The sequence below is a fragment of the Microbacterium sp. NPDC056044 genome, from assembly GCF_042267145.1.
In the GTDB taxonomy this organism is placed as follows: Bacteria; Actinomycetota; Actinomycetes; order Actinomycetales; family Microbacteriaceae; genus Microbacterium.
In genome coordinates this window covers 168823-284165 of record NZ_JBHJWZ010000007.1, presented here as the reverse complement: position 1 = coordinate 284165, position 115343 = coordinate 168823, and the positions used below count along the sequence as shown (strand labels likewise).

At 71.3% G+C, this 115343-nt stretch carries 91 protein-coding genes (2 of these 91 only partly in view); 54 read left to right on the top strand and 37 right to left on the bottom strand.

The genetic code is table 11. The features are described 5' to 3' along the window. The 6 genes from ACFC1I_RS20345 to ACFC1I_RS20320 form a co-directional block, all read left to right on the top strand. Positions 1-874, top strand: partial view of a Gfo/Idh/MocA family protein gene (locus ACFC1I_RS20345; RefSeq protein ID WP_376013752.1) — the 3' portion only. It extends 497 nt beyond the left edge of the window; 874 of the gene's 1371 nt are visible here — the last part of the coding sequence; its start codon lies off the left edge, out of view; it ends in the stop codon at positions 872-874. Then, positions 871-1836 (top strand): NAD-dependent epimerase/dehydratase family protein, encoded by a 966-nt coding sequence (locus ACFC1I_RS20340; protein ID WP_376013750.1) that lies wholly within the window; start codon positions 871-873, stop codon positions 1834-1836. Before ACFC1I_RS20345 ends, ACFC1I_RS20340 begins: the two co-directional genes overlap by 4 nt. Continuing rightward, a complete protein-coding gene (locus tag ACFC1I_RS20335) occupies positions 1833-2732 on the top strand; it encodes a 5-dehydro-4-deoxyglucarate dehydratase (protein WP_376013747.1) in 900 nt (299 codons plus the stop codon). The genes ACFC1I_RS20340 and ACFC1I_RS20335 overlap by 4 nt, the downstream gene beginning before the upstream one ends. Continuing rightward, on the top strand, positions 2729-3850 hold the full coding sequence (locus tag ACFC1I_RS20330) for a mandelate racemase/muconate lactonizing enzyme family protein (RefSeq protein WP_376013744.1): 1122 nt from the start codon (positions 2729-2731) through the stop codon (positions 3848-3850). The genes ACFC1I_RS20335 and ACFC1I_RS20330 overlap by 4 nt, the downstream gene beginning before the upstream one ends. 21 nt (positions 3851-3871) lie before the next feature. Further along, positions 3872-5320, top strand: coding sequence for an aldehyde dehydrogenase (NADP(+)) (locus ACFC1I_RS20325; protein WP_376013742.1), 1449 nt, complete (start codon positions 3872-3874; stop codon positions 5318-5320). A 140-nt stretch (positions 5321-5460) separates the two neighbouring features. Then, positions 5461-5796, top strand: a complete 336-nt coding sequence (locus ACFC1I_RS20320; RefSeq protein ID WP_376013740.1) for a response regulator — start codon at positions 5461-5463, stop codon at positions 5794-5796. Between the two features lie 15 nt (positions 5797-5811). On the opposite strand, the gene ACFC1I_RS20315 is transcribed toward ACFC1I_RS20320, so the two are convergent. Then, positions 5812-6939, bottom strand: a complete 1128-nt coding sequence (locus ACFC1I_RS20315) for a glycerate kinase (protein WP_376013737.1) — start codon at positions 6937-6939, stop codon at positions 5812-5814. Between the two features lie 86 nt (positions 6940-7025). Between ACFC1I_RS20315 and ACFC1I_RS20310 the strand changes: the two genes are divergently transcribed. After that, entirely contained in the window at positions 7026-7718 is a 693-nt protein-coding gene (locus ACFC1I_RS20310) for a ThuA domain-containing protein (RefSeq protein WP_376013735.1), read from the top strand. Between the two features lie 97 nt (positions 7719-7815). Beyond that, positions 7816-8793: a UDP-glucose 4-epimerase GalE gene (gene galE / locus ACFC1I_RS20305; protein WP_376013733.1), complete on the top strand. Its 978-nt coding sequence runs from the start codon at positions 7816-7818 to the stop codon at positions 8791-8793. Positions 8794-8978: 185 nt separating this feature from the next. Here galE and ACFC1I_RS20300 read toward each other — a convergent pair whose 3' ends face one another. Beyond that, a complete protein-coding gene (locus tag ACFC1I_RS20300) occupies positions 8979-9950 on the bottom strand; it encodes a LacI family DNA-binding transcriptional regulator (protein WP_376013785.1) in 972 nt (323 codons plus the stop codon). A gap of 121 nt (positions 9951-10071) precedes the next feature. Between ACFC1I_RS20300 and galT the strand changes: the two genes are divergently transcribed. After that, complete coding sequence (gene galT, locus ACFC1I_RS20295; protein ID WP_376013730.1) at positions 10072-11271, top strand: galactose-1-phosphate uridylyltransferase; 1200 nt, start codon at positions 10072-10074, stop codon at positions 11269-11271. Further along, complete coding sequence (gene galK / locus ACFC1I_RS20290; RefSeq protein WP_376013727.1) at positions 11268-12458, top strand: galactokinase; 1191 nt, start codon at positions 11268-11270, stop codon at positions 12456-12458. The genes galT and galK overlap by 4 nt, the downstream gene beginning before the upstream one ends. An 81-nt stretch (positions 12459-12539) precedes the next feature. Here the strand turns inward: galK and ACFC1I_RS20285 are convergent, their stop codons facing one another. Then, entirely contained in the window at positions 12540-13448 is a 909-nt protein-coding gene (locus ACFC1I_RS20285; RefSeq protein WP_376013726.1) for a DUF4190 domain-containing protein, read from the bottom strand. Positions 13449-13655: 207 nt separating this feature from the next. On the opposite strand from ACFC1I_RS20285, the gene ACFC1I_RS20280 reads away from it, so the two are divergent. Continuing rightward, positions 13656-14498 carry an alpha/beta fold hydrolase gene (locus ACFC1I_RS20280; protein WP_376013723.1) on the top strand — a complete coding sequence of 281 codons (843 nt, stop codon included), beginning with the start codon at positions 13656-13658 and terminating at the stop codon, positions 14496-14498. A gap of 175 nt (positions 14499-14673) precedes the next feature. On the opposite strand, the gene ACFC1I_RS20275 is transcribed toward ACFC1I_RS20280, so the two are convergent. Beyond that, the gene (locus ACFC1I_RS20275) at positions 14674-16956 is read right to left on the bottom strand and encodes a glycoside hydrolase family 3 C-terminal domain-containing protein (protein WP_376013720.1); all 2283 of its coding nucleotides are present in this window, start codon (positions 16954-16956) and stop codon (positions 14674-14676) included. Positions 16957-16998: 42 nt separating this feature from the next. Beyond that, a complete protein-coding gene (locus tag ACFC1I_RS20270; protein ID WP_376013718.1) occupies positions 16999-18294 on the bottom strand; it encodes an MFS transporter in 1296 nt (431 codons plus the stop codon). Between the two features lie 107 nt (positions 18295-18401). Here ACFC1I_RS20270 and ACFC1I_RS20265 point away from each other — a divergent pair, with 107 nt between their 5' ends. Continuing rightward, entirely contained in the window at positions 18402-19076 is a 675-nt protein-coding gene (locus ACFC1I_RS20265) for a TetR/AcrR family transcriptional regulator (RefSeq protein ID WP_376013715.1), read from the top strand. On the opposite strand, the gene ACFC1I_RS20260 is transcribed toward ACFC1I_RS20265, so the two are convergent. Together ACFC1I_RS20260 and ACFC1I_RS20255 are read right to left on the bottom strand one after the other, a co-directional pair. Beyond that, on the bottom strand, positions 19077-20282 hold the full coding sequence (locus ACFC1I_RS20260; protein ID WP_376013712.1) for an ROK family protein: 1206 nt from the start codon (positions 20280-20282) through the stop codon (positions 19077-19079). 45 nt (positions 20283-20327) lie between these two features. After that, the gene (locus tag ACFC1I_RS20255; protein WP_376013709.1) at positions 20328-21107 is read right to left on the bottom strand and encodes a histidine phosphatase family protein; all 780 of its coding nucleotides are present in this window, start codon (positions 21105-21107) and stop codon (positions 20328-20330) included. Positions 21108-21300: 193 nt separating this feature from the next. On the opposite strand from ACFC1I_RS20255, the gene ACFC1I_RS20250 reads away from it, so the two are divergent. Beyond that, on the top strand, positions 21301-22608 hold the full coding sequence (locus tag ACFC1I_RS20250; protein ID WP_376013707.1) for an MFS transporter: 1308 nt from the start codon (positions 21301-21303) through the stop codon (positions 22606-22608). Positions 22609-22629: 21 nt separating this feature from the next. Next, complete coding sequence (locus ACFC1I_RS20245; RefSeq protein ID WP_376013704.1) at positions 22630-24132, top strand: carboxylesterase/lipase family protein; 1503 nt, start codon at positions 22630-22632, stop codon at positions 24130-24132. Between the two features lie 181 nt (positions 24133-24313). Here the strand turns inward: ACFC1I_RS20245 and ACFC1I_RS20240 are convergent, their stop codons facing one another. From ACFC1I_RS20240 to ACFC1I_RS20220, 5 genes are all read right to left on the bottom strand, one after another. Continuing rightward, the gene (locus tag ACFC1I_RS20240; RefSeq protein ID WP_376013702.1) at positions 24314-25150 is read right to left on the bottom strand and encodes a hypothetical protein; all 837 of its coding nucleotides are present in this window, start codon (positions 25148-25150) and stop codon (positions 24314-24316) included. 197 nt (positions 25151-25347) lie between these two features. After that, the gene (locus tag ACFC1I_RS20235) at positions 25348-26334 is read right to left on the bottom strand and encodes an LLM class F420-dependent oxidoreductase (RefSeq protein WP_376013699.1); all 987 of its coding nucleotides are present in this window, start codon (positions 26332-26334) and stop codon (positions 25348-25350) included. Positions 26335-26343: 9 nt separating this feature from the next. Beyond that, on the bottom strand, positions 26344-27261 hold the full coding sequence (locus ACFC1I_RS20230; RefSeq protein ID WP_376013696.1) for a DNA-methyltransferase: 918 nt from the start codon (positions 27259-27261) through the stop codon (positions 26344-26346). After that, positions 27240-28289 (bottom strand): biotin/lipoate A/B protein ligase family protein, encoded by a 1050-nt coding sequence (locus tag ACFC1I_RS20225; RefSeq protein WP_376013694.1) that lies wholly within the window; start codon positions 28287-28289, stop codon positions 27240-27242. Before ACFC1I_RS20225 ends, ACFC1I_RS20230 begins: the two co-directional genes overlap by 22 nt. A gap of 58 nt (positions 28290-28347) precedes the next feature. Beyond that, entirely contained in the window at positions 28348-29199 is an 852-nt protein-coding gene (locus ACFC1I_RS20220; RefSeq protein WP_376013691.1) for an alpha/beta hydrolase, read from the bottom strand. 112 nt (positions 29200-29311) lie between these two features. Here ACFC1I_RS20220 and ACFC1I_RS20215 point away from each other — a divergent pair, with 112 nt between their 5' ends. Continuing rightward, the gene (locus ACFC1I_RS20215) at positions 29312-29785 is read left to right on the top strand and encodes a MarR family winged helix-turn-helix transcriptional regulator (protein WP_376013688.1); all 474 of its coding nucleotides are present in this window, start codon (positions 29312-29314) and stop codon (positions 29783-29785) included. After that, a complete protein-coding gene (locus tag ACFC1I_RS20210; protein WP_376013685.1) occupies positions 29782-31143 on the top strand; it encodes an MFS transporter in 1362 nt (453 codons plus the stop codon). Before ACFC1I_RS20215 ends, ACFC1I_RS20210 begins: the two co-directional genes overlap by 4 nt. A gap of 12 nt (positions 31144-31155) precedes the next feature. On the opposite strand, the gene ACFC1I_RS20205 is transcribed toward ACFC1I_RS20210, so the two are convergent. Then, the gene (locus tag ACFC1I_RS20205; RefSeq protein WP_376013683.1) at positions 31156-33579 is read right to left on the bottom strand and encodes a glycoside hydrolase family 2 TIM barrel-domain containing protein; all 2424 of its coding nucleotides are present in this window, start codon (positions 33577-33579) and stop codon (positions 31156-31158) included. After that, positions 33576-34313, bottom strand: a complete 738-nt coding sequence (locus ACFC1I_RS20200) for a TetR/AcrR family transcriptional regulator (protein ID WP_376013680.1) — start codon at positions 34311-34313, stop codon at positions 33576-33578. The genes ACFC1I_RS20205 and ACFC1I_RS20200 overlap by 4 nt, the downstream gene beginning before the upstream one ends. Positions 34314-34510: 197 nt before the next feature. Between ACFC1I_RS20200 and ACFC1I_RS20195 the strand changes: the two genes are divergently transcribed. The 8 genes from ACFC1I_RS20195 to ACFC1I_RS20160 all read left to right on the top strand — a co-directional run bounded on the left by ACFC1I_RS20195 (position 34511) and on the right by ACFC1I_RS20160 (position 46793). Beyond that, positions 34511-36043: an ABC transporter substrate-binding protein gene (locus tag ACFC1I_RS20195; RefSeq protein WP_376013678.1), complete on the top strand. Its 1533-nt coding sequence runs from the start codon at positions 34511-34513 to the stop codon at positions 36041-36043. A gap of 64 nt (positions 36044-36107) precedes the next feature. Next, a complete protein-coding gene (locus ACFC1I_RS20190; RefSeq protein ID WP_376013676.1) occupies positions 36108-37049 on the top strand; it encodes an ABC transporter permease in 942 nt (313 codons plus the stop codon). Continuing rightward, entirely contained in the window at positions 37046-38908 is a 1863-nt protein-coding gene (locus ACFC1I_RS20185; RefSeq protein ID WP_376013673.1) for a dipeptide/oligopeptide/nickel ABC transporter permease/ATP-binding protein, read from the top strand. Before ACFC1I_RS20190 ends, ACFC1I_RS20185 begins: the two co-directional genes overlap by 4 nt. After that, complete coding sequence (locus tag ACFC1I_RS20180; protein ID WP_376013670.1) at positions 38905-39753, top strand: ATP-binding cassette domain-containing protein; 849 nt, start codon at positions 38905-38907, stop codon at positions 39751-39753. Before ACFC1I_RS20185 ends, ACFC1I_RS20180 begins: the two co-directional genes overlap by 4 nt. An 87-nt stretch (positions 39754-39840) precedes the next feature. Further along, entirely contained in the window at positions 39841-42270 is a 2430-nt protein-coding gene (locus tag ACFC1I_RS20175) for a glycoside hydrolase family 3 protein (RefSeq protein ID WP_376013668.1), read from the top strand. Continuing rightward, positions 42267-43397 (top strand): serine hydrolase domain-containing protein, encoded by a 1131-nt coding sequence (locus ACFC1I_RS20170; protein WP_376013666.1) that lies wholly within the window; start codon positions 42267-42269, stop codon positions 43395-43397. The genes ACFC1I_RS20175 and ACFC1I_RS20170 overlap by 4 nt, the downstream gene beginning before the upstream one ends. A gap of 20 nt (positions 43398-43417) precedes the next feature. Continuing rightward, positions 43418-44932, top strand: a complete 1515-nt coding sequence (locus tag ACFC1I_RS20165; RefSeq protein WP_376013664.1) for a family 43 glycosylhydrolase — start codon at positions 43418-43420, stop codon at positions 44930-44932. 100 nt (positions 44933-45032) lie between these two features. Further along, the gene (locus ACFC1I_RS20160) at positions 45033-46793 is read left to right on the top strand and encodes a DUF5605 domain-containing protein (protein WP_376013662.1); all 1761 of its coding nucleotides are present in this window, start codon (positions 45033-45035) and stop codon (positions 46791-46793) included. Between the two features lie 40 nt (positions 46794-46833). Here ACFC1I_RS20160 and ACFC1I_RS20155 read toward each other — a convergent pair whose 3' ends face one another. The 4 genes from ACFC1I_RS20155 to ACFC1I_RS20140 are packed head-to-tail and all read right to left on the bottom strand — an operon-like array spanning position 46834 to position 49608. Continuing rightward, on the bottom strand, positions 46834-47190 hold the full coding sequence (locus ACFC1I_RS20155) for a DUF202 domain-containing protein (protein ID WP_376013659.1): 357 nt from the start codon (positions 47188-47190) through the stop codon (positions 46834-46836). Continuing rightward, a complete protein-coding gene (locus ACFC1I_RS20150) occupies positions 47187-47549 on the bottom strand; it encodes a YidH family protein (protein WP_376013657.1) in 363 nt (120 codons plus the stop codon). Before ACFC1I_RS20150 ends, ACFC1I_RS20155 begins: the two co-directional genes overlap by 4 nt. Positions 47550-47597: 48 nt before the next feature. Continuing rightward, positions 47598-48845 (bottom strand): D-arabinono-1,4-lactone oxidase, encoded by a 1248-nt coding sequence (locus ACFC1I_RS20145; RefSeq protein ID WP_376013654.1) that lies wholly within the window; start codon positions 48843-48845, stop codon positions 47598-47600. A 25-nt stretch (positions 48846-48870) separates the two neighbouring features. After that, the gene (locus tag ACFC1I_RS20140) at positions 48871-49608 is read right to left on the bottom strand and encodes a FadR/GntR family transcriptional regulator (RefSeq protein WP_376013651.1); all 738 of its coding nucleotides are present in this window, start codon (positions 49606-49608) and stop codon (positions 48871-48873) included. Positions 49609-49757: 149 nt separating this feature from the next. Here ACFC1I_RS20140 and ACFC1I_RS20135 point away from each other — a divergent pair, with 149 nt between their 5' ends. The 10 genes from ACFC1I_RS20135 to ACFC1I_RS20090 all read left to right on the top strand — a co-directional run bounded on the left by ACFC1I_RS20135 (position 49758) and on the right by ACFC1I_RS20090 (position 61681). Further along, the gene (locus tag ACFC1I_RS20135; RefSeq protein WP_376013649.1) at positions 49758-51071 is read left to right on the top strand and encodes an ABC transporter substrate-binding protein; all 1314 of its coding nucleotides are present in this window, start codon (positions 49758-49760) and stop codon (positions 51069-51071) included. 75 nt (positions 51072-51146) lie between these two features. Next, positions 51147-52829: a hypothetical protein gene (locus tag ACFC1I_RS20130; RefSeq protein ID WP_376013646.1), complete on the top strand. Its 1683-nt coding sequence runs from the start codon at positions 51147-51149 to the stop codon at positions 52827-52829. Positions 52830-52935: 106 nt separating this feature from the next. After that, a complete protein-coding gene (locus ACFC1I_RS20125; protein WP_376013643.1) occupies positions 52936-54357 on the top strand; it encodes an MFS transporter in 1422 nt (473 codons plus the stop codon). Continuing rightward, positions 54354-56099, top strand: a complete 1746-nt coding sequence (locus tag ACFC1I_RS20120) for a dihydroxyacetone kinase family protein (RefSeq protein WP_376013640.1) — start codon at positions 54354-54356, stop codon at positions 56097-56099. The genes ACFC1I_RS20125 and ACFC1I_RS20120 overlap by 4 nt, the downstream gene beginning before the upstream one ends. After that, complete coding sequence (locus ACFC1I_RS20115; RefSeq protein WP_376013637.1) at positions 56092-56577, top strand: ribose-5-phosphate isomerase; 486 nt, start codon at positions 56092-56094, stop codon at positions 56575-56577. Before ACFC1I_RS20120 ends, ACFC1I_RS20115 begins: the two co-directional genes overlap by 8 nt. Next, complete coding sequence (locus ACFC1I_RS20110) at positions 56577-57353, top strand: triose-phosphate isomerase family protein (protein ID WP_376013635.1); 777 nt, start codon at positions 56577-56579, stop codon at positions 57351-57353. Before ACFC1I_RS20115 ends, ACFC1I_RS20110 begins: the two co-directional genes overlap by 1 nt. After that, positions 57350-58144: a sugar phosphate isomerase/epimerase family protein gene (locus ACFC1I_RS20105; protein WP_376013633.1), complete on the top strand. Its 795-nt coding sequence runs from the start codon at positions 57350-57352 to the stop codon at positions 58142-58144. The genes ACFC1I_RS20110 and ACFC1I_RS20105 overlap by 4 nt, the downstream gene beginning before the upstream one ends. After that, positions 58141-59007 carry a phosphogluconate dehydrogenase C-terminal domain-containing protein gene (locus tag ACFC1I_RS20100; protein ID WP_376013630.1) on the top strand — a complete coding sequence of 289 codons (867 nt, stop codon included), beginning with the start codon at positions 58141-58143 and terminating at the stop codon, positions 59005-59007. Before ACFC1I_RS20105 ends, ACFC1I_RS20100 begins: the two co-directional genes overlap by 4 nt. 3 nt (positions 59008-59010) lie before the next feature. Further along, positions 59011-59766, top strand: coding sequence for an SDR family NAD(P)-dependent oxidoreductase (locus tag ACFC1I_RS20095; RefSeq protein ID WP_376013628.1), 756 nt, complete (start codon positions 59011-59013; stop codon positions 59764-59766). A gap of 178 nt (positions 59767-59944) precedes the next feature. Further along, complete coding sequence (locus ACFC1I_RS20090; protein WP_376013625.1) at positions 59945-61681, top strand: hypothetical protein; 1737 nt, start codon at positions 59945-59947, stop codon at positions 61679-61681. A gap of 23 nt (positions 61682-61704) precedes the next feature. Here the strand turns inward: ACFC1I_RS20090 and ACFC1I_RS20085 are convergent, their stop codons facing one another. The 4 genes from ACFC1I_RS20085 to ACFC1I_RS20070 are packed head-to-tail and all read right to left on the bottom strand — an operon-like array spanning position 61705 to position 67214. Then, the gene (locus ACFC1I_RS20085) at positions 61705-63783 is read right to left on the bottom strand and encodes a beta-galactosidase (RefSeq protein WP_376013623.1); all 2079 of its coding nucleotides are present in this window, start codon (positions 63781-63783) and stop codon (positions 61705-61707) included. Between the two features lie 3 nt (positions 63784-63786). After that, the gene (locus ACFC1I_RS20080) at positions 63787-65313 is read right to left on the bottom strand and encodes a DUF4038 domain-containing protein (protein ID WP_376013620.1); all 1527 of its coding nucleotides are present in this window, start codon (positions 65311-65313) and stop codon (positions 63787-63789) included. A gap of 43 nt (positions 65314-65356) precedes the next feature. Further along, complete coding sequence (locus ACFC1I_RS20075; RefSeq protein ID WP_376013617.1) at positions 65357-66382, bottom strand: LacI family DNA-binding transcriptional regulator; 1026 nt, start codon at positions 66380-66382, stop codon at positions 65357-65359. A 1-nt stretch (position 66383) separates the two neighbouring features. Continuing rightward, positions 66384-67214 carry an NAD-dependent epimerase/dehydratase family protein gene (locus ACFC1I_RS20070; RefSeq protein WP_376013615.1) on the bottom strand — a complete coding sequence of 277 codons (831 nt, stop codon included), beginning with the start codon at positions 67212-67214 and terminating at the stop codon, positions 66384-66386. Positions 67215-67330: 116 nt separating this feature from the next. Here ACFC1I_RS20070 and ACFC1I_RS20065 point away from each other — a divergent pair, with 116 nt between their 5' ends. Together ACFC1I_RS20065 and ACFC1I_RS20060 are read left to right on the top strand one after the other, a co-directional pair. Then, positions 67331-69943: a family 78 glycoside hydrolase catalytic domain gene (locus ACFC1I_RS20065; RefSeq protein WP_376013612.1), complete on the top strand. Its 2613-nt coding sequence runs from the start codon at positions 67331-67333 to the stop codon at positions 69941-69943. A 174-nt stretch (positions 69944-70117) separates the two neighbouring features. Beyond that, positions 70118-71095: a sugar-binding transcriptional regulator gene (locus ACFC1I_RS20060; RefSeq protein ID WP_376013610.1), complete on the top strand. Its 978-nt coding sequence runs from the start codon at positions 70118-70120 to the stop codon at positions 71093-71095. Between the two features lie 35 nt (positions 71096-71130). Here the strand turns inward: ACFC1I_RS20060 and ACFC1I_RS20055 are convergent, their stop codons facing one another. The 4 genes from ACFC1I_RS20055 to ACFC1I_RS20040 form a co-directional block, all read right to left on the bottom strand. Beyond that, the gene (locus tag ACFC1I_RS20055; RefSeq protein ID WP_376013607.1) at positions 71131-71793 is read right to left on the bottom strand and encodes an aspartate/glutamate racemase family protein; all 663 of its coding nucleotides are present in this window, start codon (positions 71791-71793) and stop codon (positions 71131-71133) included. A 20-nt stretch (positions 71794-71813) separates the two neighbouring features. Further along, positions 71814-72731 (bottom strand): carbohydrate ABC transporter permease, encoded by a 918-nt coding sequence (locus tag ACFC1I_RS20050; protein ID WP_376013605.1) that lies wholly within the window; start codon positions 72729-72731, stop codon positions 71814-71816. A gap of 1 nt (position 72732) precedes the next feature. Then, positions 72733-73614, bottom strand: a complete 882-nt coding sequence (locus ACFC1I_RS20045; protein WP_376013603.1) for a carbohydrate ABC transporter permease — start codon at positions 73612-73614, stop codon at positions 72733-72735. A gap of 68 nt (positions 73615-73682) precedes the next feature. Next, complete coding sequence (locus ACFC1I_RS20040; protein ID WP_376013601.1) at positions 73683-75023, bottom strand: ABC transporter substrate-binding protein; 1341 nt, start codon at positions 75021-75023, stop codon at positions 73683-73685. A gap of 243 nt (positions 75024-75266) precedes the next feature. Here ACFC1I_RS20040 and ACFC1I_RS20035 point away from each other — a divergent pair, with 243 nt between their 5' ends. From ACFC1I_RS20035 to ACFC1I_RS20020, 4 genes are read left to right on the top strand one after another with little or no spacing between them, the layout of a single operon-like run. Then, entirely contained in the window at positions 75267-77258 is a 1992-nt protein-coding gene (locus ACFC1I_RS20035) for a glycoside hydrolase family 127 protein (protein ID WP_376013598.1), read from the top strand. A 5-nt stretch (positions 77259-77263) separates the two neighbouring features. Next, positions 77264-78535 carry a RuBisCO large subunit C-terminal-like domain-containing protein gene (locus ACFC1I_RS20030; protein ID WP_376013595.1) on the top strand — a complete coding sequence of 424 codons (1272 nt, stop codon included), beginning with the start codon at positions 77264-77266 and terminating at the stop codon, positions 78533-78535. Continuing rightward, positions 78528-79793 (top strand): four-carbon acid sugar kinase family protein, encoded by a 1266-nt coding sequence (locus ACFC1I_RS20025; protein ID WP_376013593.1) that lies wholly within the window; start codon positions 78528-78530, stop codon positions 79791-79793. Before ACFC1I_RS20030 ends, ACFC1I_RS20025 begins: the two co-directional genes overlap by 8 nt. A gap of 17 nt (positions 79794-79810) precedes the next feature. Next, positions 79811-80269, top strand: a complete 459-nt coding sequence (locus ACFC1I_RS20020; RefSeq protein WP_376013590.1) for an NUDIX domain-containing protein — start codon at positions 79811-79813, stop codon at positions 80267-80269. Between the two features lie 263 nt (positions 80270-80532). Here ACFC1I_RS20020 and ACFC1I_RS20015 read toward each other — a convergent pair whose 3' ends face one another. After that, positions 80533-83667, bottom strand: a complete 3135-nt coding sequence (locus ACFC1I_RS20015) for a glycoside hydrolase family 2 TIM barrel-domain containing protein (protein WP_376013587.1) — start codon at positions 83665-83667, stop codon at positions 80533-80535. A 62-nt stretch (positions 83668-83729) separates the two neighbouring features. On the opposite strand from ACFC1I_RS20015, the gene ACFC1I_RS20010 reads away from it, so the two are divergent. Continuing rightward, entirely contained in the window at positions 83730-86594 is a 2865-nt protein-coding gene (locus ACFC1I_RS20010) for an FAD-binding and (Fe-S)-binding domain-containing protein (RefSeq protein ID WP_376013584.1), read from the top strand. 18 nt (positions 86595-86612) lie between these two features. Here the strand turns inward: ACFC1I_RS20010 and ACFC1I_RS20005 are convergent, their stop codons facing one another. Continuing rightward, a complete protein-coding gene (locus tag ACFC1I_RS20005; protein ID WP_376013581.1) occupies positions 86613-87182 on the bottom strand; it encodes a DapH/DapD/GlmU-related protein in 570 nt (189 codons plus the stop codon). 147 nt (positions 87183-87329) lie between these two features. Between ACFC1I_RS20005 and ACFC1I_RS20000 the strand changes: the two genes are divergently transcribed. Then, positions 87330-88319 (top strand): hypothetical protein, encoded by a 990-nt coding sequence (locus tag ACFC1I_RS20000; protein ID WP_376013579.1) that lies wholly within the window; start codon positions 87330-87332, stop codon positions 88317-88319. A gap of 30 nt (positions 88320-88349) precedes the next feature. Here the strand turns inward: ACFC1I_RS20000 and ACFC1I_RS19995 are convergent, their stop codons facing one another. The 3 genes from ACFC1I_RS19995 to ACFC1I_RS19985 all read right to left on the bottom strand — a co-directional run bounded on the left by ACFC1I_RS19995 (position 88350) and on the right by ACFC1I_RS19985 (position 95007). Next, a complete protein-coding gene (locus tag ACFC1I_RS19995; RefSeq protein WP_376013576.1) occupies positions 88350-89357 on the bottom strand; it encodes a LacI family DNA-binding transcriptional regulator in 1008 nt (335 codons plus the stop codon). Positions 89358-89449: 92 nt separating this feature from the next. Continuing rightward, positions 89450-92260 carry a family 78 glycoside hydrolase catalytic domain gene (locus ACFC1I_RS19990; RefSeq protein ID WP_376013573.1) on the bottom strand — a complete coding sequence of 937 codons (2811 nt, stop codon included), beginning with the start codon at positions 92258-92260 and terminating at the stop codon, positions 89450-89452. Positions 92261-92319: 59 nt separating this feature from the next. Further along, complete coding sequence (locus tag ACFC1I_RS19985) at positions 92320-95007, bottom strand: family 78 glycoside hydrolase catalytic domain (RefSeq protein WP_376013570.1); 2688 nt, start codon at positions 95005-95007, stop codon at positions 92320-92322. A gap of 266 nt (positions 95008-95273) precedes the next feature. Between ACFC1I_RS19985 and ACFC1I_RS19980 the strand changes: the two genes are divergently transcribed. From ACFC1I_RS19980 to ACFC1I_RS19970, 3 genes are all read left to right on the top strand, one after another. Further along, on the top strand, positions 95274-96596 hold the full coding sequence (locus ACFC1I_RS19980; RefSeq protein ID WP_376013567.1) for an ABC transporter substrate-binding protein: 1323 nt from the start codon (positions 95274-95276) through the stop codon (positions 96594-96596). A gap of 80 nt (positions 96597-96676) precedes the next feature. Beyond that, positions 96677-97609: a carbohydrate ABC transporter permease gene (locus ACFC1I_RS19975; RefSeq protein ID WP_376013564.1), complete on the top strand. Its 933-nt coding sequence runs from the start codon at positions 96677-96679 to the stop codon at positions 97607-97609. Then, positions 97606-98523, top strand: a complete 918-nt coding sequence (locus ACFC1I_RS19970) for a carbohydrate ABC transporter permease (protein WP_376013561.1) — start codon at positions 97606-97608, stop codon at positions 98521-98523. Before ACFC1I_RS19975 ends, ACFC1I_RS19970 begins: the two co-directional genes overlap by 4 nt. A gap of 12 nt (positions 98524-98535) precedes the next feature. Here the strand turns inward: ACFC1I_RS19970 and ACFC1I_RS19965 are convergent, their stop codons facing one another. Further along, positions 98536-99318, bottom strand: a complete 783-nt coding sequence (locus ACFC1I_RS19965) for a nucleotidyltransferase domain-containing protein (RefSeq protein WP_376013558.1) — start codon at positions 99316-99318, stop codon at positions 98536-98538. A 182-nt stretch (positions 99319-99500) separates the two neighbouring features. Between ACFC1I_RS19965 and ACFC1I_RS19960 the strand changes: the two genes are divergently transcribed. The 6 genes from ACFC1I_RS19960 (at position 99501) to ACFC1I_RS19935 (ending at position 106572) form a co-directional block, all read left to right on the top strand. Beyond that, entirely contained in the window at positions 99501-99896 is a 396-nt protein-coding gene (locus ACFC1I_RS19960; protein WP_376013555.1) for an L-rhamnose mutarotase, read from the top strand. Beyond that, positions 99893-101059: an L-rhamnose isomerase gene (rhaI, locus tag ACFC1I_RS19955; protein ID WP_376013552.1), complete on the top strand. Its 1167-nt coding sequence runs from the start codon at positions 99893-99895 to the stop codon at positions 101057-101059. The genes ACFC1I_RS19960 and rhaI overlap by 4 nt, the downstream gene beginning before the upstream one ends. A gap of 64 nt (positions 101060-101123) precedes the next feature. Next, positions 101124-102074 carry an alpha/beta hydrolase fold domain-containing protein gene (locus ACFC1I_RS19950; RefSeq protein WP_376013549.1) on the top strand — a complete coding sequence of 317 codons (951 nt, stop codon included), beginning with the start codon at positions 101124-101126 and terminating at the stop codon, positions 102072-102074. Between the two features lie 30 nt (positions 102075-102104). Beyond that, entirely contained in the window at positions 102105-104141 is a 2037-nt protein-coding gene (locus tag ACFC1I_RS19945; RefSeq protein ID WP_376013546.1) for a bifunctional aldolase/short-chain dehydrogenase, read from the top strand. Continuing rightward, positions 104138-105586, top strand: a complete 1449-nt coding sequence (locus ACFC1I_RS19940; protein WP_376013544.1) for a rhamnulokinase family protein — start codon at positions 104138-104140, stop codon at positions 105584-105586. Before ACFC1I_RS19945 ends, ACFC1I_RS19940 begins: the two co-directional genes overlap by 4 nt. Next, positions 105583-106572: a serine hydrolase domain-containing protein gene (locus ACFC1I_RS19935; protein ID WP_376013541.1), complete on the top strand. Its 990-nt coding sequence runs from the start codon at positions 105583-105585 to the stop codon at positions 106570-106572. Before ACFC1I_RS19940 ends, ACFC1I_RS19935 begins: the two co-directional genes overlap by 4 nt. 5 nt (positions 106573-106577) lie before the next feature. On the opposite strand, the gene ACFC1I_RS19930 is transcribed toward ACFC1I_RS19935, so the two are convergent. After that, complete coding sequence (locus ACFC1I_RS19930; RefSeq protein ID WP_376013538.1) at positions 106578-107594, bottom strand: LacI family DNA-binding transcriptional regulator; 1017 nt, start codon at positions 107592-107594, stop codon at positions 106578-106580. 159 nt (positions 107595-107753) lie between these two features. Here ACFC1I_RS19930 and ACFC1I_RS19925 point away from each other — a divergent pair, with 159 nt between their 5' ends. Next, positions 107754-107900 carry a hypothetical protein gene (locus tag ACFC1I_RS19925; RefSeq protein WP_376013535.1) on the top strand — a complete coding sequence of 49 codons (147 nt, stop codon included), beginning with the start codon at positions 107754-107756 and terminating at the stop codon, positions 107898-107900. A 48-nt stretch (positions 107901-107948) separates the two neighbouring features. Next, positions 107949-109556 carry an MFS transporter gene (locus tag ACFC1I_RS19920; RefSeq protein WP_376013533.1) on the top strand — a complete coding sequence of 536 codons (1608 nt, stop codon included), beginning with the start codon at positions 107949-107951 and terminating at the stop codon, positions 109554-109556. Between the two features lie 21 nt (positions 109557-109577). Here the strand turns inward: ACFC1I_RS19920 and ACFC1I_RS19915 are convergent, their stop codons facing one another. From ACFC1I_RS19915 to ACFC1I_RS19905, 3 genes are read right to left on the bottom strand one after another with little or no spacing between them, the layout of a single operon-like run. Then, a complete protein-coding gene (locus tag ACFC1I_RS19915; RefSeq protein WP_376013530.1) occupies positions 109578-110423 on the bottom strand; it encodes a transglutaminase N-terminal domain-containing protein in 846 nt (281 codons plus the stop codon). Beyond that, the gene (locus ACFC1I_RS19910) at positions 110420-111352 is read right to left on the bottom strand and encodes an alpha-E domain-containing protein (RefSeq protein WP_376013527.1); all 933 of its coding nucleotides are present in this window, start codon (positions 111350-111352) and stop codon (positions 110420-110422) included. The genes ACFC1I_RS19915 and ACFC1I_RS19910 overlap by 4 nt, the downstream gene beginning before the upstream one ends. Beyond that, the gene (locus tag ACFC1I_RS19905) at positions 111346-113025 is read right to left on the bottom strand and encodes a circularly permuted type 2 ATP-grasp protein (RefSeq protein ID WP_376013525.1); all 1680 of its coding nucleotides are present in this window, start codon (positions 113023-113025) and stop codon (positions 111346-111348) included. The genes ACFC1I_RS19910 and ACFC1I_RS19905 overlap by 7 nt, the downstream gene beginning before the upstream one ends. Positions 113026-113114: 89 nt before the next feature. Between ACFC1I_RS19905 and ACFC1I_RS19900 the strand changes: the two genes are divergently transcribed. Then, on the top strand, positions 113115-114713 hold the full coding sequence (locus ACFC1I_RS19900; protein ID WP_376013522.1) for a molybdopterin-dependent oxidoreductase: 1599 nt from the start codon (positions 113115-113117) through the stop codon (positions 114711-114713). Between the two features lie 6 nt (positions 114714-114719). Here ACFC1I_RS19900 and rocD read toward each other — a convergent pair whose 3' ends face one another. After that, positions 114720-115343, bottom strand: partial view of an ornithine--oxo-acid transaminase gene (rocD, locus tag ACFC1I_RS19895; protein ID WP_376013520.1) — the 3' portion only. It continues 603 nt past the right edge of the window; the window shows 624 of its 1227 coding nt (coding positions 604-1227); its start codon lies off the right edge, out of view — the gene reads right to left on this strand; the stop codon is at positions 114720-114722.

Here is a 115343-nt window from a genome sequence, read left to right as displayed (position 1 = left end):
CAAGCACGGCGCCGACTACTTCCGCCGCTGGCACCGCGAGAAGGTGCACTCGGGCGGGCTGCTCGTGCACAAGGCGAGCCACCACTTCGACCTCGTGAACTGGTGGATCCGGTCCGTCCCGCGCCGCGTGTACGCCTCGGGTGCGCTGCGGTTCTACGGCGCCGACAACGCCGCCGCGCGCGGTCTCGGCGAGCGCCCCGCCCGCGGCACCCACGACGGCGGCGACGCCTTCGAGCTGGACCTGCGCTCGGACGAGCGCCTCGCCGCGCTGTACCTCGGCGCCGAGCAGCACGACGGCTACCTCCGCGACCGCGACGTGTTCGGCGAGGGCATCACCATCGAAGACAACCTGGCTCTCGTCGTCGACTACGCCTCGGGTGCGACCCTCTCGTATTCGCTGAACGCCCACTCGCCGTGGGAGGGGTACCGGGTCGCCGTCAACGGCACGCTCGGCCGCGCCGAGCTCGAGGTCGTCGAGCGCGGGGCCGTGCTCGCCGATGAGGGCCTGCACCCGGTGCTCGACCCGTCGGCCGTCGACGCCGGCTCCTCCACCGGGTCGCTGCGCCCCGAGGGTGAGCGGCTCATCGTGCAGCGCCACTGGGAGGCCGCCTACGAGGTGCCGCTCGAGGGCAACAGCGACGGGCACGGCGGCGGCGACGCCCTGCTCCTGGCCGACGTCTTCGAGGGCGCCGGCGACGACCCGCTCGCCCGCCCCGCCGACTGGCGCGACGGCGTCCGCTCCATCGCGGTCGGCATCGCGGGCAACCGGTCGCTCGAGACCGGGCTGCCGATGAAGGTCGCGGACCTCGGCATCCGCTTCCTCCAGGACGACGCGGCGCGCAACGCGGCGAGCGCCGGGGCCGTCCGGTCATGACGCGCATCGCCGTCACCGGCGGCGCGGGCCGGCTGGGCCGCACGCTCGTCGCCGGACTCGCCGCCGCGGGCCACGAGCTGGTCTCGCTCGACCGCGCCGTGTCGGACGCCGCGGAGCTGCAGGGCCTCGAGCAGATCGCCGTGGATCTGACGGATACGGATGCTGCGGCCCGCGCGATCGCCGGAACCCGGGCCGACGCCCTCATCCATCTCGCGGCGATCGCGGTGCCGTTCAGCGCCCCCGAAGACGTCATCCTGCGGACCAACGCGACGATGGCACTGGGCGTGATGTCCGCCGGCGTGGCCGCCGGCATCCCGAAGATCGTGACGGCATCGAGTCCCACGGTCCTCGGCTACAACTCGCCGACGGGCTGGCTCCCCGATCGGTTCCCGCTCGACGAGCAGACGGCGCCGCAGCCCTGGAACGCGTACGCGCTGTCGAAGCACCTCGCCGAGCAGACGATCGCGATGCTCGCACGCCAGACCGGCGACGCCACCCGGTTCGCGGCGTTCCGTCCGTGCTACGTCATCGCGCCCGAAGAGTGGCAGGGCGCGCCGACCCAGCAGGGGCACACGGTGCGCGAGCGTCTGGCCGACCCCGCACTGTCGGCCCCGGCCCTCTTCAACTACGTCGACGCGCGCGACGTCGCGACGTTCATCGACACGCTGCTCGTCGCCCTGCCCGAGATCCCCAACGCCGAGGTGTTCTTCGTCGGCGCCGACGACGCGCTCGCGCGCCGGCCGCTCGCCGAGCTGCTGCCGCAGTTCGTACCCGGCACCGACCAGCTCGCGGCCGAGCTCACCGGCACGGCACCGGCATTCTCGAACGCCAAGGCGCGGCGTGTGCTGGGCTGGCGTCCCGCCCACTCGTGGCGCGCCGAGCTCGGCGAGCCCACGCGCACCGATGCGACCGCCGCCCCCTCCACCCCGACCGACTCCGCGCGAAAGGACGTGCTGGCGTGAACTTCGACGGCATCCTCTTCTTCCCCGTCACCCCCTTCGACACCGACGGCCGCGTCGACGAGTCGCTGCTGCGGCAGCACCTCGAGACGACGCTCGCGCACTCCCCCGGCGGCGTCTTCCCGGCGTGCGGCACGGGCGAGTTCCACGCCCTCTCGACCGACGAGGCGACGCGCGTCGTGCGGATCGCGACCGAGACCGTCGCCGGCCGCGTTCCCGTCGTGGCCGGAACCGGGGGTCCGCTCGGGCACGCGACGACGCTCGCGCGGTCGGCGGCCGACGCCGGCGCCGACGCGCTGCTCGTGCTGCCGCCGTACCTCGTCGGCGGTCCGCAGGCGGGACTCGTGGCCTACGTCGAGGCGGTGGCCGCAGCATCCGATCTTCCCGTCGTCATCTATCACCGCGGCACGGCACAGTACTCCGTCGATTCGGTGCGGCAGCTCGCGCAGAACCCGAAGGTCGTCGGATTCAAGGACGGCGTCGGCGACGTCGGCCTCGCGCAGCAGATCGTGCGTGCTGTCGCGACGGAGGGGCGCGAGGACTTCGCGTTCTTCAACGGGCTGCTCACCGCCGAGCTCACGCAGGGGGCGTACCGCGGCATCGGCATCCCGCTGTACTCGTCGGCCGCATTCGCGATGATCCCCGAGGTCGCGAACGCGTACTACCGCGCGTACGTCGACGGCGACGAAGAGCGCCGCGCCGCGCTGCTCGACGGCTTCTACTCGCCGCTCGTGCGGCTGCGCGACGAGACCCCCGGCTTCGGCGTCTCGCTCATCAAGACAGGCCTGCGCCTGGGCGGCCTGCCCGTCGGATCGGTGCGCGCTCCGCTCGTAGACCCGACACCGGCTCAGGAGGCGCGTCTCGCCGAGATCCTCGAGGCCGGGCGAGCACTGCTGTGACCGCCGGCGCGAGCTCGCCGGGGTCGTCCGGCACCACCGTCGCGTCGTTCGACGCGCGCCTCGTGCGCGTGCCGCTGACCCGGCCGTGGGCGGCCGACGTGACCTCGGTCGGTGTCGTCGCGACGCACGTGGTGCGCTCGGACGGCGCCGAGGGCTGGGGCTTCTCGTGGACGCCGCAGATCGGCGCCGAGGCGGTGCACGCGCTGCTCGCGCACGACATCGCCGCGTGGACCGTCGGCCGCTCGGCCGAGCCCGGCGAGGGATGGCTGCCGCTCTGGCAGCACCTGCATGAGGCGGGTGGCGGCGGGATCACCACGATCGCGATGGCCGGGCTCGACCTGGCCCTCTGGGATGCCGCGGCCCGCGCCGACGGGAAGTCGGTGCCGCAGTGGCTCGGCCCGCAGCGTTCCGCCGTGCGTGCCTACGGCTCGGGCGTGAACCTGCACTACCCGCTCGACGAGCTGGTGGCCCAGGCGCGCCGCTGGGTGGACGCCGGCTTCGACGCCGTGAAGGTGAAGGTCGGCAAGCCCGACGTCGCCGAAGACCTCGACCGTATGAAGGCGGTGCGCGAAGTGCTCGGGCCCGACCGCGCGCTCATGATCGATGCGAACCAGCGCTGGGATCTGCCCCGGGCGACGACGAACCTCGAGGTGCTCGCCGCGGTCGCGCCCGCCTGGATCGAGGAACCCCTCCGCGCCGACGACCTGTACGGCCACTTCGAGCTCTCGAAGCGCCTGAAGGCGTCGAGCGGCATCCCGATCGCGGTCGGCGAGAACCTGCACAACGTCTACCGGTTCGACGACTTCCTGCGTACCGGCGCGGCGCAGATCGTGCAGCCGAACATCGTGCGCGTCGGCGGGATCACGCCGTTCCTCGGCATCGCCGCGATCGCCGGCGTGTACGGCGCCGCCGTGCACCCCCACCTGCTGCCCGAGCTCTCGGGCCAGCTCGCCCTGTGCCTGCGCGCCGTGCCGGGCGTCCCCGAGCCGCTCGTCGAAGACGTCGAAGACGCCGCCTTCGGCGAGCTCCACGCCCTGCAGGATCCGTCGCCGGTGCGTATCGCCGACGGCGTCCTCACCGAGACCCCGCACGCCGGCCTCGGCCTCCGCTTCGCCTGATCCGTTCGAGAGGACCCCGACATGAGCACCACCCCCACTGAACTCGACGTCCTCGCGAAGGCCGCGGCGGCGGCCGCACCGATCTGGCGGGCGACGGATGCTGCGACCCGCGCGTCGTGGCTGCGCGCGGCGGCCGACGCGCTCGATGCGCACATCGACGAGCTCGTCGCGATCGCCGACGAGGAGACGCGCCTCGGCGAAACGCGCCTGCGCGGCGAGGTCGGACGCACCACCGGACAGCTGCGGCTGTTCGCGACCGTCGTCGAGGAGGGCTCGTACCTCGAGCTCACGGTCGACGACGCCGACGCATCGGCGACCCCGCCCCGGCCGGAGCTGCGCCGCGTGCTCACCGGCGTCGGGCCTGTCGCGGTCTTCTCGGCCTCGAACTTCCCGTTCGCGTTCTCGGTCGCGGGCGGCGACACCGCGTCGGCACTCGCGGCCGGCAACTCGGTCATCGTGAAGGCGCACTCGGGCCACCCGCGCCTCTCCGAGCGCACGGCCGCGATCGTCGCCGCGGCCCTCGTCGAAGCCGGCGCCCCCGAGGGCTCCCTCGCGCTCGTCGAAGGTCGCGAGGCGGGCAACGCGCTGGTGCAGCATCCGTCCATCCAGGCCGCGGGGTTCACCGGATCGCTCGGCGGTGGGCGCGCGCTGTTCGACCTCGCGTCGGGCCGCCCCGACCCGATCCCGTTCTACGGTGAGCTCGGCTCGGTGAACCCTGTCGTGATCACGCCGGCCGCCATCGCGGCGCGCGGCGAGGCGCTCGCACAGGGACTCGTCGGCTCGTTCACGCTCGGCGTCGGCCAGTTCTGCACCAAGCCCGGCGTCGTGTTCGTGCCCGAGGGCGCGGGCTTCGAGGACCTCGTCGCGGGCTTCGCGACCGGCGCCGCGGGCGGGCCGCTCCTCACCGACCGCATCACGGCGGCCTTCCCGTCGGGCATCGAGCACCTCGAGGCCGATCCGTCGGTGTCGGTGGTCGCCCAGGGTCTGGCCGCCGAGGCCGGGTCGGCGCAGCCGATCGTGCTGTCGACGGATGCCGCGGCCGTCGCCCTGCGCCCCGAGACGCTGCTCGAGGAGTGCTTCGGGCCCGTCACGCTGCTGGTGCGCTACTCGTCGGACGCGGAGCTGCACGCCGCGCTCGAAGCGGTGCCCGGGTCGCTCACCGCCACGCTGCACTCCGAGCCGGGCGACGACGTCGAGGCGGTCATCGAGGTGCTGACCCGCAAGGCCGGCCGCGTGCTCTTCGCCGGATGGCCGACCGGCGTCGCGGTGACCTGGTCGCAGCACCACGGCGGCCCGTGGCCCGCGACGACATCGCTGCACACGTCGGTCGGCGCGACGGCGATCCGCCGGTTCCTCCGGCCCGTCGTGTTCCAGGACGCCCCCGAGGCCCTGCTGCCCGAGGTGCTGCGCGACGCCGCGCTCGCGACGCTCCCGCACCGCCGCAACGGGGTGCTGCGCACCGGGCGCTGAGGCACCCAGCGTCCGCGGCTCCTCCCCAGGAGGCCTCCCGGCTGGGCTTTCCGCAGAGCGCTCCATCCGTGAGTCGCACGTCGTTCGGGCGGCATAGAGTCCTGCTGACACGCGCGGCGTCGCCGGGCAGAATGGGGGCCATGGTCGTGACACCGGATGTGATCGGCGTGATCATCGCCGCCTTCGGCGCCGCGGCGACGGTGCTCGCCGGGGTCGCGGGCCTCGGGACGCGCCTCATGGCGCGGATCGATGCTCGGTTCGAGCAGGTCGACGCCCGATTCGACAGGGTCGACGACCGGTTCGACAGGGTCGACGCCCGGTTCGAGCAGGTCGACGCCCGGTTCGACAAGGTCGACGCCCGCTTCAGAGAGGTCGATGCCGAGTTGAAGGCGCTGAAGGACGAGATCGTCGAGGTGAAGATCTCCGTGGCGCGCCTCGAGGGCCCGGCGCCGCGCCTGATCCGCGCTCCGCGCTGAGCGCCCTCGGACTCCTCAGCCTCGGGCGAGCGCGACCGCCAGCCGCGCCCCGGCCTCTTCGAGCCACCGCGCCGTGTCTGCCATCGCGGCTTCGCTAGAGCCCGCGAGCTCGGTGAGCGAGGCCGTCGCGGCGAAGCCCGAGACATCGGCATCCGTCGCGATCCGCCCCGCGACCAGCGCCACCGGCACCCCGGCGGCCGCAGCCACGGACCCGACGTGCGCGGGCACCTTGCCCGCGGCCGACTGACCGTCGTACGAGCCTTCGCCGGTGAGGACGATGGATGCTGCGGCCACCGCCGCGTCGAGTCCCACCAGCTCGGCGACCGCCGCCGAGCCGGGCACGAGCCGCGCGCCCCACGCGAGCAGGCCGAACCCCGTGCCCCCGGCGGCGCCGGCGCCCGGCGTCTCAGGGTCGGCGTCGACCAGGGCCGCGAGCCGCGCGAGACGCGCGTCCAGCCCGGGGATGTCTTCCGGCAAGGCCCCCTTCTGCGGGCCGAACACCGCCGCCGCCCCGCGGGGTCCGAGGAGCGGGTTCGTCACATCGCTCAGCACCGTCACGCCGCCGGCCGGGAGGGGCGCGAGCCCCGACAGGTCGGCCGTCGCCAGCGAGTCGAGACCACGTGCACCGGCGGCGATCGGCCGAGCCGCAGCATCCGTGAATCGCGCTCCGAGGGCCGTGAGCATGCCGGTGCCGCCGTCCGTCGACGAGCTCGAGCCGATCCCCAGAACGAGCCGCGAGACCCCGTGCGCGAGAGCCGCGGCCATCGCCTCGCCGAAGCCTCGGGTGTGCGCGTCGAGCGCGCGCAGGCGCGGCGGGGTGCCGAGTAGTTCGATGCCGCTCGTGTTCGCGAGCTCGACGACGGCGGTGCCGTCCGGGGCGTCGGGAGTCGGCGGCAGCAGCACCCACGACGCGTCGACGGGCTCGTCCTCGGGCCCGGTCACCGTCACGGGCATGCGCGCCGCGCCCGGCACCGCGGCCGCGAACGCGTCGACGGTGCCCTCGCCGCCGTCGGCCATCGGCATCAGCCGCACGTCGCTGCCGGGGCGCACGCGGCGCCACCCGGCGGCGAGCGCCTCGGCGGCGGCCGCCGCACCGATCGTGCCCTTGAACGAATCGGGGGCGATCACGACGGTGTGGGCCATGGCGTCATTCTCCTCGGACGTGCGCGGTCGCGGCGTCTTCAGCCCGATCCTCGCCGGAAAGCGTTATCCTCCAGATCATGGTATCCATGGAGCGACCGGAAGCCGAGCGCATTGCGCCCCGTGCGGTGATCGCGACCGGCACCGGCCGGTACGCCGACCCGTGGCATCCGTTCCCCGCCACGTCCGTCCGCATCGCCGACGCCCTCCGCGCCGACGACTGGCAGGTCACCGTCGACGACGACGTCGACCACGCGCTCGCGCACCTCGACGGCGTCGACCTGCTCGTCGTGAACGCCGGCGACCCGTGGCGCGAAGGCGGGACCGAGCTCGGGCGCGGCGCCGACCCCGCCGCCGACGCCGGCCTGCGCGCCGCGATCGCGCGGGGCATCGGGCTCGTGGCGATCCACGCCGCGCTCTCGAGCCTGCGCGACCACCCGGCGTGGCGTGCGGCGATCGGCGGCGAATGGCAGCCCGGAGTCTCGTGGCATCCTCCCATCGGCGACGCGCGGGTACGGGTCGTCGACGGCGATCACCCCGTGAGCGGACGGATGCTGCACCTCGACGTCTTCGACGAGCGCTACAGCGGTCTCGTGGTCGACGCCGGCGCGCGTGTGCTCGCGGTGCACGACGTCGACGGCGCCGTGCATCCCGCGGTGTGGGTGCGGGAGCAGCCGACCCGTGCCGTCGTGTGCTCGCTCGGCCACGACGAGCGCTCGTACGACTCCCCCGCACACGTCGAGCTGCTGCAGCGCGCGGCGCGCTGGGCGGCGCGGGTCTGACCCCGCCCGCGGACGCCCGGGACGAGGCATCCGTCCGACCGGGCAGAATGGAGGCGGCGCCGCTCGGCGTCTCCGCCCCCCCTGAATCCGGAGTGACATGTCCTGGCTCGTGACCGGAGGCGCCGGCTACATCGGCGCCCACATCGTCCGTGCGCTCGCAGACGCGGGCCTGAACTCCGTCGTGATCGACGACCTCTCGAGCGGGCATGCGTCGTTCGTGCCCGAGGGCGTGCCGTTCGTGCAGGGCTCGATCCTCGACAGCGAGCTCGTCGAGCGCACCCTCCGCGAGCACGAGGTCGTGGGCGTCATCCACCTCGCGGGCTTCAAGTACGCGGGCGTCTCGGTGCAGCGCCCGCTCCACACCTACGCGCAGAACGTCGAGGGCACGCGCGTGCTCCTCGCCGCGATGCACGCAGCCGAGGTCGCGAACCTCGTGTTCTCGTCGTCGGCCGCCGTCTACGGCACCCCCGACGTGCCCCTCGTGACCGAGGACCTGCCCAAGCGCCCCGCGTCACCGTACGGCGAGTCGAAGCTCATCGGCGAGTGGATCATCCGTGACCAGGCGATCGCGACGGCCGCCTCGGCCCACGCCCTCCGGTACACCGCGCTGCGCTACTTCAACGTCGTCGGCTCTGGCGACCCGTCGGTCTACGACAGCAGCCCGCACAACCTCTTCCCCCTCGTGTTCGAGGCGCTGCTCGCGGGCAGGACGCCGCGCATCAACGGCGACGACTACGACACCCCTGATGGCACGAACGTGCGCGACTACGTGCACGTGGCCGACATCGCGGCGGCGCACGTCGCCGCAGCGAAGCGCCTGCTCGCGAACCAGCCGATCGAGCCCGCCTACAACCTCGGCTCGCAGAACGGGCTGAGCGTGCGCGAGATCATGAACGCGATGGCCCGCGTGACGGGCATCGACTTCACGCCCGACATCGCACCTCGCCGCCCCGGCGACCCCGACCGCATCGTCGCCACCGGCGAGCTGGCCGCGCGCGACCTCGACTGGAAGAACCGCCACACCGTGGACGAGATGGTCCGCACCGGGTGGGAGGCCCGCCAGGCCGCGCGCTGACCGCGCGCAGCAGCCGCACTCCTCGGCCCGACCCGACCCGGAACGCCGCGCAGGTCGCTCATCTCCGGCCATTTGCGTCGGGTCGGCGGTGCGCGGGGCCGCGCTGCGCCTGCGAGCCGACGCGTGTGGCCGCGCGACGCGCCCGAGGGCGACCGAACGCGTCGGGTCGACGTCGCCTCAGTTGTTCAGCGGGCGCGTGCGGTGCTCTCGCGCACCACGAGTCGCGTCGGCACGGTCTCGAACCCTGCGGGCGCGCCGCCCTCGATCCCCTCGATCAGCGCGGCCACGGCACGGGCGCCGAGGGCATCGAAGTCCTGCCGCACCGTGGTGAGCGGCGGTCGGTAGTCTGCGGCATCCGCCACGTCGTCGAAGCCGACCACGCTCACGTCGCCCGGCACCGCGCGGCCGGCCGCGGCCACGGCGCGCAGCGCCCCCAGCGCCATCTGGTCGTTGGCGGCGAACACCGCGGTCGCGCCTGCTTCGAGAAGAGTGGATGCTGCGGCGAAACCCGATGCGGAGGTCCAGTCTCCGCGCGCCACCGGCGGCACCGCCGCGCCGGCTGCCGTCAGCGCGTCGCGCCAGCCGCGCTCGCGCTCGGCCGCGGCGAAGGAGACCTCCGGACCGGCGAGGTGATGGACCGTGGTGTGCCCGAGCGCCAGCAGGTGATCGACGGCCGACCTCGCGCCGCCGGCATGGTCGGTCTCGACCACGCTGAAGCGTGCGTCGCGCGGGGAGTCGACGACCACGAGCCGGAGCCCCGCGGCACCGACCTCGGCGCCGCGCACCCGGGCTGTGGCCTCGTTCAGCACGATGGCCCCGTCCACGCCCTGCTCGGCCAGCCGCTCGAACGCCGCAGCGACGTCGCCGTCGGCGCCGAGCGTGACGACCGTGAGGGCATAGCCGCGGGTGGCCGCAGCATCCGCCACCGCCTGCAGCATGCGGGAGTTCCCCACCGAGGCGAGCGTCGACACCACGAGCCCGATGGTCTGCGTGCGCCCGGTGCGCAGGGCCCGGGCCGCGCGATGCGGACGGTAGCCGAGCTCGGTCATCGCCGCCTCGACACGGGCGCGGGTGTCGGGGTCGACGCGGGGGCTGGCGTTCACCACGCGCGACACGGTCTGGCCCGAGACGCCCGCGCGCTCCGCGACGTCCGCCATCGACACGCGTCTCGCAACCACGACTGCCTGCTCTCTGGCTCGATGAGCCGCTGGTCCCTGCCGAACTCCACGGATCCCGTCCGTGTTGACGCTAACATAGCTGAGTTGGTACCGTGTTGACGTGAACACACCTGAGTTCGGCAACCCGGTCGTCGCGACCGGCACGCAGGAGACCCTCGGCGCCGGCGTCGTCAAGCGCCCCACCCGCCTCGCCGACGGCCGCGAGCTGATCTACTACGACGACCCGGGAACGACCCTCGGCCCCGACCGTGCGGTCGACGCGCGCGACCTCGCCGACCGGCCCGAGACGGCGACCATGCGCCGCGACGTGCTGACCGGCGACTGGGTGTCGATCGCCGCGGCCCGTCAGAACCGGGCGTTCCTGCCGCCGGCGCACCTCGACCCGCTTTCGCCGCAGACGCCGACGAATCCGTCCGAGATCCCCTCGCTCTACGACGTGGCCGTCTTCGAGAACAAGTCGCCGTCGTTCGGTCCCGCTCTCGCGGCCGCCGTGGGCGACGCCCCGGCCGGTGTCGATGCCCCGCGCGACCTCGACGACCTCGTCGCGCCCGGTCTCGGCCGCACCCGCACGAGCGTGGGCCGCTGCGAGGTCGTGTGCTTCAGCCCCGAGCACTCGGGATCGTTCGGGTCGCTGTCGGCGACCCGCGCCCGCACCGTGATCGAGGCGTGGGCCGACCGCACGGCCGCACTCTCGGCGCTGCCCGGCATCGAGCAGGTCTTCCCGTTCGAGAACCGCGGCGAGGCGATCGGCGTCACGCTCCCCCACCCGCACGGGCAGATCTACGCGTACCCGTACATCGCCCCGCGCACGACGAGCCTGCTCGCCTCGATCGACCGCGAGGGGCCCGACCTGTTCGCGCGCATCCTCGAGTTCGAGCGCGCCGGCGACCGCGTGATCCTCGAGGGCGAGCACTGGACGGCGTTCGTGCCCTTCGCGGCGCGCTGGCCGATCGAGATCCACCTGCTGCCGCACCGCCACGTCGCGGACTTCGCCGAGACGACGGATGCCGAGCGCGACGAGCTCGCCCCGCTCTACCTGCGGCTCCTCCGCGGCGTCGACGCGATGTACGACTCGCCAACGCCGTACATCGCGGCCTGGCACCAGGCGCCTGTGCACCGCGGCCGCGACACCGCGCGCCTGCACCTGCAGCTCACGTCGCCGCGCCGCGCGGCCGACAAGCTCAAGTTCCTCGCCGGATCCGAGGCCGCCATGGGCGCCTGGATCGGCGACATCCCCCCTGAGACGGCCGCGGCGAAGCTGCGCGAGGCCGTCGCATCCATCCCCGAGGAGACCCTGTGACCGCCACCGACATCCGCACCGCCGCCATCGCGCGCGCCCTGTTCGCCGCCCGGTTCGGCGCCGACGCGGTGGGCACGTGGTCCGCTCCGGGACGGGTCAACCTCATCGGCGAGCACACCGACTACAACGACGGCTTCGTGCTGCCCTTCGCGATCCAGCACCGCACCCACGTCGCGCTCGCTCCGCGCACGGACGGCCGCATCCGCGTCGTCTCGACGTTCGACGAGGGAAGCGTCGAGGTCGCCCTCGACGAGCTCGACGCGCTCTTCCCCGACCGGCGCGACGAGGTCCCGGAATGGGCCCGCTACCCCCTGGGCGTCGCATGGGCGCTGCTCGCAGCATCCGGAACCGATCCCTCCACCGTCACCGGTGTCGACCTCGCGTTCGCGTCCGACGTGCCGGTCGGCGCGGGCCTGTCGTCGTCGGCCGCGATCGAGGGGGCGACCGCCGTCGCCCTCGCCGACACGTGGGACATCGACCCCGACCGCGTCGCGCTGGCGAAGGTCGGCCGCCGCGCCGAGAACGAGGCTGTGGGCGCGCCCACGGGAATCATGGACCAGATGGCGGCGCTCCTCGGCCGCGCCGACGCGGCGATCTTCCTCGACTGCCGCTCGCTCGAGGCGCAGGTCATCGATCTCGGGTTCGCTGGTGCGGGTCTGGAGCTCGTCGTCATCGACACCGGCGTGAAGCACTCCCACGCCACCGGCGGCTACGGCGAGCGTCGCGCCGCGTGCGAGCGGGGTGCCGCCGCCCTCGGGGTTCCCGCACTGCGCGACGTGAGCGTCGACGACCTGCCCCGCCTCGCAGAGCTCGTGGACGACGTCACCTTCCGCCGAGTGCGCCACGTCGTCACCGAGAACCAGCGCGTGCTCGACACCGTGCGCACGCTCCGCGCGCAGGGGCCGACGGCGATCGGCGACCTCCTGGTCGCGTCGCACGCGTCGATGCGCGACGACTTCGAGATCTCGGTCCCCGAGCTCGACACGGCGGTCGAGGCCGCGCTCGCGGCGGGCGCCGTCGGCGCCCGCATGACCGGCGGCGGCTTCGGCGGTGCCGCGATCGCGCTGGTCGCCCACGACCAGGTGCAGGCCGTGACGGATGCCGCGACCACCGCGTTCGAGGCCGCCGGCTTCGCAGCCCCGACGATCTTCACGGTGTCTCCGTCGGTGGGCGCCGCGCGCGACTGAGCTCGCCGCGTCTCGCAGAGGGTGGATCTCCGCGCGCTCGACGCGGAGATCCACCCTTTCGCAGTTTCCGGGTCCGAGGGATCAGGGGAGAGCGGGCAGCGCCTCGAACTGCCGGAGCATCAGAGTGAGCACCTCCTCCGTCGTGCCGTCGTCCCACTCGGTGGTGGCGGAGCCGGCGACGGTCACCCACGCCTTGATGTGACTGAGCGCTCCGAGTCCGGTGAACTCGGGGCAGACCGCTTCGCCGGATTCCGCCGCGATCCACGCGGTCGTCGCGTAGCCCTCCCACGTCGACTGCTGGGCGTCGTCGACGAGGATCAGGGCGCTGCACGGCCCCGTGTTCTCATCGAACTGCTGCACCTCGCCGTACACCACGTAGGTCTGGCCCTGTGCGGCCACCGGGTCGGCGACGATCGCGGCGAAGCCGGCGTCATCGAGCGTGGCGAAGTCCGTGGCTGCCGCAGGCGCGGGATCCACCGGTTCGTCATCTTCCGCTGCGGCCGCGGGCGCCTCCTCCCGGACGGCGTCGCTCAGCGCCTCATCCTCCATCGCGAGGGAGTAGCTCCGCCAGAACGCCTCGCTGAAAGCCTGCGGCTGCAGGGCGATGATGACGACGATCGTGGTCGTGACGAGGGACGTCATGAAACCCCACCCGCCCAGAGCGATCCCCGGGATCGCGAGGGCCTTGCGCTGGCGTCGCCGAAGCGCGGCGATCCCGAACCCGATCGCGAGCGCTCCGAGAATGAGGCCGACGATCGGAACCCATCCGAGCACGAAGGCGACGACGCCGAGGATGAGCGCGACGAGGGCGAGGTTCTTCGCGGGCGGCGGCGGCGCGGCCGGGTTGATCGCTCCGGGAGGCATCGCGGTGGATGCGGGCGCGGAGTCGACCGGCTCCGCGAGCGGTGCGGTGGACGAGGGAAGGGGCGGCACGGACGTCTCGAGGGGCTCGGGCGCCCCTCCGTCGACGTGCTCGGACGTAGTGGACATCCCGTCAGTATCGGATGTCGCGGATACCGAAATCCGGTTATCCACAGCGCGGGGTGCCGACGTTCATCCGGCGGCGGCAGCTGCCCCTCCTGAACGCGATGTGAACGCTCGTGACGCGCGCGGGCAAGACACTGGCGGGGATGGATGCTGCGGCCTAGCGTCGAACGGAGGGTCGCGGCATCCGTCCACGATCCGGAAGGAGCGATCGTGGCGTACATCACCGTCGGGACCGAGAACTCGGTGGACATCGACCTCTACTACACCGACCAGGGTCCGTCGGATGGCCAGCCGGTCGTGCTCATCCACGGCTTTCCGCTGAACGGCGAGTCGTGGGGCAAGCAGCAGGCTGCGCTGCTCGACGCCGGCTATCGCGTGATCGCCTACGACCGCCGCGGGTTCGGGCAGTCGAGCAAGGTCGGCTCGGGGTTCGACTACGACACGTTCGCCGGCGACCTGCACGCGCTCATCGAGGACCTCGACCTCCACGACGCGGTGCTCGTGGGCTTCTCGATGGGCACCGGCGAGATCGCCCGCTACCTGTCGCGCTACGGCAGCGCCCGGGTGGCGAAGGCGGCGTTTCTCGGGTCGCTCGAGCCGTTCCTGCTGATCACCGACGACAACCCCGACGGCGCGGGCCCGCAGGAGTTCTTCGACGGCATCGCCCAGTCGGTGCGCGACGACCGCTACGCCTTCATCGCCGGGTTCTACAAGGACTTCTACAACCTCGACGACACGCTCGGCTCGCGCATCTCGCAGGAGGCGGTCGACGCGAGCATCCAGGTGGCCACCTACGCAGGCAACACCGCGTTGGCCGCGGCGCCGCTGACCTGGCCGACGGACTTCCGCGCCGACATCCCCGCCGTCGACGTGCCCACGCTCATCCTGCACGGCACCGCCGACAACATCCTGCCGATCGACAAGACGGCCCGCCGCTTCAAGGAGCTGCTCCCCGACGCCACGTACGTCGAGATCGAGGGCGCCCCGCACGGCCTCCTCTGGACCCACGGCGCCGAGGTCAACGAGGCGCTGCTGGCCTTCCTCAACTCCTGACCCCTCGCCCCGCCCCGCCCCGGCCCGCCCCGCGAAAGTACAGCTGGTCGCCGAGAGGTAGGGAAGCAACCACCCTTTCGTCCACCAGATGTACTCTCGCGGAAGAGACGGGACGACGGATGCCTCGGCACCGCGCCCTCGAAGGGCTCGGCGCCGAGGCATCCGGTCGTGCAGATCAGTCCTGCCGCGGGGCGTTCGCCATCGCGAGGAGGCCGTCGATCATCTCGGGGCCGGCGGCGGCGCCGTCACCGGCGAGCGCGCCCATCATGCCGATGCGGCCGATCGGGAACGACTCCATCATCTTGGACATGTCGACGCCTTCCGGCATGATCGACGCCGCGCTGTCGCCGAGGCCGCCCATCATCTGCGCGATCGCGGCCTGCACCACCGGACCCGCCACCGGGTGGCTCAGCACCTCGCCCATCGACGACGTGCGCGACAGCGGCAGCGTGAGGACGTCGCCCTCGACAGCCACGGCGACGGACGAGCGGATGTCGCGGCTCGACGCCGCGACGTCGACGGTGTACTCGCCGCCCTCGACGACCCAGCGGTCGGCGCGGATGTCCCAGTACGCGAGGTCCTTGCGGCGCACCGTGAGCGTCACGACCTGGGTCTCGCCCGGCTCGAGTGCGACCGACGCGAACGCCTTCAGCTCGCGCGGTGCGCGCTGCACCGACGATCCGCTCAGCGACGTGTAGACCTGGACGACCTCACGGCCCGCGCGGTCGCCGGTGTTCGTGACGGCGACGGTCACCTCGACGTCGCCGTTCGCGTCGACCTGAGCCGCAGCATCCGCGTACGAGAACGACGTGTACGACAGGCCGTGGCCGAACGGGAACGCGACCTCGAGGCGGCGCGCGTCGTACCAGCGGTAGCCGACGAAGAGACCCTCGCCGTAACGGGTGTGCGAGAACTCGCCCGGGAAGTCGAGGAACGCGGGGGTGTCCTCGAGGCGCGCCGGGATCGTCTCGGTGAGCTTTGCCGACGGGTTGACGACGCCGAACAGCACGTCGGCCGTCGCACCGCCGCCGGCCTGGCCGAGCAGCCAGCCCTCGAGGATCGCCGGCACGCGCTCGGCGAACGGCAGCGCGACGACGCCGCCGTTCGACAGGACCACGACGGTCTTCGGGTTCGCCGCGAGCACCGCGTCGACGAGTGCGAGCTGGGCGGCGGGCAGGTCGATGTCGTCGCGGTCGTAGCCCTCCGACTCCAGACGGGCGGGAAGGCCCAGGAACACCACGGCGACCTCAGCGACGGATGCTGCGGCCACAGCCTCGTCGCGAAGGGCCGAGGCCTCGTCGTCCGAGACCTCGAGCGCGTTGCTGAAGCCCTGCGCGTACGCGACGTCGCCGGCGGCGAGTGCGCGGATCCCGTCGAGCGCGGTGTCGAGGCGCGTCGGGTTGATCATCGACGAACCCGCGCCCTGGTACCGAGGCGCCGCGGCGAACTCGCCGATGACCGCGAGCTTCGCGTCCTTCGCGAGCGGCAGCACGCCGCCGTCGTTCTTGAGCAGCACGATCGAGCGGCCGGCGGCCTCGCGGGCGAGGGCGTGGTGGGCGTCGACGTCGAGCGGTCCTGCGACGGCTCCGGCACCTTCGGTCGCCTTGCGCACGAGGTCGAGCACACGGCCGGCCGCGACATCCACCACCGACTCGTCGAGCGAGCCGTCCCGCACTGCCGCGACGATCTGCGCGTCCGTGACGCCGTTCGACGACGGCATCTCGAGATCCATGCCTGCGGCGAGGCCCGGCACGCGCTCGTTGACGGCACCCCAGTCGGAGACGACGAGGCCCTCGAAGCCCCACTCGTCGCGCAGCACCCGGGTCAGCAGCCACGGGTCCTCCGACGCGTACACGCCGTTGATGCGGTTGTACGAGCACATGACTGTCCAGGGCTGGGCGTCCTCGACGACGCGCTGGAACCCGCGCAGGTAGATCTCGCGGAGCGGCCGCGGGTCGACGTCGGACGAGGACCGCATGCGGTCGTTCTCCTGGTTGTTGGCCGCGAAGTGCTTGAGCGAGGTGCCGACGCCCTTCGACTGGATGCCCTGGACGATCGCGGCGCCGAGGACGCCCGACACGATCGGGTCCTCCGAGAGGTACTCGAAGTTGCGGCCGCACAACGGCGAGCGCTTGATGTTGATGCCGGGCCCGAGCAGCACCGCGACGTTCTCGATCGAGGTCTCGGTGCCGAGGGCCTCACCGACGCGGTGGATGAGGTCGACGTCCCACGACGAGCCGAGACCGACCGCGGGCGGGAAGCAGGTGGCGGGCACACTGTCGCCGATGCCGAGGTGGTCGCCGCCCTCGCGCTGCTTGCGCAGGCCGTGCGGACCGTCGGTCACCATGACCGCGGGCACGCCCACGCGGTCGACCGGCGTGGTGTGCCAGAAGCTCGCGCCGCTGGTGAGCGATGCCTTCTCTTCGAGGGTGAGTTCCGTGACATCGGGGATGCTCATGGAGTTCCTTTCATCGGGGTTTCGAGGTGTGTGTGGCCGCGGTCAGCGGGTGGCCTTGATCGGCCAGACCGCGAGGGCACCGAGGATGCCGAGCACGATCGCGACGGGGAACAGCCCCGCGTAGCCGAAGATCAGGACGATCGCGCCGGCGACCCCGGGAGCGAGCGTCTGCGGGAGCGTCGCCGCGATGTTGACGACGCCGAGGTCCTTCGCGAAGGACTTCGCCGAGGGGAGCACCTCGCTCATCAGCGCGGTGTCGACGGCCTGGAACATGCCGAAGCCGAAGCCCGCGATGAACGTCATGATCATCCAGGCGTTGAGGTCCTGCCAGAACCACGGCAGGAGGAAGGCGAGGCTCACGACGGCTGCGGAGGCGAACACGAAGGGCTTGCGGCGCCCCACCTTGTCGGAGAGCGGACCCGACACCACGGTCGAGATCAGGATGCCCACCAGGCTGAGCAGGCCTAGGAGCGGGATGACCTGCTCGGGGTGCTCGACGCCGAAGTAGTCGGTGAGGAGGAACAGCTGGTAGCCGGTGACGGCGAAGTACCCGGTATACAGCAGCAGCCGGCCGGTGAAGGCCCAGAAGAAGTCGGGGTGCTTGACCGGGTTGACCCAGAACGTGCCGAGGAATTCACGCAGGTCGAAGGGCTCGGGCTTGAGCTCGGTGCTCGGGTAGTCGGGGTTGAACGCCACGAACAGCGTGAGGATCGCCAGGGCGAAGACGGCGAAGATGATGTACCCCACCGTGATGCTGTTGTAGAACAGCGCTCCGACGATCGACCCGCCCAGCGCGCCGACCATGAGGCCGATGCCCGACAGTGCGGCGAAGGTGCCGCGGCGCTTGAGGGGCACGCGGTCGGGCATGACCGCCGAGAGCGGCCCCTGGGCGAAGTTGTAGCAGATCTGCACGAGCGTCCACGCAATGACCACCCCCACGAGCGAGCTCGCGAACGCGAGTCCGACCAGCGCGAGCGCCCCCGCGAGCGCCCCGAGCACTATCCACGGAGCGCGACGGCCGAAGCGCGACCGCGTGCGGTCGGAGATCTGGCCCGCGATCGGCTGCGCGATCATCGCAGCGAACGCGCCGATGGTCGCGACGATCGCGAGGTTCGCGACCTTGTCCTCCTCGCCGAACAGCAGGGTGATCTGCTGCGGCAGGAGGATCCCTGGAACCGCTCCCCAGATGAGGAAGACGCCCAGGTTGGCGGGGATGATCCACCACATCAACCGCCGCAGGCCCCTGACGGGCGGGGGCGGATCGTCGTTGCCGGAGGCGGTCGCGACGAATGTGTTCTCGGTCATGGGCGGTGCGGTGTACTCAGACGGCGCTGTCATGGACGGGTCCTTGCTTCGGGTGGTGAGGGCTCGACATTGAGCGGCTCGGCAAAACCTTACGTCACTAGGTTTTGAGAAATCAAGCAACATTCGGGTTTACTTCTCCTATGGCAGAGAGCGGCACGGGGCGACGTGGCTCCTATGCGAAAGGCGTTGCGAAGCGCGAGGAGATCCTCACCCGCGCACTGGACGTCATCGCCCGTGAGGGCTATCGCGGCGCGTCGGTGAAAGAGCTGGCCGATGCCGTGGGTCTCAGCCAGGCCGGACTCCTCCACTACTTCGACAGCAAGGAGGAGCTCTTCACCGAGATCCTCCGCAAACGCGACGAGCTCGACTCCGTCGGGCAGGGCCTTGGCGGCGACCTTCAGCAGGGTCTCGTCGCAGCCGAGAGTGGCGAGCTGCTCGACATCCGCGCTGGCTACCTGGGTGTGATCCGCCACAACGCCGACGTCCCCGGCCTCGTGCACCTGTTCGCCCGACTGTCGGTCGACGCGGCCGATCCCGAGCATCCTGCCCACCAGTTCTTCGTCGCCCGCGGCGAGAGCCTGCGCGGGTTCTTCGCCGCTGCGGTCGCGGCACAGCAGCGGGCCGGCGAGATCACCGATCGCGTCGACCCCGACACCGTCGCACGCCTCTTCCAGGCCGTAGCCGACGGCATGCAGGTGCAGTGGATGCTCGAGCCCGACGTCGACATGGCCGCTCCGGTCGCGGCGCTGTTCGAGCTCCTCGCGCCCTCGTCGATCGCCTCCGACGAGGGCGACGCTGCGCGCGAGGGCGACTGATCAGATCGCGAGCGGGTCTGCGAGGAGCCGCAGGCGCGCGTCGCGCTGCGCGCCCCATAGGGCCGCATCCGCGCCGAGCGTGCTGCCGAGCACCGGTGCGACCGGCAGAACCGGTGCGTGCGCGATGCGAGGCTGGATCGCCCGGAACATCTCATCGACATCTGCAGCGAGCGCTGCGACGAATCCGCCCAGCACGATGACGTCCGGCGCCACCGTCAGCGCCACGATCTGGAGGGTGCGCGCGATCTCGCGTGCCGCCCCGCGCCACACCGACGCGGCGGGCTCGTCGCCCGTCCGCACCTGCGTCACGAACGCCTCCAGCGCGACGGTGAGCCCCTCGTCGGCCGCCAGCGCTCCGAGCCCGGAGCGGGCGAGCAGGACGTCGGGGCCTGCCACCGTGACGAGGCAGCCGCACTGGCCGCACGCGCAGCGCACGCCGTCCGGCACCACGGGCAGATGCCCGAGCGCCGCCGGGAGGAGGACGCGCGCGCCGGAGTCGTCGCCCGCGGCGAGCACGACCGCACCGCCGATTCCCGAGTCGGCCTTGAGATACAGCAGGGTAGCGCCGCCGACGGCCGCGTGCTCGGCGAGCGCCGCGACCTCGGCATCCGAGACCAGCCGGGGCTCCCCGCCCGCGCGCTCGAACGCGGCCAGGGCCGTCGACCGCGCACGCAGCAGGCCCAGCAGATCGACCTCGCCCCACGCCAGATCGGTGTCGGCGAGGACGCGGACCGGCGTTCCACCCACCGGCGCCCACACGACGACGCACACGTCCGCGATGCGCCGCCCGGCCGCGGCCATGCGGCCGGCGACATCGTCCAGAGCGTCTGCCAGGACACCCACGATGGCGGCGGGGTCACCCATCGGCCGCCCGTGACTGCGCGAGGTGCGGGCGAGCTCCTCACCCGCCAGAGTGCCGGCGACCGCCGTCGCGTGGTCGGCATCGAGCAGGGCGATCAGGACGCACGGGGCGGCGGCCGCGAGCGTGAGCGTCGTCCGAGGTCGTCCCATCCCCGCCGGGGCGACGACGTCGCTCTCTTCGACCAGGCCGGCATCGATGAGTTCGGCGACGAGTGAGGTCACCGCACCGCGCGACAGGCCGGTGGCGCCGGCGATGTCGGCACGCGCCTCACCCGCCCCCTCGAGCACGCGCCCCAGCACCAGGCCGAGGTTGTGTCGGCGCACGTCGGGTGTCGCGAGGGGCATGATCGCCATCGTAGGCCGGGGCGGGGCGGTGCGCCCCGCCCCGGGTCACGGCTGCGTCGCGTAGTGCGTGTCGTTGACCGATTGCACGGTCCAGGCTCCGGCCTTGTACGTCAGCAGGTTGACGGCGCCGTTGGCGATCCCCGTCTCGGGAACCCGGTCGGCTGCGCCGAGGTCGACGAGCAGGCACGAGATCGACAGCCCGCTCGACACCACCAGGATGTTGTCATCACGATGCTTCGCAGCATCCTTCGCGATCGCGTTCAGCGAGCCCCGCATGCGGTCTGAGACCTCGTCGCAGTTCTCGGCGGGGAGTGTCGCGACCGGATTGGTGGCCTTGATCGCGTCGGTCATCTGCCCAAGGGTGGGCTCGGGGATCCCCTGCTGGGCGAGAAAGCCGAAGGCGGCGGCGCCCATGGCGGTCTGCTTCGCGCCCTCCCAGCCACCGAAGTTCAGCTCGCGCAGGCCTTCGACGCGCGTCGCGGACAGCTTCGAGCCCATGCCCTGCAGCATGCGCGTCGCCGTCTCGTAGTGGCGCACCATGTCGGCCGAGTAGGCGGCGTCCAACTGCCCGACCTCGGCCCCGAGGTTCGTGCCGACGGTCGTCGCGGTCGCACGACCCGCCGCGGTCAGCGGCGAGTCCGACCACCCCTGCACGAGGTGCAGCGCATTGAGGATCGTCTCGCCGTGGCGGGTCAGGTACACCTGCACGACCGGGTCGCGGTTCGAGGTCGGGGGCTTGGCCGGAGCCGTGGTCCAGCCGCCCAGCGCGGTGGCGCCGAGCACCACCACTGCGGCGATCGCAAGGCGCGGAATCAGTCGGTTCATGTCATCTCCTTCGATTGAACGGCCAAACGCTAGCGCCACTCGGGATTGGATCGACCACGTCGTTGCGCGATCGTTACACATAGTTCAGGTCTTGAACTTTGTCTCGCGGTGCGCCACACTGATCCCGAATGCCGTTTGCATTTCACATTCGCACCCGATCCGCCCCGAGACATCTCGACGAAGAGGAGTCCCCATGACCGCACAGCCCGACCCCACCCTCGACATCGCGCCCACCGGGCTCATCCGCAGCACGCCGCCGGCGCCTGGCGAGCCGCCCGCCAGCCCGCCCGCGCGCAGGGCGCTGCTGCCGAGCATGCTGGTCGCCGCCCTGACGCTGTTCGCCACGTACGGCGGCCTCATCGCGATACTCCTGCCGACGCAGATCCAGCTGCTGTTCGGCGACGAGCAGAAGGAGGCGAACCTCGCGATCGTCACCACGGTCTCGTTCGTCTTCACGCTCTTCGCCCAGCCGATCGCCGGTGCCTTGAGCGACCGCACGCGCTCGCGGTTCGGCCGCCGCTCGCCGTGGATGGTGCTCGGCGCGCTGGTCGGGGGCATCCTGCTCTTCGGGATGGGGTCGCTCACCGACCTCGTCTGGATCACCGTGTTCTGGGTCGTCATCCAGGTCGCGTTGAACTTCCTTCAGGCGCCACTGACCACCATCACCGCCGACCGGTTCCCGCGCTCGAAGCGCGGCGGGGCGAGCGCGATGATCGGGCTCGGCACGCAGGTCGGCATGACCGTCGGCATCATGGTGGCGAGCGCCCTCGCGGCCCAGTTCGGCGTCGCCTACTCCGTGTTCGGCGGGGCCGTGATCGTCGTGACGCTCCTCTTCGTGCTCATCAACCGGGACTGGTCGTCCAGGGACGCCGCCGTCGAGCCGTTCCGCTGGGGCGCCTTCTTCCGGGGCTTCTGGGTGAACCCGCGCAAGCACCCCGACTTCTTCTGGGCGTTCACGGCGCGATTCCTGCTGATCCTCGGCTACTTCGTCGTCTCGACCTACCAGCTGTACCTGCTGCAGCAGTACATCGGGCTGTCGCTCGGCGAGGCGCAGGGCGCCGTGCTGACGCTCACGCTGGTCGCGTTCGTGCCCACCCTGCTCGCGATCGCGCTCTCGGGATGGTGGAGCGACAAGGTCGGCCGCCGCAAGGTCTTCATCTACGCCGCGTCGGTGATCATGGTCGCCGGGCTCGCGATGCCGCTGATCATGCCCGACATGACCGGCATGATCCTGATGAGCATCATCAACGGCGTCGGCTTCGGTCTGTACATGTCGGTGGACGCCGCCCTCATGACCGAGGTGCTGCCCAGCGAGGGCACCGCCGCGGGCAAGGACCTCGGCATCCTCAACGTCGCCACCAACATCCCCCAGGCGCTCAGCCCGTCGATCGCGCTGCTGATCATCTCGGCGATGGGCGGGTACGCCATGCTGTTCGTGTTCGCGATCGTGTTCGTGATCCTGGCAGCGATCGCCACGGCGCCCATCAAGGGCGTCCGCTAGAGTCCGCGAGAAAGGACCCCCATGACAGACACCACCACCGCACTCCGCTATGCGGAGGCCGACACCGCCACCGGACGGGTGCGCGGCTTCTGGCGGGGCGAGCCGGGCGCCGGCGGATCGGCCGCGTTCCTCGGCATCCCGTTCGCGAAGCCGCCCGTCGGTGAGCTGCGGTTCGCCGCCCCCGTTCCTGCCGAGCCGTGGGAGGGCGTGCGCGACGCCCTCGCGTTCGGCGCCACCGCGCAGCGCGGCGACCCCGGCGTGACCCTCATCCCTGAGCCGTCCGTGCCCGGCGAGTCGACCCTCAATGTCAACGTCTTCACGCCGGTTCCGGGAGCGACGGATGCTGCGCTCCCGGTGCTCGTCTGGATCCACGGCGGCGGCTACTTCGCAGGCTCGCCGGCGAGCCCCTGGTACGACGGCCGCTCGTTCAACCGCGACGGCGTCGTCACCGTGACGATCTCGTACCGGCTCGGCTTCGACGGTTTCGGCTGGATCGAGGACGCCCCCTCCAACCGAGGCGTCCGCGACTGGCTGCTCGCCTTGCAATGGGTCCAGGACAACATCGCGAACTTCGGCGGCGATCCGTCGCGCGTGACGATCGCCGGGCAGTCCGCCGGCGGCGGGGCGGTGCTGACACTGCTCGGGATGCCGGCGGCCCAGCACCTGTTCCACTCGGTGTGGGCGCTGTCCGGTGCCACCGCCGACGTCGCGACGGACCGCTGGGAGGCGATCGGGCGCGACGTCGCGGCGCGCGTCGGCGTCGCACCCACCCGCGCCGCGCTGTCGACGGTGCCGGAGGAGCGCATCATCGAGGCACAGAAGAAGGCGACGAGCGTCGCGGGCCCGGACGCGATCACCAAGCTGCTCGACGACGGCCTGCTGCTCGGCCCGTCGATCGACGGCGACCTGCTCACCCGGCCAACCATCGCCTCGATCGCCGCGGGCGTCGGCGCCGACAAGCCGCTCGTGCTCGGTGCGACCGACGACGAGTTCTCGATGGTCGTGGCGGGGCGGGCGAAGACCCTCCGCTGGATCCCCCTGGGATTCCTGCTCGGCCGGTCGGGGCTCAAGGGCCCACAGCGCAAGGCGTACCTCGCGGCGAACCGGGACGTGGTGGCGCGCGACCACGCCGCCGTGCTCGGCCGCTACATCACCGACCGCATGTTCCGCAGCGCCGTCGTCCGCACGGCGCGGGCACGCGGCGCGGCCCCGACGTGGGTGTACCGCTACGCGTTCCGCTCGTCGCAGCCCGGCCCGGTCAACGGCTCGGCGGTGCACTGCATCGACGTGCCGTTCTGGTTCGACTGCCTGGACTCGGTGCAGATCGCGCCACTCACCGGCCCGAATCCGCCGCAACAGCTCGCCGACCAGACGCACGCGGCAGCGGTCGGGCTGATCGTCGACGGCGATCCCGGCTGGCGCGCATGGTCGGGCGCACCAGGCAGTACGCGCATCTTCGGCGGCCCGGCCGACTCTGCGGACGTCGACCCCCACGGCTACGCCGCGGTCGCGTCACTCGTCTGACCGCAGACTCCCGCCGCCCCTGCAGCGCGGGGGAGGAAAAGGGGAGGTTCCCGCCGATGCTGCGGCGGGAACCTCCCCGGTGTCTGTATGACCGTCAGAGCCCACGGGCGTCAAATCAGCGGGCAGAATCGGCGGTGAGGCGTCCGCGCGAGCGGTCGATGGCCGATCCGGGCCGGTGCTTTCACCGGGCACGCGCGGAGCGACCACGCAGCAGTCCCTCCAATGCCGCACGGACCTCTCCCGGATGCCACATGATGTCTTCCGCAATGGGTCGGTACGTCGCGTAGCCCAGCGCAGCGGCCGCTTGGTCACGACGGCGGTCGCGCCGCTGCTCCTCCCACGTCGCATGGAACCCTCGGCTGTCGCACTCGACGATCAGCCACCCGTCCACCACGAAATCGACGCGCCCGACCCCGACGATCTCGACCTGGACGTCGAAGGACGCTCGCAGCGACCGGAGCATCAGGCGCATGAGCGACTCCGGCCCGGACTCCGCGCGCGCGTCGATGAGCCGGCGGAGCACGCGATGGCGGCGGGGCAGGGCCTCGAACAGCTCGCCGAGATCGTCTGGACGCAGCACCCGGAGGTGCAACGCGGAGTCCAGCGTCGCCAGAGCGGCTCTCGGCTGCTGGCACCGCACTGCCTGCAGCACGGCGTCGAAGGCCTCCACCGATGTCGACCAGGGCGCAGGCGGGCGCCGAAGGCGATCCCAGTGACGCCGTGTGCGGCGGGTCGGGGTCGCGACGCCCTCGCGGTTGTCATGCAGGTGCAGGTGAAGACCGTCGGCGTCGAGCACGAAGACGCCGAGGCGCACGAGCTCGGACACGCACGCGAGTCGTCCGCCCAGCCTGCAGGCGTCCACAACGTCGACAGGAGTGTCCGGCAGCAGGTAGGCGTTGGGCCTCGGTTTGAGCAGGCGTCCGTCGGCGACAGCGCGAGCCAACCCGCGGTCCGTCCACCCATCCGCCAGGAGGTCGCGCCGGCGACGCAGCGTCGGGCGGGCAGGAACGGAAGGCACCACGCGAGTGTGGCGGGACACCAGTCCCGTTCCTAGCCGCTCCCGCCGTTCTGTGGAGCATCCCGAGGACTCCGAGGTTGGGGAGGAAGGGGCGCGACGTGGCCCGGTGTCAAAGCAGCGGGCCCGATCGACTCCTGCTCCCGCCATTCGGTCGGGAACCTGCGGTTGAGCCCGCCGCTTTCACACCACGGCCTGCGTCACGACAGCGCGGTGACGACCTCGCGCTCGAACAGCTCGATGCCCGACAGGTCGTAGGCGGCCTCGGGGAAGTAGTGGATCGCGTACGAGATGCCGTGCCGCTCGCGCTCGGCGAGGCGCTCGGCGACCTGCTCGGGGGTGCCGAACGCGGGTGAGTTGAGGTACTCGTGCTCGATGCGATCGGCGCGCTCCTGGCCGACGTGCGGCAGCAGCCGCGCCTTGACCGCGGCCAGGCGGTCACGCGCCTCGGCCTCGGTCGAACCGAGGATGGTGTTGAAGTTCGAGGACCGCGTGATCTCGGCGAAGTCGCGGCCGAGAGCGTCGCAGTGATCGCGCAGCACCGCGCTCTTGCGGTCGATCTCGTCCAGCGACCCGGAGAAGTTCGTGTACGAGGCGTACTTCGCCGCGATCTTGAGCGTCACCTTCTCGCCGCCGCCGGCGACCCAGATCGGGATCCCGCCGTCCTGGAGGGGCAGCGGCTGAACGATCGCGCCGTCCACCTGGTAGTGCTTGCCGTCGAGCGTGGCACGCCCGGTCGTCCAGGCCTGCTGCATGATGTCGACGCCCTCACGCAGCATCCGGAGCCGCTCGGGAATCGGCGGGAAGCCGTAGCCGTACGCCTCCCACTCGTGCTCGTACCAGCCGCCGCCGATGCCCATCTCGGTGCGTCCGCCCGAGACGATGTCGACCGTCGCGGCGACCTTGGCGAGGTACGCGGGGTTGCGGTAGCCCATGCAGGTGCACATCTGGCCGAGACGGATGCGGTCGGTCGACGCCGCGAAGGCCGCCATGAGCGTCCACGCCTCGTGCGTCGCCTCGTCGGAGTGCACCGGCGTGGTGTGGAAGTGGTCGTAGACCCAGAGCGACTCCCACGGACCGGCGTCGGCTCGCTGCGCCAGTCCCTTCATCACCGCCCAGTGCTCTGAAGGATCGATGCCGACGAGGTCGAATCGCCAGCCCTGGGGGATGAAGGTTCCGAAGCGCATTCCCCCAGCCTAGGGAAGCGTTTGCTCAGCGGCCATCCCGAACACCCGGGCATGCGGCATCCGCTCGCGCATCACCGCGATCGCAGCGGGGTTGTGGTCCACGAGCACGGCGTCGCGGCCCAGCGCCGACGCGACGGCGCCGGTGGTGCCGCTGCCCGCGAAGAAGTCGAGCACGCGGTCGCCGGGGCGCGACGACGCCTGCACGATGCGCCGCAGGACGCCCTCGGGCTTCTGCGTCGGGTACCCGGTCTTCTCGCGCCCAGTCGTCGGCACGATGGTGTGCCACCAGACGTCGGTGGGGAGCTTGCCGCGCTCGGCCTTCTCTGGGGTCACGAGCCCGGGCGCCATGTAGGGCTCGCGATCGACGGCCTCCGAGTCGAACCAGTACGCCTTCGGGTCCTTGACGTACACCAGGATCGTGTCGTGCTTCGTGGGCCAGCGCTTGCGCGTCTTCGCACCGTAGTCGTAGGCCCAGATGAGCTCGTTGAGGAACCGCTCGCGCCCCACCAGCGCGTCCATCAGCACCTTGGCGTAGTGCGCCTCGCGGTAGTCGAGGTGGAGGTACAGGGTGCCGTCGTCGGCGAGCAGCCGCCACGCTTCCTCGAGCCGCGGCTCGAGGAAGCCCCAGTAGTCGTCGAACCGGTCGTCGTACGCGCGCAGGTCGCCCCGGATCCGCTCGTACTCGCGCCCGTGGAACCCGCGGCGCACGATCCCCTCTCCGGACGGGGAGGTGGATGCTGCGGACCGCGCGGTCTCGATGGACCGCTCCTGCGGGCGGCCGGTGTTGAAGGGCGGGTCGAGATAGATCAGCGTGAACGAGGCATCCGGGAGGGCGCCGATCACCTCGAGGTTGTCGCCGTGGTGGATCTCGACGGAACCGGGAGGCGCAGCATCCGTCGCCGCGATCAGGGGACCCGGCGAAGCCATGCGTCCGTCGCGAACTTCGACGTCACGAGCGCCTCGGCCTCGGCGTATTCGTCGTCGGTGATGTGCCCGGGGACCGCGCCGTAGAGGTTCGTGAACGTCTCCTCGAGCTTGGCGATGATCGCCTCGCGCGGCAGCCCCGTCTGGCGACGCAGCGGGTCGACGCGCTTGGCCGCCGACGTCGTGCCCTTGTCGCTCAGCTTCTCGCGGCCGATGCGCAGCACCTCGGTCATGACCTCGCCGTCCATGTCGTAGCTGAGGGTCGCGTGGTGCAGCACTCCCCCGTTCGCGAGGCGCTTCTGCGCGGCGCCGCCGATCTTGCCCTGCGGAGACGCGATGTCGTTGAGCGGCTGGTAGGTCGCCTCGATGCCGAGGGCGCGCAGCGCCTGCAGCACCCAGTCGTCGAGGAACGCGTATGAATCGGCGAAGGTCAGGCCGGCGACGAGGGATGCCGGGACGTACAGGGAGTACGTGACGATCGAGTTGGCACCCATCATCATGGCGCCGCCGCCCGAGATGCGGCGGACGACGTCGTAGCCGTGCGCCGCCGCGCCGTCGGGGTCGACCTCGTTGCGCAGCGACTGGAACGAGCCGATCACCACGGCGTTCTCGTCCCACTCCCAGATGCGCAGGGTCGGGCGCCGGCGGCCGTCGCCGACGCGGCCGGTGAGCACCTCGTCGAGCGCGAGGTTCATGCGGGGAGAGACCGGCTTCTCGTGCACGATCTCCCAGTCGAAGTCGCGCCACCCGGGAGCGGTGACCAGGGCGCGGCGCACCGCTGTGCCGACGGCCTCGGGCGTGAAGCCGAGCAGCTGCGCCCCCTCGGGGAGCGCCGAGCGCACGGCGGCGGCGATGGTCGCGACATCCGCCTCGATCGGCAGCCCGTTGACCGCGGCGTCGATGTCGGCGAGGGCGTCGTCGGGTTCGAGGAAGAAGTCCCCCGCGAGGTGGAAGTCCGCGATGCGCCCGTCGCGCTCCTCGAGGTCGACGACCACGAGCTTGCCGCCGGGCACCTTGTATTCGCCGTGCATGGACTTCAGCCTATTCGCGCGGCGGGCGCCGGCGCCGATCCGGTGGGCGCCGCCGAGCTCAGGAGCGGTCCGCGATGTGCTTGTCGAGCCACGCGAGCAGGTCGGCGCGCACCTCGGCCTGCATGACCTCGTTGAAGATCTCGTGCCGGGCGTCGGGGTAGACGAGCGTCGTCACGTCGGTGAAGCCCGACCGCGTGCGGTACGCGTCGGCCAGGCGGTGGACGCTCCGCGGACCGCCGACGGTGTCGTCGCGGCCGACCATGAGGAGGGTCGGGATGTCGACGCCGAGGTCCTTGGCGGGCTTGCCGATGAGGCGCAGGGTGTCGACGGGGCCGAAGAGCTTGGGGAGCGTCTCGTGCGTGGTGAGACCGTCGGCGAGGAACTCCTCCCCCACCTTCGGGTCGGACGACAGCCACTCGACGCCCGTCGCCCCCGGGCCGTTCCACGGCTTGTTGAGATCGCCGGAGTTCAGCGACCCCGGCCACAGCAGCGACGAGCCCGACAGCACCAGCGCGTCGTAGGCGTCGGGGTGGTCGTTGATGAGCTTCTGCGACATGAACGAGCCCCACGAGTGCCCCAGCAGCACGAGCGGCAGGTCGGGGTTCTCAGCGCGGATCTGCTGCGTGAACTGCCACAGCGCCGAGATGGTGGCGCGAAGGCCGCCCGGGCCGAGCTGCCCGAGCTTCGAGGTGTCGCCCTTGTGCTGGCCCATGCCGGTGCGGCCGTGGCCGCGGTGGTCGTCGGCGTACACCGTGACCCCGTCGGCGGTGAGGGCGTCGACCAGTGCCGCGTAGCGCCCGGCGTGCTCCCCGACGCCGTGGAGGAGCTGCACCACACCCCGCGGTCCCGACTTCGCCGGATGGACGTCGTAGACGATCGTGACGCCGTACGCGTCGGTGTACTCGGGCATGCGCAGAAGTCTAGGGGCCGGGATGCTGCGGCCCGGCGCGCGACGCCGGGGCGCAGCATCCGTTCTCCTCGACTTTGTTTAGCAAGACTAATGAGCTATGCTAACTAACCGGATGAGCAGCAACGAGACTTCAGATACACCCCCCGGCCCCGAGGCCGGAACTCCCGCAGACCTCTCCCCCGCCGCTTCGCAGCTTCGTATCGCGACGTTCCGCCTCGCGCGACGCATGCGCACGCAGCGCGCCGTCGACTCGATGAGCGACGGGCAGTTCGGCGTCCTGGCGGCCCTCAAGGTCCACGGCCCCCACACGCTCGGCGAACTCGCCGAGCGTGAGCGCGTGTCGGCCCCGTCGATGAACCGCACGGTCAACTGCCTGCAGGACGAGGGCTTCATCGTGCGCGGCGCCGACGAGCGCGACGGCCGCAAGGTCGTCATCTCGCTCACCCCCGAAGGCGTCGCGGTCGTCGAAGAGACCGCCCGCCGCCGCGACGCGTGGGTCGAGACCTCCCTCGCCGAGCTCACGCCCGCGGAGCGCGACACCCTCGCCGCCGCCGCGGCGATCATGGAGCGGATGGCGGCCAGATGAGCGCGATGTTCCGGTCGTTCTCGGCCTTCAACTACCGCGTCTGGTTCATCGGCGCGCTCGTGTCGAACGTCGGCGCGTGGATGCAGTCGACGGCGATCAGCTGGGTGGTGCTCACCGAGCTCACCGCCAACGATGCCGCGGCGATGGGCGTCACGATGGCGCTGCAGTTCGCGCCGCCGCTGCTGCTCGTCGGCGTCACGGGCCTCGTCGCCGACCGCTTCGACCGCCGCAAGCTCCTCTTCATCACGCAGAGCCTGCTGCTGCTGCTCGGCATCGCGATCGGCGTGCTCATCTTCGCCGGCGTGATGACGCTGCCGATCATGTACGCGTTCGCGCTCGCGCTCGGCGTCGTCGCCGCGTTCGACAACCCGGCGCGCCAGGCCTTCGTGTCGGACCTCGTCGCCCGTGAGAACGCCTCGAACGCGGTCGCGCTGAACGCCGCGTCGTTCAACGGCGCCCGCATGATCGGCCCCGCGGTCGCGGGCATCGTCATCGTCGCGATCGGCACCGGCTGGGTGTTCGTCGCCAACGCGGTGACGTTCCTCGCGATGCTCGCCGCGCTCGTGCTGATCCGCACGAACGAGCTCGTGCCACGGGTCAAGGCTCCGCAGTCGTCACGCCTCGCCGACGGCTTCCGGTACGTCGCGGGCCGTCCCGACCTCATCGTGACGTGCGCCATGGTCTTCCTCATCGGCGCGTTCGGCATGAACTTCCCGATCCTCGCGTCGACGATGGCTGTCGAGTTCGGCAAGGAGGCCGACGGATTCGGCCTGCTGAGCTCCATCCTCGCGATCGGCTCGGTCGCGGGCGCGCTGCTCGCCGCCCGCCGCGACCGCGCACGGCTGCGCGTGCTCATCATCGGCACGGCCATGTTCGGCGTCGCCGCCGTCGTGTCGGCGTTCATGCCGACGTACTGGCTCTACGCGATCACGCTGATGTTCACCGGCTTCGCAGTGGTCACGATGATGACGACGGCCAACGGCTACGTGCAGACCACCACCGACCCGATGCTGCGCGGCCGCGTGCTGGCGCTGTACATGGCGATCCTGATGGGCGGCACCCCGATCGGCGCGCCGATCGTCGGGTGGGTCGCGGCCGAGTTCGGCCCGCGCATGGCGATCCTCGTGGGCGCCGTCGCCGCCTTCGTCGCCTTCGCGATCGGCGCGACGTGGCTGCTGTGGTCGGGACGCCTGCACCGCCACGGAGAGAAGCGGTTCCGCCTCACCCTCGACGAGACGCGCCCGCTCACGATCGTCGCCCCCGAGGAATTCAGCGACGAGGTCGCCGCCACGACGCCGATCCGCGTGCTCCCGACGGACGAGAACGACAAGATCCGCGCCCGCGCCCGCGCGAGCTGACCCGCCTGCCTGTCAGCGGACGGTGATCGAGACGGATGCTGCGGCCAGGCCGGGTGCGGTCGCCGTGACCGTGATGGGGCCGGGGCCGGTGGGGCGCACGATCGCGAGCGCGCGGCCCTCGTAGGTCGTGACGGACGGGCCGGCGAACGACTCCTCGGTGCGGATGCGGCCGGTGCCGAGCCCGACGAGCTCGGCATCACCGTCGACCGTCACCGTCACGAGACGGTCGGCGTCGACGGCGACGACGCCGTCCGCGTCGGCCAGCGAGATCACGACGAATGCGAGCCCGTCGGCCGAGATCTCCGGTTCTTCGACGGATGCTGCGAGCCCCACGTCACCGGCGGTGCGGAGCGTCGCGCGCCCTACCTCGGCACCGCCGCGGCGCGCGATCGCGACGAGCTCGCCCGGGCGGTACGCGGTCTCGAAACGCGCGCGGAACGCCTTCTCCACTCCGACCTCGGCGACGCCCAGCGAGACGCCGTCGAGCTGCAGCTCGACCTCGTCGGCGGGCGCGTACACGTCGACGGTGACGGGTGCGCCGGCCGCAGCATCCCACGTCCACGACGACACCGAGTCGTCCCAGGACCACGGCGTCGTCGCGGTCGGACGGCCGTGGTGCCGCGGCGGGTGCACCGCCAGGTACGGCTCGGCGCGGAGGCCGAAGACGATCTCGCGGTAGTACGAGACCGGGCGGCGGAAGCCGGTGATGTCGAGGTCGCCGCACCCGGCCAGCAGGTGCGGGTACGGCCCGGCGGTGCCGGTGAAGTCGTAGCCGGGCTCGTCGGTGTAGTCGACGCGGCCGATGCCGGCCTCGCCGAGGTAGTCCCACCCGGTCCAGGTGAAGTCGCCGATGACGTGGTCGAGCCGCTCGACGAGCTCCCACATCTTCTCGATGCGTGACGGGAAGGTCTCGGACCCGACGATCACGCGATTCGGGAACAGCTCGCGGTCGAGCTCGTACCGGGACTCGGCGTAGTTGAAGCCGACGACGTCGAGCACCGACGCCGACTCCTCGGTCGATGTCGTCACGAGTTCGGACGCATTGGCCTGCGCCATCATGTCGCCCATCGTGGCCATCATCGTGTTGGGATCGGATGCCTCGGCCCCGGCATCGCCGGCCGCCTCGGCCATGCGGTCGAGGTTCGCGATGATCCCGTTGATGCCGTTCGTCACGAGCCGCGTGTCGTCGCGCTCGCGGACGCCCTCGGCGAGGCGGCGGCTCCACGCGGACCCCGCCGGAGTGGCGAGCTCGAGGATCTCATTCCCGATCGAGTACATGATGACGCTGGGGTGGTTGAAGTCCTTCGCCACGAGGGCGTCAAGGTCGTGGTGCCACCGCTTCGCGAAGCCGGGCGCACCCGCGAACGCGACCTTCGAATGCGTCCACGAGTCGGTCAGCTCGTCCATGACGAACACCCCGTGCCGGTCGCACGCCTCGAGCATCGCGCGGCTCATCGGATTGTGGGCGCTGCGAAGGGCGTTGAACCCCGCGGCCTTGAGCAGCCGCACCCGCCGGTCCTCGGCGTCAGCGAACGTCGCCGCGCCGAGCGCGCCGTTGTCGTGGTGCACGCAGGCGCCGCGGAGCTTCACCGTCTCGCCGTTGATCCGAAGACCCCGCGCCGCATCGACCTGCAGGCGGCGGATGCCGAAGGACGCAGCATCCGTGTCGATCACGTCTCCGTCCTCGCCGGCGAGTGATGTGCGCACCCGGTACAGCGAGGGCGACCGTTCGCTCCACAGCGCGGGGGCGTCGACCGTGAGCCGCACCCGTGCGACGGCGTGTGCGCCGGGGTGCACCGTGACCGGCGCGTCGCCGCTCGCGACGTCGGCGCCGTCCGGCGCCACCACCGTCCACGAGAGCCGCAGGGTGCGGGTGTGCCGCGAGCCGTTGCGGACCGTCGTCGCGATGCGCAGGACGGCGTGGTCGGCGTCGATGTCGGTCGTGGTGACGCGCGTGCCGTCGAGCGGGAGGTGCACCGGATCCGCGACCACGAGGTGCACGGGGCGATAGATGCGCGCAGCGGAATACCACCGGCTGTCGCGGTGCGCGCGGGCCTCGACCGTGACGCGGTTGGGCTCGCCGTAGCGCAGGTACGGGTCGAGGACGGCCTCGAACGCGTTGTAGCCGTTGGCCTCGTGCACGACCGCATCGCCGTTCAGGAAGACGACGGCGTCGCGGTACACCCCTTCGAACTCCAGGCGCACCGTCTTGTCGCGCCAGTCGTCCGGCACGTCGAAGGTCTTCGCGTACTCGAAGACGCCGCCCGGCACGTAGCCGGAGTGCACGCCCTGGTCGGTATCGGCCGAGCGGGGCAGGTCTCGCATGGCGTCGTGCGGCAGCCGCACCGGCCGCGGCGCGGACTCGGGTGTGGGCGCCTCGAAGGCGCCGAGCTTCGGGCCGGCGGTCCAGTCGTCGAGGAAGGGCTCGCGGATCATGCGGGATCCTCGGTCCGCTCCACCGCTTCCGGTTCGGCGCGCTCCGGCGGCGCGTCCAGCGCGTCCAGCGCGTTCTCGATCGAGACGAGGTCGTACCCCCGGATCAGGCTCCGGAAGACCTCGTGCAGCGCCTCGGCCATGTCGGTCGATTCCGGATCGAGCAGCCACTGCACCTGCAGGCCGTCCATCAGCGCGATCGTCGCCACGGCCGCGCGGCCCGGATCGACCCCGTCGACGAGACGCCCGGCGGCGGCGGCGCGCTCGAAGGAGCCTGTCACGCTGGTGCGGACGTACTGGTAGCGGTTGACGAAGTAGTCGTGTGCAGGGTGGGACGGGGCCGTCGCCTCGGCGGACAGCGTGGTGTACAGCTCGACGATGCCGGGCTGCGCGGCATTGAACCGCGCCAGCTCGGCCAGCGCGCGCAGCGCCTCGACGCCGTCCGGGATATCGAAGTCGACGCGGGCACGCGACAGGTTGTCGCGGTGGTCAAGGAGTGCGAGCAGTAGCGCGCTCTTGCTGCGGAAGTGGTGCAGCAGTCCCGCCTCGCTCATCCCGACCCGCTCGGCCACCTCGCGCAGTGAACCGGCACGGTAACCGGACTGGGAGAACACCTCGAGGGCGGCATCGAGGATCGCGGTGCGCGTCTCCTTCGACTTGGCGTATTCGCCGCGGGGCTTGCGCGTCCTCGTGGGAGCGGTCCCTGCCTTTCGTGCGGCGGAAGTGGTCTCGGTCATCGTCACACCGTATCCCCGGGGTCATCCCGGTCGCCTCCATCGGCGCCCGTCGGGGTCCTTCCCTTCCGTTGTATAACGAATTCCTAATGCTCGCTAGTTTTTAATGTCAAAAACCTAGCGTCCACTAGAAATTGCTGTTAGCGTCTCCCGCCAGATGGTGATCCGCAGGGGCATCACCACAGATGAAGGGACCAAGGATGTTCCGTTGGAAGGCCACAGCAGCCACCATCGCGATCGCCGCTCTCGCCCTCACCGGCTGCGCCGGTGCCGGGGACGACGGGTCGGGCGCAAGCGACTCCGGCCGAGCAGACCGGCTCACGCTCACTGCGATCATCGGGCCCACGAGCTACGACATCGGACAGGGAGCGGAGTACGGCAACCGCAGCCCGTTCTTCCAGGCCGTGTTCGACACGCTGCTGCAGAAGAACTCCGACGGTGAGATCGAGCCCTGGCTCGCCACGAAGTGGGAGTACAACGAAGACAACACCGTGCTGACGCTGACGCTCCGCGACGACGTCGAGTTCACCGACGGCACCAAGCTCGACGCCGACGCCGTGGTGGCGAGCCTCGAGCGCTTCCGCGACGGCACGTCGCCGCAGGCCGCGACGCTGGCCGGCAAGGAGTTCGCCGCCGTCGACGCCACCACCGTGACCATCACGCAGGACGCGCCCGACCCGTCTCTCGTCAACATGCTCTCGATCGCCCCCGGTCTCATCCAGGCGCCGTCCACCTTCGACGACCCCGACTCGGCCACGGAGCCCATCGGCTCCGGCCCGTACGTGCTCGACACCGCGGCGACCGTCACGGGAACCACGTACGTCTACACGGCCAACCCGGACTACTGGAACCCGGATGCCGTCAAGTACGACAACCTGACGATCAACGTCATCGAGGACCCGACCGCGACGCTCAACGCCCTCAAGGCCGGCGAGGCCAACGGCGCGAAGATCGTGAACAACGACACGATCCCCGAGATCGAGGCGTCCGGCTGGACGATCGAGTCCAACGAGCTCGACTTCCAGGGCCTGCTGCTGTTCGACCGCGCCGGCACGATGGCGCCCGAGCTCGCCGACGTCAAGGTACGTCAGGCGATCAACATGGCGTTCGACCGCGAGGCGCTGCTGAAGGCGCTGCAGGCAGGCTACGGAACCGTCACCGAGCAGGTCTTCCCTGCAACGTCGGTCGGCTACGACGAGGCGCTCGACAGCACCTACGAGTACGACCCCGAAGGTGCCAAGAAGCTCCTCGCCGAGGCCGGCTACCCCGACGGGTTCTCGATCGACATGATGTCGACCCCGGCGTTCCAGACCACGTTCGACCTGGTCGCACAGCAGCTCGCCGACATCGGGATCACGGTGAACTACACCGACCCCGGTACGGGCAACTTCATCACCGACATGCTCGCCCCGAAGTACCCGGCGACGTGGATGGCGCTCGAGCAGAACCCGGACTGGCAGCTGATCAACTTCATGATCGCTCCCGAGGCCACGTTCAACCCGTTCCACTCGCAGGACCCGCAGGTCGACGAGTACATCTCGACGATCCAGATGGGCACGAAGGACGAGGCCGACCAGGCCACGAAGGACCTCAACGCCTACCTGGTCGAGCAGGCCTGGTTCGCGCCGTTCTTCCGGGTCCAGGGCACGTACGCGACCGACGCGAACACGAACCTCGAGTTCTGGCCCACCAACGCCTACCCGTCGATCTTCGACTTCTCGCCGAAGAACTGAATCCTCTCCCCGCCCGCCCGCACACCGCGGGCGGGCGGGGAGACACCACCCACGGGAAAGCGACATGCTTGCATTCATCCTCCGGCGCGTACTGTCGGGCGTCATCCTCATCGCGGTGATCTCGTTCCTCGCGTTCGTCCTCCTCTACGCCGCGGGCGGCGACATCGCCCGCCGCATCCTCGGCGAGAACGCCACCGTCGAGACGGTCGCCAAGAAGACCGAGCAGCTCGGGCTGGATCAGCCGCTGCTCCAGCAGTACTGGAACTGGGTCACCGGCGCCCTGACGGGCAACCTCGGTCGCAGCTGGTTCACCGGCGAGCTGGTCTCGACGAGCGTCAGCAACCGCCTGGCGGTCACCCTCGCGATCGTGATCGGCGCGACCCTCGTCTCGGCGATCGTCGCGGTCGTCCTCGGCATCCTCGCCGCCCGTCGCGGCGGCTGGGTCGACGGCAGCGTCCAGGTGATCGCGCTCATCGGCTTCGCCATCCCCGGCTTCCTCATCGCGCTGGGCCTCGTGCTCGTGTTCGCGATCAACCTGGGCTGGTTCAAGGCGACCGGCTACGTGCCCCTGACCACCTCGGTGTCGGGCTGGCTCTCGTCCGTGACCCTGCCCATCGTGGCGCTGTCGATCGGCGCGATCGCGGCGGTGTCGCAGCAGGTCCGCGGCTCGGTCATCGACGCGATGTCGCGGGACTACGTCCGCACCCTCCGCTCGCGCGGCCTCAGCACGAACTCGGTCGTGTACCGCCACGTGCTCCGCAACGCCGGCGGCCCCGCTCTGGCGGTCCTCGCCGTGCAGTTCATCGGGCTCCTCGGCGGGGCGGTGATCGTCGAGCAGGTCTTCGCCATCCCCGGCATGGGCCAGCTCACCGTCCGCGCGACCACCCTCGGCGACATCCCCGTCGTCATGGGCGTCGTGATCGCCTTCGCGATCATCGTCGTCATCGTGAACCTCCTCATCGACCTCGCCCAGGCGGCGCTGAACCCGAAGGTGCGCCTCTCATGACCGCCATCGACGTCCCCCTCGACGTGCCGGTCGCACCGGTACGCGTCTCGCTCTGGCGCCGTCTGGTGCGCCGGCCGATCGGCCTCGCCTCGCTGATCTTCCTCGCGTTCCTCGGCCTGATCGCGGTCATCGGGCCGTGGATCGCCCCGCAGGACCCGAACTACGCCGACATCCGCAACGTGCTCGCCTCGCCGAGTGCAGAACACCTCCTCGGCACCGACGGCAGCGGCCGCGACGTGTTCTCGCGGCTCCTGGTGGCCACCCAGACCACCGTCCTGGCCGCCTTGCTCGCCCTCGTCGTCGCGGTGATCCTCGGCGTGATCAGCGGTCTCATCGCCGGCTATTACCAGGGCTGGTTCAACAACGCGGCCACGTGGGTCACCGAGCTCAACATGGCGCTGCCCGGCATCGTGGTGCTGCTCGCCGCGCGTGCCGTCCTCGGCCCGTCGGTGTGGATCTCGATGTTCATCTTCGGCATCCTGCTGGCACCGGCGTTCTACCGACTGGTGTACGCCTCGGTGACCGCCGTGCGCACCGAGCTCTACGTCGATGCGGCCCGCGTGTCGGGCCTCAGCGACACGCGCATCATCGGCCGCCACGTGCTCTCGGTGGTGCGGGCTCCGATCATCATCCAGTCGGCGATCATCGCCGGCATCGCCATCGCGATCCAGTCGGGCCTCGAGTTCCTGGGCCTCGGCGACATCGCCGTGCCCACGTGGGGCCAGATGCTCAACGACGGCTTCAAGAACATCTACAAGGAGCCGCTCCTGATGCTCTGGCCGTCGCTCGCGATCGCCCTCACCTGCATCGCGCTGACGCTCCTGGCCAATGTGATGCGCGACGAGATCGAGCGCACCGTGTCGGTGCGGCGCAAGCGGCGCCGCGCGGTCGCGACCGCGACCGGCTCGGTGGCCGCCGTCACGACGTCGGTGGGACTCAGCGGAGGCGACGTCGTCGACCTCGACGAGCCGCCGATCTTCGAGACCGACGGCGTCATCGTCCACAAGGGCGACGCGCGCAGCAAGGCGACCGAGAAGGTGCTCGACGTCCGCGACCTGCACGTCGGCTACGACCAGCCCGACGGCTCGCACATCGAGGTCGTCCACGGCGTCTCGCTCGACATCCGCAAGGGCGAGGTGCACGGTCTCATCGGCGAGTCCGGCTCGGGGAAGACGCAGACCGCGTTCGCCGTGCTGGGCCTGCTCCCCCGCGGCGGCCACGTCACCGGCGGCTCGATCCTGTACGAGGGCACCGAGATCGCCGACGGCGATGACCGCACGTATGCGGGCCTGCGCGGCAAGCGCATCGGATACATCCCGCAGGAGCCGATGTCGAACCTCGACCCGTCGTTCACGATCGGCAGCCAGCTGGTCGAGCCGCTGCGCAAGAACCTCGGGCTCTCGAAGAAGGCGGCTACCGACCGCTCGCTCGAGCTGCTCGCGCGGGTCGGCATCCCCAACCCGAAGCGCACGTTCGACGCGTACCCGTTCGAGGTCTCGGGCGGCATGGCGCAGCGCGTGCTCATCGCGGGCGCCGTGTCGACCGACCCCGACCTCATCATCGCCGACGAGCCGACCACGGCCCTCGACGTCACGGTGCAGGCCGAGGTGCTCGAGCTGCTGCGCGACCTGCAGGCCGAACGTCACATGGCGATGCTCCTGGTGACGCACAACTTCGGCGTCGTCGCCGACCTGTGCGACCGGGTGACCGTCATGCAGAGCGGCCGGTTCGTCGAGCAGGGCCCGGTGCGCGCGATCTTCAACGACGCGCAGCACCCGTACACGCAGGCGCTGCTGGACGCGATCCTCGACGAGGGTCCCGCCCGCGGTCCGCTCGTCATGAAGGGAGCACGGGCATGAGCACTCCGCTGCTGGACATCAAGGACCTCGTCGTCGAGTACCCGGGCAAGGGCTTCCGCGCCCAGCCGTTCCGGGCCCTGAAGGGCGTCTCGCTCGACATCCTGCCGGGTGAGACGGTCGGCCTCGTCGGCGAGTCCGGGTCGGGCAAGACCACTCTCGGCCGCGCGGCGCTCGGCCTCGCGCCGGTGACCGAGGGGTCGATCGTCTACGACGGCAAGGACATCTCGCACCTCAAGCGCCAGGAGCGCCGCGCGCTCAGCTCCGAGATCCAGGTCGTCTTCCAGGACCCGTACTCGTCGCTGAACCCGTCGATGACGATCGAGCAGATCCTCACCGAGCCGCTCACCGCGGCGGGCGTCTCGTCGAGCGAGGCGAAGTCGCGGGTGCGCGACCTGCTCGATCAGGTGGGGCTTCCCGCCGACGCGCGCGGTCGCCTGCCCCGCGAGTTCTCGGGCGGTCAACGCCAGCGCGTCGCGATCGCGCGTGCGCTCGCCCTGGAGCCGCGGCTCATCGTGTGCGACGAGCCGGTGTCGGCGCTCGACCTGTCGACCCAGGCGCGCGTGCTGGACCTCTTCATCGACATCCAGAACCGCACCGGCGTCGCCTACCTCTTCGTCACGCACGACCTCGCGGTGGTGCGCCACATCAGCCACCGCGTGGCGGTGATGTACCGCGGCGAGATCGTCGAGACCGGCGACGGCGACCGGGTGACCTCCGCGCCCGAGCACCCCTACACCCAGCGGCTCTTCATGGCCGCGCCCGTGCCCGACCCCGACAAGCAGGAGGAGCGCCGCGTCGCCCGGCGCGCGCTCCTCGACGCCGAGGCGGCCGCCGGCGTCCTCTGACGCGACGGATGCTGCGGCCCGGCCTGCAAGGGCCGGGCCGCGGCATCCTCCCCTCTGACCCTCCTTCCGAGAACGGAAACTCCCCCGATGACCGAGACCGCCACCTCCACGCACCCCGAGTCGGTGCTGCACCTCGTGCCGCTGCTCGAGCGCCTCACCCTCGAGCAGAAGGCGGCCCTCGTGCAGGGCGCCGACTTCTGGACGACCGTCCCCGTGCCCGAGATCGGCCTTCGCGCGATGACGCTGTCGGACGGCCCGGCCGGCGTCCGCGGTCCTCGCTGGGACGAGCGCGAGCCGTCGCTCAACCTGCCGTCGGGATCGGCGCTCGCCGCGTCGTGGGACGTCGACCTGGCCTACCGCTACGGGGCGGCCGCAGCATCCGAAGCCCGTCGCAAGGGTGTCGACGTCGTCCTCGGACCGACGATCAACCTGCACCGCTCGCCGCTCGGCGGCCGGCACTTCGAGTGCTTCAGCGAGGATCCCGAACTGAGCGCCGAGCTCGCCGCCGCGTACGTGCGGGGCCTGCAGGACAACGGCGTCGCCGCGACGCCCAAGCACTACGTCGCCAACGACGCCGAGACCGACCGCTTCACCGTCGACGTCCGCGTCGACGAGCGCGCGCTGCGCGAGCTGTACCTCGCGCCGTTCGAGCGCGCCGTCGAGGCCGGCGCCTGGACCATCATGAGCGCCTACAACGCGGTCGACGGCGTCACGATGACCGAGAACGACCTGCTCGAGACGCCGCTCAACTCGGAGTGGGGCTTCGACGGCGTCGTGATCAGCGACTGGACCGCCGTCCGTTCGCTCGGCTCCGTGCCGGCCGCTCAGGACCTCGCGATGCCCGGTCCCGCTCCCGCGTGGGCCGATCTCGTCGACGCGGTCCGCGACGGCCGGGTGGACGAGGCCGACCTCGACCGCAAGGTGCTGCGCCTGCTGCTGCTCGCCGAGCGCGTCGGCGCCCTCGGTGACTCGACCCCGATCGAGCCCGCTCCGCTCGACGGTCCCGCGTTCGCGCGCGACGCCGCCATCGAGGGCACGGTGCTGCTGCGCAACGAGGGTGTCCTGCCGTTGGATGCCGCGTCCCTCGGCCGCGTCGCCGTCATCGGGCAGAACGCCCGCGAGGCACGCACGCAGGGCGGCGGCAGCGCCACCGTGATCCCCGAGTCCGTGGTCTCGCCGCTCGAGGCGATCCGCGCCGCGGTGCCGGCGGCCGAGGTGAACTTCGAGATCGGCGCGGTCGTGCAGGAGGGGGTCGCCGAGATCCCGCTCGCACAGCTGACCAACCCGGCGACGGGTGAGGCCGGCATCCGCGTCGCGTTCTTCGACGCCGACGGCACCGAGCTCTTCGCCGAGAACCGCCGCTCCACGGCGCTGGTCTGGTTCGGCGGCGACGCCCCGATCTCGGCGAGCGCCACGGTGGTGTTCGAGACGGTGTACACGCCCGCCGAGTCGGGCGAGATCGAGCTCGGCTTCGCCGGCGCGAACCCGGGCAGGCTGTACGTCGACGAGCGTCTCGTCCTCGATGACGCCCCCGTCATCGAGGGCACCGACCTGGGTGCGGCGTTCCTCAACCCGCCGTCGATCACCGCCACGGTCGCCGTCGAGGCCGGTCGCGAGACCGCGGTCCGCGTGGAGTTCACGCGCGAGAGCCACGGCGCGCTGTCGGGCGCCCTCAGCGCGACGCTGGGCATCGCCCCCGAGCGCACCGACCCCGACGAGCTCATCGCCCGCGCGGTCGCGGAGGCCGCGGTATCCGAGGTCGCGATCGTCGTCGTGGGCACGAACTCGAAGGTCGAGTCGGAGGGCTACGACCGCACCAGCCTCGACCTTCCGGGCCGCCAGGACGACCTCGTGCGCGCCGTCGCCGCCACCGGAACCCCGACGATCGTCGTGGTCAACGCCGGTTCGCCGGTCGTGCTGCCGTGGGCGGACGAGGTCGCGGCCGTCGTGCAGGGGTATTTCGGGGGACAGGAGTTCGGGCACGCGATGGCCGACGTGCTCACGGGAGCCGCCGAGCCCGGCGGGCGCCTCCCCACGACGTGGCCGGTCGCCCTCGCCGACGTTCCGGTGACCGAGGTCGTTCCGACCGACGGCCGCCTCGACTATCGCGAGGGCCTGCACATCGGCTACCGCGCGTGGCTGAAGGCCGATGCCGAGCCCGCGTTCCCGTTCGGCCACGGCCTCGGGTACACGACGTGGTCGTGGGGTGCCGCGCAGCGCATCGGCGACACGGTCGAGGTGACGCTCGCGAACACCGGCGACCGTGCCGGCAAACAGGTGGTGCAGGTGTATGCCGAGCGCGCGGAGTCCGCGGTGGAGCGCCCCGAGCGCTGGCTCGTCGGATTCGCGACGGTGCACGCCGCACCCGGTGAGACCGTCACCGCGTCGGTCCCCGTTCCGGCGCGCCGCCTCGCGCACTGGGCGGGCGAGTGGGTCGTCGAGCCCGGCGCCTTCACGCTCCGCGCCGGCGCCTCGGTGGCCGACCTTCCGCTGTCGATCGACTGGAGCGTCGCGTGAAGGCGCTCGGCACCGCCGGTCTGAAGGGACGCGCCGACGAGCGCCTGGAGGAGGTCGTCACCCGCCTCGACGGACTGCTCGCCGCCGACCCCGACCTGTCGTTCCAGGTCGCGGCTTTCCACGACGGGCACCCCGTGCTCGACGCGTGGGGCGGGCCGCACATGGCCGAGGACTCGGTCATCGTGCCCTACTCGGTCACGAAGAACACGATCGGCCTCTCGATCGGCCTGCTCGTCGAGCGGGGCGAGCTCGACCTCGACGAGCGCGTCGCGACCTACTGGCCCGAGTTCGCGGCGAAGGGCAAGCAGCACGTCACCGTGCGGCAACTACTGTCGCACCAGGCGGGCCTCCCGCAGGCGGACCCCGCGCTCAGCTGGGACGAGCTGCTCGACCACCACGCGGCGGCGGAGCGCCTGGCGGCGAGCCGGCCGTACTGGTACCCCGGAAGCGCGTTCGGCTATCACGCCATCACGATCGGGAACCTCGGCGACGAGCTCGTCTTCCGGGTGACCGGCCGGACGCTTCACGAGTTCTACGAGCAGGAGATCCGTACCCCGTACGGCATCGACTTCTTCCTCGGCCTCCCCGCCGAGCACGAGTCGCGCCGCGTCGACGTGCTGCCGATGATCAAGCCGGTCTCCGACACCTCCACCCCGACCTTCTCGGCGCTCGGCCCGGTCGTCTTCGGCTCGATGGGCGGCGAGGTCGACCTCGCCAACTCGCGACGCAGCTGGGAGTACGGCCATCCCGCCGGCTCGGGCACCGGGACCGCCCGCGGCCTCGCGCGGCTGTTCGCCGCGGCCGTCACGGGCGTCGACGGCGCCGAGCCCTTCCTCGGCGCGGACACCGTCGCCGAGATCGGCCAGCAGCAGATCCGCGGCTACGACGAGGTGCTGCACCAGCAGGACCGGGCGCACGCGATCGTGTTCCAGAAGCCGTCGCAGCAGCTCGCGTTCGGCGGGCCACGTGCGTTCGGCCACGATGGCGCGGCCGGCGCGCTGGCCTGCGTCGACCCCGACACCGGCCTCGCCTTCGCGTGGACGATCGCGCGCGGCCCGTGGCCGGGCGGGGCGGACCCCCGTGCCGTCGCGCTCGCCCGGGAACTCGGCATCCGTCTCTCGTCCTGAACTCGCCCCGAAGGAACCCCGTGAGCACCCTCTTCAACCCCCTGATCAACGGCTTCCACCCCGACCCGAGCGTCGTGGCCGTCGACGGCGTGTACTACCTCGCGACGTCGACGTTCGAGTACCTGCCGGGCATCCCGATCCACCGTTCGACCGACTTCGAGACGTGGGAGCTCATCGGCCACGTCGCGACGCGGCCGGGCCAACTCGCGGTGGAGCAGGTCCCGACGGCGGGCGGCGCATGGGCGCCCACCATCCGGCACCGCGACGGCGTCTTCCACCTCGTCATCAGCGACGCGATGGGGCGCGGGATGCTGCACTTCACCGCCGCGGACGCCGCAGGTCCGTGGAGCGACGGCGACCTGATCCTCAAGGCGGACGGTTCGGGGAGCCTGGACGGCATCGACCCCGACATCGCGTGGGATGCCGACGGCACCGTGTACATCACGTTCTCGGGCATGATCCTCTCGGGCGAGCACGCGGGAGCGCACCTGGGCATCCAGCAGGTGAAGGTCGACCTGGCCACCCACCGCGCGCTCGAGGAGCCCCGCTCGCTGTGGTCGGGCACCGGCGGCGGATTCCCCGAGGCGCCGCACCTCTATGAGGTGGACGGGCGCTGGTACCTCATGATCGCCGAGGGCGGCACCGAGCGCGGCCACGGGGTGTCGATCGCCCGTGGCGACGGCCCCGAGGGCCCGTTCGAGACGGCGCCGCACAATCCCCTCGTCACCGCCCGCGGGACGACGCGTCCGGTGCAGAACACCGGGCACGGCGACCTCGTGATCGGTCCCGACGGCGACTGGCTGTGCGTGCTGCTCGGTGTGCGCCCCCGCAGCATGACCCGGGCCTTCTCGGCCCTCGGCCGCGAGTCGTTCGTGACCCCGGTGCGCTGGGGCGCGGACGGCTGGCCCGAGATCGACCCGGTGCAGCTGAACCCTCGGCCGGGAACGCGCACCGACATCGGGTTCGCCGCCGACACGCCGCTCGACGGCGAGTGGATCGCCGTCCGCGCTCTGCCGACCGACCACGCCGACCTCGCCGCGCGGCCGGGCTGGCTCGTGCTCCACGCCGACGGCACCACTCTCGACGACCCACGACCCGTGTTCGTCGGGCGCCGTCAGGAGCACCTCACGAACGCCGTGACGGTGCGCATCGACGTCTCGGCCGGGGTCGGCGGCCTCGCCGTGCGGTACGACGAGCATTTCCACATCGAGCTCGAGGCCGGTGCCGGCGAGGTCGTCGCCCGCGCCGCGATCGCGGGGCTCGTGCAGGAATGGCGCACGCCGCTTGACGGCGATGTGGTGGACCTGCACCTCGAGTCGCGCCGGCCCGTGTCCGACGGCGTGTTCACCCGGACGAGCGACATGTTCCACCTGGCCGCGACGATCGGAGGCGAGCGCCGCGAGCTCGCCGAGATCGACGGCCGCTTCCTCTCCTCCGAGGTCGCGGAGTCGTTCACCGGCCGCGTCATCGGCGTGTACGCCGTCGACGGCGACATCGCCGTGCTGCGCTGGGTCGCGGAAGGACACGACGAATGACGGTTCCCGCAGCTCCCGCGCTCCCGCAATACGACCGCCCGCCGCGCCGCCCGCCGCTCCGTGCCCCGCTGACCTCGACCCTCTGACCGGAAGGAACCCCGTGTTCGACCGCGCCTCCACCTTCGGAGACACCCTCGACAGCCCCGCCGGCCGTGCCGTGCTCGAGACGCACCTGCCCGGAATCGCGGCGTCGCCGATGGCGGCGCAGTACCGCGGCGTGCGGCTCGGCCAGCTCGTGGCGCTCGTCCCCGCCCTCGAGGACCCCGACGCGCAGGAACTCCTGTGGGCGGCGCTCGCGGACATCGAGGACGGCGACGACGAGCGTGCGCCCTACGCGCCGGCGATCAGCCCCGACCCGGCTTACGAGGGCGACGAGGTGACGCGGGGCTCAGCATCCGTCGTCCTCCCCTCCTCGACGCCCCAGTGGGACGTGCTGGAGGTGCGCTTCGACGGCCCCGACCACGGCAACCCGTTCGTCGACGTCGAGCTCGACGCGGTGTTCACGCGTCCGGACGGCTCGGACGTCCGCGTCGGCGGCTTCTACGACGGCGACGGCCGCTACCTGGTGCGGGCGCTCGCCGACGCCGAGGGCGAGTGGACCTTCGTGACCCGCTCGACCGCGCGCTCGCTCGACGCGATCGCCGGCACGGTGACGGTGACGGCCGCTCGTGACGGCTCGCACGGACCGGTGCGGGTGGACGGCTTCCACTTCCGGCACTCCGACGGCACGCGCCACCGCCCGCTCGGCACCACGGCCTACGTGTGGACCCACCAGCCCGAGGAGCTGCAGGAGCAGACCCTCCGCACCCTGGCCGAGGCGCCGTTCACGAAGATCCGCATGTGCCTGTTCCCGAAGTCGTACCTGTTCAACGCGAACGAGCCCTCCGACTTCGTGTTCCCCGGCTCTCTCGAGGACGGCTTCGATCTCGAGCGGTTCGACCCGGCCCACTTCCGGCGGCTCGAGCAGCGCATCGCGCAGCTCGGCGAACGGGGGATCGAGGCCGACCTCATCCTGTTCCACGCGTACGACCGGTGGGGCTTCGCCGACCTCGGACCCGCCGTCGACGAGCGCTACCTGCGTTACGCGGTGCGCCGCCTCGCCGCGTTCTCGAACGTGTGGTGGTCGATGGCGAACGAGTACGACCTGCTGTGGTCGAAGACCGGTGCGGACTGGGAGCGTCTGGCTGCGGTCGTCGGTGAGGAGGACCCGTTCGGGCACCTCAACTCGATCCACAACTGCCGCCCGCTCTACGACTACGCCAAGCCGTGGATCACCCACGTGAGCATCCAGCGCGTGGACGTCTATCGCACCGCCGAGAACACCGACGAATGGCGCGAGCGCTGGGGCAAGCCCGTCGTGATCGACGAGTGCGCCTACGAGGGCGACATCGATCAGGGCTGGGGCAACATCACGGGCGAGGAGATGACCCGGCGCTTCTGGGAGGGCGCGGTCCGCGGCGGCTACGTCGGCCACGGAGAGACCTACCTCCCCTCGGCGCTCGGGCTGGACGATGAGGTGCTGTGGTGGTCGAAGGGCGGCGCCCTGCACGGCACCTCGCCCGACCGCATCGGCTTCCTCAAGCGACTGCTCGCCGACGCTCCCGACGGGGTCTGGGACCCGCTTCCCTCCGACTGGGACGTCCCCTGGGGCGGCAGCGACGCCCACCGCGTCGGCTATTTCGGCTTCAACCGTCCCCGCTTCCGCAACGTCGTGCTCGGCGACGGCGAGTGGACGATCGACGTCATCGACACGTGGAACATGACCGTCGAGCGCCTCGAGGGCACCCACCGCACCACGGTGCGCGTGCCACTGCCCGGCCGCCAGTTCATGGCCGTTCGCGCGATCCGCGTCGCCGGCTGACGGGATGTGAGCACCTCGGCCGCCGGGTGACCGACGCCGATCAGACCGCTGCGCCGCCGCGTACGGCCACGGCGAGGACGACCGCGACGCTGGTGATCCCGACCGCGAGGACGAACAGCGCGAGGATGCCGAGGACACCGGCACTCGGCATCCTCGCTCTGTCGCCCTCCCGGCGGAGGGCCTCGTTCACGCGGCGGTACCGCCGCCGCGCGCTGAGGTAGAGCCAGGCGGTGGCCAGCAGGCCGGCGACGCCGCCGAGCGCCCACCAGGCGTCGCCGAACGCCGACGGCAGGAGACGGAACGCCACGAGCGACCCGACGGCGAGTGCCAGCGCCGTGCGCCGCCACGCCAGTTCGGTGCGCTCGGGTTGCAGGCCGTCGTCGAAGAGCGGGGTCATCGCAGCAGGATCGCCAGGATCACGAGGAGGCCCGCCAGCGTCACCGAGGAGCCGAGGATGACCCCGAGCGGCGAGGTCGGAAGGGGCCTCCCCTCGCGGAGCGCGAGCTCGGTGCGCATCCAGCCGAACCAGGCGAGCGCCGGGGTGAGGACGCCGACGGCGACGAGCACCAGAGACGCCGCCAGGCGGAGGCCCGCGTGGAGGTCGAGCCCGAGCACCTCGAGCGCGACGCCGCCCGCGATCAGGGCGAGGGCCGTGCGGATCCACGCGAGGAAGGTGCGCTCGTTGGCGAGGGTGAACCGCGCATCGGGCTCGGTCCCTCGCGAGAACACCGAACGCGGGAATCGCCGATCGCTCATGCCGCCACCGCCCAGGGGATCACCGCGAAGTCCATCGGATGCCTCCGCTCAGCGGGCTTCCCGCACGCCGAGGCGCGCGAGGTGCGCGTTCGAGAAGCGCCCCTCAGGATCGAGGCGCTCGAACACCGCCCGCGCGTCGGCGAGTCGCGGGTGCACGCGCTCGATCGCGGCCCGGTCGAAGCCATGCACCTTGCCCCAGTGCGGGCGCGCCCCGAAAGGCTCGAGCACCGCCTCGACGCGGGCGACGGCGGCGGCGACGTCGTCGGGTTGGTTGTGCCATGTGAAGTGGATGATCGCGACGTCGCGACGGTACGCCGGGCTCAGCCACAGCTCGTCGGCGGCGGCGGTGCGCAGCTCGGTCCAGATGAGATGCGGACGGATGCTGTCGCCCAGCGTCCGCACCGCGCTCAGCGCCGCGGGCGCATCGGCGCGGGCGACGAAGTACTCGCTCTGGATCTCGTCGCCGAACGACGGCTCGGCATCGAGGCGGAAGTGCGGGAGCCGCAGCATCCACGGTCCCGGTGCCGTGAGCTCCGTGACGTTGTCCTCCGCGCCGAGCGGCGACTGGCCGACCGGGGCGCGGACGCCGTCGAGGATCGTGTCGGGCACGGCGTCGTCGTCGGTGTCGAGCCGCGACTTCACCCAGATGAACCCGATCGACTGCTCCTCCCAGCGCGAGAACACCGAGACGCTGTACCCCGCGGACGTGAGCGCGTCGTAGTCCGCGAGCGCTGCGTCCCACGAGACGCCCGAGTAGATGTCCTGCCGGGCGCGGAAGGCGGGCACCACGTCGAGCGTCAGCGACACCACGATGCCGTAGGCGCCCAGCCCGACCACGACGGCGTCGAAGTCGGGGTCGCCGCGGCGCACCTCGTGCACCTCGGCATCGGCTCCGACGTAGCGGAGGGCCGCGACCGACGCCGAGAGCACCCGGTTCGCGTCTCCCGAGCCGTGCGTTCCCGTGGCCGTCGCGCCGCCCACGTTGATGTGCGGCAGCGAACCCATGTTGCCCAGCGCCCACCCGCGGTCGTCGAGCCACACGGCGAGCACGCCGTAGCGGATGCCGGCGGGCACGGTGACGGTCCGCGCGGCCTCGTCGAGCGCGAACTCGGCCGCGAACCCGGTCACGTCGACGAGGGTGCCGGTGGTGTCGGCGAGGTCGGTGAACGAGTGCCGCGTGCCGAGCGCGCGCACCCGGCCGGGTGCGCGCAGGGCGCGCACGACGTCGTCGACCGATGTCGCCTCGATGATCCGGGGCGCGGTGTACTCGTAGGTTCCAGCCCAGTTGCGCGGCATCGCCGCCTCCTTCAGACGGTCCGGCTCAGTGCGCGGCCTCGGCCGCGAGGCGCTGCGAGGCGGTCGCCATGTGCAGCGCCATCGCCGATGCTGCGTCATTTTCGTCGTTCGCCTCGATCGCACGGAAGACGGCGGCGTGCTCGTCGATGGCGGTGCGCGCCTCGGTCTCGTCGTGCACGGCCCGGTCGGCGTACACCTGCAGGAGCGACCGCACGACGTGCAGAAGGTCGACGAGCGTGTCGTTGCCCGCCGCGGCCGCCAGCGCATTGTGGAAGTCGAGGTCGGCGCGCGCGAACGTCTTGAGGTCGCCGACGCCGTCGCGCATGCGCTCGAGCGCCTCCGAGAGCGAGCGGAGATCGGATGCCGCGGCCCGGCCCGCAGCCAGACGTGCGACGTAGATCTCGAGCCCGGAGCGCAGTTCGAGCAGCTCGGCGGTGTTCTTCTGCCCGATGAGGAGTCCCCAGCGCAGCGTCTGCGGCAGGAGCTCGCTCGCGGTGCCGCGCAGGTACGTGCCCGAGCCGGGGCGCACGTCGACGATGCCGAGGATCTCGAGCGCGGCGAGAGCCTCGCGCACCGCGGATCGCCCCACGCCGAGCGTCGTCGCCAGCTGTCGCTCCGGGGGCAGGCGGGTGCCGGCCTCGAGGTCGCCGCTGGTGAAGAGGTCCATCAGACGACGGGCGACCTCTGAGACCGGAGTGCCGGCCGGCAGGGCGCCCAGGGCCGCCGTGATCTCGGCCGAGCGATCGTCGGGGTAGGCGGGCATGCGAACAACTTACGACAGTCGCGGCCCTTCCGGGATTGCATTCGGTCAACCGGTTTGTCAGACTGTGGACAGGCGGCGTCAGTCGCCTTTCTCGCACCCCGCTGAGAAAACGTTTCCTGATTGCTCGAAGACGAGAGGTCGATCACACAATGAAGTTCCGAAACCGGAAGCTCATCCTGGGCACGGCAGGGGTGGCACTGGCCGCCGCCGTCGGACTCACGGGCTGCGCATCCGCCGCCCCCTCCGGCAGCGCGCCGACCCTCGACCCCGATGAAGACGTCTCGATCACGTTCACGTTCTGGGGCAACGACGTGCGCGCCGAGCTGTACAACGAGGCGATCGCCGCGTTCGAGGAGCAGTACCCCCACATCGACGTCTCGGTGCTGTTCCTGTCCCCCAACGACTACTGGGAGAAGCGGCAGATCGAGGCCAGCGGCAGCGGGCTGCCCGACGTGGTCACGATGGACCTCGCCTACATCCGCCAGTACTCGCAGAGCGGTTCGCTGCTCGACCTCGAGCCCTATCTCGGCACCATCATCCAGACCGACCCGATCGACCCGTCGGTGCTCGGCGCGGGCGTGGTCGACGGGGTGACGACGGCGGTGCCGATCTCGACCAATGCCTGGTCGATGTTCATGAACACGACGATCCTCGACGAGATCGGCGTCGACCCCTTCGCCGGCGGCGCGTGGGCCGACTACTACGAGTGGGTCGCCGAGGTGACCGACGCCGCGCAGGCGGCCGGCGTGCCGGACGTGTGGGGCGGCGTCGACCCGACGTCGCGCTTCGTGAACTTCGAGATGCAGCTCCGCGCCGAGGGCGAGGACCTCTTCGACGACGAGGGAAACCCGGGCTTCGACGAGGAGCGCCTGGCCGAGTATTGGGAAGAGGCCGCCGCCGCCCGCGAGGACGGCGCGTTCGTCCCGCAGCAGCGGGTCGCCGAGGTGCAGCCGATGACCGCGTTCGATGCCGGCCTGGGTGCGAGCGACACGCAGACCGACAACTTCCTCGCGGGCTTCCTCGCGAATCTCGGCGAGGGCAACGAGGTCACGCTCCAGGCTCCGCCGCTGTCGGTGGACGGCGCGAAGGACCTCTACCTCAAGGCGTCGCAGATGTACTCGATCGCGGCGAACTCCGAGCACCCCGCCGCAGCCGCCACGCTCATCGACTTCCTCATCAACTCGCCGGAGTCGGGCGAGATCTTCGGCACCAACAGAGGCCTGCCGGCTTCGGCGACGGCGCGGGACGCCGCTGACCTCGACCCGGTGAGCCAGGACATCGTGGACTACGAGGCGTCGATCGCCGACCGGCTGGGTGAAGCGCCGCCGGCCCCGATCGTCGGCTACGGCTCGCTGCACGAGAAGTTCCGCGAGCTGACGGAGGAGCTCAACTTCGGCACGCTGACGGTCGACCAGGCCGTCGAGCAGTTCTTCGCCGAGATGGACGTGGTGCTGAACCAGTAGCCCGTTCCGTGCGGCGGCCGGCTCCAGGGAACGTCGGCCGCCGCATCTCCCTTCCCCCCTCCGAGGAGCCTCCCCGTGCCCGTCGACGAATCCGCCGTCCCCTCATCCGTCCCCGCCCCGGCCCGACCATCGCTCGGCATCCAGGGGCCGGTCGTCGCGTTCCAGGACCCCTGGGCGGGAGCCGCCTCGGACGAGATCATGCGCACGGGAACCGGCATCCCCATCCCGTCGCAGGATCCGCCGCCGTCGCCGCGCGAGTTCGTGGGCGTGCTGCGCGACCTCGGGGCCGACTTCTACGTGCACCACGTCATCCCGACCCACGCCGATCATGGCCCCCTGCTGGACGACCTCGCCGAGGCCGGCATCGGCCTCGTGCTGGGCAACGAGTACGGCAACATCAACGGGCCGTTCTCCGAGGGCACGAATCGGTACGACCTCGAGGCCGATCTGATCCGGGATGCTGCGGCCGCCGGCGTGCTCGCCGGTGTGCTGTACGACGAGCCCGAGCACTTGCAGATCCACGCCGATCAGTACCGCCACGACGCCCATCTGCCCCACTTCGGTCAGACCGAGGGACTCGGTGCCGACGACGCGATCGCGGTGGTCGACGACACCGTGCGCGGCATCGTGCAAGAGGTCTCCGCAGCGAGCGCCGCGGCGGGTTCGCCACCGGTTCCCGTGCTCGCCGAGCAGGTGTTCCCGGTGATGTTCCACACGCTCGCCCGCGCGGGGATGACGCCGACCCCGAAGGTGATGAAGGAGTCGTTCCAGCCGCTGCAGCTGGGCACGGCCCTCGGCGCGGCGCTGCAGTACGACCGGGAGCTGTGGATCTGCGCGGACCTGTGGGGACCCGACATCGGCCCCTGGCTCACGCGCGCCCCGGGCTTCCCCGGGCACTCGCCGGCGGAGTTCGCGTCGGCGCTGCGCCTGGCCTATCTGTTCGCTCCGACGCGACTGTTCGTCGAGAACATCGACGTGCTGGTGCGACACCTCGGCGCCGGCGGGTTCACCCGCACCGCCCATGGTGAGATCTGGCAGGAGTTCGTCCGCGACTTCGTGCCGCGGCATCCGCTCCACTGGAGCCATCGCGATGCGCGCGCCGACATCGCCCTCGTCCACGCCGACGACAGCGACTTCGGTCGCGGCGCGCGGCCGTTCGGCAACCGGGCGACGACGGCGCCCGCCACCTCCCGCAGCGTCTTCGAGGCCTGGCATGCGCTCAGCCATGGGCGGCTTCCCGACCACGGAAGCTGCCTCCACATCCCCGGCTACGACTTCCCCCGCCACGAGCTGAACGACATTCCCCGGCCGCAGTTCCCGCTCGATGCGGGCGCCGACGACGCGACCCGCATGCACGGGCTGTTCCAGCCGGCCCGCGGCGTGCTCGTGTTCGACGAGCACGTGCGCACCGATCAGCTGGCCGATGCAGGTCTCGTCGTGGTCGCGGGCAGCCGGCTCCCCCGCACGACGCTCGATGTGCTGCGCGCCCACGCGGAGGCCGGTGCGACCGTGCTCATCGCCGCCTGGCTGTGCGATCCCCCGCGTTCCCGGTCGACGAGGCTGGGCGGCGGGAGCTGGGTCGTGTACGAGTCGCTCGACGACGCCGATGCGCAGGAGGCGATCGCCGTGCACGCGGGCGCACCGGACGAGTGGACGCAGCGATTCGGCGGCGTCGAGCTTCGGATCCGGGCGGCGAGCACCGACGGCGAGACGCTCGAGTTCGAGATCTCGGATGCCGCGGCGCGACGCGTCGCCTGAACCCGATCTCACCGCCAACTGGTCAACCGGTTCTTGCATTTGGTCAACCGGTTTGTCACAATGGTCCGGGAAACCACCTCGATCACCGTCGATAGCAGGAGTCACTGTGGACCAGAGTCATACCGTCGCCAGCGCGCCGCCCGTCGCGCGATCGGCCATCCGCAAGGTGTCGATCCGCCTCGTGCCGTTCGTCGCGCTGATGTTCTTCATCAACTACCTCGACCGCACCGCGATCGGCTTCGCCGCTCCCAACGGCATGAATGAAGACCTCGCGCTCAGCGCCGCTCAGTTCGGCTTCGCGTCGGGCGTCTTCTTCATCGGCTACATCCTGCTCGAGGTGCCCTCGAACCTGGCGCTGCACCGCTTCGGCGCACGTCGCTGGCTCTCGCGCATCATGGTGAGCTGGGGCATCGTCGCGCTGCTGTTCACGTGGGTGCAGAACTTCGAGCAGCTCGTCGTGCTGCGCTTCCTCCTCGGCGTCGCCGAGGCCGGCTTCTTCCCCGGCGCCATCCTCTTCCTCAGCCTGTGGGTCCCCGCGCAGTACCGCGGCCGCATCCTCATGCTCTTCTACCTGGCGCAGCCGCTCACGACCGTCATCGGCGCCCCGCTCGCCGGCTGGCTCATCCAGCAGCACGAGGTGTTCTTCGGCCTCGAGGGCTGGCGCTTCATGTTCTTCGGCGTCGCGATCCCCGCGATCATCGTCGGCGTCATCGCGTGGTTCTACCTCAAGGACAAGCCCGCCGACGCCAAGTGGCTCACCCGTGACGAGCAGGTCTGGCTGACGGATGCGCTCGACCGTGAGAAGGCCGCCACGCAGAGGAAGGAGCACGGGCACGTCTCTGCGCGCTTCGCCTTCAAGAGCGGTCGCGTGTGGGTGCTCTCGTTCATCTACTTCGGCTTCATCTACGGCCTGTACGCGCTCGCCTTCTTCCTGCCGACGATCATCGAGGGGTTCCAGTCGCAGTCCGGCGTGACCTTCGACACGCTGCAGAAGGGCCTCATCACCGCGATCCCGTACCTGCCGGCCGCCATCGTCATGTACTTCTGGTCTCGCGACGCCTCGAAGCGCGGCCTCAAGACGTGGCACATCGCGGGTCCGGCGATCGCCGGGGCCATCAGCATCCCGCTCGCCCTGTTCATGGGATCGCCCGCCGCGACGATCGCCGTCATCACGGTCACCGCGTGCGCCATCTTCGCGGCGCTGCCGAACTTCTGGACGCTCCCGACGCGCTTCCTCACGGGTGCCGCCGCCGCGGCCGGCGTCGCGCTCATCAACACGATCGGCAACCTGGCCGGCTTCTCGGCCCCGTTCGTCACGGGCTTCGTGCACGACTGGACCGGCGGCTACGAGATCCCGATGTTCATCGTCGGCTTCGTCATGCTCGTGTCGACCGTGCTCATGGTGCTGCTGGCCCGCAGCAACCGCATCAACCCGGTCGTCGTCGACGACGCAGACGCGGATGCTGCACCCGCTGTGGACGCGGAGGCCCTCCGCACCGCGGCCGATCCCCAGGGCGACGCACGATGACGCGTCTGTGGAACGAGCCGGCGGACTTCGCCGACGAGATGATCGACGGGTTCGTCGCGGCGAACGAGCGCTACGTGCGGCGGGTGCCTGGCGGCGTGGTGCGCTCGACGGTGTCGCCTGCCGGTCAGGTCGCGATCGTCGTGGGCGGCGGCTCGGGCCACTACCCCGCGTTCGGCGGGCTGGTCGGTCCGGGGCTCGCGCACGGCGCGGCGATGGGCAACCTGTTCGCCTCGCCTTCGACGCAGCAGGTGTTCGCTGTCGCGAAGGCCGCCGACAACGGCGGCGGCGTGTTCTTCTCCTACGGCAACTACGCCGGCGACGTGCTGAACTTCGACGCCGCGCAGGACAAGCTGCGCGCCGAGGGCATCGCGTGCGAGACCGTCACGGTGACCGACGACATCGTGTCGGCGCCGGTGGACGAGAAGCACAAGCGCCGCGGCATCGCCGGCGACCTCACGGTGTTCCGCATCGCGGCCGCGGCCGCCGAGGCCGGGGCCGACCTCGCCGAGGTCACCCGGCTCGCGCGCCTCGCGAACGAACGCACCCGCTCGTTCGGCGTCGCGTTCACCGGCTGCACCCTGCCGGGCGCCGACCACCCGCTGTTCACCGTCCCGGAGGGCCGCATGGCGGTCGGGCTCGGCATCCACGGCGAGCCCGGCATCGACGAGACCGACATCCCGACTGCCGACGGGCTCGCCGAGCTCCTCGTCGAGAAGCTGCTGGCCGAGGTGCCCGACGGGGTCGAGCTCGCGGGTGCCCGGGTGGTCCCGATCCTCAACGGCCTCGGGTCGCTGAAGTACGAGGAGATGTTCGTCGTCTACCGGCGCATCGCCCAGCTGCTCACCGGCGCCGGTCTCGAACTCGTCGACCCGCACGTGGGCGAGTACTGCACCAGCTTCGACATGGCCGGCACGTCGCTGACCCTGTTCTGGCTCGACGACGAACTCGCCCCGCTGTGGGACGCTCCCGTCGACACCCCCGCCTACCGGCGCGGGTCGGTGGCGCCGCAGGAGCGTCTCGTCGCCGCCGACAGCACCGCGACCGTGGCGGAGGCGATCGAGCCCGGGGACGAGGCATCCCGGTCCGCCGCCCGCACCGTGCTCGCCGCGGTGCGCACCATCGCAGCCACGGTCGACACGCACGTCGACGAGCTCGGCCGCATCGACGCGATCGCCGGCGACGGCGACCACGGCATCGGCATGCAGCGCGGCTCGCACGCGGCCCTCGCCGCCGCGACCGCCGCGGTCGATGCGGGCGCCGGTGCGCGCACGACGCTCGCGCACGCCGCCGACGCGTGGTCAGACAAGGCCGGCGGAACGTCCGGCGCGCTGTGGGGCGTCATCCTCAACGCGGTCGCCGCGAAGCTCGGCGACGAAGGCCGCCCCGATGCCGCCGCCCTGGCCGCGGGCGTCGCGGCAGGTTCCCGCGGCGTCAGCGACTACGGCAAGGCCGAGGTCGGCGACAAGACCCTCGTCGACGCGCTCGTGCCGTTCAGCACCACCCTCACCCAGGCGGTCGACGCCGGTGCGGGTCTCATCGACGCCTGGCGGACGGCGGCGGATGCTGCGACCCGCGCGGCCGTCGCCACGGCCGAGCTCCTGCCCCGCATGGGCCGCGCGCGCACGCACGGCCAGAACAGCGTGGGCACCCCCGACCCGGGCGCGATCAGTCTCGCGCTCATCGTGACCGCCGTGGGCGAGACGCTCGCGGCCGAGAACCAGAAGGAGAGCGCGAATGCCTGAGTCCCTGGACGCACAGCCGCTGCGCATCGTGATCGGCGCCGACGACGCCGGCTTCGACTACAAGGAGATCCTCAAGAAGGACCTCGAGCAGAACCCCGGCGTGATCGAGGTCATCGACGTGGGTGTGGACGCCGACGGCCACACCCCGTACCCGAAGGTCGCGATCGAGGCCGCCCAGCAGGTCGCGAACGGCGACGCCGACCGCGCGCTGCTGATCTGCGGCACCGGTCTCGGCGTCGCGATCGCCGCGAACAAGGTGCCCGGCATCCGTGCTGTCACCGCGCACGACTCGTTCTCGGTCGAGCGCGGCGTGCTGTCCAACAACGCGCAGGTGCTCACCATGGGCCAGCGCGTCGTCGGCATCGAGCTCGCCCGCCGCCTGGTGCGCGAGTGGCTCACCTACCGGTTCGACACCACGTCGGCCTCGGCCGACAAGGTCGCCGTCATCGACGAGTTCGAGACCACGGGCTCCTGCTGATGAGCCGGGTCACTGTCGGGGTGAGCCTGAAGACGTACTTCGGGCACGAGCAGGCGCGCTCCTGGTTCGCCGATGTCGCTGCCCGCGCGGCCGGCCACCCCGCCGTGGCCGCAGGTTCGGTGCGGTTCTTCGTGATCCCCACCTACCTGCAGATCCCCGACGCCCTTGCCGCGTTCGCCGGCACCCCGGTGCTGGTCGGCGCGCAGGACGTCTCGGCCTACCCTCCCGGCCCCTACACCGGCGAGGTCACCGCCGCCGAACTCTCCGAGGTCGGCGTCGCGGTCGCCGAGATCGGCCACGCCGAACGCCGTCGCCTGTTCGACGAGACCGACACCGTCACCGCCGGCAAGGCCACCGCCGCGCTCAGCCACGGCATCACCCCGGTGCTCTGCATCGGCGAGGCCGAGCACCTCGGCGCCCCCGCCGCTGCGCTCGCGAACGTCGAGCAGCTCGCCGCGAACCTCGAGGACGTGCCTGCGGGCCCGGTCATCGTCGCGTACGAGCCGGTGTGGGCGATCGGCGCCGCCGAGCCCGCGCCCGACGACCACATCGCCACCGTCACCCGGGCGCTGCGCGCCGCGGTCGACTCCGACCCCGCCCGCGACGGCAGCGTCGTGATCTACGGCGGGTCGGCCGGACCCGGCCTGCTGACGCGTCTCGGTGACGCGGTCGACGGCCTCTTCCTCGGCCGCTTCGCGCACGACCCGTCGGCGCTCGTCGCCGTCTGGGACGAGGCATCCGTCCTCGCCTCCTCCCGAGAGGGGGTCGGCGCATGATCGGGCTCGGCACGTACGCCTTCTTCTGGCAGCACTCCGACCAGGTGCCCGAGCCGCTGTCGCTCGTCGGCGCGTTCGAGGCCACGAAAGAGCTCGGCGTCGACCTGTTCCAGATCTGCGACTTCGCGCCGCTCGACGACATGACCGGCGCCGAGCTCACCGACGCCGCGGCCGCGGCGCGCGATCTCGGGCTGACCGTCGAGCTGGGCACGAAGGGCATCGAGCCGCACCGGCTCACTCGTTTCCTCGATCTCGCGAGCGCGTTCGAGACCACGCTCGTCCGCAGCATGCTGTACTCCGCCGACACGCGCCCCACCCTCGACCAGGCCGAGGAGTGGCTCGGCGCCGTCCTCCCCTCGTTCGAGGCGGCGGGCGTCGACCTCGCCCTCGAGACCTACGAGCAGGTCTCGACCGACGACCTCGTCGATCTCGTCGAGCGCCTCGGCAGCGACCGCCTGGGCATCTGCCTCGATCCGGCGAACGTCGTCGCACGCCTCGAGCGCCCGCGCGATTGCGTCGAGCTGACCGCCCCGCACGTCAAGAACGTGCACGTCAAGGACTTCGCCTTCGCCCGCCAGCCGGGCTGGGTCGGCTTCACCTACGGAGGCGCGCCCATGGGCGACGGCCTCCACGACTACCCCCACCTGCTCGAGACCGTCCGCCCGCGCGAGCGCGGGATCAACGAGGTCGTCGAGCACTGGCTCTCCTGGCAGGGGGATGCCGAGACCACCGTCCGCACCGAGCGGGAATGGACCCGCCGCACCATCGAGTATCTGAGGAGCACGACATGAGCACGACCACCACCGAGACGTACAAGATCGCCGTCGTCGGCGCCGGCGGGAAGATGGGCATGCGCGTGTCCAACAACCTCGCCAAGACCGACCACACCGTCTGGTACGTCGAGAACTCGCCCGCCGGGCAGCAGCGCACGATCGACGCCGGTCGTGAGCTGACGGATGCCGCCACCGCCGTCGCCGACGCCGACATCGTCGTGCTGGCCGTGCCCGACCTCGCCCTCGGCCCCGTCACGGCCGACCTCGTGCCGCAGCTGAAGTCGGGCGCGATCGTGCTGACGCTCGACCCGGCCGCCGCCTACGCGGGCCTGCTCACCACCCGCGAGGACGTCGTCCAGGCCGTCGCGCACCCGTGCCACCCGTCGGTGTTCCTCGAGCGCACCACCAAGGAGGAGTGGGCCGACACGTTCGGCGGCATCGCCGCCCCGCAGGACGCCATCGCGGCCGTCGAGTCCGACGACCCCGCCCACGAGGCCATCGTCGAGGCGACCGTCCGCGCGATCTACGCCCCCGTCATCGACGTGCACTTCGTCACCGTCAAGCAGCTCGCACAGCTCGAGCCGACCCTCGTCGAGACCGTCGCCTGCATGATCGGCGCGCTCCTCAACGAGGCGCTCGACGAGGCGATCAACACGATGGGCGTTCCGGAGGCGGCGGCCCGCAGCATCCTGTACGGTCACACCCAGGTGGCGCTCGCCAACGGACTGCGCGGCGACAACCCGTTCTCGGACGCGTGCCTCATCGCTATGGACTACGGCCGGGAGAGCATCATCAAGGACGACTGGAAGAAGATCTTCCGCGACGACGAGCTCGACAAGAACCTCGCGCGCATGCTGCACCTCGACCACATCGAGCGCTGACGCATGGGACAGCTCGAGGGCAAGACCGCGCTCGTCACGGGCGCCGCGCTCGGCATCGGCCTCGCCGTGGCGACGCGGTTCGCCCGTGAGGGCGCGCGGGTCATCCTCGCCGACCGCAACGGCGAGGGGGCTGCGGCGGCTGCCGCCGCGATCGGTCCTGCCGCGCGCGCGGTGACCATGGACATCTCGGACGAGGACGCGGTCGCCGCGGCCTTCGCCGAGGTGGAGGCGGCCGGTTGGGCGCCCGACGTCGTGGTGGCCAACGCCGGCGTGCAGCTGTTCGGGCAGGACGCGCAGGCAGCCGACCTCGAGCTGGACGTCTGGCGCCGCACGATCGACATCAACCTGACGGGCACGTTCCTGACGGTCAAGCACGCGGTGCGCTCGATGCTCCCGCGTGGCGGCGGGTCGATCATCCTCACCGGCAGCCCGACCGCGGTCAACGGCGAGGGCAAGGACTTCACCGCCTACAGCGCGTCGAAGGCCGGCATGCACGGCCTCGCCCGCACGGTCGCGGCGGCCTACGCCGATCGCGGCATCCGGGTGAACACCGTGCAGCCGGCCTACACCGAGACGCCCCTGGTGGCCGCGATCAGCGAGGACCCCGCCTCCCGCGCCGCGATCGTCGGCCGCATCCCGATCGGCCGCCCCGGCACCGCGGACGACGTCGCGGGCATCATGGTCTACCTCGCCAGCGACGACGGTTCGTTCGCGACCGGTGCGACCTTCCAGGTCGACGGCGGCATGACCTCGCTCTGACCCGCCGGCCGGGTCCGGGTCCGGGTCAGGGTCCGTCCCGGGTTTGGGGCGCGTTCTCTCCGTTGGGGCGCAGATCATGCGCCCCAACGGAGCTTCTGCGCCCCAGACCCTGGGGGGTGAGGCCGCACGACGCGAAGCATGGGGCGCGCATGAGCGCGCGGAGGACAAGGATGGGACGATGACGGACCTGTACCTGTGGAACGGCGAGCCGGCCGAGCGGTGGACGAGCGGCCCGTGGTCGCTCGAGCTGCGCGACGACGAGCTCGCCGACGTCGCGTACGAGGGTCGCACGGTGCTCCGCTCGGTGCGCGCCGTCGTGCGCGACCGCGACTGGGACACCGCCGGGCTCGTCGTCGATCGTGTGGACGCGTCCGACCTCGCCCTCACCCTGCACGTGCACTCGGACGGCCTCGGCTCGGACTTCCGCGGCATCGTCCGCGCCGAGGTGCGCGGCGGCGGGCGCCTGCGTGTGCTCGCCGACCTCGAGTCGGGCTCGGGCTTCGAGACGAACCGCACCGGACTCGTCGTGCTGCATCCGCCGTCGCTCGCCGGCACCCCGATGGACGTGCGCCACCCCGACGGAGCCGTCGTGCACTCCCGGTTCCCCGCCGACATCAGCCCGCACCAGCCCGCCTTCGACATCGCGGGCCTGTCGTGGTCGCACGACGGCCTCGGCATCGAGGTGCGCTTCGCGGGCGACGTGTTCGAGATGGAGGACCAGCGGAACTGGACGGATGCCTCGTACAAGACGTACAGCCGCCCGCTCGGGCTGCCCTTCCCCTACCCCGTCGCCGCGGGTGAGCGGGTGGTGCAGTCGATCGAGGTCGCGGTCTCGGGATCCCCGACGCTCTCGGCCCAGGATCCGGTGACCCGCATCCGCCTCGAGGAGGGTCCGGCGCTGCCCGCGATCGGGGTGTCGGCGTCGACCGCGCCCGATCCCGCACCCCACTTCACGCCCGTGGGCGAGACGGTCCTCGTCGAGCTCGACCTCGCGACCCGCAACTGGCGCGCCGCACTGGGCCGGGCCGCAGCATCCGGTCTCCCTCTCGATGTGCGGTTCGTGCTCGCCGACGACGACCCGACGGCCGTCGATCGCGCCGCGCTCGCCCTCCGCGGACTGCCCATCCGTCGCGCCACCGCGTTCCTGCCGACCGGGCCTGCGCGGCACGTGTCGGATCTCACCGCGATCGGCCACCTGCGCCATGCCCTCACCGAGGCGGGGATCGACGCGGAGGTCGTCGGCGGCGTGCGATCGCACTTCACCGAGCTCAATCGTGAGCACCACCGGCTGCCGCGCGGCCTCGACGGCATCGTCTTCAGCACCACGCCGCTGTTCCACAGTCTCAGCTCCGCGCAGCTGGTCGAGGCCCTGCCGATGCAGCGACTCGTCGCGACGCAGGGCGTGCGCCTCGCCGGCGGGCTGCCGGTGCACGTCGGGCCGATCTCGCTGCGCCCGCACTTCAACGACGTGGCGACGACCCCGCCGCCGATGCCCGATCACGACGACCTGCGCGACGGCTACGGCTCGGCTCTGACGGACGCCGTCGACGCGCGCCAGGCCGCCCCCGAGCTGGCCGCGTGGACCGTCGCCAGCGCCGCCGCCCTCGCAGTGCCCGGCGTCGCGACCCTCGCCTACTTCGAGGAGTGGGGCCCGCGGGGCGTTCGCACGGCCGACGGCGCGACGCTCCCGGTTCTCGACGCCGTCGCCGCGCTCGCGGCCCTCGCGGGCGCGCCCGGCCTCCGCGGCGACTCGCCCGACGGTCTCGTGTGGGCACTCGGCACCCGCACCTCCGACGGCGGCGACACCGTGCTCGTCGCGAACCTCGATCGCCGCTCCCGCACGGTCGAGATCGAGCTGCCGGGCGGCGACACCCGCACCGCAGACCTCGCTCCGGGTACCTTCCGGCGTCTCTGACGCCGGCGGAACTCGGAGGGCGGTCAGGCCTCGCGCCAGACGCGCACGTCCCAGGGCGCGAGCGTGACTTCAGCGCTCGCCTCGTGCACCGCGTCATCGAGGACGGATGCTGCGGCCCGGCCGAACACGACGGTCCGGGGCTCGGGCGACCAGTTGTGCACCACCCACACCCGGCCGCGGGCACCGTGCAGGGAGTGCGCCGTGACCGAACCCGGCCGCGCCGCAAGGATCCCCTCGGGCGCACCCGCCACGTCGGCGATCACCTCGGCGAGCGTCGCCCGGTCGAGCAGCGTTCCCACGACGGTGATCGACCCCTCGCCGACGTCCCGCCGCGTCACCGCGGCCCACCGTCCGAACAACTCGTGGCGGTACCCGAGCACGACCTCGGCGCCGTCGGGCTCGAGTCCGTCGACCCATCCGCGGGCGCTTCCCACGACCTCACCGTCGCGCACGACATCGACGGGTGCGGCGAGCGCCGCGAACTCCCGGTACCCCACCCCGGCCGCAATACCCACGAGCGCCGGTGCGAGCCCCGCGCGCAGACGCCCCTCGTCGTCGCCGTAGCCGGTGCGCGGGCCCAGTACGAGCCGGCCGCCGAGACGCGCGTACTCGACGAGCGTCTCGAGCGTCGGATCAGAGGCGGCGACCAGTCCTGCGACGACGAGCACCGGGTAGCGGCGAAGGAGCTCGGCGGCCTCGGGCAGCTGGCGCTCGTTGATGTAGCCGACCTGCCGCCCGGCGTCGATCGCGGCGCGACCGAAGGCTCCGACGATCCGCGCGTACGACCCCGGGTCCCCTTCTGACCCGGCCGCCAGCGGCGGTTCGAACGACATCATCCATTCGCTGTCGTGCGCGTACACGAGCCCGAGGTCGGCGTCGGGCGCAGCATCCGTCAGCCATTCCGCCGCCGCGGCGAACTGCCGGCCGATCCCGGAGATCTCCGCGTGGATGCGACCGGGTGCGAGATCGTGCCCGAGGATGCCGCCCCAGTGCACCTCGGCGCCCGAGTGCAGCGTGTGCCAGTGCCAGTACGAGACGAGCCGCGCGCCGCGCGCGACCAGGAGCCACGCCGCCTGCGCGAGCTGCCCGTCATAGGGCGGGCGTGTGAGCCACGCGGGACCGATGGACGCGGCGCCCGTCTCGGTGACGAGGAACGGCCCCTGCGTCGTGGCGCGCATGCGGTCGGCCATGAGCACGAACTGCGGCACGTCGTCGGCGTACCAGTTCCCGCCCGCCCCCTCGCGGTCGAGGTCGAGCGCGTCCTGCGCGAGGTAGTAGGCGTTGCCGCTCGCGATGTCGAGCTGGGCGCCGACCGCGACATCGTCCATCGCCGGCCGGTTGTACGCGATGCAGGTGGTGAGGAAAGTGTCGTCGTCGACCAGCTCGCGGACGATGCCGGCCTGCCACCCGATGAAGTCCGCCGTGAGCTCCGCCTGGAACCGGCGCCAGGCGAGGTCGTAGGCCGGGGTGGTGTTGCCGGCCGGCGCCCACAGCTCGTCCCAATCGGCGATGCGGTGCGACCAGTACGTCAGTCCCCACTCCCGGTTGAGCGTGTCGACGTCGCCGTAGCGCTCGGCGACCCAGGCCCGAAACCGCCGCACCACGTCGCCGTTGTGGATGAGGTGGAGCCCGGCCTCGTTGTCGAGCTGCACCCCGATCACCGACGGATGCCGGCCGTGCCTGCCGACGACGGCGCGGATCACCCGCTCGGCGTAGCCACGGAACAGCTCCGACGTGTAGTCGGCCTCCTGGCGCCCGCCCCACGGCACCGGCGAACCGTCGCGGCGCACGACCGCGAGCTCGGGGTGGGCACGGGCCAGCCACGGCGGCACCGCGTAGGTCGGCGTGCCGAGGATGACCCCGATCCCGTGCCGGGACGCGGCGTCGAGGATCGGCGTCATCCACTCGAGGTCGAACTCGCCGTCGCGCGGCTCCCAGGTCGACCAGACCGATTCGCCCACACGGATGCAGGTGATCCCGGCTTCCGTCATCAGCCGCAGGTCGGTCTCGAGCCGCTCCGGATCCGGCAGGTACTCGTTGTAATAGGCGGTGCCGAGCCGCGGGCCGCCCCACCATGCGCTCAGGCGATCGATGGATGCCACGGCTCAGCCGCCGATCCGCGTGATGCGCAGTGCGATCGCCTCGCCCGCGGGCAGCTGCACCGGGGCCGACGCGCGATCGTACGCGTCGTTGCGCTGCACGTCATCGAGGCTGAAGACGCGGCCGACCGGGGTCACCGTCATGTTCCACGTGTCGATGATGTCGACCTCGAACCGGTCGCCCGGCTCCGGCCGTTCGCCGGGCACGCCGATCGGCAGGCGGAAGTCCCACGTCGCCGGTGCCGAGGCGCCGAGGTACTGCACGTACAGGCGGCGCGGGATGCCGGCGACGTACGCCGGGTCGTCCCACTTGTCGATCGGGTCGAGGCCCGCGCCGTCGACCTCCTCGAGGACCGCGCGCAGGAAGCCCAGCCGTGCCGGAGAGTCGCCGCGGAGCGGTCCGCCCTCGACCATGTGCAGGCTTCCCGAGTCGGTGACGAAGCTCTCGCCGTGCGAGGCGTACGTGCCGGCGACCGTGGCGATCCAGAACTGGTGCACGAGCTGCTCGGCATCGAGGTGCCCCCAGCGGTCGGGGATGTCGCCCTCGTACTTGATCTCGTCGAGCACGACCGGCTTGCCGTAGACGTCGCGGTACAGGTTCGCGCGGCCGAAGTCGGTCGTGACCGCGCCGTTCTGGATCGACGCGTGCGTGACCCACGGCTGGTTGTTGTCGTAGAGCTCGATCCAGTTGTGGATCGAGCGGAGGTGGTCGTACGGGTCGATCTCGGCGAGCAGTTCGCCGGTGCGGTCCCAGCGGTCGTCCGGGCGCTCGAGCTGGTCGAATTCATTGCACAGCGACCACCACACGTGGGGGAAGGCGGCGAGTCGCGCGACGAGGTAGCGCAGGTAGACCGCGTCCTCCTCCTCGGTGAGCTCGTTCAGGCCGAACTGCCCGCGGTCGTACGCGTTGTAGATCAGCACGTCGGCCTGGATGCCGCGCTCCCCGAGCACCTCGACGGCGCGGTCGAGCCGCTGGAAGAACTCCGGCACGGGCTTCGTGACGTCCCAGCGCCCGTCCGTCTTCTCGAAGGGCATGAGCGTCGGGACGTGCTCGATGTACCCACCGCCCTGCGGGAACACCATGAAGCGGAACTTGTTGAAGCCCGCCTCGACGATCGCGTCGACGGTCGACGAGAACAGCGGCTCGTCCTGGTGCAGCCAGTTGTACGCGGTCGCCCCGACCGGCCGGAACGGCGTGCCGTCCGCGTGCGCGAAGTGGAACCGGTGCGCCACGCGCACCGGCCCGTGGTCGCCGCCGCGCGCGACCTCGAAGGTGCCGGAGTGCCCCGAGAGCGCAGCATCCGTGCTCTCACTCGTCCACGACCACTCCCCCTCGAGATCGGGCGCGAACCGCACGCGGTAGGTGGTGCCGCCGTCCCAGAATCCGGGAACCTCCCGCTCGGCGCCGGACCCCTCGTGCCGCGCGCGCACGACGAGCGGGGTGCGGTCGGCGGGGATCACGGCGCTGCCGTCGAACGTCAGCTCGACGGGGCGATACAGCTCGGGCTGGGGAGCGCGGAGCGCTGAGGACACGGGGATTCTCCTTCGATGTCGTATCCGTGTGAGGGGTGGGAGTTCAGTGCGCGCGGCGCGAGCTCTCGCGCACGATCAGCTCGGGCTCGTAGACGCGCTGCGCCGTGGCGCCGTCGGCGCGCGGACCGCGTCCGTGCTCGATCGCCTCGAACAGCAGATCGACCGCCGCGGCGCCGAAATCGTCGTGGCGCGCGCGCACGCTCGTGAGCGGGATGAGCGAGGCCTCGGCGAACTCGTTGTCGTCGTAGCCGACGAGCGCGACGTCACCGGGCACCGAGACACCGCCGGCCACGAGCGCCTGCAGCAGACCGAGCGCGAGCACGTCGTTCGCCGCGAACACGCCGTCCGGGCGCTCGCCCGCGGGGCGCGCGGCGAGGGCCGCGCCGACCGCACGTCCGACGGCGATCGACCGTTCGGCGACCTCGACGACCTCGGGAGGATCGATGGATGCTGCCACCGCCGCGCTGCGCATGCCGTCGAGCCGGTCGGCCACCTGCTGCACGGGCAGCGGTCCGCCGACGAAGGCGAGACGGCGGCATCCGTTCGCGATGAGGTGCTCGCCCGCCTGCCGGCCGCCCGACACGTCGTCGATCGACACCGACGGCTGGCGCTCGTCGCACGCGCGCCGTCCGACGAGGACCGAGGGCGTGCCGCGCTCGCGCATCGTCGCGAGCCGCGCCTCGATCGGCTGGAACGACGACACCAGGATGCCGCGCACCTGGCGCTGCTCGAAGGCCTCGAGGTACGCGTCCTCGCGTTCGCGGTCGCCGTGCGAGTGCGCGAAGAACACGGTCATGCCGAGTCGCTCGGCGCGGTACTCGACCTCCTGCGCGAGCTCGCTGAAGTGCGGGTTGCTGACGTCGGGCGAGAGGTAGCCGATGAGGCTGCTGACGCCGAGGCGCAGCTGGCGGCCGGCGCTCGACGGCACGAAGCCGAGCTCGTCGATCGCCTCGGCGATGCGCCGCGCCCGCTCGGCCGAGACCCGGTTGGGGTGGTTGAGGTACGCCGAGACCGTCCCGACCGCGACGCCGGCGCGGGCGGCCACCTGACGGATGCCGGGGCGCGACATGTCAGCGCCAGTCGTGCTCGGCGACGAACCCGAGCCGATCGCGGATCTTGCGGGTCGACATGAGCGACTCGAACTCGCCGAGGTCGGAGGCGACCGGGGCGCCGGGGAACCAGCGCGCGGCGACCTCGCGGGAGGGCTGCGCGTTGCCGGAGTCGGGCGCCGCGACGTTGTACACCTCGAACCCGGGTTCGGCGGCCTCCAGCGCGAGGGCGACCGCGAGCGCCCCGTCCCGCGCATCGACCCACGAGCCGACGAGGTCGCGGCGGTAGCCGGGCTCGGCCGCCCGCTCGAACGTCGCGTACTCGTCGGGCGCGACGACGTTGGTGAACCGCAGCGCGGTGATCGAGGTCTCGGGCGTCCACCGCACGAGCTGCGCGGCGATCGCCTCCTCCGCCACCTTGCCCAGGCCGTAGGTGTTATTGGCGCTGGTGTACGTCTCGTCGACGGGAAGGGACGGCGGCGCCTCGTCGAACGGGAAGCCCATCGCCGTGATGCTCGAGGCCAGCACGATCGTGCGGATGCCGGCGCGATGCGCGGCGAACAGCGCGTTGAACGACACCGTGACGTTGTTGTGGAAGGTCGCCGCGTCGGGCACCAGCCCGTTCACCGGGATCGCCGCCAGGTGCACGAGGGCGTCGAGCCCGTCGTGGCGCGCCGTGACCGAGAGGAACGCATCGAGCGTTTGCCCGAAGTCGGTGAGGTCGACGCGGGTGAAGCCGGGGCCCGGCGTTCCCGCGAGGTCGAACCCGATCACGTCGTGACCGTCGCCGCGAAGCCTCTCGACCGTGGCCCGCCCGAGCTTGCCGCCGCTGCCGGTGACGCCGATCCGCATGTCGTACCTCCGTGTACTCGCGCCCTCGAACTCAGCTTGAAACGTTTCGAATTCGGTGCGACACTCACTGTACACGCTGAAACCGAAACGTTTCAGTTCTTCTCGAAAGGACCCCGATGTCCGTCATCGTCGACGCACCCCGCATCGAACACCATCGCGAGCCGCTCGGCATCGGAGAGCGGATGCCCCGGCTCTCGTGGCGAGTCTCCTCGGCGCCGTCCGGCTGGCGCCAGACGTCGTACTCGGTCGAGGTCGACCGTGGCGGCGAGGTCACGACCTACGTCATCGACTCCGGCGAGCAGGTGCTCGTCCCCTGGCCCGCCGAACCCCTGCGCTCGCGGGAGATCGTCTCGGTGCGCATCTCTGTTCGCGGTGAAGACGGCGCGTGGTCCGCAGCATCCGTCCCCACCGTCCTCGAGGCCGGGCTGCTCGAGCCCTCGGACTGGGTCGCGCGCCCGGTCGGCGCGACGCGCAACGAGAACCCGATGTCGGACGAGCGGCGCCCCTCGCTCGTGCGCCGCGGGTTCGACGTGCGCGAGGGCCTCGTGCGCGCCCGCCTCTACGCGACCGCGCACGGCGTCTACGAGGCGGAGCTCAACGGCGCCCGCGTCGGCGACGACGCGCTCTCGCCCGGCTGGACCGTGTACGGCAAGCGTCTGCGGTACTACACGTACGACGTGACCGACCTCGTGACGCCCGGCGACAACGCGCTCGGCGCGTGGCTCGGCGACGGCTGGTACCGCGGGCGGCTCGGATGGCGCGGGGGCTTCCGCAACCTCTACGGCGACGACCAGTCGTTCCTCGGCCAGCTCGAGCTCACCTACAGCGACGGGTCCCGCGAGATCGTCGCGACCGACCACTCGTGGCGCTCGGCGCCGAGCCCGATCCTGGCGAGCGGCATCTACGACGGCGAGGACTACGACGCCCGCGAGGAGCTGCCGGGCTGGTCCACCCCCGGCTACGACGACTCGGCCTGGGAGGGCGTGCAGGAGCGCCACCGCGACCCCGCGACGCTCGTCGCGCCGACCGCTTCCCCGGTGCGCTCGACCGAGGAGGTGCACCCGGTCGCGGTGCTGACCGGGCCGAGCGGCTCGCGCATCCTCGACTTCGGGCAGAACCTCGTGGGGCGCGTGCGGATCCGGGTCTCGGGCGAGGCCGGCACCACGGTCAGCCTGCGCACCGCGGAGGTCATGCAGGACGGCGAGATCTACACGCGCCCGCTCCGCAATGCACGCTCGACCGACAACTACACGCTCGCCGGCCGCGAGGTCGAGGAGTGGGAGCCCCGCTTCACCTTCCACGGCTTCCGCTTCGTCGAGGTCACCGGCTGGCCGGGCGACCTCGACGCCGATGCCGCGGCCGGCGCCCTCATCGCCCGCGTCTACCACACGGATCTCGAGCGCACCGGCTGGTTCGAGTCCTCGGATCCGGCGCTCAACCGCCTCCACGAGAACGTGCGCTGGGGCATGCGCGGGAACTTCGTCGACATCCCCACCGACTGCCCGCAGCGCGACGAGCGGATCGGCTGGACCGGCGACATCCAGGTCTTCGGGCCGACGGCCTCCACCCTCTACGACGTCTCGGGCATGCTCTCGGGGTGGCTCCAGGACCTCGCGATCGAGCAACTCCCCGACGGCACCGTCCCCTGGTACGTGCCGGTGATCCCCGCCGACAAGGCGTGGACGCCGATGCGTCCGGGCGCCGCGTGGGGCGACGTGGCGACCCTCCTGCCCTGGACCCTCTACGAGCGGTTCGGCGACCTCGGCGTGCTGCGCGCGCAGTGGGACAGCGCGCACCGCTGGGTCGACCTGCTCGAGCGGCTCGCGGGCCCGTCGCGCCTGTGGGACACGGGCTTCCAGCTGGGCGACTGGCTCGACCCGGCCGCCCCGCCGGACGACCCCGCCGACGCCCTCACCGACCGCTACCTCGTCGCCACCGCGTACTTCGCGAAATCGGCGCGGACGGTCGCGCGCATGGCAGAGGCGCTCGGGCTCGCCGACGAGAGCGCGCACTACGACGCACTCGCCGACGAGGTGGTCGCGGCGTTCGCGGCGGCGTATGTGAACGCCGACGGCACGATGACCAGCGACGCGCAGACGGCGTACGCGCTCGCCCTGCGGTTCGACCTCATCACCGATCCGGAGCGACGGGATGCTGCGGCCCGCCGCCTCGCGGAGCTCGTGCGCGCGGCGGGCAACCGCATCGCGACGGGCTTCGTCGGCACGCCGCTGGTCTCCGATGCGCTGAGCTCGGGTGGCCACGTGCCGACCGCGTACGACCTCATCCTCGAGCGCGAGTGCCCGTCGTGGCTGTACCAGGTCGAGCAGGGCGCGACCACGGTATGGGAGCGCTGGGACTCCCTGCTGCCGGACGGCACCGTCAACCCGGGCCAGATGACGTCGTTCAACCACTACGCGCTCGGCGCCGTCGCCGACTGGATGCACCGCGTGATCGCCGGGCTCGCACCCGACGCGCCCGGCTATCGCCGCATCCGCTTCGCGCCGCGCCCCGGCGGCGGGCTCACGTCGGCCTCGGCCCGCCAGCTCACCGCGTACGGCGAGGCGGCGATCTCGTGGCGCATCGACGGCGGGCGACTGCACGTCGAGGTCACGGTGCCCATCGGCACCGAGGCCGTGCTCGACCTCGAGGGCGCGGACGAGGAGACCCTGGCGCCGGGCACCCACACGCGCGTCGCGCCGGTCCCCGAAGGGGCCGCCGTTCCGGCCTGACCCCGGCGCAGCGACCCCGCAGATCGTGAGGGATTCCGGATGCCGCGGCCCGCGGCATCCGAAATCCCCGGTCGCTGTGTGAATCCCCGTGTCGGGAAAGGTGGCGTCGCGCGCGGAGAGTGAATATCCTTTCGTTAGCGAATCCTCAATCGGATCGCCACGATCGGAGACGCCGTGCCCCTGACGCCCTACACCCGGCCCGCCGACGGGCAGGTGCGCCTGCTCACGAAGGTCGCCCGCATGTACCACGAGCGGGGCGTCCGTCAGGCCGACATCGCAGCTGCGCTCAATATCTCACAGGCGAAGGTCTCGCGTCTGCTCAAGCGCGCGGAATCCGTGGGCATCGTCCGCACCATCGTCACGGTCGCCCCGGGCGTCTACGCCGAGCTCGAAGAGCAGCTCGAGGAGAAGTACGGCCTCGCGGAGGCCGTCATCGTCGACGTCGACCCCGACGCCGACGAGGGCGAACTGCTCGCCTCGCTCGGCGCGGGAGCCGCCGGCTACCTCGAGGCGACCCTGTCGGGCACCGACCGCATCGGCGTCTCGTCGTGGAGCCAGACGATCCTCGCGATGGTCGACCGCATGCGCCCGTTCACGGTGCGCGGCGCGACCGAGGTGGTGCAGCTGCTCGGCGGCGTCGGCGCCCCCGAGGCGCAGAGCCACTCGAACCGCCTCCTCGGCGAGCTCGCCCGCACGCTGGGCGCGGAGCCCGTCTACGTCCAGGCGCCGGGCGTCGTCGGCGATCCCGCGATCCGCGACAGCCTGCTGCAGGACCCGTCGATGCAGGAGGTCGCGCGCCACTGGAACGAGCTGACCATGGCCATCATGGGCATCGGGAGCATCGAGCCGTCCGACGCCCTCGCCGCCAGCGGCAACGCGTTCGCGGCCGACGAGCGTCAGGCGCTGCTCGACGAGGGCGCCGTCGGCGACATCTGTCACCGCATCTTCCGCGGCGACGGCTCGCTCGTGCGCGGCGCGCTCGACGACCGCATCATCGCGATCACGGTGGAGAACCTCCGCCGCATCCCCCGCCGCGTCGGCATCGCCGGCGGCGAGCGCAAGCTCGAGGCGATCCACGGCGCCCTCGCGGGCGACTGGGTCACGACGCTCGTGACCGACCTCCGCTCGGCCGAGGCCCTCGCGGCCCGCTGACCGCGGCCTCGCTGACCGCAGCCTCGCTGACCGCGTCAGCGCTGGGCGAGGGAGGCCGCCAGGCGCTCGACGCCGAGGCGGGGGCTCGTGAGCACCGGCACGTCGACCGACACAGCGTCGGCCGCGGAGGCCATGGAAGCCTGGGCCAGCACGATCACGTCGGCCTCGGCGGCGCCGCGCTCGATGGCGGCGGCCACGAGGCGGTCGTGGGTCGGGCGGTCGCCGCCGGCGACCGCCGCGAACGCGCCCTCGATGACCTCGCTCGTGAACTCCGGCTCGACGCCGGCGAGCGCAGCGCGCTCCTCGAGCAGGCCCAGGGTCGGGCGGCAGGTCGTGGGCAGGGTCGCGAGCACGCGCACGCGGCGTCCGGCTCGGACCGCAGCATCCGCCATCGCCTCATCCACCCGGAGCACGGGCACGCCTGCCGCCGCGGCGGCGGGTGCGGCGAGCTCGGAGATCGACGAGCACGTGAACATCACGGCATCCGCTCCCCCTGCCGCCGCCGCGCGCACGAGGTCGTCGATGCGCTCGGGCACCGAGTCCGCGCGCGCCTCGTCGCCGAGGTCGGCCACGATGCGGTCGTCGAGGTAGTTCACGACGGTCGCGCCGGGGAGGAACTCCGCCGCGAGCGCTCCGAACGGAGCGATGTTGACGGCGCCGGTGTGCAGGAAAGCGATGCGGGGAGCGGTCGTGGTCACGAGACCAGCCTTTCAGCTTCTCAGCCCTTGAGGGCGCCGCCGGACATGCCGGCCATGATCTTCTTGTTGAGCGTGAGGAACAGGATCAGCAGCACCACGATGTTGATGCTGACCGCCGCGAACAACGGCCCGTACTGGGTCGATCCGTACTCGTCGCTGAGGCTCAGCAGGCCCACCTGGATCGTGGCGAGGTCGGGTCGCGTGGTGAAGGTCAGCGCGATGAGCAGGTCGTTCCACACGCTGAAGAACTGCACGAGGCCGATCGTGAGGATCGCGTTCTTCATCATCGGGATGCCGATCACGAAGAACGACCGCAGCGGCCCCGACCCGTCGACGGTGGCCGCCTCGAAGATCTCGCGCGGCACCGACCGGAAGTATGTCGCCATGAGGAACGTCGTGAGCGGCAGGCCCATCACCGTGTACGTGATGATGAGCGGCCAGAGCGTGTCGGTGATGCCGATCCGGAAGTAGGTGATGAACAGCGGCACCAGGATCATCTGCCCCGGCACCATGATGCCCGCGAGGATGTAGAGCAGGACCCCGTTGCGGCCCTTCCAGATCATCACCTCGAGCGCATAGCCGGCGGCGACGCCGATGAAGACGATGAAGATCACCGACGGGATGGTGACGAGCACGCTGTTGAGCCAGTTGCGGGCGACGTTGCCGTTGGTGAGCGCGGTGACGTAGTTGTCGAAGTTCCAGGTCTCGGGCAGCGACAGCGCGGGGTTCGAGAGGAACTCGGACTGCGTCTTGAACGAGCCGAGCACCATCCAGACCTGCGGGTACAGCACCACGACCATCAGGACCGCGACGAGGATCCAGACCGGCAGGCGGCGGAGCGCCTTCACGAAGGTGCGCTGCGCGCGACCAGGTCCCGGCTTGCGCACGGTCGGGGTCGCGACCGTGTAGGCCGGCTTCTCGGTGTGCGTGAGAGTCATGTCAGGCCTCCGCCTTGCGACGCGACGATCGGAAGATCGCGAGGGTGAACACCAGGCACAGCGCGGTCAGGAGGACGGCGATCGTCGATCCGTAGCCGTACTCGGCGTACTCGAACGCGGTGCGGTACATGTACAGCGTCATCGGCGCGGTCGACGTGCCGGGGCCGCCGCCGTTGAGGGCGAGCAGGCTGTCGAAGACCTTGAGCGTGGCGTTGAGGCTGAAGATGATCGACGACAGCAGGATCGGCAGCGACAGCGGCACGACGATGTGGCGGACGAGCTTCAGTCCGTTGGCGCCGTCGAGGCGGGCGGACTCGATGACCTCCTCGGGGATGTCGAGGAGCCCCGCGTAGAGGAGGACGGCGTAGAAGCCCATCGAGCTCCACAGCGTCATGAGGATCGCGAGCGTCATCGTGCCCACGGTGGAGGCGAGCACCTCGACGCTCTCACCGCCGAAGAAGTTGATGATGTCGTTGACCGGGCCCTGGTTGTCTCCGACGGCGACGAAGCTGCGGAACAGCAGCGCCACCGCCACCGTCGGGAGCACGGTCGGGAAGAAGACGAACGTCCGCACCAGGGTCGAGCCCTTGCGGAGCACGAAGACGTAGAGGAGGGCGAGACCGTAGCCCAGGGCGACCTGGCCGATCGTGGCGACGATCGCGAAGAACACGCTGACCCACATCGACTGGAGCGCATTCGGGTCAGTGAAGAAGGTGGCGAAGTTCTGCAGGCCCACCCACTCGAACCCGCGGAGCGAGTTGCCCTCGAAGAACGAGAGGCCGAGGGACCAGCCGACCGGCACCACCTTCAGCAGGGTGTAGAGCACCAGGGCCGGTGCCAGCAGGATGAAGATCGTCTTCCGATCTCCGAAGATCGAGTTCATCTGCGAACTGCTTTCTCTGTCGAAGAGCCGGCTCCCCGGGCCAGTGCCCGGGGAGCCGGTACGGGGTCTCAGCCGTTGGCGTCGATGCTCGCCTGGAGCTGCGACATGTACTCCTCGGCGGTCATCTGGCCGGTCGTGAGGAGGGTGCCGTTGGTCGACGCGAGCGAGTTGCTCTTCGAGTCCATCAGGGCCTCGAACCACAGTACGGTCTGGTCGATGCCCGCGATCCGCTCCTGGATCTCAGCGGTGTTCTCCGAGATGTCGGTGACGTCGCCGTTCACCTTGAAGCCCGAGATCACGCCGGCATCCTGAAGAGCCTGCTGGCCGTAGTTCTCGGCGATGCAGCTGATCCAGTCGACGACCTTCGGGCCGAACTGCTCGGCGTTGATGATCATCGGCGCACCCGCGTTCGCGGCGTACTGGTCGATCGCGCCCTTGCCGCCGTCGACCTCGGGGAACGGCATGAAGCCGACGTTCTCGCCGCCGATCTGGTTGCGGGCCGGGTCGTTGATGGCGCTGAGCAGCCACGAGCCGTCGTACGTCATCGCCGCCTGGCCGGTGAGGAACATGTTGGTCGAGGTGTCGTTGTCGCGCGTCGAGAAGCCCTCGCCGAAGTAGCCGGCCTCCGCGAAGTCGGCGAGCGCCTGCGCGCCCTCGACGTACTCGGGGTCGGTGAGCTTCGCCTTGCCGTCGCGGATCGCGACCATGGCCTCGGGGCCGACGTTGCGGAAGATGTACATGCCCAGGATGCGCGTGAGCGGCCAGCCGGCGGCGCCGGCCTCGGTCACCGGGGTGATGCCGGCATCCTGCAGGGTCGCGGCGGCGTCGAGCAGGTCGTCCCAGGTCTGGGGCTCCTCGATGCCGTTGTCGGCGAAGATCTCCTTGTTGTAGAAGATGCCCTCGACGTTGTACTGGTACGGCATCGAGTACATGCCGCCGTACACCTGCTCGACGGTGGACGCCGCGGCCGGCAGGACGTTGTCCCACGTGCCGGCGCCTTCGAGAGCGGCCTTGAGGTCGCCCACGAGGCCGGCCGCGTTGAGGTCGCCGTCGGGGCGGATGAGCGCGGTGCCGGCGATGGTGTGGGTGGGCAGCGCGCCCTGGCTGGCGAGCAGCGTCACCTTCTGGACGGTGTCGGCCTGCGCGACCTTCTGGTGCTCGAGCGGCAGCGCTTCGTTCTCGGCCTTGCACGCACCCTCCGACAGCGCGGTGAGCTGCTCCTCGAGCACCGGGTTCTCGTTCGCCGTCATGACCGTGAAGGCTTCAGGGTCGGTGCCTCCGGCTCCGCCGCCCGCCTCCGACGACCCGGGAGCGGGGGTGCCGCCTCCGGCACAGGCGGCCAGCGGCAGCACCGCGGCCATTGCGATTCCCAGCGCCGCGATGCGGCGGCGGTTGCTGCGGGTGTTCATAGCGTCCTCCTTGACGACGACCATGCGGGTGAAAGGTACGAGCACGACAGTAGGCACGATTTCGACGTGTGTCAACAGTCAGTACTGAAATTCTATTCACTTTGAGACGATTCAGGGGCTAGACTGCATTTCCATGCAGCGTTGCGAGAAGTTTCAGCGCCGTATCACCTGGCCCGCATCAGGACCGGCTTGCCGCCACACGACGACGAGCACGAGACTGAACGCCACTCGGAAGGAACAGCCATGACCGCCACGACCGCGACGCGGGCTCACGCCCGGCTGCGACCACTGGGCGCCGACAGCGCGCGCTGGGCGCGCGGCTTCTGGGGCGACGTCCACGATCGGACGCGCGACGTCACCATCCCCCAGATCTGGTCCTCGCTGAGCGACCCGGCCGTCAGTGCCGGGCTCACGAACTTCCGCATCGCCGCGGGGCTCGAAGAGGGCGCCCACGCTGGCCCGCCGTTCATGGACGGCGACTTCTACAAGTGGCTCGAGGCGGCCATCGCGCGGCTCGAGACCGATCCCGACCCCGAACTGGCCGCGCGCATCGAGGAGATCGCACGGCTCATCGCCTCGGTGCAGCGCGAGGACGGCTACCTCCACACGCCGACCATCATCTCGACGCGCAATCACGAGGACGCGATCGCGCTCGCCGACCGCTTCAACTTCGAGACGTACAACCTCGGCCACCTCATCACGGCCGGCGTCCGCCACTACGAGGTGACGGGCTCGACCACGCTGCTCGAGGCCGCGCGCAAGGCGGCGGCGTTCCTCGAGGACCTTGCGACCAACAAGCCGCTGGAGCTCGCCCGCTCCGCGATCTGCCCGTCGCACTACATGGCGGTCATCGACCTCTACCGCGCGACCGGCGACGAGCAGTACCTGCGCCTGTCGGAGGCGTTCATCCGCGTCCGCGACGACTTCGCGGGCGGCGACGACAACCAGGACCGCGTGCCCGTCCGCGAGCAGACGGTCGTCGCGGGTCACGCCGTGCGTGCCAACTACCTCTATGCGGGTCTCGCCGACCTCGTCGCCGAGACCGGCGACGAGGAGCTCGAGTCCGTGCTCGAGAACCTGTGGCGCGACGTGGTCGACACCAAGCTCTACATCACCGGCGGCGCCGGCGCCCTCTACGACGGCGCCTCCCCCGACGGCTCGCCGTGGCAGGACCAGATCAGCCGCGTGCACCAGGCCTACGGCCGGGCGTACCAGCTGCCGCACACCACCGCCCACAACGAATCGTGCGCGAACATCGGCCTGATCCTGTGGGGCGAGCGGATGCTGGCGCTCACGGGCGACGCGACCTACGCCGATGTCATCGAGCAGGTGGCCTTCAACAGCCTGCTGTCGAGCATCAGCCTCGCGGGCTCCGAGTACTTCTATACGAACGCGCTGCGCCAGGTGCGGGACCTCCCCTATCCGCTCCGCCGCCCGGGCGACACCGCGATCCACCCGGTGCCGGCGCCGCCGCCGTCGGATGAGCGCCTGCGTGAGCCGTTCCTCAGTTGCTTCTGCTGCCCGCCCAACATCGCACGCACGCTCGCGCGGTTCCACGAGCGCGCGGCCTCGATCGGCGACGAGGGCCTGTTCGTCCACCTGTACGGCGGCAGCACGCTCGATGTGACGACCGACGACGGGCGCCGCCTCGCCCTGCGTGAGGACGGCGACTACCCCTGGAGCGAGCAGCTGACGTTCACGGTGACGGATGCTGCGGCCGGCGGTCTCCCGCTCCACCTCCGTATTCCGGGCTGGTCGTCGGGGGCGTCGCTCACCGTCAACGGCTCGCCCGTGGCGGTGACCGCCCCCGGCTCGTACACGCGGATCGAACGCGAGTGGCAGCCGGGCGACGTGGTCGAGCTGACACTGCCGATGCCGGTGCGCGTGCTGCGCGCCCACCGCCTCGCCGAGGAGGCGACGAACCAGGTCGCCGTGCGCCGCGGACCGGTGGTTTACTGCGTCGAGAGCGCCGACCTTCCCGAGGGCGTCGTGCTCGAGCAGGTCGCACTGCGGCGCGGCACGGCGCTCTCCCCCGTCGAGGCCGAGGTCGCGGGTCACCGCGTGATCGCGCTCGACACCGAGGCGGTCATCCTCCCGGACTCCGACGAGGACGCGCTGTACGACGACCTCGCCGACACCGCGCTCACGACGGCCCCTGTGCGATTGATCCCCTACTTCGCGTGGGGCAATCGCGGCGCCGGCGAGATGTCGGTCTGGCTCCCGCTGGTCTGGTGACGCGCATGTCCTCGTCTTCCTTCACGTCCCCGCACGTCGTCGCGACGTACATCATCGAGACCTCGCTGCCGCTCCGGCAGGCCGCCGAGGTGCTCGCCGGCGAGCAGTCGACCGGCACGTTCGTGCGGGTCGAGCGCGAGTCCGACGACCTGCGCGCGCGCTTCGCCGCCCAGGTCGAGTCCATCGACGAGCTGCCCCTCACCGGCGCCTCGCCCCTGCCCGGCGCCGTCGGCGATCCCGCGCTGCGGCGGCGTGCACGGATGCGGCTGCGGTTCCCGCTCGACAACTTCGGCCCGTCGCTGCCGAACCTGCTCGCCGCCGTCGCCGGCAACCTCTTCGAGATCAAGGAACTGGCGGCGATCCGCCTGGTCGACCTCGAGCTGCCGCCGGCGTTCGCCGAGCGCTACGCCGGCCCCGCGTTCGGGGTCGAGGGCACGCGCCGGCTGGTCGGCCGCCCCGAGGGCGCGCTCATCGGCACGATCGTCAAGCCCAGCATCGGCCTGTCCCCCGCCGACCTCGCCGAGGTCGTCGGCCAGCTCGCCGAGTCGGGGATCGACTTCATCAAGGACGACGAACTGCAGGGCAACGGGCCGAGCGCGCCGCTGGCCGAGCGGGTCGCCGCGGTGATGCCGGTGCTCGAGCGCTACGCCGACCGCACCGGCCGCAAGCCGATGTACGCGTTCAACATCACGGACGACATCGGGCGGCTGGAGGCCAACCACGACCTCGTGGTGGCCGCCGGCGGCACGTGCGTGATGGCGTGCATCAACCTCATCGGCCTGCCGGGCCTCGAGTTCCTCCGCAGCCACAGCAGCGTGCCGATCCACGGCCACCGCGCGATGTTCGGCTCGTTCGGGCGCTCCGAGCAGGTCGGGATAGGGTTCCGGGCGTGGCAGAAGCTCGCGCGCCTCGCCGGCGCCGATCACCTGCACACGAACGGCATCAGCAACAAGTTCTACGAGACGGACGAACAGGTGCTCGACTCCATCGCCGCGGTGCGTGAGCCGCTCCTCGGCCTGACGCCGACGCTCCCCGTGCTGTCGTCGGGACAGTGGGGCGGGCTCGCGCACGCCACCTATGCCGCGGTCGGCACGACCGATCTCCTCGTGCTCGCCGGCGGCGGCATCCACGGCCATCCCGACGGCGCCGCAGCGGGGGTCGCGAGCATGCGCGACGCGTGGGCGTCGGCGGCACGGGGTGAGAGCATCGACGACGCCTTCTCGACGTCGGAGGCCCTCCGGCGGGCCGCCGAGCTCTTCGGTCCTGTTCGTGCTTGACGCCTCTCGCGGCGCCGCGCTGTTCTACGGCGACGACTTCACCGGCAGCGTCGACGCGCTGCTGCAGTTCGCGCGGCGCGGCTGGACGGGGCGGCTCTTCACGGGACTTCCGGATGCTGCCGCCCTGGCCCGCGCGGCGCGCGAGGTGGACGTGGTCGGCGTGGCCGGCATCTCGCGTTCGCTCGCGCCCGACGAGATGGACGCGGAACTGCGGCCGGTGCTCGCCGCCTTCGCCGAGCTGGAGCCGGCGATCGTGCAATACAAGGCGTGCTCCACGGCCGACTCCGCGCCGGGCATGGGGAGCCTCGGGCGCGTTGTCGAGCTCGCGCGTGAGGCGTTCGGCGAGCGCCCGGTGCCTATGCTGTTCGCCCAGCCCGACTTCGGGCGGTACACGCTGTTCGGCCAGCACTTCGCCGCTGAGCGGGGCACGGTGTACCGGCTCGACCGGCAGCCGACGATGTCGCACCACCCCTCGACCCCGATGACCGAGGCCGACCTCGCGGTCCACATCGGCCACCAGACGGACCTGCCCATCGGCTCGATCCCGCTCGTCGCCTTCGACGATCTCGAGGCGCTGCTGCGCCGCGCCTCCGAGTCGGCGCTGGTCCTCGACGCCATCACCGACGAGCACCTCGTGACCGTCGGCGAGGCGGTCGCGGCCCTTCCCGCTCCGGTGTTCGCGATCGGCTCGGGAGGTCTGTCCCACGGCATCGCCGCCGCGCACCCGCGCAGCGGCCCCGCCATCCCGGCATCGACCCCGTCGACGGGGCCGGTGCTCGTCGTATCGGGCAGCCGTTCGGCGCAGACGCGCCGGCAGGCGGATGCCGCAGCTGCCGCCGGCTGGCTGGTGCAGCCGCTGCCACTCGCTGCGCCCGGACGGGCGGCGGTCGTGCCCGAGGTGATCGCCGCGCTGCGCGCCGGACGCGGCGTCGTGCTCACGTCGGACGACGCCGACGCGACGTCGGCCGGGGAGCGCCCCGTGCTCGAGGCGATCGCGGAGGCCGCAGCATCCGTCATCTCCACCGTCGCCCGCGACGGCGCGGCACGCCGCGTGATCGTGTGCGGCGGCGACACGTCCAGCCGCGTCACGCGCCTGCTCGGTGTGGAGTCACTCTCGATCGCCGCGAACCCGTGGGGCAACGTCGTGCTGCTGCGGGCGCACGCCGCCGACCCCGCGATCGACGGACTCGAACTGCTGCTCAAGGGCGGGCAGGTGGGGGCGGACGCCCTGTTCACCGACGTCGCCGCGCTCGGCTGACGGTAGGTTGGGGCGCCGTGACCCGCTTCTCCGTCGTCCCCTCGTCGTACGTCTACCTCCGGCGCGGCGGGGCGGTGCTGCTGCAGCTGCGTCAGAACACCGGATACATGGATGGATGCTGGGCAGCCGGCGCCGCAGGACACGTCGAGCTCGGCGAGACCGCCGTGGACGCCGCGATCCGCGAGGTGCGCGAAGAGCTCGGGCTCTCGCTGTCGCCCGCCGCGCTGACGCCGGTCGCGGTCATGCAGCGGACGGACGGCACCGACAACCCGATCGAGCAGCGCGTCGACTGGTTCTTCGTGTGCGACGACTGGAGCGGCGAGCCCGAGATCCTCGAGCCGCGCAAGTGCGCCGAGCTCGCCTGGTTCGCCGTCGACGCCCTCCCCGCCCGCGTGCCCGAGTACGAGCGCGAGGCTCTCGGCGCGCTGCGCGCCGGTGCCGGCGCCGGCGCGACCCTTATCGCCCACGGCTTCTGAGCCGGCCTGCTGGGCGCGAACGCGCCGCGCCAGGCCGCGCCGCGCCGGGCCGGGCCGGGCAGGCCGCCGGGACGGCAACTGCCGAAAACACGATTGAACTTCCGGTTCACACAGCATCTCGGCGTGCTGCGGTCGGCCTGCGTGCACCCTCCCTGGGTGGGTGGCTGTGTGAACCGGAAGTTCAATGCCCTTCTCGCGACACCCGAGCGGGCTGACGGCGCCGACCGGGGCCGGTTGCGGTAACGGTGGTGACGGCCACCTGGTCAGCGGGCCTCGAGCCGCACACTCCACGTCGTGCGCTCGCGCGGGATCCGGTACTGCTCGGGAAGAGCAGGACCGACGGATGCTGAGCCCACGCCCTGCTGCGCGTGATCGATGTTGAGCCAGACCCGACCCGAATCGACGAGGTCATGCGGCTTGGCGGCGCGATCGAGGTCGTGCGAGGTCCAGCGGCGGGCGGTGAAGTCGAACTCGGGACGTCCCTCGACCCGCAGGGACGGGATGCCGGCGCCCGCGACTTCGAGCCATCGGGTCTGCACGTGGTTGCCGTTCTCCTGCGGCACCGGGTAGGGCACCTGGAGATCGTCGATCGACCGGGCGAACCGCCCGACGCGTGAGGCCTCGAACGAGTCGACGTACGTCTCGCCGGGGCCGCGGCCGAACCAGGTCACACGCTCCGCCGCACCCGGCAGTGCGAACAGCAGCCCGAGGCGTGGCACGAGGATGTCTCGATGCATGTACGGGGTGTCGCTCCACGGCCCGACGAAGTCGGCGTCGACCTCGAGCACGAGGCCGTCGCCGTCGGCGGTCCACGTCATCGTCCAGGCGACGCCGTGCGGGTGCGTGCGCGGGGCCGTGCGCCCGCTCACGCGGAGCCGCCCGTCGCCTGTGTCGACCTCGTCGACGCGGTGCAGCAGCCGGTGCAGCATCGTCTTGCGCCACACGCCGGCGATGTTGTTCGTCTCGCCCTGGCCGTGGTCGTTCTCGGTGGGCGCGCGATACAGGTCGAGCACCGGGCCGTCGAGCTCGAGGTCACCGAGCCGCAGCAGACGCCCCGTCGCCCGGTCGAACGCCCCCGCCCCGACCGCGAGCTCGCCGGTCGCCCGCGAGAAACCACGATCCTGCGGCGAAACCGCGTGACGCGCGGTGTCTCGATCGGATCGCGGTTTCTCGGCGGCGGCGTCGACGCCGCCGCGGGGATTGGTGTCGCCGCCGGGCGCGCGGACGCGCGGACTCCAGGCCACGACGTGGCCGGCAGGGGCCCACAGCTCGTCCGCGGCGAGCGCCGCCTCGACCGTGAGCACGACGTCCGCCGCACCCGAGGCGAGGGCGGTGGCCGCAGCATCCGGAATCTCCACCTCGACGGAGTCCCCGGGCGCGAGCACCGGAACGGGCAGCGTGCCGACCGCGGCGACGTCGCCGTCGGCCTCGACCGACCAGCGGAACACGAGGTCACGCGTGTCGGCGCTGTGGCGGTCGCTCGCGATGCGCACAGTGTCGCCGCGCATCGTGATCGCGATCGTCTCGTGCGCCTTCGTCAATTCGACGAGGCCCGGGGTCGGCGTGCGGTCGCTGAACACCAGCCCGTGCAGGCCGAACCGGCCGCCGCGCGGCTCGTAGTCGACGTCGTCGCCGTGCAGGATGAACGGCGCCCCGTCGTCGGTCACGGCGTTGAATCCGTGGTCGATCCACTCCCACACGAAGGCGCCGCAGAGGCGGTCGTGGGCGCGGATGATGCGCCAGTAGTCCTGCAGCGATCCGGGACCGTTGCCCTGCGCGTGGGCGTACTCGACGAGCAGGAACGGGAGACCCCGACGACGCTCCTCGTCGGCCTCGGTGACGCCCTCCGGCAGCGGCGCGACGCCCCCGGATTCGTTGAACACCATGCCGTGCATGCTCAGCCGCCCGCCGCGGGGCTCCTCGCGACGGCCGATCTGCTCGAGCAGCTCGAGCGACGGATACATGAGCGAGTAGAAGTCCGAGTCGCGGTAGCTCGGGTCGCGCTCGTAGATCACCGCGCGGGACGGATCGCGCTCGTCGAGCCACCGGCGCATCTCGGCGAAGCCGTCGCCGGTCATGCTCTCGTTGGCGAGCGACCAGACGACGATGCTCGGGTGGTTCTTGTGCGGCTCGACCGTGCGGTGCAGGCGATCCATGACGGCGTCGCGCCACTCGGGAAGCGCCGGCGGGTTGTGCGCCCACCCCTCGTAGATGAAGCCGTGCGTCTCGAGGTCGGCCTCGACGATCACCCACAGCCCGTACTCGTCGCACAGACGAAGGAACTCCGGATGCGGCGGGTAGTGGCTGGTGCGCACCGCGTCGATGTTCGCCCGCTTCATGAGCACGATGTCGCGGATCATCGTGTCGCGGTCGAGCGTGCGCCCGGAGTCGGGGTGGTGCTCGTGGCGATTGACGCCGCGGAATGTGACGGGTCGGCCGTTCACCGTGAACACGCCGTCGACGACCTCCACGTGTCGGAACCCGACGGCGAGCTCGACCGTCTCGCCGCTCGAGCGCAGCGTGCCGCGGTACAGGCGCGGCCGCTCCGCGCTCCACGGCTCGACGGCGACCGTCGCGGTCTCGCCGGCCGGCGTGCGGATGCCGAGCTCGGGGATCTCGACGACCGCCTCGGTCGAGGCATCCACCCGCAACGTGCCGATGCCCGTCGCGGCGTCGTAGTCGGCGTGCACGAAGTGGTCGTCGATGGCCCCCTCGGGACGCGCGAGGAGCTCGACGTCGCGGAAGATGCCGGGGAGCCACCACATGTCCTGGTCCTCGAGGTACGTGCCCGCCGACCAGCGGTGCACGCGCACGCAGAGCACGTTGCGGCCCGTGCGCACGGGCGCGTCGAACTCGAACGGCAGGCGGCTGCCGGTCGACCAGCCGAGCTCCTCGCCGTTGAGCCAGACCTTGGCGCACGAGTCGACGCCCTGGAAGCGCAGCACCGCCGGGCCGAAGGCCTCGGGCACGTCGAAGACGAGCCGGTAGTCGCCGGTCGGGTTCTCGGTCGGGACGCGGGGCGGATCGAGCGGGATCGGGTATGCGGTGTTCGTGTAGAGCGGCCCCTCGTCGGTGCCGAGCATGCGGCGCGCGGGGCCGCCCGCGAGCGGCGTGAACTCCTCGAGCACCCAGTGCGACGGCACGGGCATCGCATCCCAGCCCGCGTCGTCGAAGTCGTCGGCGATCCACTCCGATCCGGTTCCCGCGGCGGTCGGCGAGAGCCGGAAGCGCCACACGCCGTTGAGACTCAGCACCGGGGCGTCGGTGACGGCGTCGGCTCGCGGCATCCGTCGTCCGGCTCCCGGCGCGGTGCTCTCCCAGTACCGCTCGACGCCATCGCGGGAGAGGCCGGGCTCAGTGGAGATCACGGCGGGCGATCCGCTAGTCTGCATGTCCATAGGAGCTTGCATATCCATTCTCTCTTGAATGTGATTGCAGTCTAGCTCAGCGAGGAGTCCCCATGGCAAGAAGCGCCGCCCCCGCGACCCTGCCGCCCGCCGCCGTCCCCGAGGCAATCACGCACGCCGTGGCCGAGGCATCCCGCCTAAAGACCCGCGCCATCGACCGCGTCGCGTACGCGAGCGACGCCTCGCACTTCCTGCTCACCCCCGAGGCGGTCCTGGTCGCCGCCGATGCGGCCGAGGTCGGCCGCGTCATGCGCGAAGCCGGTCGCAGCCGGTCACGGCTCACCTTCCGCTCGGGCGGCACGAGCCTCTCGGGCCAGGCGTCCACCGACGGCCTGCTCGTCGACGTAAGGCAGCGGTTCCGCCGCATCGACGTGCTCGACGGCGGGCGCCGCGTGCGCGTGCAGCCCGGCGCGACGGTGCGGCAGGTCAACACGCGGCTCGCACGCCACGGGTTCCGGCTCGGCCCCGACCCGGCGAGCGAGCTCGCGTGCACGATCGGCGGCGTCGTCAACAACAACTCCAGCGGCATGGCCTGCGGCATCACCGAGAACACCTACCAGACGCTCGAGTCGCTCGTGTTCGTGCTGCCGTCGGGCACGGTCGTCGACTCGGGCGCGGCCGATGCCGACGCGGCGCTCCGGGCCGCCGAGCCAGACCTCGTCGACCGCCTGATGCAGCTGCGCGAACGCGTGGTCTCGAACCCGCGGTCGGTCGAGATCATCCGCCGTCAGTTCGCGATGAAGAACACGATGGGGTACGCGGTCAACGCGTTCCTCGACTTCGACAGTCCGGCCCAGCTGCTCGCGCACCTGGTGGTCGGCAGCGAGGGGACTCTGGCATTCGTCGCGGAGGCGACCTACCGCACGGTGCCGATCCTGCCGCGCATGGCCACGGCGCTGACGGTCTTCCCCGATCTCGCGGCCGCGACGCGCGCGCTCCCCGAGCTCGTCGCGACGGGGGCGGCGACGCTCGAGCTCATGGATGCGACATCGCTCCGGGTCGGGCAGTCGCTCGCCGGCGCTCCGCGCGAGATCACCGGGCTCACGGTGCGCGACCAGGCCGCGCTCCTCGTGGAGTTCCACGCGCACGACGACGAGGAACTGGCCGACCTCGTCGCGCGAGGCGCGCAGACGCTGGCGGCCCAGCCGCTCGAGGCCGCGGCATCCTTCTCCTCCGATCCGGTCGCGCGCGCCGCCGCGTGGAAGCTTCGCAAAGGCCTCTACGCCTCGGTCGCGGGTGCGCGCCCGAGCGGCACGACGGCGCTGCTCGAAGACGTCGTGGTTCCCGTGGACCGGCTCGCGCCGACCTGCGCGACGCTGCAGGCGCTGTTCGAGCGGTACTCCTACGACGACAGCGTCATCTTCGGGCACGCGAAGGACGGCAACATCCACTTCATGCTGACGGACCGCTTCGAGTCGGCCGATCAGCTCGCGCGGTACCGCGCGTTCACGGAAGACATGGTCGAGCTCGTGCTCGACGCCGGCGGCAACCTCAAGGCCGAGCACGGCACCGGCCGCGTCATGGCCCCGTACGTGCGACGGCAGTACGGCGACGAGCTCTACGACGTCATGCGCGAGCTCAAGCGACTGTGCGACCCGGCCGCGATCCTCAACCCGGGCGTCATCATCGACGACGACCCCGAGGCGCATCTGCGCCACATCAAGCTGGCGGACCCGATCGAGGCGGAGGCCGACCGCTGCGTCGAGTGCGGCTACTGCGAGCCGGTGTGCCCGAGCAAGGACCTCACCCTCACGCCCCGCCAGCGGATCGTGACGCGCCGCGCGATCGCCCGGGCCGAGGCATCCGGCGATCATGCGCTCGTCAGCGAGCTGGAACGCGACTACGACTACGCCGGCGTCGACACGTGCGCCGTCGACGGCATGTGCCAGACCGCGTGCCCCGTCCTGATCAACACCGGCGCCCTCGTCAAGCGCCTGCGCCGCGAAGACGCGGGCGCGTTGTCGAACGCGGCGTGGAAAGGCGCGGCGCGCGCGTGGGGCGGGGCGACGCGGGTCGCGAGCCTCGGCCTCACGGTGGCCGACAAGCTGCCCGCGACCCTCGTCACCGCGGCGACGGACGTCAGCCGCGCCGTGCTCGGCGCCGACACCGTGCCGCGCTACTCGGACGATCTCCCCCGCGGCGGGCGCGCGCGCTCGCGCCTCGGCGCGACCGTCGGCACGGGCGAGGAGTCGGCGCCGGTCGCGGTCTTCCTTCCTGCCTGCGTCAACGCCATGTTCGGCCCTGCGGGCGACGGGGTGGGGGTGACCGAGGCGTTCCGCCGACTCGCCGAGCGGGCGGGCGTGCGTCTCGCAGTGCCGGACGGCGTCGACGCGCTGTGCTGCAGCACCCCCTGGACCTCGAAGGGCTACGCGGGCGGGCGCGAGGTGATGGCCCGCAGGGTGGCCGCGTCGCTCACGGACGCGCCGCGCGGCGGCGAGCTCACGATCGTGACGGATGCCTCGAGCTGCACGGAGGGCTTCATCCACCTGCTCGCCGACGCCGGCGTCGACGCGCGTGTCGAAGACGCCGTCGCCTTCGCAGAACGCGTGCTGCTCCCCCGCCTGGGCGAGGTCGCACCGGTCGTCGGGACCCTGGCACTGCACCCCACCTGCTCGTCGACGCAGCTCGGCCTGGATCCGGCCCTGCGCCGCGTGGCCGAAGCCGTCGCCGGGGAGGTGGTCGTGCCGGACGCGTGGTCGTGCTGCGGCTTCGCCGGAGACCGCGGGATGCTGCATCCCGAGCTCACCGCCTCCGCCACGGCCGCCGAGGCCGCCGAGGTGAGGGCGCTGGGCGCCGACGCGCACGCGTCGTGCAATCGCACGTGCGAGCTCGGCATGACGCGGGCCACGGGCGCGGACTACCGGCACGTGCTCGAGCTGCTCGAGGAGGCGACGCGGCCGGCGCCTCCGGCGTCCTGAACCGATCGGCGGTTCGCGTCAGGCGGTGACGGTGCGGCGCGCGCGAGCGGGAGAGCCCACGACGACGGTGTCGGCCGGCACGTCCTTCGTGACGACGGAGGCCGCCGCGACCACGGCGTTGTCGCCGATCGTGACACCCGGCAGGACCGTGACGTTCGCGCCGATCCAGACGTTGCGGCCGATGCGGATCGGCGCCGGGATCAGGTCGGCCCGGCGGGCGGGGTCGATGTCGTGGTTCAAGGTCGCCAGCACCGCGTTGTGGCCGATCAGGCAGTCGTCACCGATCTCGATGCCGCCCTGGTCCTGGAACCTGCAGCCCGAGTTGATGAAGACGCGCTTGCCGAGCGTGATGTTCTTGCCGAAGTCGGCCGAGAACGGCGGGAACACCGTGACGGTCTCGTCGACGGGCTTTCCGATGAGAGCCGACAGCAGCTCGCGCACCCGCGCCGGCTCGTGGTACCCGCCGTTGAGCTCGCCCGTGATGCGCAGCGCCTCCTGGCTGGTCTCATGCATGACGCGGTGCAGCGGCGAGTCGCCCGTGATGGTGCGGCCGGCGTTGAGCGCGTCGAGAAGGTCGGCGAGGTCCATGATTCCTCCGGGTTCGGCGGGAGCGGCGTCCTTCCAGGCTAAGTCGGCCCGCCTCGCACCAGGCCCCTCACGCGGGTCTGCGCACCGCGCGATAGGTTGGGTCGCTCACACCTGCTGACCCACGGCATCTGAGCAGGAGGACGCGACGTGGACTGGTTCGAATCGCTCACCGGCTTCCGCGAGGAGGGCTACGACGCCACCCGCGAGAAGCTCCGCATCGACGGCGGCGAACTCGTCTCGTCCGTCAACGGCCGGCGCTACGGCATCGGCGCGCTGGAGGTTCCGACGCTCGACGACTTGCGCCGGCGTACGACCATCCCCACCGGCGGACGCACGACCGTGCGCTGCGTGACCGGCGATGCCCGCGCCATGCACAGCGACCCCGACCTCGCCGGCACGCTGTTCCAGGTGGCGTCGCAGTTCAATCTGCTCGAGATGGCCGGTCCGAGCATCACTCCCGAGGACGGCGTCACCCGCTACGCGCACGACCACACCCAGGGCCCGGCCTGTGCGATCGCCGCGGGTGCCGCCACGATCTACCGCAACTACTTCGCCGAGGTGGACGGCGAGCGGGGGCAGACGAGCGACCGCCAGATCGACGGGCTGGACAGGGTGGGCGGCAGGCTCGCCGAGAAGCTGAGCACGTCGGTCGACGCGTTGTGGACCATGCGCAACGGCTATGCGCTCTGCACGCCGGAGGGACTCGCCGCCGTCGACGGCCTGTCCGGCGCCGACGCCGACGAGCTGCGGGGCCTCGTCGCGATCGGCCTGCATCGCGATGTCGAGGTCACCGATGTGAGAGAAGGGCCTCGGCGCATCGTCTCGCAGGCGTTCTGCTCGGCGCTGCCGGTCGCGTACGGGGCGGGCCGCGCGTCGGCCTGGGAGGCGTTCGCCCGGCTGATCCTGGAGGCGACGTACGAGGCGACGCTGCTCGCGGCGGTCGGCCGCGACGAGCCCGTCCTGCTCACCCGCGTCGGTGGTGGCGTGTTCGGCAACGATGACGCGTGGATCGACGACGCCATCGTGCGCGCGCTCGGCATCATCGAGCATGCGGGGCTGGACGTCAGGCTGGTCAGCTACCGCGAGGTGCACCCGTCGTTCCGCGATATCGCCCGGCGATTCGCCGATCCTTCGTAGCCGCGGGGCGGGGCAACGCGGCACCCGGCGTCAGCCCCCCGTGGACTCCCGCACGACCAGCTCGGGCTGGAACCGGACGGTGCGCTCGTGGTGGCCGTCGGGTTCTTCGAGGTCCTTGAGGAGCAGGTCGACGGCGGTGTAGCCGATGAGGTGCGCGGGCTGGCGGATCGAGCTGAGCGGCACGACCGTCGCCGACGCGAAGTCGATGTCGTCGTAGCCGATCAGCGCGATGTCGCGCGGAACCTGCACGTCGGCCATCAGCGTGAAAGCCTGCAGGGCGCCGACGGCGAGCAGGTCGTTCGCGGCGAACACCGCGTCGGGCCGGTCGGCAGCGGGGCGGCCGCGGAGGAGTTCCCCCGCCTCGCGCCCCTGGAGCACCGACAGCGCCGACATCTCGACGACCTCGATGCTCGCACCCTCCACCTCGGCGACAGCGCGACGCGCGCCCTCGAGACGGTCCGCGACCTGACGGATCGTGCGGGGGCCGCCGATGAACGCGACGCGGCGGCGCCCGGTCGACAGCAGGTGCGACACCGCGAGGTAGCCGCCCTCGACGTCATCGACCGACACCGATCCGAACGCACTCTCGGCGTCCTCGTGGTCGACGAGCACCACCGGCACCCCGCCGGAGTGCAGGCGGGCGAGCCCGGCGAGGTCGCCGTCGACGGGCGTGACGAGCACGCCGTTCACCCGCTGCTCGCGAAAGAGTTCGAGGTACGCGTCCTCACGGTCGGAGCGTTCGTCGCTGTTGCCGAGCAGCACGCTCATCCCGGCCTCGGCGGCGCGGTCCTCCGCACCTCGGGCGACCTCGGCGAAGAACGGGTTGCCGGCGTCGAGCACGATCAGCGCGATGCTGCGGCTGCGACCGGCTCTCAGCTGCCGTGCGGCGTCGTTACGCACGAAGCCCAGTTCCTCGATCGCCCGCGTCACGCGCTCGACGGTCGCGGGCGACACCTTCTCGGGACGATTGAGGACGTTCGAGACCGTGCCGACGGAGACGGATGCCGCAGCCGCGACATCGCGCACGCTCACCACCATGACACCCCCAGTGTTCAGATCCGCTTCCCGCGAGTGTAGGGCACGGGGCAAGCGGTCTCCCTCGCACCCCGATCGGGCTCACGCATCCGCCGTCATCCCTCGCGCTCGGCCGACAGCGCGGCGAGTGCCGCGGCGATCTCCTGCTGCGTCTCGGGGCCGGCGTGCATGAAGAGCGCCTCGCCGAGCTCGCGGGCGTCCGACCACTTCGTGTGCGTGCGGAAGCCGTGCGCGGCCTCGGGGCTCGAGGCCTCGAGCACCTCGCCGATGGCCTCGTACGCCTCGGGGTCGTCGATGACGGCGGCGAGGGTCGAGTCCATGCCGATGCGCGACGCGGCGGCCGCACGTGCGGGCTCGGCGACCTCCCACTCGTGGGTCCCCGAGCCGACCTCGAGCTCGCGGCCGTCGGGCAGCACGACGACGGCCGTCGTGTTCGGCGGCACGGTCGCCTCGACGCGCAGGACACCGTCCTTGCGCGACCATCCCGCACGGGCGGTGCCGTACGGCGTGAGGTGCTCGGCCGAGGCGTGGTCGAACTCGGCGAGCGGGCGCGGAGCGATGCGGAGCCGCTCGTAGCCGGGCGCGTCAGGCGCGAGACCCGCCACGACCCTGTGCAGCCAGTCGCCGACCGCGCCGAGCGCGTAGTGGTTGAACGACGTCATCTCGCCCGGGTTGATCGACCCGTCGGGGAGCATCGAGTCCCACCGCTCCCAGATGGTGGTCGCGCCCATGGTGACGGGGTACAGCCACGACGGGTTCTCGGTCTGCACCAGCAGGCGGCGCGCGGTCTCGAGGTTACCGGTGCGAGTCAGTGCGTCCTGGATGATCGGCGTGCCGACGAACCCGGTGCTGATGCGATAGCCCGACAGGCGCGTGAGCTCGGCGAGCCGCGCACCGAGCACCTCCTGCTGGTCGGCGGGGACGATGTCGAACACGATCGCCATCGCGTATGCGGTCTGCGCGTCCGACATCATGCGTCCGGAGGGCGTCACGTACTCGGCGAGGAACGCGGCGCGCACCTCCTCCGCGATCCGCGCGTACTCCTGCGCCTCGTCGTCCTTTCCGAGGAGTGCGGCAGCGCGGGCCACGGCGTCCGCCGATCGGAAGAGGTATGCCGACGCGACGATGTCGGCGTCCGTCTTCGCGTTCGCGGGCAGGTGCGGCGGCGCGTCGGGGTCGAGCCAGTCGCCGAATTGGAACATGCCCTCCCACAGCCGGCGCGGCCCGGCCAGCCGGATCAGCACGTCCGCCCAGCCCTTCATGCTCGGGTACTGGCGCTCGATGGTGGCGACGTCGGCGTAGCGCTCGTGCAGCACCCACGGCACGACGGTCGCCGCATCGCCCCACGCCGCGGCCGGGCGCGCCGCACCGAGGGCGTTCGGCACCACGAAGGGAACGACACCGTCGACCTGCTCGAGTGCGAGGTCGCGCAGCCATGAGTCGAGGAACCCGCGCACGTCGTAGAGGAACGACGCCGTCGGCGCGAACACCTGGATGTCGCCGGTCCAGCCGAGGCGCTCATCGCGCTGCGGGCAGTCGGTCGGCAGGTAGAGGAAGTTGCCGCGCAGGCCCCACACGATGTTCTCGTGCAGCTGGTTGACGAGGGGATGGGATGCCTCGAACCAGCCGGTGCGCTGCATGTCGCTGTGGATGACGACCGCGGTGACGGCAGAGGGGTCGAACTCCCCGGGCCACCCCTCGATCTCGGCGTAGCGGAACCCGTGGAAGGTGAACTCCGGCTCCCATTCCTCGACCCCCTCGCCCGACAGCGTGTAGTGGTCGGTCGCGGCGGCGGCGCGCAGCGGCCGCGTGCCGAGCTCGCCGTCCTCGAGCACCTCGGCATGCTTCAGCGTGACCACGGTGCCCGCGGGACCCGACACGCGGATCCGGAGGCGGCCGACCAGGTTCTGCCCGAAGTCGAGGACGGTCCTGCCGCTCGGGGTCGTGATGACCTCGCTCACGGCGAGGTCTTCGATGGGACGCACGAACGGCGAGACGCGGGCCTCGGGCGTGCGCAGCGCGTCGAACGCGGCGACCGGCGTCCAGCCCTCGCCGGTGTAGCCGGCCTCCGAGAAGCCGCGCCCCTCGGAGTCCACGAGCGCCCGCCGGGCGTCGTAGTCCTCACCCGCATAGAGCCCGCTCGCTGTGAGGGGTCCGGTGGACGCCTGCCACGAGGCATCCGTCCGCACCCACTCGGTCGACCCGTCGGCGTACTCGATGAGCAGCTGACCGGCGAAGCGGGGCTGGTGGGAGTAGAGCGGCCGGGCGTTCTCGCGGAAGCCGAAGCGCTCCGTCGCCCACGCACCCGCGAGGCGCACGCCGATCGCGTTGCGCCCCTCGGCGAGCAGGCCCGTGACGTCGGTGGTCTCATGGATGGTGCGGTGCGCGTACGGCGTCCAGCCCGGCTTCATGACCTGGTCGTCGACATCGACGCCGTCGATCGCCACCTGATACACGCCGAGCGCCGTCGCATAGAGGGTGGCGCGCGCGACCGGGCCGGTCACGTCGAACTCGGTGCGCAGGTACGCGGGCTGCGCGTTCTCGGCGGGCGCGGCGAGGCCGATCGTCGCGGCCTGCCACTCCCCCTCGCCGAGGAAGCCGGCCACGACGCGGCGCAGTGCGCTCCATTCGCCCTCGACTCCGTCGACGCCCGTGACCCGCACGCGCAGCGAGACCTCTTCGCGCGGCCCGAGCGGGGGGAACGGCCATGCGATGCGCGTCGAGGCGCGGCCGTCGACGCGGTGGGACGTCGTCTCATCCCCGCGCGTGACCTCGATCTCTGCGGAGGCCTGCAGCCAGCCGGGCACTGCGGTCTCGGTGCGCCATCCGAACTCCGGCGCGGGCGAGGCGACGACGTCGCTGCCGTGCGGCGCGTCGACGACGATGTGGGGAACGGGGCCGCTCATGGCACTCCTTGAAGGGGTCTGGTGTGTGGGGTTCGGTGTTCTGTGGACGGATGCTGCGGTCAGGCCGGCACGACCGCGGCGGGGGTCGCGACAGCGGGCGCGGTGACCGTGATGCGATGCGTGCCGTGGCCGAGCTCGGTGGGGGCAGGAGCGCCGTCGACGGCCGTCTCCGAGCCCGCGGTGACCGGGAGGTCGAGCACGGCACGCGAGCCGAAGGGCACCTCGAGGACGGCCTCGAAGACATCGCCGTCGACGCGCCAGTCGATCGCGAGACGCCCCTGCGGGGTCTGGAGCGACGCCGAGGCGTGCTCGAGCCCTACGGCCGGGCGGGGAGCCACGTGGACGGTGCGGTAACCGGGGTCTGCGGCGTCCGGCGCGAGGCCCGCCACCGTGCGGTACACCCAGTCGATCATCGCGCCGTACGCGTAGTGATTGAACGACAGCATGCCGGTGTCCTCTTCCGAGGCGTCCTCGGTGGGGAGCGCGTCCATGGCACCGGAGTGGATGCTGCCGTCGGGGAGGATGGCGTCCCAGCGCTCCCACACCGTCGTCGCGCCGCGGTCCACCTGGTAGAGCCATGACGGGGCGTCACGACGCAGCAGCATGAGGTACGCCTCGTCGAGGTGGCCCGAGTTCGACAGCGCGAACAGCACGAGGGGTGTGCCGAGGAAGCCGGTCGCGATACGGCCGTTCTCGCGGCGCACGTTCTCGGCGAGCGCGTCCGCGATCTCGGTGCGGCGATCGGCCGGCGCCAGGGCGAATTCGAGGGCGATCGCCGCACCGCTCTGCGTGCGGATCGCCTCCTCGCCCCAGCGTTCGAAGCTCGCGGCTCCGACGCGCTCCGCGAGGGCCTCGTAGTCGTCGGCGCTTTCGGCGTCGCCCAGGATGCGCTCGGCGCGGGCGAGCAGGCGTGCCGACCACGAGTAGAAAGCGTTCGCGACGAACTCGCTCGAGACCTTGGCCTCCCAGGGCCGCTCGCCGGGGGCGTCGGGGTCGAGCCAGTCGCCGAACTGGAAGTCGCCGCCCGGCAGCACGACGCCGTCGCCGGCGCGGCGGCGCAGGTGCTCCACCCAGCGCCGCATGCTGCTGCGCTGACGCGCGAGCACCTCCGTCGAGCCGTACGACTCGTAGACCGCGAGCGGCACGATGGTGGCGGCATCCGCCCATCCGGCCCGGCCCATATTCTCGGTGGGCACGCCGCCCATGAGCATGTCCTGCGGGCGGATGATGTCGGGCACGACCGCGGGCACGCCGCCCTCATCGGTCTGGTCGATCTCGAGATCGCGCAGCCATGACATCCAGAACGACTCGGTGTCCATGAGCGTATTCGCCGTCGCCGCGAACGCCTGCGCGTCGCCGGTCCAGCCGAGTCGCTCATCGCGCTGCGGGCAGTCGGTGGGCACCGACACGAAGTTGTCGCGCTGCGACCAGAAGACGTTCGAGTGGAATCGATCGAGCGCCTCGTGCGACGACGAGAAGGCGCTCCGCGGCGCGAGATCGCTCGAGATCGCGACCGCCGTCGCCGAGAGGACCTCGGCGCCCTCGACGTCGGCGTAGCGGAAGCCGTGGAACGTGAACGCGGGCTCCAGCGTGTGCTGGCCGTCGCGGTCGAGCGTGTAGACGTCTGTGGCCTTGGCCGACCGCAGGGCCTTGACGTGCAGGTCACCCGAGGGTTCGAGCACCTCGGCGTGGCGGACCGTGACGACATCGCCCGCACGGCCGCGCACCACCAGTCGCACCCAGCCCGACAGGTTCTGCCCGCCGTCCAGGCGCGTGCGGCCGGCGTGCGGCGTGGGCGCCATCGGCAGCTCCGCCACCACGCGCACCGGCGGCGCCGAGCGCGGTTCGAATCGCGTCGCGTCGAAGGCGATGACGGATGCCGCGACCCACCCCTCGCCCGCGAACCCGGGTTCGTGCACGGCGGGGTCATCGAGGCGCAGGTCCGTCACGGTGCCGTCGTAGATGCTGGCACTGCGGAGCGGTCCGGACCCGGCCTGCCACGAGGCATCCGTCTTCGCGATGATCTCGCCGTCGGCCTCGAGCTGCGCGAGCGCGCCGGTGCGGTCGCCGTAGATGGCCTGGCGGCGGGCGAAGCCGAAGCTGCCGCGGTACCAGCCGTCGGCGACAGCGAGGACGAGGACGTTCGTCCCTTCGCGAAGGAGCGCGGTGACGTCGAGCGTGTCGACGAGGATGCGCTCCTGGTACGAGGTCCACCCCGGCGTGAGGAGGGCGTCGGTCGCGCGGACGCCGTTGATCCACGCATCGACGAGACCGAGCGCGGTCAGGCGCAGCCGGGCCGTCGTCGGCACCTCGTCGAGGACGAACTCGGTCCGCAGCAGCGGCACGGGTCCGTCGGCTGGGGTGTCGGCGCCGATCACGGATGCCTCGAGCCCCGGTCCGTCGACACCGGCCTCGACGACCAGCGGCTCACTCCACGCACTCCACCCACGCGGCGTGGCGACGCGCACGGAGAACGCGCGCCGCTCCCGGGCCGCGAGCTCGACCGGGACCGCGATGCCCACCGTCCGGGAGCCGGCGACCGGCTCCGCAGGCGTGGGCTCGGCTCCTTCAGCGCCTTCGGCCACCTGATAGCCGACGAGGTGGGCATCGGGGTCGTCGCTCTCGGCGCGCCAGCTCAGGCGCAGCCCGGCGCGCGGCACGCCGAGCAGTCCCGTGCCGTGCTGGGAGCGCAGTCCGACCGCACGCACGGCGGTATCGACTGCGGTGGGAGAGGGAAGAGCCGTCATGGCTGTGTCCTTTCGGCGGTCGGCCGCGTCGCCGATCCGCTCGACCATCGTGAAACGATTCACGCTGGTTGTCAATCAAAGTGTAGACCGTTACACGATCGTGACGGGCAAGATTCGAATCCACTGTTGACCGATCTACGGATGCGACGTACGTTACGAGGGTTGAATGGTTTCAACGCCCACGTGGGCAGCGAGTCGATCAACGCAGCACCAGGGAATCCGGCAGCGTGGGCGGACCATCCGCTCGGCTTTACAAGGAGGTAAAGATGAAGAGCTCTTCGACCCGGAGAGTGCTCCTCGCGAGTGCGGGCATCGTGGCACTCGCCGTGCCGCTGGCCGCGTGCAGCGGCGGCGGCGGTTCGAACGACGGCAAGGTCGAGATCAGCTATCTCACCCAGAGCGACGACGCCAACACCAACCAGGCGAAGGCGCTCATCGCCGCATTCGAGAAGGCCAACCCCGACATCACCGTCAAGCTCGAGACTCAGCCCGGCGGCACCGAGGGCGACAACCTCATGAAGACGAAGCTGTCGACGGACTCGATGAACGACGTCTTCCACTACAACTCGGGCTCGCTCATGCAGGCGCTGAACCCCGACCAGACGCTCGTGAACCTCAGCGACGAGGACTGGGTCAAGGACCTCACCGACGACTTCAAGGCCGTCGTGTCGACCGACAACGGGCTCTACGGCGCGCCCTGGGGCACGTCGTTCGCCGGCGCGGTGCTCTACAACAAGAAGGTCTACGAGAAGCTGGGCCTCGAGGTCCCGACGACGTGGGACGAGTTCATCGCGAACAGCGAGAAGATCAAGTCCGACGGCGGCGGCGTCGCCCCGATCCTGCAGTCCTTCGGCGACACCTGGACCAGCCAGCTGTTCGTCCTCGGCGACTTCGCGAACGTCTCGAAGGTCAACCCCGACTGGGCCGAGGAGTACACCGCCAACGACCCGAAGGCCAAGTACGTCGAGGAGCCGGCACTGGCGGGCTTCACCCACGGCGCCGAGGTCTTCGAGAAGGGCCTGCTCAACGAGGACTTCGCCTCGATGACCAACGCCCAGGCGATGAATGCTCTGGCGGAAGGCACGGGCGCGCAGTACCCGATGCTGTCGGCGACCATCTCGCAGGTCCAGCAGGACAACCCCGACCTGGTGAACGACATCGGCGTGTTCGCGCTGCCGGCAGCGGACGCCGCCGACACCGCGATCACGATGTGGCAGCCGAACGCCATCTACATCGCCAAGTCCACCGAGGGCGACAAGCTCGACGCCGCCAAGAAGTTCGTGGCGTTCGCCAACTCCGACGAGGGCTGCCAGGTGCAGAACGAGGGCGGCTCGATCGCCGGACCGTACGTCACCAGCGCCTGCACGCTGCCCAGCGACGTGCCCGACCTGGTGAACGACATCCAGGCGTACTTCGACTCCGGCGCCACCGGGTCCGCTCTCGAGTTCCTCTCCCCCATCAAGGGACCGAACCTCGAGAACATCACCGTCGCCGTCGGCTCCGGCATCACCGGCGCCGAGGACGGCGCGGCGCAGTACGACGACGATGTGAAGAAGCAGGCCCAGCAGCTGGGTCTCCCGGGCTGGTGATCAGGCACCGGGTTCACTGAGAACAGGTAAGACCGGGGCCGGCGGCCACGCCGCCGGCCCCGTTTCACGAAGGAGTGAAAATGACGACCGCAGTCGCGCCGACCGGAGCGGCCCCACCCGCTACCAAGGGCACCTCCGGCCAGAAGAAGCGCAAGGGCATCCGAAGCCCCTATCCCAGCTGGTTCTACATCCCCGCCGCCGTGCTGTTCCTCGTGTTCTTCGCGGTGCCGACGTTCGCGTCGTTCTACTTCTCACTGACCCGCTGGACACTGTTCAATGTCGAGTTCATCGGCTTCGACAACTTCGTCCAGTTCTTCCAGGAGCCTCAGCTCGTCCAGGGCTTCATCAACACCTTCATCTACGGCTTCGTCACCTCTGCGTCGAAGGTCGTGCTGGGGCTGGCACTCGCCCTGCTCCTGACCGGGCCCATCCTCGGTCGCGGTTATCTGCGCGCCGTCGTGTTCTTCCCGGTCCTCGTCTCCACGATCGGCGTCGGCCTGACCTTCAAGGCGCTGCTCGATCCGTTCCACGGCGTCGTGAACAACGTGCTCGGGTTCTTCAACCTCCCCGAGCCCGGCTGGTACACCGACCCGAGCCTCGCCCTGCTGACCGTCGCGGGCGTCGACATCTGGAAGGGCGTCGGCATCGCCACGCTGATCTTCATGGCAGGCATCGTCGCCATCCCGCACGAGTACTTCGAGGCCGCCCGCATGGATGGCGCGGGCGCCTGGTCGATCTTCCGCAACATCACCCTGCCGCTGGTGCGCCCCGCGACCGCGACCGTCATCATCCTGTCCCTCATCGGCGGGCTCCGGGAGTTCGCGATGATCTGGGCGATGACCAAGGGAGGCCCCGGCTTCTCCAGCGACGTGATCGCCTCCGTCATCTACAAGCAGTACCAGGCGGGTTTCTTCGGCCTGTCCACCGCGGGCAACGTCATCCTGTTCATCGTCGTCACGGCGGTGATGGTGCCGGTGTCGTGGTTCCTCAACAGAAGGGAGGCGGAGCTGTGACCGTCACCGAGACCCTCACCACCGCCGACGCCCGCAAGCTGCGCGGCGGCCGCGCCACGCGGGAAGACCGGCGCCCGATGACGGCGCGTCGATGGATGCGCAAGTACCTGGTCGGCATCATCGCGATCATCGTCTCCGTCGTGGTCTTCCTCGTGCCCTTCGTGTTCGTGTTCCTGCAGTCCGCGAAGGACTCGAAGGAAGCGGGCCTGGTCCAGTTCAGCCTCCCGACCGAGTGGCAGTTCTGGCCGAACCTCGTCGAGGTGATCGAGAAGAACGACTACCAGGTGCTGTGGGCCTTCCTCTGGTCGACCGTCATCACCGTCTTCAGCTGCGCCATCATGGTCGTCCTCGCCGCGATGGTGGGATACGTCCTTCAGCGCAAGCGCACGAAGCTCAACCCGTTCATCAACTTCGCCGTTCTCGCGGCGCTCATCGTGCCCCCCGCGGTCGTTCCCACGATCTGGGTGCTGCAGGGCGTCGGGCTGTTCAAGACGATCCCCGGCATGATCCTGATCGAGGCGACGTACGGACTGGCATTCTGCGTGCTGCTGTTCCGCGCCTTCGTCGCCACGATCCCCCGTGAGCTCGACGAGGCCGCGATCATCGACGGCGCCGGTCCGATGCGACTGTTCTTCACGGTGGTGCTGCCGCTGCTCAAGCCCGTGATCGTCACGGTCATCGTGGTGCAGGCGGTGTTCGTGTTCAGCGACTTCCAGAACCCGCTGTACTTCCTGCCCGGCAACGACTACCCCACGGTGCAGCTCGGCCTCTACAACTTCCAGAGCCAGACCGTGAGCCAGTTCAACCTGCTGTTCATGTACATCCTGCTGACGACCATCCCGCCGCTCATCATGTACATCTTCTTCAATCGGCAGATCGTCGCGGGCATGACCAGCGGAGCGGTCAAGGGGTGATGGGCGTTGGCGTCACCAGAACTCCGCGGGGACACTCCCCCGGAGCCAGGCGAGTTCGTTGTCGCGGATGAACGTCGACAGCGCCTCGTCGGGGCTGAGGCCGTCCCCCACCCACTCGTCGAGGATGCGCATCAGCTCGTCCGCGACCTCGATGCCGGGCTCGTCGACGACCTGACGCCAGGCCTCGACGAAGCCGGCGGGCGTCGGAACGGCATCGACCAGCTTCGAGACGTACTTGGGGCCGGGAAGCATGACACGGTTCGCTGCGAGCGCCGCGCGCGCGGCGGCCAGCGCCAGGTGGAGTCCGGCGTGGCGGCGGAGGAATCCGTCGCCACGCTCGACCGCCTGGCGCAGGAAGTAGCCGCCGTACAGGTGGGCCTGCGCGACGAACGAGCGCACGCGGTCGTCCCACACCTCGTCCGGGAGCTCGACGATGCGGGCGATCGTCTCCTCGAGGCCCGCGACCACGCTCCATGCCACCCGGGCGCCGAGGAAGGAGGCCCGCGTCGGGTCGTCGGCCTTCTCGACGGCCGTGGCGAGATACGACGGGCTCACGAGCTTGATGTCGATGTACGAGCCGGGGTAGTCGAGGTCGCGTCGTTCGACCCAGGCGAAGCGCCCCTGCGCGGTCTCGTCCGCGAAGCGCTGCTCGTCGACGACGAGATACACGTCGACGTCGGAGTCCTCGCGTTCCCTGCCCTGGGCGACCGATCCGACGAGCACCACTCCCAGAGCCCCGGGCTGCTCCCGCACCGACTCCACATAGGCGGCCAGCGCCCGCTCCTGATGCTCCATCCGTGCTCCCTCGCGTCGAATCGGCTCTCACGCTATCGACACATCGTTGCGCACGGCGTCCGATTCAACGGAAAGCGCTCTCCCGCTTGCGGAAAGCAGACTCGCCGTCTATCGTTGAAACGATTCATCGCACCGGCGGTGTCGCAGCCGACATCGCCGCCCACCCGAGAGGCGTCCCACCCATGACCAGCGCGACCGCGACGAAGCGCGTCTGCTTCCAGCTGACGGTGCGACCCGAACTGCTGGACGAGTACATCGCCCGCCACACGCCGGTGTGGCCCGAGATGCTCGCCGAGATCGCCGCCTCGGGTCGCCGCAACTACTCGCTCTTCCTGGGCGAAGGCGGACGCCTGATCGGCTACTACGAGACCGATGATGACGAGGCCGCACAGGCCTACCTCGCCGGCTCCGAGGTCGCCGCGCGCTGGGAGGCGGAGATGGGCCGGTTCTTCGTCGGCCTCGAGGGCCGGCCCGACCAGGCGGCCACCCCGCTCACCGAGATCTTCAACCTGCACGACCAACTCGCCGCCGCCCGGGGCGCGGCGACCGACACCACCGAAGAAGGCACCGCATCATGACGACGCTGTCACCCGACATCCAGTCCGCTCTCGAAGGCCAGGGCATCGAGCTGCCCAGCTGGGCGTTCGGCAACTCCGGCACGCGCTTCCGCGTGTTCACGACGCCCGGCACACCGCGCGACCCGTACGAGAAGATCGCGGATGCCGCGCAGGTCAACGCCTACACGAAGCTCGCGCCGAGCGTGGCCCTGCACATCCCGTGGGACAAGGTCGACGACTACTCCGACCTGCGCCGCCACGCGGAGGACCTCGGCGTCGAGCTCGGCACCATCAACTCGAACACCTTCCAGGACGAGGACTACAAGTTCGGGGCGCTCACGCACCACGACGACCGCATCCGCAACAAGGCGATCGACCACCACCTCGAGTGCATCGACATCATGGATGCGACCGGCTCGCGCGACCTCAAGATCTGGCTCGCCGAGGGCTCGAACTACCCGGGGCAGGCTGACATCCGCGCCCGTCAGGACCGCCTGCAGGACTCGCTGCAGAAGATCTACGACCGGCTCGGCGAGGAGCAGCGCCTCGTGCTCGAGTACAAGTTCTTCGAGCCGGCGTTCTACCACACCGACGTTCCGGACTGGGGCACCTCCTACGCCCAGGTCGCCTCGCTCGGCGACAAGGCGATGGTCTGCCTCGACACCGGCCACCACGCGCCGGGCACCAACATCGAGTTCATCGTCATGCAGCTGCTGCGCCTCGGGAAGCTCGGCTCGTTCGACTTCAACTCGCGCTTCTACGCCGACGACGACCTCATCGTGGGCGCGGCCGACCCGTTCCAGCTGTTCCGCATCATCTTCGAGGTGGTGCGCGGCGGCGGTCTCAACAACCCCGACGTGGCGTTCATGCTCGACCAGTGCCACAACGTCGAGGACAAGATCCCCGGGCAGATCCGCTCGGTGCTCAACGTCCAGGAGATGACGGCCCGCGCGCTCCTCGTCGACCGCGACGCGCTCGCCGCCGCGCAGCAGGCGAACGACGTCCTCGCCGCGAACGCCGTGTTCATGGACGCGTTCTACACCGACGTGCGCCCGGCGCTGGCCGAGTGGCGCGAGTCGCGCGGACTCGCCGCCGACCCGATGGCCGCATACGCGGCATCCGGCTACCAGCAGAAGATCGCTGCGGACCGCGTGGGCGGCACGCAGGCCGGCTGGGGCGCGTAACCCGACTCACCGGGGGCGCGGAACACCGCGCCCCCGGTGCACCACTTCCCTCCGAAGGACCGACATGAGTGAGCCGTACTCCGCCGCCGACGGACTCGTACGCGTCTACCCGGCGCGCGAGCCGAACGGCACCGGACTCGTGTGGGCGCACGGCGGCGCCTTCGCGTTCGGCGACCTCGACATGCCCGAGTCCGACTGGGTCGCCTCAGAGCTCGCCTCGCGCGGCACGACCGTCGTGTCGGTCGACTACCGCCTCGCACCCTCTCCTGCAGTGCCGGACGGACCTGCTTTGCGAGGTGGGCCCACGCGCCCAGAGGCTCCGCGCGACGCGCCAGCGGCGCGTGGAGGGGGCGTGGGGATGGATGCTGCGGCCCCGGCCGTCGCCGGACACCACTACCCCGCCGCATCCGACGACATGCTCGCGGCCTGGGCGTGGCTCGTCGGCAACGCCGGGCGCCTCCGCGTCGATCCCGACCGCCTCGCGATCGGCGGCACCAGCGCCGGCGGCAACCTCGCCGCGGGCGCGACGCTGCGGCTCATCGAGCGCCGCGCGGCGCTTCCCGCGCTCGTGCTGCTCGCCTACCCGACGCTGCTCGCCGTGCAGCCCGCACCCGATGCGGCGCTGCGCGCCGCGCTCGACGCGCAGCCCGGCGCCGACCGCTTCGGCGCCGACCTCGTGCGCGGCATGTACGAGAACTACCTCGGCGGTTCCGTCGAGCATGCACCGATCGCCGCGATCCCGGGGCTCGCACGCCCCGCCGACCTCGTGCAGTTCCCGCCGACCCTCATGGTCAACGGCGACGTCGACGAGCTCCGCGTCTCGGGCGAGGCGTTCGCCGAGACGCTCCGCGCCGCAGGCCGCCCGATCGAGGTGGTCACCGAGCCCGGCACCGAGCACGGCCATCTGAACCGTCCGCATGAGGCCGCAGCACCCGTCACCATCCAGCGGTTCGCGACCCGCCTCGCCGCGCTTCCCGCCAGCCACCCCCAGCCCGTCACCGCTTCGCTCGCCTGAGCGCCCCAGCCACATCAGAAGGAACGCATCATGACCAACCCGGCTGTCACCGACCTGATCACGCGGTCGAACCGCCTCGGCGCCGACCCGAAGAACACCAACTACGCGGGCGGCAACACGTCCGCCAAGGGCACCGAGACCGACCCGGTCACCGGTGAGCCCGTCGAGCTGCTGTGGGTGAAGGGCTCGGGCGGCGACCTGGGCACCCTCAAGGAGCAGGGCCTCGCGGTGCTGCGCCTGGACCGCATGCGCGCCCTCGTGAACGTCTACCCCGGCGTCGAGCGCGAGGACGAGATGGTCGCCGCGTTCGACTACTGCCTGCACGGCAAGGGCGGCGCGGCCCCGTCGATCGACACCGCGATGCACGGCCTCGTCGACGCCGCGCACGTCGACCACCTGCACCCCGACTCGGGCATCGCGATCGCGACCGCTGCCGACGGCGAGGAGCTGACCGCGAAGATCTTCGGCGACAAGGTCGTGTGGGTGCCGTGGCGCCGCCCCGGCTTCCAGCTGGGCCTCGACATCGCGGCCATCAAGGAGAAGAACCCGCAGGCGATCGGCACGATCCTCGGCGGCCACGGCATCACCGCGTGGGGCGACACCTCCGACGAGGCCGAGAAGAACTCGCTCTGGATCATCGAGACCGCCCAGGCCTACATCGACGCCAACGGCAAGGCCGACCCGTTCGGCGGCGTGCGCGCCGGCTTCGAGGCGCTTCCGGAGGATGAGCGTCGCGCCAAGGCCGCCGCCCTCGCGGCCACGATCCGCGGTCTCGCGTCGGCGGACAAGCCCATGGTCGGCCACTTCACCGACGCCGCGGTCGTCACCGACTTCCTCGCCTCGGAGCGCGCTCCCGAGCTCGCCGCGCTCGGCACCAGCTGCCCCGACCACTTCCTGCGCACCAAGGTCAAGCCGCTCATCCTCGACCTCCCCGCCGACGCGTCCGTCGAGGACTCCATCGCGCGCCTCAAGGAGCTGCACGAGGAGTACCGCGCCGACTACCAGGCGTACTACGACGCGCACGCGACCGCCGAGAGCCCCGCGATCCGCGGCGCCGACCCGCTCATCGTGCTCATCCCCGGCGTCGGCATGTTCTCGTACGGCGCGAACAAGCAGACCGCCCGCGTCGCCGGCGAGTTCTACGTCAACGCCATCAACGTGATGCGCGGCGCCGAGTCGCTCTCGACCTACACGCCCATCTCCGACGCCGAGAAGTTCCGCATCGAGTACTGGGCCCTCGAAGAGGCGAAGCTGCAGCGCATGCCGAAGCCCAAGACCCACCAGGGCCGTATCGCACTGGTCACGGGCGCAGCATCCGGCATCGGCAAGGCCATCGCGACCCGCCTCGCCGCCGAGGGCGCGTGCGTGATCGTCGCCGACCTCGACCTCGAGAAGGCACAGGCCGCCGCGGCCGAGCTGGGTAACACCGACGTCGCGATCGGCGTGGCCGCGAACGTCGCCGACGCCGACGCGATCCAGGCCGCGTTCGACGCCGCCGTGCTCGCGTTCGGCGGGGTCGACCTCGTCGTCAACAACGCCGGCCTGTCGCTGTCGAAGCCGCTGCTCGAGACCACCGAGAAGGACTGGGACCTGCAGCACGACGTCATGGCCAAGGGCTCGTTCCTGGTGTCGAAGGCCGCCGCGAAGATCCTCATCGACCAGAAGCTCGGCGGCGACGTCATCTACATCTCGTCGAAGAACTCCGTCTTCGCCGGCCCGAACAACATCGCGTACTCGGCGACCAAGGCCGACCAGGCCCACCAGGTGCGCCTCCTCGCGGTCGAGCTCGGCGAGCACGGCGTGCGCGTCAACGGCATCAACCCCGACGGCGTCGTGCGCGGCTCGGGCATCTTCGCCGCCGGCTGGGGCGCCAACCGCGCCGCGACCTACGGCGTGAAGGAAGAGGACCTGGGCCAGTACTACGCGAACCGCACGATCCTCAAGCGCGAGGTCGTGCCCGAGAACGTCGCCGACGCGGTGTACGTGCTCACCGGCCCCGAGCTCACCCGCACCACCGGCCTCCACATCCCCGTCGACTCCGGCGTCGCCGCCGCGTTCCTGCGATGACGGACCCGATCACCGACGACGCCGCCCCGCGGGGCGGCGTCGTCGCCGCCGTCGACCTCGGCGCGACCAGCGGGCGCGTGATGCTCGGCTACGTGGACGACGGGATGCTGCGCCTCGAGCAGGTGTCGCGATTCCCGAACGGACCCGTGCCCGGCGCCGACGGCGACCTGCACTGGGACTTCACCGCGCTCTACCGCCACATCGTGGAGGGCCTCACCGAGGGGCTGCGCCGTGAGCCCGGCATCGCGAGCATCGGCATCGACTCGTGGGCCGTGGACTACGGCCTCGTGAGCGCCGGGGAGCTGCTCGACGAGCCGTTCCACTACCGCGACGAGCGCACCGCGCGCGGCGTCGAGCTCGTGCACGGCGAGACCTCGTTCGAGGAGCTGTACCGCCGCAACGGCCTGCAGTTCCTGCCGTTCAACACGCTGTACCAGTACGCCGTCGAGCAGCGCCTGGCAGACGCCGATGTGACGCTTCTCATCCCGGACCTGGTCGCATTCCTCCTGACCGGCGCCCGGTTCGCCGAGCGCACGAACGCCTCGACCACGGGTCTCGTCGACGTCCGCACCGGCGAGTGGGACCTCGAGCTCGCGGCGCGGCTCGGGATCGCAGCATCCGTCCTGCCTCCCCTCATCGATCCGGGCCACGAGGTCGGCACGCTCCACGGCGAGGCGCGCGAGCGCATCGGCGCTGCGCTCGAGGTGGTCGCGGTCGGCTCGCACGACACGGCCTCGGCCGTCGTCGCGGTGCCGCTCAGCACTCCCGACGCGGCGTACATCTCTTGCGGCACGTGGGGCCTGGTCGGCGTCGAGCTCGACGCGCCCGTCGTCAGCGACGCGGCCCGCGAGGCGAACTTCACGAACGAGGGCGGCGTCGACGGGCGCGTGCGGTTCCTGCACAACGTCACGGGCCTGTGGCTGCTCAGCGAGGCCGTGCGCACGTGGGAGGCCGAGGACGGCGCGGCGATCGATCTTCCGGGATTGCTGGATGCTGCGGCGCAGGTCTCCGGCGAGATCCCGCTGTTCGACGCGAACGACGCGCGACTGTCGGCGCCGGGCGACATGCCCGCCCGCATCGCGGCAGTGCTCGGCGAGTCGGGCGCCACGGTGCCCGCGACGCGCGAGGCGTTCGCCCGGACGATCGTCGAGTCGATCGCGCAGGCGTTCGCCGATGCGGTCGCGACAGCCGGCCGTCTCACCGACCGCGACATCGACGTGATCCACATCGTGGGCGGCGGCGCGCTCAACCGCCTGCTGTGCCAGGCGACGGCCGACCGGTCGGGGCTTCCCGTGCTCGCGGGTCCCGTCGAGGCGACGGCGCTCGGCAACGTGCTCGTGCAGGCGCGTGCGCACGGCTGGTTCGGGCCCGACGCGACCCTCGAGGACCTGCGGCTCGTGGTCGCGGCATCCGTCTCCCCCGAGCGTTACGAACCGCGGTCGTGACCGGCTACGCGGCCGCATTCGACTGGGCCCGACGCCACGTCGCGGCGGGGCGCCTGCCCAGCGCCGTGCTGGGCGTCGCGACCGCGGACGGCGTCGTCGCGCTCGACGCGTTCGGCGCGACGAACGGGCGCGCGGCGCGCGTCGAGGACCCGTACTGGCTGTTCTCGATCACGAAGGTGCTCACCGGCCTCACGGCAGCGCGCGCCATCGAGCGCGGGCTGCTGACGACCGAGACGCCGCTCCGCGCCGCGGTGCCCGAGTTCGGCGGCTCTCGCGACGACGTGGTGCGCCTGCGGCACCTCGTGAGCCACACCGCGGGCATCCCCGAGCCGTCGCTCGATCCCGCGGGCGGGCTGCGGGCCGCGCTGCTCGCGCCGGGCCGCGACTTCGCCGCCGGCGCCGCCTCGCGCTACTCGACGGTGGCCTTCGACGGCATCGCCGCGCTCGTGCGGCACACCGCCGGACGCGAATGGGATGCCGACATCTCGGCGTGGGCGCCCGCGCTCGGCGCGGCGGGCTTCACGCTCGATCCGGCCGCCGACCCGCACACCGTCGTCGATGCCGAGCGCCTCGGCCTCGACATGGCGGGCTTCGCGAGCCACCGCAATCCGGGTGCCGGAATGATCGGCACCGCCGGCGACCTGCTCGCGCTCGGCTCGGCGCTGCTGCGGATCGGGCAGGGCGAGACCGGCGGCGTCGTGCAGCCGGCGACGCTGGCGATGATGCGCCGGCCGCTCACCGTGGGGCTCCCCCGACTCGAGCCGTACGTCGCCGAGCGCGGCCAGGACTGGGGCTTCACGTTCAACTTGCGCACGCGCGCGCCGGGGCTGATCGACCGCGATGTGTTCGGCCACGGCGGCTGGGCGGGAACCGAGTTCTGGGTGCACCCGACTGCCGGGGTCGCCTTCGTGCTGCTGACGAACCAGGCCGAGCGCCCCGGCGTCGACCTGGACGAGCTCGACAACACGGTGGTCGCGGCGCGCTGATCCCCTCAGCTCGAAGGAGCGCGCGTGGAGGTGCGCACCTTCAGCTCGATCTCGAAGATCTCGTGCATCGCCTCGGTGCGCCCGGCGATGCGCTCCAGCAGCATCTCGACGGCACGCGCGCCCATCGCTTCACCGGGCTGGTGGACGGTCGTGAGCCCGAGCGCGGGATGAGAGGCCATGGGAACGTCGTCGTACCCGACCACGGCGAGCGGCACCCCCACCTCCTCCGCCGCGCGCATCGCGCCGAAGGCGAGTTCGTCGTGGGCCGCGAACACGGCGGTCGCCGTCGTCCCGTCCGCGAGCATGCGGCGCACGACCTCCGAGGACGGCCCCTCGCCCTCGTCGGTGCGCCAGACCGCCGCGTGATCGCCGAGCCCGGCGGCCACCATGGCACCCTCGTACTCACGCAGGCGCGCGCCGTGCGGAAACGGCTCGAAGGCACCTGCCTCGTGCAGGGTGAGGTGCGCGATGCGGCGGTGGCCGAGGTCGAGCAGATGCCGCATGGCCGCACGCGCCCCCGCGGCGTCGTCGCCCGCGACCACGTCGTACCGGTCGGAGGTGTCGTGGCGCCCGAACATCACGACAGGGACAGACCCGGAGATCCGCTCCAGCCCCGCTTCGTCGACGCGGGGCGAGACGGCGATGACTCCGTCCACCTGACGGTCCACCAGCGCCTCGAGCGCGCGCAGGCCCTCCCGCGCCCCGGCTTCGGCGGGAGCGATGATGAGCTGGTACGGCGTTCCTTCGAGGGCGCTCGTGGCACCGCGCACGATCCGCGCGAAGAAGTGGTTCGCCAGATCCGGAAGCTCGATGCCGAGCGTGTACGTGCGTCCGCGCATCGCCCGTGCCGCGATCCGCGGACGGTAGTTCAGCTCGGACATCGCGGCCGTCACCCGCTCGCGCATTCCGTCGCTCACGCCGTACGCGTTGCGCAGCACCTTCGACACGGCGGCACGAGAGACGCCGGCCGTCCGCGCGACGTCTTCGATCGTCGTGTGGCGCGGGGATGGGGCGTCCGTCATGCTTCTCCTCGTCTGCGCATGCCTCAGGGCAAAGGTACCCCGGCGCGCCCGGGAGAGAGCCGTCCACCCCGTGGCGGCACCATGCGGCGAAGGGGTGCGTCCCTGGCGGTCTCGTCAAGCCCCGGGGCGCAGCATCCATCCCGCGCTAGCGTGACCGGCATGGACGAACGGCGAACCGAAGACGACACGCCCGCGGGCGAGAACCCTCTCGGCGGCGACGAGACCACCGAGGGGCAGCTCGAGGCCGACAACCCCGTCGAGGAGGACACCCTCGAGACGCTCGACCCTGACAATCCTCCCGCCTGACGGGAGAAGAATCTGGCTCGGGGGGAGATCGCTAGATAAGCTAGCGATATGACCTCGGGTTCACGCCGCCGCTGGGCGGGGCTGGTGTTCATCAGCGTCGCCGTCGCGCTCATCATCGTCGACTCCACCATCGTGAACGTCGCGATCCCGGCCATCGTCGACGACCTGGGCATCACGTCCAGCGAGGTGCAGTGGGTGCAGGAGGCGTACACCCTCGTCTTCGCGTCGCTGCTGCTCGTCTTCGGTGCGCTCGCCGACCGGTGGGGACGGCGACGGATGCTGCTCATCGGCGTGGTCGTCTTCACCCTCGCGTCGATCGGCGCAGCGATGGCGACGACGGGCGAGCTCCTCATCGCCGCGCGCTTCATCCAGGGCATCGGCGGGGCGATGATGCTGCCCACCACGCTGTCGCTCTTGAACGCGACGTTCCGCGGCCGCGAGCGGGCCATCGCCTTCGCCGTCTGGGGCTCGACGATCGGCGGCATGGCCGCGGTCGGCCCGCTGCTCGGCGGCTGGCTGACGACCGAGTTCTCGTGGCACTGGGCGTTCCTCATCAACGTGCCGCTCGGCATCGCGATCGTGGTCGGAGTGCTGCTGACCGTGGACGAATCGCGCGGCGATGCCGTGTCGATCGACGTCGTCGGAGCGCTGCTGTCGGTGATCACCGTCGGCACCCTGGTCTTCGGCCTGATCGAAGGTCGCACCTACGGCTGGCTCACCACCGACAAGCAGTTCACGATCGGCGACTGGACCTGGCCCTGGGACCTCTCCCCCGTCGCCGTGGCCTTCGCCGTCGCGGCCGTCGGCGTCGTGGCGTTCATCTGGTGGGGCCTGCACCGTCGCCGGGCCGGCAAGCCGACGGTCATCGCGTTCGGGCTCTTCCGCATCCCCTCGTTCCGCAACGGCAACATCGCCGCGATGGTGGTCTCGCTCGGCGAGTTCGGCCTGATCCTCGCGCTGCCGCTCTGGCTGCAGTTCGTGCTCGGCTTCGAAGCCGTCCAGACCGGCTTGATCCTCCTAGCCCTGGCCATCGGATCCTTCGCCGCGAGCGGGCTGGCGGGGGCCCTCAGCGGACGCGTCGCGCCGGTGTGGATCGTGCGCGTCGGGATCGTGGCCGAGATCATCGGCATCGCGGCGGTCGGGTTCGTCATCGCGCCCGACGCCTCGTGGGTGCCCCTCGTCCCCGCGCTCTTCGTGTACGGAATCGGCGTCGGGCTCGCGACCGCGCAGCTCACGGGCGTCGTGCTCGCCGACGTGCCGACCGCCGAGGGCGGCCAGGCCTCGGGAACCCAGTCGACGGCGCGCCAGCTCGGCGCGGCGCTCGGCATCGCGATCCTCGGCACGATCCTCTTCTCGACGACCTCCGCGGTCCTCACGGCGAGGCTGGACGACCGCGGGATCCCCGCCGAACAGCGCGACCAGGTCGTCTCGGCCGTCGTCGACAGCGCCGGCGGCGCGATCGCGGGTCTCGCCGGCTCACCGCAGACCGCGCAGCTCGCCGACGACGCCAAGGCCGCGTTCTCGGAGGGCACGAAGTACGCCAGCTTCGCCGCCGCGGGCTTCCTCACGGTCGGCCTGCTGGCGACGCTCTCGCTCGGGGGCGGACGGCCGCGCGACGAGGAGCGCGTCGAGGCCGAAGCCGTCGAACCCGCCTGAGCCGCGGCATCCGTCCGCTCGCTACGCCTCGCGGGTGATCGTGACCTTGACGTGCAGGTTGCTCTTGAACGGGCCCGCGTACACGCCGCGCAGCGGCGGCACGTCGCCGTAGTCGCGGCCCCGGCCGACGAGAACGTGGCGGTCGCCGATCTCGATGTTGTTCGTGGGGTCGAAGCCCTGCCACTGGCCCGCGAACCATTCGATCCACGCGTGGGACTCGCCGGTCACCGCGACGCCGACCTCGGCCGACGGCCGCGGGTGCAGGTAGCCCGACACGTAGCGCGCCGGGATGCCGACCTCGCGCAGCGCGCCGAGCGCGATGTGGGCCATGTCCTGGCAGACGCCCTTGCGGGCCTCCCACGCCTCGGCGGCGGTCGAGTGCACGCCGGTGATGCCGTGCATGTACTCGACGGCGTCGCCGATGGCGACCGCGATCGCGTGCGCGGCGCGGCCGGGGTGGTCGTGCTGCGCCGCGATCGACCGGGCGAGCTCGGCAACCTCGTCGTGCGGCTTGGTCCGCCGGGTCTGCGACAGCTGCTCGACGGTCTCGAGCGAGCGGCTCGCCTCGCGGGCGAGGCCGTCCCACGTGATGTCGATGTGCTCGAGCGGGCGCGGACGCACCTCGACCAGCGAGCGCGCCGTGATCGTGAGCGACGAGTGCGGCGACAGCACGTCGAACGCCGCGACCCGCGTGCCGAAGTAGTCGACGTACTGGTTGACGGAGGTCGACGGCTCGATGTCGAGCGACGAGTTGAGCACGAACTGGCTGTCGGTGGAGCCGGGCAGCATGCGCGCCTCGTTGTACGACGCGGTCACGTCGCCCTGGTAGCTGAAGCCGGTCTGGTGCTCGATCCGGAGGCGCTTCATGAGATCTCTCCGATCCAGCTGGGCTCTGCCTGCGTCGGGAAGAACCGGCCGCGGATGGCTTCGGATGCCTCGCGCGTGACGGTCTGCACGCGGTCCATGTGCGTCGGCAGCTCGCTGAGGATCTCGGAGATCGGCCGGTACTCGAGGTCGTTGCGGATCTGGCCGAGGGCCCGCAGCACCGTGTTGGAGTGGCCCACGCGGTCGGCGCGGGGGTCGATGGCGCTCATGCACTCCTCGGCACGCTGGATCGAGTAGATGATCGAGCGCGGGAAGAGCCGGTCGAGCAGCAGGAACTCGGCGGCGTTGCGTGCGCTCGGCATGCCCCGGTACGTGCGCAGGTACGCCTCGTACGCGCCGCACGAGCGCAGGATGGTGGTCCACGACGGACCGGATGCCTCTGTCAGCGACCTCGTCGCGAGCAGGCGCGCGGTCATGTCGGTCCGCTCGATGCTGCGGCCGAGCGTGAAGAACTGCCACGCCTCGTCGCGGCTCGTCGACGAGTCGACGATGCCGACGGCCAGCGCCGAGCGCTCGCGCACCCACTGGAAGAAGTCGTGCACGCGGTCGGCCTGCAGGCGTCGCGGCATGCGCGCGTTCGTCGTGTTGAGGGTCTCCCACAGCTCCGTCGAGACGATCTCGCGCGCGCGACGCGCGTTCTCACGCGCCGCGGTGAGGGCGTAAGCGATGCTCGACGGGTTCATGCGGTCGACGGCGAGGCGCGACAGCACGTCCTCGCGGCGCACCTGGTCGACGCTCTCGGGCGGCAGCGACCCCATGACGCTGAGGAGCGACCGGCACGCCGTGTCCTCGTCGATCCACGGGTCCTCGAGGAGGAGCTGCAGGTGCACGTCGAGGATGCGGGCGGTGCCGTCCGAGCGCTCGATATAGCGCCCGATCCAGAAGAGCGACTCGGCGATGCGGCTCAGCACGACGCACCCCCGTCCTGCTGCGCCTGCTGCTGCTGTTGCTCCTGCTGCTCGACGCGGCTGCGCGGGCGGTCCTGCGGCGAGTGCGTGGGCTCGGTCTGGGCGTCGTAGATGATCGGGATGGCCTCGGTCACCGTCGCGGCCTGATCGGCGACAAGCCCGGCGACCCCCTGCCCGTACTCGACCTGGGCCGGGGCCGAGCCGCCGACGATCCAGGTGTCCTTCGAGCCGCCGCCCTGCGACGAGTTCACGACGAGCTGGCCTTCGGGCAGCGCGACCCGGGTGAGGCCGCCGGGGAGCACCCAGACGTCCTCGCCGTCGTTGACCGCGAAGGGGCGGAGATCCGCATGGCGCGGACGCATCCCGTCTTCCACGAGCGTGGGGATCGTCGACAGCATGACGACGGGCTGCGCGATCCAGCCGCGGGGGTCGGCGAGCAGGTTCTGGCGGAGCTTCTCGAGCTCGGCGGGCGAGGCGTCGGGCCCCACGACCAGGCCCTTGCCGCCCGAGCCGTCGACCGGCTTCACCACGAGCTCGTCGAGGCGGTCGAGCACCTCTTCGAGCGCATTCGGGTCCTCGAGGCGCCACGTGTCGACGTTCTTGAGGATGGGCTCCTCAGCCAGGTAGTACCGGATGAGGTCCGGCACGTACGTATACAGCAGCTTGTCGTCGGCGACGCCGTTGCCCACGGCGTTCGCGATCGTGACGTTGCCCAGGCGCGCCGCGAGCATGAGTCCCGGGGCACCGAGCATCGAGTCCGCGCGGAACTGCAGCGGGTCGAGGAAGTCGTCGTCGACGCGACGGTAGATGACGTCGACGCGCTTGGGGCCGCGCGTCGTGCGCATGAAGACCTTGCCGCCGATGCACAGGAGGTCGCGGCCCTCGACGAGCTCGACGCCCATGAGGCGCGCGAGCAGCGTGTGCTCGAAGTACGCGGAGTTGTAGACGCCGGGCGTCAGCACGACGACATTCGGGTCCTCGATGCCTGCGGGCGCAGATGCCCGCAGCGCCGCGAGCAGCTTGTTCGGGTAGTCGCCGACGGGGCGCACGCGCATCGAGACGAACAGCTCGGGCAGCGTCTGCGCCATGACGCGGCGGTTCGAGATGACGTAGCTGACGCCCGACGGCACGCGGACGTTGTCTTCGAGCACGCGCATCTCGCCGTGCTCGTCGCGGATCAGGTCGATGCCCGACACCTGGATGCGCACGCCGTTGGCCGACTGGATGCCCGCGGCCTGGCGGTAGAAGTACTGCGAGCTCGCGATGAGACCTGCGGGCAGCACCTCGTCGCGCACGCAGAACTGGTGTCCGTACGCGTCGTCGAGGAACGCCTCGAGCGCGCGCACGCGCTGCTTGACACCCGCCTCGATCCGCGACCACTCGTCGTACGTGATGACGCGGGGCACGGCATCCAGCGGGAAGGGCCGTTCCTCACCCGCGAAGTCGAAGGTCACGCCCTGCGCGAGGTAGGAGTCCGCGAGCGAATCGGTGCGGCCGCGCAGCTCCTCCTGGGTCATCTGCGCGAGCGCCTGGTAGAGCTCTCGGTAGGCCTCGCGCGACTCGGCCGGGGCTCCCGGGTGGGCCGGGCTCCCGAACATCTCGTCGAACGCGGGAACCCCCGAGGGCGTCTTGCGCGGCGCCAGCGTGGAGCCGTAGCCGTCGAACAGATCACCCATGCGAAGAGCCTAATGCGGCCTTCGTTGCGCTCGTGTTTCCGATCCGTTCTCCTGGCCCGTCCACGGCCGATCGGACGTATGCTCCCGCTATGACTCGTGAGGCGGGTGCCGCGACGCGTGTCGTCGCGAAGCCCTCGGCCCTCTCCGGCGCGGCCGCGGGCGCAGCATCCGTCGTCCTCGGTGCCGGTATCGGCGAGCTGGTCGCGGCGCTGGTCGCGCCGTCGTCGAGCCCGATCTCCGTCGTCGGCGGGACGCTGATCGATCTCGCGCCACCGTGGGCGAAGGATGCGGCGATCTCGCTGTTCGGCACGGCCGACAAGCTCGCCCTGCTCACCGGGATCGCGGTCGTGCTGCTGGCCGTGTCGGCGGGGGTCGGCATCCTGGAACTGCGCCGGCCCTGGTTCGGCGCCACCGTGTTCGCGGCGCTCGGCGCGGTCGTCGCCGTGCTCGCGATGACCCGCGCCGGCTCGACCGGTCTCGCCTGGCTGCCCTCGCTCACCGCGGGCCTCGTCGCAGCGGCGGCGGTCCGCCTGCTGACGCGGCTGGCGAGAGCGACGGATGCCTCGTCCTCCGCGCCCGCCGAGGCAGGCACCGCCGACGCGCCCGGCGACGACGAGCCGTCTCGCCGCCGCTTCCTCGTCTGGGCGGGCGCCGCCGCAGCGGCGGGCGTGATCGCGGCGATCGCGGGGACGGCGCTGCAGGCAGGCTCCCGCACGGTGACCGCCGTACGCCAGGCGCTGCGACTGCCGGCTCCGGCCGTGAGTGCTCCGCCGGTCCCTGCCGGCGCGCAGCTGGACCTCACCGGGATGACCTCGGTCGTGACCCCGAACGCGAGCTTCTACCGCATCGACACGGCTCTCGTCGTGCCGCAGGTCGATCCGGCGACCTGGAGTCTGCGGATCCACGGCCTCGTCGAGAACGAGATCGAGATCGGGTGGGACGAACTGCTCGCCCTCCCCCTCGAGGAGAGTTGGACGACCCTCGCGTGCGTCTCGAACCCCGTCGGCGGCGACCTCATCGGCAACGCGAAATGGCTCGGCTACCCGATCCGCCACCTGCTCGAGCGCGCGCGGCCGACGGCCGACGCCGACATGGTGCTGTCGCGGTCGATCGACGGGTTCACGGCGAGCACGCCGCTCGAGGTGCTGCAGGAGGAGACCCGCAACGCGATCCTCGCTGTCGGGATGAACGACGAACCGCTCCCGGCAGAGCACGGGTTCCCGGTGCGCATGGTCGTGCCGGGGCTCTACGGCTACGTGTCGGCGACCAAGTGGGTCACCGAGCTCGAGGTGACGCGGTTCGACGAGGCCACCGCCTACTGGACGACGCGCGGATGGTCGGCGAAGGGCCCGATCAAGCTGCAGTCACGCATCGACCTCCCGCGTCGCGGCCAGGGTCTGAGCGCCGGCGACACCATGATCGCGGGCGTCGCCTGGCAGCAGCACGTCGGCATCCAGAAGGTGGAGGTGCAGGTAGACGACGGCCCGTGGCGCGAGGCCGCCCTCGCCTCTGCCATCTCGGACGACACGTGGGTGCAGTGGTCGATCCCGTGGACGGCCGAGCGCGGCTCGCACGCGATCCGCTGCCGCGCCACCAACGCGAACGGCGAGCGTCAGACCGAGACCGACGCGTTCCCCGCCCCCGACGGCGCGACGGGATGGCAGCAGCTCAACATCGACGTGGCCTGAGCCGCGTCAGCTCGCGAGCACGAACCTCAGCTGCTCGACCGCCCAGTCCAGCTCGGTCGCGCGCACGACGAGCGGCGGCGCGATGCGGATGGTCTGGCCGTGCGTGTCCTTCACGAGCACGCCGCGCGCGATGAGGCGCTCGGCGACCTCGCGGCCGGTGCCCACCTCGGGGTCGATGTCGACGCCCGCCCAGAGGCCGGCGACGCGCACCGCCGTGACGCCGTGGCCGACGAGCTCCGTGAGCTTCGCCTCGAGGTGCTCGCCGAGGAGCTTCGCGCGCCGCTGGAACTCGCCGGTCTGCAGCATCTCGACGACCCGCAGTCCCACGGCCGCGGCCAGCGGATTGCCGCCGAACGTCGAGCCGTGCTCGCCCGGCTTGATGACGCCGAGGATGTCGCTGTCGGCGACGACGGCCGAGAGCGGAAGGATGCCGCCGCCCAGCGCCTTGCCGAGGAGGTACACGTCGGGCACGACGCCTTCGCGGTCGCACGCGAACGTCTCGCCCACGCGGCCGAGGCCGGACTGGATCTCGTCGGCGATGAACAGCACGCCGCGGCGGGTGCAGATCTCGCGCACCTTCTTGAGGTAGCCCTCGGGAGGGAGCACGACGCCGGCCTCGCCCTGGATCGG

Coding starts and splice junctions, on each gene's coding strand:
- ACFC1I_RS20340 (WP_376013750.1), top strand. CDS start 871: ATGACGCGCATCGCCGTCACCGGCGGCGCGGGCCGGCTGGGCCGCACG.
- ACFC1I_RS20325 (WP_376013742.1), top strand. CDS start 3,872: ATGAGCACCACCCCCACTGAACTCGACGTCCTCGCGAAGGCCGCGGCG.
- ACFC1I_RS20320 (WP_376013740.1), top strand. CDS start 5,461: ATGGTCGTGACACCGGATGTGATCGGCGTGATCATCGCCGCCTTCGGC.
- ACFC1I_RS20315 (WP_376013737.1), bottom strand. CDS start 6,939: ATGGCCCACACCGTCGTGATCGCCCCCGATTCGTTCAAGGGCACGATC.
- ACFC1I_RS20310 (WP_376013735.1), top strand. CDS start 7,026: ATGGAGCGACCGGAAGCCGAGCGCATTGCGCCCCGTGCGGTGATCGCG.
- galE (WP_376013733.1), top strand. CDS start 7,816: ATGTCCTGGCTCGTGACCGGAGGCGCCGGCTACATCGGCGCCCACATC.
- ACFC1I_RS20300 (WP_376013785.1), bottom strand. CDS start 9,950: ATGGCGGACGTCGCGGAGCGCGCGGGCGTCTCGGGCCAGACCGTGTCG.
- ACFC1I_RS20285 (WP_376013726.1), bottom strand. CDS start 13,448: ATGTCCACTACGTCCGAGCACGTCGACGGAGGGGCGCCCGAGCCCCTC.
- ACFC1I_RS20275 (WP_376013720.1), bottom strand. CDS start 16,956: ATGAGCATCCCCGATGTCACGGAACTCACCCTCGAAGAGAAGGCATCG.
- ACFC1I_RS20270 (WP_376013718.1), bottom strand. CDS start 18,294: ATGACAGCGCCGTCTGAGTACACCGCACCGCCCATGACCGAGAACACA.
- ACFC1I_RS20265 (WP_376013715.1), top strand. CDS start 18,402: ATGGCAGAGAGCGGCACGGGGCGACGTGGCTCCTATGCGAAAGGCGTT.
- ACFC1I_RS20260 (WP_376013712.1), bottom strand. CDS start 20,282: ATGCCCCTCGCGACACCCGACGTGCGCCGACACAACCTCGGCCTGGTG.
- ACFC1I_RS20255 (WP_376013709.1), bottom strand. CDS start 21,107: ATGAACCGACTGATTCCGCGCCTTGCGATCGCCGCAGTGGTGGTGCTC.
- ACFC1I_RS20250 (WP_376013707.1), top strand. CDS start 21,301: ATGACCGCACAGCCCGACCCCACCCTCGACATCGCGCCCACCGGGCTC.
- ACFC1I_RS20245 (WP_376013704.1), top strand. CDS start 22,630: ATGACAGACACCACCACCGCACTCCGCTATGCGGAGGCCGACACCGCC.
- ACFC1I_RS20235 (WP_376013699.1), bottom strand. CDS start 26,334: ATGCGCTTCGGAACCTTCATCCCCCAGGGCTGGCGATTCGACCTCGTC.
- ACFC1I_RS20230 (WP_376013696.1), bottom strand. CDS start 27,261: ATGGCTTCGCCGGGTCCCCTGATCGCGGCGACGGATGCTGCGCCTCCC.
- ACFC1I_RS20225 (WP_376013694.1), bottom strand. CDS start 28,289: ATGCACGGCGAATACAAGGTGCCCGGCGGCAAGCTCGTGGTCGTCGAC.
- ACFC1I_RS20220 (WP_376013691.1), bottom strand. CDS start 29,199: ATGCCCGAGTACACCGACGCGTACGGCGTCACGATCGTCTACGACGTC.
- ACFC1I_RS20215 (WP_376013688.1), top strand. CDS start 29,312: ATGAGCAGCAACGAGACTTCAGATACACCCCCCGGCCCCGAGGCCGGA.
- ACFC1I_RS20210 (WP_376013685.1), top strand. CDS start 29,782: ATGAGCGCGATGTTCCGGTCGTTCTCGGCCTTCAACTACCGCGTCTGG.
- ACFC1I_RS20205 (WP_376013683.1), bottom strand. CDS start 33,579: ATGATCCGCGAGCCCTTCCTCGACGACTGGACCGCCGGCCCGAAGCTC.
- ACFC1I_RS20200 (WP_376013680.1), bottom strand. CDS start 34,313: ATGACCGAGACCACTTCCGCCGCACGAAAGGCAGGGACCGCTCCCACG.
- ACFC1I_RS20195 (WP_376013678.1), top strand. CDS start 34,511: ATGTTCCGTTGGAAGGCCACAGCAGCCACCATCGCGATCGCCGCTCTC.
- ACFC1I_RS20190 (WP_376013676.1), top strand. CDS start 36,108: ATGCTTGCATTCATCCTCCGGCGCGTACTGTCGGGCGTCATCCTCATC.
- ACFC1I_RS20185 (WP_376013673.1), top strand. CDS start 37,046: ATGACCGCCATCGACGTCCCCCTCGACGTGCCGGTCGCACCGGTACGC.
- ACFC1I_RS20180 (WP_376013670.1), top strand. CDS start 38,905: ATGAGCACTCCGCTGCTGGACATCAAGGACCTCGTCGTCGAGTACCCG.
- ACFC1I_RS20175 (WP_376013668.1), top strand. CDS start 39,841: ATGACCGAGACCGCCACCTCCACGCACCCCGAGTCGGTGCTGCACCTC.
- ACFC1I_RS20155 (WP_376013659.1), bottom strand. CDS start 47,190: ATGACCCCGCTCTTCGACGACGGCCTGCAACCCGAGCGCACCGAACTG.
- ACFC1I_RS20150 (WP_376013657.1), bottom strand. CDS start 47,549: ATGAGCGATCGGCGATTCCCGCGTTCGGTGTTCTCGCGAGGGACCGAG.
- ACFC1I_RS20145 (WP_376013654.1), bottom strand. CDS start 48,845: ATGCCGCGCAACTGGGCTGGAACCTACGAGTACACCGCGCCCCGGATC.
- ACFC1I_RS20140 (WP_376013651.1), bottom strand. CDS start 49,608: ATGCCCGCCTACCCCGACGATCGCTCGGCCGAGATCACGGCGGCCCTG.
- ACFC1I_RS20135 (WP_376013649.1), top strand. CDS start 49,758: ATGAAGTTCCGAAACCGGAAGCTCATCCTGGGCACGGCAGGGGTGGCA.
- ACFC1I_RS20120 (WP_376013640.1), top strand. CDS start 54,354: ATGACGCGTCTGTGGAACGAGCCGGCGGACTTCGCCGACGAGATGATC.
- ACFC1I_RS20115 (WP_376013637.1), top strand. CDS start 56,092: ATGCCTGAGTCCCTGGACGCACAGCCGCTGCGCATCGTGATCGGCGCC.
- ACFC1I_RS20110 (WP_376013635.1), top strand. CDS start 56,577: ATGAGCCGGGTCACTGTCGGGGTGAGCCTGAAGACGTACTTCGGGCAC.
- ACFC1I_RS20105 (WP_376013633.1), top strand. CDS start 57,350: ATGATCGGGCTCGGCACGTACGCCTTCTTCTGGCAGCACTCCGACCAG.
- ACFC1I_RS20100 (WP_376013630.1), top strand. CDS start 58,141: ATGAGCACGACCACCACCGAGACGTACAAGATCGCCGTCGTCGGCGCC.
- ACFC1I_RS20095 (WP_376013628.1), top strand. CDS start 59,011: ATGGGACAGCTCGAGGGCAAGACCGCGCTCGTCACGGGCGCCGCGCTC.
- ACFC1I_RS20090 (WP_376013625.1), top strand. CDS start 59,945: ATGACGGACCTGTACCTGTGGAACGGCGAGCCGGCCGAGCGGTGGACG.
- ACFC1I_RS20075 (WP_376013617.1), bottom strand. CDS start 66,382: ATGTCGCGCCCCGGCATCCGTCAGGTGGCCGCCCGCGCCGGCGTCGCG.
- ACFC1I_RS20070 (WP_376013615.1), bottom strand. CDS start 67,214: ATGCGGATCGGCGTCACCGGCAGCGGCGGCAAGCTCGGGCGGGCCACG.
- ACFC1I_RS20065 (WP_376013612.1), top strand. CDS start 67,331: ATGTCCGTCATCGTCGACGCACCCCGCATCGAACACCATCGCGAGCCG.
- ACFC1I_RS20050 (WP_376013605.1), bottom strand. CDS start 72,731: ATGACTCTCACGCACACCGAGAAGCCGGCCTACACGGTCGCGACCCCG.
- ACFC1I_RS20045 (WP_376013603.1), bottom strand. CDS start 73,614: ATGAACTCGATCTTCGGAGATCGGAAGACGATCTTCATCCTGCTGGCA.
- ACFC1I_RS20040 (WP_376013601.1), bottom strand. CDS start 75,023: ATGAACACCCGCAGCAACCGCCGCCGCATCGCGGCGCTGGGAATCGCA.
- ACFC1I_RS20035 (WP_376013598.1), top strand. CDS start 75,267: ATGACCGCCACGACCGCGACGCGGGCTCACGCCCGGCTGCGACCACTG.
- ACFC1I_RS20030 (WP_376013595.1), top strand. CDS start 77,264: ATGTCCTCGTCTTCCTTCACGTCCCCGCACGTCGTCGCGACGTACATC.
- ACFC1I_RS20015 (WP_376013587.1), bottom strand. CDS start 83,667: ATGGACATGCAGACTAGCGGATCGCCCGCCGTGATCTCCACTGAGCCC.
- ACFC1I_RS20010 (WP_376013584.1), top strand. CDS start 83,730: ATGGCAAGAAGCGCCGCCCCCGCGACCCTGCCGCCCGCCGCCGTCCCC.
- ACFC1I_RS20005 (WP_376013581.1), bottom strand. CDS start 87,182: ATGGACCTCGCCGACCTTCTCGACGCGCTCAACGCCGGCCGCACCATC.
- ACFC1I_RS19995 (WP_376013576.1), bottom strand. CDS start 89,357: ATGGTGGTGAGCGTGCGCGATGTCGCGGCTGCGGCATCCGTCTCCGTC.
- ACFC1I_RS19990 (WP_376013573.1), bottom strand. CDS start 92,260: ATGAGCGGCCCCGTTCCCCACATCGTCGTCGACGCGCCGCACGGCAGC.
- ACFC1I_RS19985 (WP_376013570.1), bottom strand. CDS start 95,007: ATGACGGCTCTTCCCTCTCCCACCGCAGTCGATACCGCCGTGCGTGCG.
- ACFC1I_RS19980 (WP_376013567.1), top strand. CDS start 95,274: ATGAAGAGCTCTTCGACCCGGAGAGTGCTCCTCGCGAGTGCGGGCATC.
- ACFC1I_RS19975 (WP_376013564.1), top strand. CDS start 96,677: ATGACGACCGCAGTCGCGCCGACCGGAGCGGCCCCACCCGCTACCAAG.
- ACFC1I_RS19965 (WP_376013558.1), bottom strand. CDS start 99,318: ATGGAGCATCAGGAGCGGGCGCTGGCCGCCTATGTGGAGTCGGTGCGG.
- ACFC1I_RS19960 (WP_376013555.1), top strand. CDS start 99,501: ATGACCAGCGCGACCGCGACGAAGCGCGTCTGCTTCCAGCTGACGGTG.
- rhaI (WP_376013552.1), top strand. CDS start 99,893: ATGACGACGCTGTCACCCGACATCCAGTCCGCTCTCGAAGGCCAGGGC.
- ACFC1I_RS19950 (WP_376013549.1), top strand. CDS start 101,124: ATGAGTGAGCCGTACTCCGCCGCCGACGGACTCGTACGCGTCTACCCG.
- ACFC1I_RS19945 (WP_376013546.1), top strand. CDS start 102,105: ATGACCAACCCGGCTGTCACCGACCTGATCACGCGGTCGAACCGCCTC.
- ACFC1I_RS19940 (WP_376013544.1), top strand. CDS start 104,138: ATGACGGACCCGATCACCGACGACGCCGCCCCGCGGGGCGGCGTCGTC.
- ACFC1I_RS19930 (WP_376013538.1), bottom strand. CDS start 107,594: ATGACGGACGCCCCATCCCCGCGCCACACGACGATCGAAGACGTCGCG.
- ACFC1I_RS19925 (WP_376013535.1), top strand. CDS start 107,754: ATGGACGAACGGCGAACCGAAGACGACACGCCCGCGGGCGAGAACCCT.
- ACFC1I_RS19920 (WP_376013533.1), top strand. CDS start 107,949: ATGACCTCGGGTTCACGCCGCCGCTGGGCGGGGCTGGTGTTCATCAGC.
- ACFC1I_RS19915 (WP_376013530.1), bottom strand. CDS start 110,423: ATGAAGCGCCTCCGGATCGAGCACCAGACCGGCTTCAGCTACCAGGGC.
- ACFC1I_RS19905 (WP_376013525.1), bottom strand. CDS start 113,025: ATGGGTGATCTGTTCGACGGCTACGGCTCCACGCTGGCGCCGCGCAAG.
- ACFC1I_RS19900 (WP_376013522.1), top strand. CDS start 113,115: ATGACTCGTGAGGCGGGTGCCGCGACGCGTGTCGTCGCGAAGCCCTCG.